The sequence below is a fragment of the Paraburkholderia sp. SARCC-3016 genome (genome assembly GCF_031119615.1).
Classification (GTDB): domain Bacteria; phylum Pseudomonadota; class Gammaproteobacteria; order Burkholderiales; family Burkholderiaceae; genus Paraburkholderia.
The window spans coordinates 1-113,168 of sequence record NZ_JAVHZD010000010.1; the positions used below are offsets into that span (position 1 = coordinate 1).

Genomic DNA, 113,168 nt, shown 5'->3' on the forward strand with positions numbered 1-113,168 from the left:
GCGGCCGAAGAGACGCTCGACGCGGTGATCAACTGGGGACGTTATGGCGAGATCTTTTCGTATAACGACCAGTCGGAAGTTTTCAGCCTCGACGACGTGGAATCGTGATCGGGCAGGCGCCGCGACGAGCCGTCGCGGCGCGGCTCGCGTTTGCCGCGCAATGGCGGCGCCTCGTGCCGGTACGTGAAAGCGGCCGATCGCGGCAGCGTCGAAATGATGCGATCGCAGCAAGTGGCGGCCTGCCTGTGGCACCATCGCATCATCGCACCTTTGCTTCCTGATCGATCACCTGCCAGCCGATACTACGAGCGGGAATAACGCGCCGCCGCGGCCTCAATCGAGTATGTCCAGCCCACACGCATCGTCACGTCTGTCAGGTTTTCTTTTGCTTCTCACCACTGCCGTCGGCTGGGCTATCAACTGGCCCGCGATGAAAGTGCTGCTGCGCGAATGGCCACCCCTGTTCTCGCGCGGCGTTGCCGGGTGTGCGGCGGCGCTGTTGCTATTCCTGCTCGCGACGCTGCGCGGCGAATCTATCCGCATTCCCTCCAAATGGTTGCCGCGACTGCTGCTGGCCGCCTGCACCAATGTGCTCGCATGGATGGGCCTGTCGACGATGTCGATGGTCTGGCTGCCGGTCAACGAGGCGGCGTTGCTCGTCTACACGATGCCGTTGTGGTCGATGCTGTTCGCGTGGCCGATGTTGTCGCGCCGTCCGTCCGTGGGTGGATTCTGCGCGCTCGCGCTCGGCCTTGCGGGCGTCGTCGTGCTGCTTGGCGGCCATGGCATTTCGGTCGACGCGGACCGGCTCGTGGGCATTGTCTGCGCGTTGCTGGCCGCCTTGCTGTTTGCGTTCGGCACGGTCGCGAATCGCGAGTCGATTCCGATGGGGCCGCTCGCGCTCGTCGCGTGGCAAGTCGTGATCGGCTGCGTGCCGATGGTGCTGTACGGGCTCGCGGTCGAACATCCGCGTTTCGCGGCATTGCATGCGGACGGCTGGGCGGTAATGGTTTATATGGCGCTCGTGCCGATGTGCGTCTGCTATATCGCGTGGTTCGAAACGCTGCGCCGGTTGCCCGCGGAGATCGCGTCGATCGGCATGCTGCTCGTGCCGGTGCTCGGCATCGTCGCCGCGGCGCTGTCGATCGGCGAACCGCTTGGTTTGCGCACGGCGCTCGCGATGGTGCTGACGCTAAGCGGCGTTGCGCTCGCGCTGCGTCAGAAGCGTTGACGGGTGGCGTTGCATGAACGCGGCGCGTCGAGCGGCGGCCCGGTTATTGCCCGAGCGGGCGCGAGCTGCCGGCCGTCGTGAGCAGGGATACGGCCGCCGGGTCCGGCATGCCGTTCGCGTCGATCGCGCCGGCCGTGGCCAGTGCATCGAGATCGCTATCGACACCGGGCTGCCCGACCACGAACGGCGTTGTCAGAAACGCCGGCGCCGCGAGCGTGACGGCGTAACGCTGCTGCAGATTCGTCACGACGGCCGTTTGCGCGGCGAGCACATTGTTCTGATTCGCAAGCGCCTGCTGGAATGTGCCGTTGGTCTGAAACCCCGCGATCAGGCCGTTTTCGTTCGTGCCGAGCTGTGCCGCGAGATAAACGAGCATCAGGTCGGTTTCGGGCGTCGTATTGAACGTGCCGTTCGAATAAGCGACCGAATGCAGTGTCGTGCTGCCCGACGTGACGGTGATGATGCACGGCAGTGCCGCATTGAGGTCGAGGCGGTAGTTGCCGCCGCCATCCGACAGCGCGCTGCCCGAACCCTGTGCGCAACTGGCGACGACGTTCGCGCTCGCCAGTGCGCGGCCGGTTGCCGCCGTGCCGGAAACGGATACGCCCGGCAGCGTATTCGAGCCCGTACAGCCGTTGACGCCGACGCAGAAGCTGCCGCCGCATGACGCAAGCGTCACGGCCGCGGCCGCCGCGAGGCACGACGCGGTCCGCTTCGCGTGAGGAAAACGCAGGCTCGACGTATTCATGCCGGCCGGTTTCCGTGAGCGCGCCGCCGCTGCTGCCGGCGTTTCTCGCGCTCGCGCAGCAATCGCGGCATCATTTCTTCGATGTACTGCCTCGCTTCGCCGCGCGTGACGATCTTCGCGAAGCGCTCCCGTGCTTTGACCTCCCCCTCCATCGCGCGATGCGCTTTCCTCAGAACATGCAGGAAAATCATGAGCCGCGAGCCGTCGCGCATGGGTTCGGCGTCGCGCGGGTCCGCCGTCGTGTTCGTGGTGCTGGTCATGATCCGATCCGTCCCGGGCAGTCGGTGCGGCAGGTGGTGGTGACGAGCGGCAACAGGTCGTGCGCGTCGCCGTCGCGCGCGGTCAGCGGCGCAATGCCGAACAGGCGTTCGATCGTCGCGAGTATCGAACTGTGATCGTACACCGTGTGGTCCACGTGGCCTTTCGCCACCCACGGCGAGACGACGATCGCCGGCACGCGCACGCCGTACACGTCGAATGCGAAACCCGATGCGTTCAGTTTCGCCGACGCGCCGGCGCCATCGTTCGGCGGCGGCGCGCTGCCCGGTTTGACGGAGTCGTATAAACCGCCGTGTTCGTCGTACACGATCACGAACAGGCTCTTGTCCCACAGCGGCGACTGGCGGATCGCGTTGTAGACGCGCGCGACGAGCTGGTCGCCGGCCTCGATGCTGTCCATCGGATGCTGCGACGTGCCGTTCTCGTAGGTCTCCCGGATGACGTCGCCGTAGCTCGGCTCGATCAGCGTGTAGCGGGCCGTATAGCCTTGCGCGAGATCGGATTCGAAGTGCGCGAGGTCGTCGACGTCGAAAAAGTCGATACCCTTTAGCGACGACACTTGCGGCACGCGGCCCGACAGCGCGCCGGTCTGATCCTGATAGAGCTGCCAGTTGTCCTTGCCGAGCGCGTCAAAGATCGAATGGTTCGGGTACATGAAGCCGTCGAAGGTTTCCCATTCGAGCAATTCGCGATTGGTCGGCGAGTGATCGAGGCCCGCGGACGACGCGCCATGCAGGAAAAACCGGTTCGGCCACGTCGGCCCCGGCATCGACGCGTGCCAGCCGTCGCAGAGCACGAACCCGGTCGCAAGCGTATAAAGTGCCGGCGCCTGCACGCGCGTGTCGACGGCGCGCATCACGTCGCCGATATCGGCTTGCGGCGGGATGGGCCCTTCGGTTTGCGAAGTCGCGTAGTTCGCGGCGAAGCCCGAGTTGTCGATGGGCGGATACGGTTTCCCTTTTTCGAACTGCACGCCCGCTCCGCAAAGCTGTTCGACGACATCGGCGAATTCGTGCCCGGGGTCGCTCGGCAGCTGCTCCGGCGCGCCGCCTTCGAACGGGTAGGTCACGCCTTCGTAGGTGTTGGCATTCGCGGAAGTGGCCGCAACGATGCCGGGAATACCCGATAGCGCGAACAGATGGTCGAAAGAGCGGTTCTCGAGCATCAGCACAAAGATATGCTGGATAGGCGAGGGGGCTGGGGCGGATGCACGCGTTGCGTCGGCACTCATGGGCGTTCCCGGTTGTTCGAGCGCGTGTCAGTGTACTGTCCGGTCAACCGTCGAGTAAAGCTGCCCGCTGCGCGTCGCGAATCGGGTTGGCCCAAGGTGTACCCTTTCGATATCGTTCGATATTGGCGTTGAGCCCCGGCGGAAAAATCCTCAGAACATCATGAAAAGACTATTGATCATCGGCATTGGCGCCGGCAACCCCGAGTATGTGACCATGCAGGCGGTCAACGCGCTCAACGAAGTCGACGTTTTCTTTGTGATGGACAAGGGCGTGGCAAAGGAAAAGCTCATTGCGCTGCGTAAGGAAATCATCGAGCGCTATGTGAAGGATCGCAGCTATCGAATCGTCGAGGCGACGAACCCTGAGCGTCGTATCGGCGCAGGCGACTATGTGCGAACCGTCGAGGATCTGAACCGCGACAAGCAGCAGGTGTTCGAGCGCCTGATCGGCGAGGAACTCAAAGAAGGAGAATGCGGTGCGTTTCTCGTTTGGGGCGATCCGTCGCTGTACGACAGCACGATGCGCATTGTCGCCGCGATTTCGCAAAGCGGCCGGCATGCGTTCGAATACGACGTGATTCCGGGCATCAGCAGCGTTCAGGCGCTCGCGGCGAAGCACCGCGTCGCGCTCAATGCGATCGGCCGGCCGCTGCAGATCACAAACGGACGCACGCTCGCGCAAGGTTTTCCGGACGATGTCGATAGCGTCGTCGTGATGCTCGATGCGCAGAACGCATACAGGCAGGTCGCCGATGAAGATCTCGACATGTACTGGGGCGCCTATGTCGGCACCCCCGACGAGATCCTGATCGCGGGAAAACTGCGCGACGTGATGGACGAAATCGAGCGCACGCGTGCCGACGCGCGGCAGCGGCATGGGTGGATCATGGATACGTATATGTTGAAGCGGCGTGGCGGGAGCGCCGGCGAAGATAGCTGACGCACGCCGTCCGGTTCTGGTTAAAACCGCACCGGATGCGGCGGCAGTTCGCCGCATTCGTAGCGTTCGTGCAGGTCGGGCGTGACGTTCTCCCACACGAGCAGCATCGAGCGCTTCGGCGAATATCCCTTGTGGCGAATATCGGCCGGCATGGCGGCAATGTCGCCCGGGTTCATCGTGATGCGGGCGCGCGGCTCACCGGTATTCTTGTCGGCGATGTCCCAGACAATCTGATCCGATAGCTGCAGGAACCATTCGACGCGGTCGTTCCCGTGGAAGACCGGCAGCGTGAATTCCTCGGTGGTCGGGCAAAAGAGGCTATGCCCGCACACGGATGTCACCGACGGATTCCATGTGACATCGGAACGCGAAAGATACTTGAACAGATTGAAGGCATGCAGTTCTGCTTCGAAGCCGGGCTGCGCGTGAATTTCCGGTTCGTCCTGCGCAATGTCGGCGAACTGGCGATTGATCGGCAAGGTGTCGCGCAGCGGCGAATCGCCCGGCATGCCTGGCATGCGCGTCGTGCCGATCCGCCGGCGCTCGATTGCCGCGAGGTTGTCGCCGTGCTTCGTGCCGAACGCGGAGCCTGTTTCCTCTGGCGCGGCAAATGGGTCGAAGCCTTCGTTGACCCAATCTCGCAGGATGGCCTTGAAGGTGGCGAGGATCCGCGGCGTGCCGAAGCGCTGCGTGTGGTCGATGCGCGCGGTTCGATAGCTCGCGTTGTACGCGCCCGCAAACAGGTCGACGCTGCCGTAATGGTTGCGCGTGCCGATCACGTCGTCGAAATTGACCCAGCCGTAGAAAAAGTCCCATGCGACGTCGCGCATCATCGCGCGCAAAAAGTCGTCGACGCGCATCTGATGGGTACGGCGTGCACCGTTCGCGTGCCACCCGATCGTGGCGAAGTACGCGTCGCGGCTGAACTCGAAATCGCCGAGCGTGAATGTGCGATAGCCGGTGGACGGGTCGGGCTCGCTCGAAACGACATCGACATCGACATTGGGCAAAGCGGGGTTGCTGCTCATCGTGAGCTCCGGAAAAGGTACTGAATTGCGCGGGTGAGCGCTATATCGGGCGTTGCAAGCGCTGTTTGAGCGGGCCGCTGCGCTCGTCTGCCGCGGTGATCTGCCGCGTTGATCTGCCGCGTTGATCTGTCGCAGTACGCTCGCGCGGTTATCGGATGCAGATCTCGGCCCACTTCTGCACCGAGTGCTGTCCGAGCATCGTCTGCAGTAGCAGCACGCCGTCGTTCACGGCGACAAAGCGATAGGCCGCGCCGGCTGGCAGCAACGCCTGATGTCCGCGCCGCAGGCGCATGTAGCCCATCGATTGCCCTTGCGGTTCGTCGTCGAAACGCACGCTGCCCTGCGTGGACGGTTCGACGAGCGGCGCTTTGGCCGCTTTGACGAACTGTACGTCGACCGTGCCGTCGAGCACGATCGCGAACTCGTCATGTGCTGCGGCGAACCATGCGGATGTGCGATGCGCTCTGAGCACCTCGATCACGTAGTCGAGGTTGCGGCCGACGACGACCTTTTCGTACGGAAGCGCGCCGCTCGCGACTTCGAAGACATTGGACATCGCAAAATGCGCTGCGCTGCCGTTGACGGTTTCGATCGTCCCTTTTTTAAAATTGTCGAGACTGGCTAACCACGTCCGTTGTTGCATCGATTCGCTCTCCAGGAAATTCGGGTGATGAGCGCATTTGAGCAAACGTTTTTTGCGGACGGCATACGTGTCGGAACAGGCGGCACTGGAAACGAAGCCGGTGCCAGTCGAATGAATGGCGCAAAATAGGCGAAAAAAGGACAATCCGCCATTTAATGAATTGCCCTTAAAGGAGGTTTGTCGATCGCTTATTTATCTGTTGCAGGATATTGAATTTGTTTGGTATTCCTTTGCATCGGAATAATCTGTTTTCCTATATTTACCGGCATTCGTTTCCGGCGTGCCAATAACAGAGTCAAGCCGTCATGCGTCTCCTCGCGGGTGTTCAAAGCTCCCCGCTTTGCTTATCTGGCGCGTTCAGGAAATCATGTAATTCATCTCGCACCGCGTCGAAAATGTGTAGAATTCCCACTTGTTTTTAATCGAAGCCCGGTTAATCGCGCCGCGATTTCGCATTGCACGAAAATGCCAATATGTGAATTGAAGGTTACAAATAACTTGTAATCCATATGGTTAAAGGAGCTGACCACTCTCAAGGTCGCATTACGCGATGGCATTGGACTCGAAATGATCCATAAGCCTTCGCGTTCAGGAGACAACTATGAAAAAGAACGCGGTATCCGGCGTTCTCGCTTTGCTTCTCGCATCGGCTGCTCACGCGCAGTCTTCCGTCACGTTGTATGGCCGGATCGACTCCGGCATCGAGTACATGAACGGCGTGCCGGCCGGCTCAGGTCCGAACGGTGCCGCCAACCGCGAGTCGTCGCGGTTTCGTGCCGAGAGCGGCGACTGGGGTACGAGCCTGTGGGGCTTGAAGGGCTCCGAAGACCTCGGCAATGGTTATGCCGCGGTGTTTCACCTCGAAGGCGCGTTCAGCACGACGACCGGCGCGGGCAGCACCGACGGGCTCTTCGATCGCTACGCAACGGTCGGTATTGCAAGCGAGCGCTTCGGTACGCTGCTGCTCGGCCGCGAGCTGTTTATCTCGAACGGGGTATGGGACTTCGATCCGTTCGGCCAGTCGAACTGGTCTTCGGCGTCGCTCGTGCGTGGCCGCAACTGGCTGCATTCGAGCAACACGATATCGTTCCAGACGCCGAAGTTCTCGGGCTTCGACGCATTCGGACAGTACGCGCTCTCGAACGCGACGAACTTCAACGGCAACGGTACGACGCCGCAAGGCCGCTGGGCGGGGCTGCAGCTCACGTATACGACGGCTCATGTGCAGGTGCGCGGCATCTACGACGAGATTCGCGATGCGCAAAACGGTCTGCTCGACGATCCGTTCACTGCGTCGCGCGAGTACACGGCGGCGGTCAACCTGTTCTTTGGCCCGTTCAAGATTCAAGGCGCGTATCAGGCAATCCGTACCTCCGGTGCGCCGGCCACCACGGGCGTATCGCCGACCACGCTCGACCACGAATGGGGCGGCGTAACGTGGCAGATCTCGCCCGCGGCCGCGCTGATCGCAGCGGTGTATCACGTGAACGCGAACAAGGGCGCAGGCAATGCGACGCTTTATTCGGTCGGGGGCAGCTACAACCTTTCGAAGCGTACCCTGCTCGACTTCCAGGTCGCGACGGTGCAGAACAGCAGCACGGCGAACTTCGGCCTGAACGCGAACAATGCGGGCAATACGGTCGCAACGGATAACCCGCTCGTCGGACATAGCCAGTCGGGCGTGTACGCCGGCATCCAGCATTCGTTCTGAGTGCGGTTTGCGGCGTCGTGGCCAATCGCAAGCGAGGCCGTGGATATCTCGCGGCCTTGCTTACGATCGAACGACGACAGTCGAACGGCTAAGCGGCTGATTCGAAGTATCCCGCCGCATCGATATCGTCCAGCAGACCCGGCTGCGTGGGCTGCCAGCCGAGTACCTCACGTGTGCGCTGGCTCGACGCGGCCGCGTCGATCATGGCGAAGCGCGCGAACCAGCCGAAATGCGCAGCGGCTGCTTCAGGCGCCAGTGCGACGACCGGCACATCGAGGCCGCGTCCGATCGCTTGCGCGATCTCCCTGAACGCAATGCCCGGTTCGTCGATCGCGTGATATTTCGCGCCGGCTGCGCGCCGCTCGAGCGCGAGCCGGAACGCGCGCGCCGCATCGCGCCGATGCACGGCGGGCCAGCGATTGAGTCCATCGCCGATATAAGCGGACACGCCTTTCTCGCGTGCCACACGGATCAGATGCGGAACGAAGCCATGATCGCCACGGCCGTGAACCGAAGGCGCGAGCCGCACCACCGACGCAAGCACGCCGCGCGCGGCAAGCGCCGTCGCCGTTACCTCGGACGAGCGCGGATACGAGTCGGACACCGGCACCGGGCCGTCATCCTCGGTTGCGACCCGTCCTTGTGCGAGCAGCGCAACGCCGGACGTGACGAGTAAGGGCCGTTGCGAGCCTTCGAGCACGCTGCCGATCGCTTCGATCGCCTGTCGATCGATCTCGCAGTTCTGCGCGAACTTCGAGAAGTCGTGAATAAACGCTGTATGGATGACGCCGTCCGCTGCTTCGGCGCCGCGGCGCAGGCTATCGGAATCTTCGAGCGAGCCGCGGTGCACAGCGGCACCGGTCGCGGCGAGCGACTCGGCCGCTGCAGCGGAGCGCGCGAGTCCCAACACCTCGTATCCCGCGTCGAGCAGTTCCTGGACAACGGCAGAGCCGACGAATCCGGTCGCACCGGTAACGAATACACGCATTGCTTTCCTCGAGTCGAATGTGGACAGCGGCCACTCTCGGCTCATAAGCTATGCGGGTAAAGTAGTGACGTTATACAGGTATATCGACCAACAGGATCAAGCCATGCCGTCGACGAGCGCTTCTCAACCGACCTATTCGGCCAGTTCGGCCCATACGCTTGGCGCCTACCTGAAGGATCGCCGCACGAAACTCGATCCGGCGGCGCTTGGTTTGCCGGCAGGGCGCCGGCGCACACCGGGACTGCGGCGTGAAGAAGTCGCACAGCGCGCAAACGTCAGCGCGACGTGGTACACGTGGCTCGAACAGGGGCGTGGCGGCGCGCCGTCCGCCGAGGTGCTCGACCGTATCGCGCAGGCGCTGATGCTGACCGACGTGGAGCGCGAGCATCTGTATCTGCTTGGGCTTGGGCATCCGCCCGAAGTCCGTTACGACGGCGCGCAGGCCGCCGCGCGCGTATCGCCGCGACTGCAGCGCGTTCTCGATTCGCTCGAACTGAGCCCGGCGCTCGTGAAGACGGCGACATGGGACATCGTTGCGTGGAATCGCGCGGCGGCCGCCGTGTTCGAATACGGTGCGGCCGCGCCCGTCGAGCGCAATATCCTGCGCCGGCTGTTTTGCAATCCTGATGCGCGCGCGTGGCAACGCGATTGGGAAAGCGTCGCGCGCTTCGTCGTCGCGGCATTTCGTGCCGATGTGCTGCGGGCCGGCGCGAGCGCTGAAGTCGAAGCGCTTGTCGATGATTTGAACCGGCGCAGCCCCGAGTTCGAAACGATGTGGCGCGATCATGACGTGCGTACGCATGGCGAAGGCAGCAAGCATCTGCTGCATCCGGTCGCGGGGCCGATCGAACTCGAATTCTCGAGCTTCGCCGTCGATGGCCGGCCTGAGTTGGGGATGGTCATCTATACGCCCGTTACGCCTGCCGATGCGCACCGGATCAGCGCGCTGATCGACGCTGTACCGCAGACGCTGGTGCATACGTCGTAGACCATACATTCTCGTTTCAGGCACTCACTGAGGTTACGCCCGGTTCGACGCGATACTTGTCATGCGCGTCAAAAATTCGCATCGCGACGCGAGGCTGTGTCAGGGATTACCCGGTTGACCGCGTTGCAGCGGTCGTTTAATTTCGTTTGGCGCTGGACAAGGTCGAACACGATACGCCCCGAGCACCCACAGTTGAGGCACGATGCATGCGGCCCGCATGTCCCGTGACCGATCGGCCCCGCATACACGGCCACCAGACGGCCGGGTTCAGGAGGAGACGACGCGATGAAGGAGAAGGCCCGCTGGCTGGTGATTTTCTTCTGCTTTCTGGCAATCGCAGTCAACTATATCGATCGCGCCAATCTCGCGGTCGCTGCGCCTCACATCATGAAGGAACTCGGCATCGGGCCGGCCGGCATGGGGCTGCTGCTAAGCGGTTTTTTCTGGACCTATGCGGTCATGCAGTTGCCGTTCGGCTGGTTCATCGACCGTATCGGCGCGCGCATCGCGCTGCCGCTCGCGGTCGGATGGTGGTCGGTGTTTACGGCGGCGACGGCAGTGGCAAGCGGCTTTGCCGCGATGTTCGGCTGCCGCCTGATGCTCGGCGCCGGCGAGGCGGGCGCTTACCCGTCATGTGCGAAACTCGTGAGCCAATGGTTTGCGCGCGACGAGCGGGCACTTGCAACGAGCATTTACGACAGCGGCTCGCGTACTGGCTCCGCACTATCTCTGCCGATCGTCGCGGCAATCATCGCCGCCTGGGGATGGAAGGCATCGTTCGTGATAACCGGTGCGCTCGGCGCCGTGTGGATTCTCGGCTGGGTTGCGTTATATCGCGAGCCCGCTGTCAATGCCGTTTTCGAGCGACGCAAACCGGCTGCCGGAACCCGCGCCGCGCAAGCCGGCGCATCGCCTGCCGCGCCTGCGATCCGCTGGAGCACGCTGTTTCGCTACCGCACCGTGTGGGGCATGATGTTCGGCTTCTTCTGCCTGAACTTCGTCATCTATTTCTTTATCACGTGGTTCCCGAGCTATCTCGTCGAGGTGCGCGGCTTTTCGCTGAAGTCGCTCGGTACGCTCGGCACCTTGCCTGCAATCGCGTCGATTCCGGGCGGCTGGTTCGGCGGCTGGCTTTCCGATGCACTCGTGAAGCGCGGCTGGAGTGCTACCGCCGCGCGCAAGACCTGCATCGTGGGCGGCATGCTGCTCTCTTCGGTGATCACGCTGACGGCCGTCGTGCCAGGCATCTACGAGATGCTCGCGCTTTTTGCCGTCGCCTACGGCAGCCTCGCGGCCGCGGCGGCAAGCATCTGGTCGCTGCCCGCGGACGTTGCACCGACACCGCAACACGTCGCGTCGCTCGCGGGCATCCAGAACTTTGCATCGAATCTCGCCGGCATTGCGCTGACGACTTTCACGGGAATCATGCTGCAACTGACCAAAGGCTCGTTCACGATTCCGCTCGTGGTGGCCGGCGTATTCTGCGTGCTCGGCGCGGTGAACTACCTGTTTATCGTTGGCCGTGTGGAACCACTGGATACGAAGCGGGCCGATGCGATCGAGCAGGAAGCGTACGCGCGCCATTCGTAAGGCAGCGGCGCAATAGCGCAGTAGCGCAGCAATACGCATTCACGCCACGTCATGTCATCGCGCAGGCTTTGCGCGTCACCCGTTCACCTCTGCGTTGATGCCCATGTCAAAACATAAACCCGCGTCGTATTCCGAAGTGATCGTCGGCGTGGACGCGTTGCATGCGTTCGTCGTGTCGATCTGGCAGGCGGCCGGCAGCACGTCGCGCGAGGCCGCGCTCGTGGCCGATCATCTCGTCGAAGCGAGTCGTTGCGGCCACGACTCGCATGGCGTCGGCATGATTCCGCGCTATATCCGTGCATGCCGCGAAGGCGAGTTGAAGCTCAACGCGCACGCGCAGCTCGTGCGCGACGCGGGCGCCGTGCTGACGATGGAAGGCGCCCGGGGCTTTGGACAAGTCATTGCATTCGAAGCGATGGAACGCGGCATCGAGCGGGCGAAGCAGATCGGCATCTGCGCGGTCGGTCTGCGCAATGCGCATCATATCGGGCGCATTGGGCATTGGGCCGAGCAATGCGCACGCGCGGGGCTCGTGTCGTTTCACTTCGTCAATGTCGCGGGCGATCCGCTCGTTGCGCCATTCGGCGGCATCGACCGCCGCTTCGGCACGAATCCATTCTGCGCGGCGTTTCCGCGCGCAGGGCGCGCGCCGCTCGTGCTCGACTTCGCGACGAGTGCGGTCGCGGCGGGCAAGGTACGCGTTGCGTTCAACAAGGGCATCGAAACGCCCGCGGGCGCCTTGATCGATGTCGACGGCCGGCCGACGCGTGACCCGGGCGCGTTGTTCAGCGAAGGCCAGCATGGCGCGCTGCTCGCATTCGGCGGCGCGGTGGCGGGACACAAAGGCTCGGGTCTCGCTGCGATGTGCGAAATTTTCGCGGGCGCGCTCAGCGGCGGCTTTACTTCGCGAACGGAAACGATCGTGACGACCCATGCAATCGTCAACTGCATGTTGTCGGTGATCATCGACCCGGCTGCATTCGACGCACCGAACAGGGACACCGAGGCGGATGCGTTTGTCGACTGGCTCAAAGCGACGCGGCGCGTCGAAGGTGTCGACGAAGTGCTGCTGCCCGGCGAACGCGAAGATGCGGTACGCCGCGAGCGCACCGCGCAGGGCATTCCGGTCGATCTGACGAGCTGGACGCAGATTATCGACGCGGCGCGCGCGGCGGGGATGACGGACGCCGCGATTGCGCAGTACGAGGCGCGTTGACCGTTTTGCCCGGTGTAGCGCGCGCAAGCTCGGCGCGCGCGAATTCGACGAAACGCCTGACCACCGCATTGTCGCGATCGCTTTGCCACGCAAGGCCGATTTGCCAGCGCGCGGAGGCGTCGCGCAACGGAATGATCCGCGCATCGCGCAACAGATATTGCGTGCGCGACGGCAGAAACGCCGCGCCGACACCGGCCGCCACCGCGGCGAGAATGGACTGGATGTCGTCCGCCTGCTGAACGATGTTCGGCACGAAATGATGCTCGCTGCACCACTGATCGATTTGCGCGGCGAGCCCCGGACCCTGGCGCCGCGATAGCGCAATCAAACCGAGTTCGTTCAGCGTTTGCAGATTCGCCGGCAGGCGCTTCCAGCGCACATGCTCGGGCACGGCAAGCGCGAGCGTTTCATCGATCACGCGAATCACGGATAAGCCGTGATCGGCGGGCAAGCGCACAAAGCCGATTTCGAGTTGACGGGCGAGCAACCGTCGCGTCTGCTCCGCCGACGACAGATCGTGCAAGGTCACGCTGATATCCGGATGCTGCTGCCGGAACTCGGCAATCAGCCGCGGTGCGATGGTCAGCGTCGACAAACCCAGTCCGACGCGCAGAAACCCGCGCTTGCCGCCGCTCGCTTCGCGTGCCCGCGCGAGCACGTCGTCGGCATTGCGAACCAGCGTTTCCGCGTCGGCAAGGAAGGTTTCACCGAATACGGTCAGTTCGGCGCCATGCCTGCCGCGCTCGAACAATTTCGCACCGACGCTTACTTCGAGCGCAGCGATCTGCTTGCTCAGCGCGGGCTGGCTCAGCGCAAGCGAATCGGCCGCGCGGCCGAAGTGCTTCATGCGAGCGACGGTGAGAAACGCGCGGAGCAGGCGAAGTTCCATTCCAAAAGGCGATCAGATACGTAAAAACATTCATTTTACTTATTGATAGCGTGGGAGTTCAATGGGTGCATTCCCAGTTGGAGTGCATCATGACGTCGCCTTCCAGTTCGACGCTGCGGATCGCCGCTATTTCGCTTGTTTCGCGTCGCGGCGAAGCGCGCGATAACGTGTCGCGGATCGTTGCCTTGCTCGAAGAGGCCGCGCGCGCGGGCATCGCGCTCGCGGTGTTTCCGGAGGCGTGTATTAGCGGTGTGAGAGCGGGTCGTGTGTCGGACGCTGCAGCCGATGTCGCGACGTCGAGGCTTGAAGAACTGCGCGCCGTCGCCGAACCGCTCGATGGTCCATCGATCAGCGTGGTCGCACAGGCAGTCGAGCGAACCGGCGTCGCGGCCGGCGTCGGATGGATCGAGCGCGGCGACGGGCGGCGCCTGTTCAATAGCTACGTCGTTTGCATGCCGGACGGCACGCGTCATTGTCATCGTAAGCTGCACGTGCACGGCGGCCGGCTTGGCAGCGGAAACCGCTTTACGGTGTTCGATACGCAATGGGGCGTGCGCGTCGGCATTCTGATCGGCGCCGATAACGAACTCGTTGAAAACGCGCGCGTGACTGCGTTGATGGGCGCGACGTTATTGCTCGCGCCATATCGGTGCGAGTGCACAGGCCCCCGCGGCACAGTCGAAGCGCTTCGCCGCGCGCTGCCCGGGCGTGCACTCGATAACGGCACATTTATCGCAATGGCCGCTGGCCGCGACGACGCGTCCGGCGATGAAGCTGACGATGAAGCCCGCGGCCATTGCGCGGCGATGATCGTCGACCCGCACGGCGACGTGCTGGCCGATTCGATCGATTGCCACGGCATTGCTTCGGCCAACCTGGACCTTGCACTTGCGAATGCGCGCGTCGTGCAGCTTTGGCGCGCGGCGCGGCGTCCCTCCTTGTACCGTCCGCTGACGGCAACCGGCTCGCACAACGACGATTTCGAGCCGTTGCCGGAGACCGGGCAGGCGACGGCGCGTGGCGCGGTCCCGATCAGCTTTGCCGTTGTACGCAGAGGCACGAAGCCGTCATCGTCGGGCGGTGCGCGCTGAATGCGTTCCGCGTTCCGGTGAATCGCACACGACGAGCAGCGTTGGAAAATCGCGTGGGCTTGGCAGACGATCGTTGTGTACGCATCGAAGCGAGTGTGCGGTCAACAGAAATAAAAGAGGAGCTCGCTGCGCGGCACAGACCGTGCGCCGGCAAGCAGCAACGGACCGGCGCGATCATGGGTTCAAGCTTGGCCGTCAATGCGGCCTGAGCGTGACGACGTCGGCGAATGCGGTGCCGGCCGCGCCGATTTGAACTAATTGGGTGAGTTGGGTAATATTGCAAACGTCCGATTGGTCGATCTGAGGCAAAACAGCATGGACGGCAGTGAACAGTTGGCGGCGAATGCCGTCGGCACCGGGTCCGAAAGCGACGCGTGGCTCGCCACGCGCGAGTCGCGCGCCGTGCTGCAACCGCGGCGCAAGCCGTATTGGCACGCGGTCGATACGGGCCGTCATCTGGGCTACTACAAGGGCGCGCGTTCGGCCACGTGGCATGCTCGCGTTTTTGTCGGATCAGGCAAGTATGAGGAAATCCTGCTTGGCAAGGCCGACGATAGCACCGGTGCCGATGGGCTCACGGTGCTCGACTACCGGCAGGCGCTCGAACGTTCGCGCGAGTGGTGGTCGGGCAAGGGCTACGGCGGGGCGCCCAACGATCTGAAGCAGCGCATCAGACGAAGCCGCCCGAAGAAACGCGTGCAGACCGACAAACTCGACGAAGTCGCGCTTGCATGGGCGCGCGAACGTCCGGACCTCGATCTGAGCCTGATGGGGCTGTTCATGCGCATCAAGCAGGCGCAATACATGCACGAGCGGCGCCTCACGGTGATCTCCCGGTCGGTTGGCGTCGATGTCGGCGAACTGCATGTACTGCTTGCGTTGCGCCGCGTCGGCGCACCGTACGCGATGCGGCCGACCGATCTGTTCCGGGCGCTGCTCGTCACGTCCGGCACCATGACCAAGCGCATCGATCGGCTCGAGCGGGCGAAGCTCGTCGCGCGCGTCGCCGACGCTGAAGACCTGCGTGCGTCGAACATCGTGCTCACCGCGGCGGGCGTCAAGGCGGCCGATGCGGGAATGGAGCGGATCGCGGAGGGTCTCGGCGCATTGCGCGAGGCGATCGGCATGAGCGACGAAGAGTTCGGCGAGGCGGACGCTTACCTCAGGCGCATTCTGTCGGCGGCGTTCTGATGGTCCGTGGCGGTTGACGGCGCAATGGCGCCGCCCGCGGTGTCCCGTTCGCAGAACACTGTACGTCTTTGGTGAAGTATCTTCTCAGGAAGATACTTCCATCAGAGACCTCGCTAACGTTTGGGAAATCTTAATTCATCAGGTTCGAGGAAGCTGCGAACCGATGCGGATTTGCAGGCGCCGCGCACTTCAGTCGTCTTTTCAGGCAGCGGTACGGCGTGGCGCCGCGCGAATAATGCAGGCGTCTATGCGTGCAGCTCGGCAAACGCCGGAGCCGAGACGTGCAGCACCTCGTAACTGCGTGCGCGGTGCGAATGCATGGGCAATTGTTGTTGCGAAAGCGCCCAGAAGTCGAATCGAACGAGCCTCCAGTTGGTCGGGTCGAGCCCGACAGCGCGCGCCAGCAGACCGGGGGTGCGCTCGACGGCATCGAGCGCGGCATCGGTTTCGAGCCTCGAGCGTTCGATCAGATCGGCATCGCCATGAAGCACTTCGTCTTCGCGCGTGAGCGCGACGATGGCGCGCGGATCCGTCAATCGCACCGAGCGCGCATACGCGAGGGCCGGCCATGTTTCGACGGGCGGCGTGCCGAACGATTGCTTGATGCCGGCAAATCCCGGGCCGGCCAGGAAGCCCCACATCGCGTCGATACGCGGCCATAGATATACGGGTGCGTACTGGCTGCTTTGCGCGTCGAACCGGCCACGCTCGCGAATCAGAAAGCATTTGAGGCCAAGCCCGTCTAACGTATCGAACGAGGAACCTTTGCTCGCGACGCGCTCGCGGATCGCCCGCATGTCGTAATCGGCGGGCAGCGTAATCGAGTATTGCATGATGAACATAGCGTCTCCTTTGGGCCCTGCCGTGATTTACTCGTCCTTCACATATGACGCAAGGCCGTTGCCAAAGGACCAGTCGTCCCTGTCGTTCGGCGACAGTACCACCTGCACATCTTCAGGCCGCATGCCGGCGTTCGCCGAAAGCCGCGCGGCGAGCGCGCGATAGAGCGCCCGTTTGGTTGCGGTATCGCGCCATCGGCCCGCCACGATGTGGATGAACACGAGGTCGTCGCTGCGCTCGACGCCCAGATAGTGCGCGTCGTAGACCATTTCCGCGGGCTCGCGCTGCTCGATGATCTGGAAGCGGTCGTCTGGAGGCACGTTGTACGTATCGACAAGAGCCTGATGGACGGTGTCGGCGATCGCGCGCAACTGCGCCGGCGATCGGCCTTTCAGCAACGAAATACGGACGAGTGGCATGCCGGTCTCCGTTCGCGAACAGCAATAGGACTGCGCACGCATACGCCGAATGGATCGATTGCTGCGCATACAATGAAAGCGATGCTCGACGGTGGTCACGCACTGCCGGCAAGCGCAAGCGAGGTTGTCGCGACTGCTTGCGGTGGCGGCGCGAGCCTCGCCTTGCATCGAGAATACGGAACAACGCCGTTCACGAAAATCGCAAACTTTCAAACTGACCTATCGGAAATATCGAACTATGGCGGTCCGTACCAACCTCGATATGGATGTGCTGCGCACCTTCGTGCTCGGCTTCGAACTCGGCAGCTTCGCGCGGGCAGCGGACCGGCTGGGACGTTCGCAATCGGCCGTCAGCGCGCAATTGCACAAGCTCGAAGAGCAGATCGGCACGCCCCTCGTGCAGAAGTCGGGTCGCAGCCTTGCGCTGACGACGGCGGGGGAATCGCTGCTCAGCTATGCGAAGCGATTGCTCGAACTCAACGACGAAGCAGTGGAGACGATCCGCGGTGCGGATCTCGAAGGATGGGTGCGTCTTGGCTTGCCGCAGGATTTTGCCGATACGTTTCTGCCGTCGGTGCTCGGACGCTTTGCAAGGGCGCATCCGAAAGTACGTGTCGAGGTGCAGGTGGACGCGAGTGCGCGGCTGATCGAAAAGACGCTCAGAGGCGATCTCGACGTGGCGCTCGCATGGGGCAACAGCAGCGGCACGCCGTACGCCGAGCGGGTCGCGAACCTGGCGATCGCATGGGTCGGGCTGCCCGACTCGGGCAATATCCGCGATTGCGGCGGCAGCACCGGCGCCGATCCGCTGCCGCTCGTCGCCTTCGAACCGCCGTGCTCGTTTCGCTCGGCCGGTATTGCCGCGCTCGACGAGGCGGGCATTGCGTGGCGGCTCGTTTTTACGAGCCCGAGCCTGTCGGGACTTTGGGCCGCTGCCGAAGCGGGGCTCGGCATCACCGTGCGCACGACGATCGCGATGCCGCGCTCGCTCGCCGTGCTCGATCCGCTAGCAACGGGTTTGCCCGTGCTGCCGCCGATTCCGCTGTCGCTGCACCGGAAGGATCAGGAAGCGAACGCGGTGGTGCGCCGCCTGACCGAGATCGTGCTGGACACGGTGCTCGAAGAGATCAACGCGGCCTGATCGCCGGCTTATTCAACCTGTTCCGCGATGTGTTCCGCGACCTGTTTGGCGACGCCATCGCCGGCGGTCCGATCCGCTGCAATCGGCTCTTCCAGATGTGCGGCAAAACCGGTTTTCCCCGGCGCGATATCGGCCTTTAATGTCAGCGCCGGAATGTCGTACGCGCCGCGGTTTTGCGGACGATACGGAATCGGCTCGCGCGTGAAGAGCGTGTCGAGCCGCTCGCCGAGCGCGTCACGCACGATCGCATACCGCGCGTCGTCGATCCGGCTCATGCGATAGGCGACGAACGGCGGCAGTACCGCGAAGCCCGGGTAATAGAGCATTCCGTGCTGGATCGGAAAGAGGATATCGTCGATCGGGCCGTTGATGCCGCGCGGCGCGTAGTGCGATTCCCATCCGCCGGTCGTGACGATCAGCATGGCCCGCTTCCCCGCGAACGTGCCTTCGCCATAGCGGTCGCCCCAGTGCTGATCCGAATGCTCGCCTACGCCATAAGCAAAACCATACGCATAGACGCGTTCGAACCATCCTTTCATGATCGCCGGCATCGAAAACCACCACAGCGGAAACTGCAGCAGCACCGCGTCGGCCCAGCGCAGCTTGTCCTGCTCGCGCGCAACGTCTTCGCGTTGCAGACCGTTGGCGAATGCGTGGCCGGATTCGGTTGCCGCATTGAAGCGCGCATTCGCGTCGCGCGACGGAAAGTCGTGCACGTCGAGCGTGGTCTTCCAGTTCATCGCGTACAGGTCCGACACCTGTACCGTGTGCCCGGCCTGTTCGAGACGCTGTACCGCGAAGTCGCGCAGCGACCCGTTCAACGAGCGCGGTTCGGGATGAGCATAGACGATCAGAACGTTCATGACGGAAACCTCGGTAGGTGAATGATCAATGCACGCAGCGTAGGCTTTCGTCAGGTATATTTGAAATGAATTGTACAAATTCCTGGTATCAGGAAAGGCAATACATGGAAAATACTTTGCGACGTCTCGACCTCAATCTGCTCGTCACGCTCGATGTGCTGCTTGCGGAGCACAACGTCACGCGCGCGGCGCAGCGTCTGAACTTTTCGCAGCCGTCGGTCAGCATTCATCTGGCGAAACTGCGGGAGATGTTCGGCGACCCGCTGCTATTGCCGGGCCCGCGCGGCATGCGGCCGACCGCGCGTGCCTTGTCGTTGCGCGAGCCGTTGCGGCAGGCGCTCGAAGCGCTCGAGCGCGCGATCGCGCCCGAGCATCCGTTCGATCCGGCCGAAGCCGACCGGACCTGGCGGGTCGGTGCGGCCGACTATGGGGAAATGACGATCGTGCTGCCCGCGCTCAATGCGTTGCGCACTGCGGCGCCGCACACGCGGCTCGCGGTCATGCCGCTGATTCCGGGTCGCACGGCGAAGCAGGCGGAACAGGGCGACCTCGACCTTGCATTTCACACGACCGACGACGCGCCCTCCGAATTGCGCGCCCGGCCGCTATTCAAGGAGCAATACGTGCTGGTCGGCCGCGCAGGCCATCCGAAGCTCAAACGGCGGCCCACGCTCGCACAGTTCTGCAAGCTCGAGCATGTGATCGTTTCGCCTGGCGGCGGCGCCTTTCGCGGCGTGACCGACGATGCGCTCGCCGCGGTCGGGCTCGAGCGTCGCGTCGTGTTATCGGTGCCGCATTTTCTGGTGGTGGAGTCGGTGCTGGCCGATAGCGATCTGGTCGCGATGCTGCCGTCGCGGCTCGTGCGCAACGCCGATCGGCTGCGCGCTTTCGCGCCGCCGATCGACGTGCCCGGCTACGAAATGACGATGCTCTGGCACGAGCGCTCGCATCGCGACCCGGCGCATCAATGGCTGCGCGAGCAGATCGCGGCGTCGGTATGAATCACGTCAGCAGCTGTCCGCCGTCGACCACCAGCGATTGGCCCGTGATCCAGCCCGCGTAGGGGCTGGCGAGAAACAGCACTGCGTTGGCGATATCGTCGGGTGTGCCGAGGCGCCCGAATGGAATGTGGCGCAATGTGCCCTCGTAAAGCTTTGGATCGGTAGTCTTGCGTTGCTCCCATGAGCCGCCCGGAAATTCGACCGAACCCGGCGCGACTGCATTCACGCGAATGCGGTCGGGGGCGAGCGCCAAAGCGTGAGAAGCGGTGTAGTGCGCAACGGCCGCCTTGATCGCCGCATACGACGTGGTCCGCGTGCCCGGACGAAGCGCGGCAATCGAGGTCACGTTGACGATCGCGCCGCCCGGCGATTGACGCAGGAACGGCAGCGCGGCGTGTCCGGCCCGCACCGTGGCCATGAGGTCGACGTTGAAGCCTGCCTCCCAGCCGGCCTCGCTGTCGCCGCCGCCGAAACCCGACGCATTGTTGATGAGGATGTCGATGCCGCCGAGCGTGGCGCCTGCGGCGGCGATGTATCGGCTGATCTGTTCGGCGACCGCGAGATCGCACGTCGCGGTATGAACGGGATGGCCGTGCGCGCGCAATTCGGCATCGACGGCTTTCAGACTGTCGGGTTTGCGCGCGCAAACGGATACGGCGGCGCCCGATTGCGCGAAGGCAAGCGCAATACCGCGGCCGATGCCGCGCGAGCCGCCTGCAACGATCACGCGCTTACCGTTGAAATCGAATCCCATGAAGGTGCCCCCGTGATGGTGTTTGACGAATGCGTGAGTATCGCCGCAATCGCCGAACCATGTCGGGCACTGCTTGATGCATCGCCTCATGCATCGCCTGGTGCGCAGCTTCGCGCACCTTGGGCGGCATCAAGCGGGCGCGTACGCCTCGTGGCCCATCAACGCAAGCACATGCGCGCGCGTGCCGTTCGCGAGCCCTTCCATGCTGTAGCCGCCCTCGAGGATCGACACGACGCGGCCTTCGCAGGTCGCGTCGGCAATTTTCACGAGTTCGCGCGTGACCCAATGGAAATCGTCGTCTTCGAGGCCGAGGCCGGCGAGCGGATCGAGCCGGTGCGCGTCGAAGCCCGCGGAAACGATGATGAGCTCGGGGTCGAAATCGCGCACTGCCGGCAGCATCGCGGCGGCGATACGCGCCCGAAAATTCGCGGAATCGCAGCCCGGCGGCAACGGCACGTTGACGATGTTATGCGCGACGCCGGTCTCCGAGGCCGCGCCCGTGCCCGGATACAGCGGCGACTGGTGGCTCGATGCATAGAACAGCTCGGGGCGGTCGAAGAACGCGGCCTGCGTGCCGTTGCCGTGATGAACGTCGAAGTCGACGACGGCGACGCGCTCGAGCTTGTGCACTTCATACGCATACGCCGCTGCGATGGCCGCCTGATTGAAGATGCAAAAGCCCATCGCGCGCGACGGTTCCGCGTGGTGGCCGCACGGGCGCGTCGCACAGAACACATTGCGCGCGTCGCCGTTGAGCACGGCGTCGACGCCCGCACAGGCGGCGCCGACGCAGCGCATCACCGCATCCCACGAACCGGGCGACATCACCGTGTCGCCGGCGTCGAGCGGCACGTAGCCCTGTTTCGGCGCGATCTCGGCCACTTCATCGACAAAGTCGCGGCTGTGCACGAGTTCGACCTGCTCGATCGTGCCGAGCGGCGCTTCGCGCCACTCGAGCGCTTCGAACTCGGGTGTACGCAGCGTGCGCAGCACGGTTTTCAGGCGCTCCGGCGATTCAGGATGACCAGGGCCCGGTTGATGGTCCAGACAGGCGTCGTGCGTGTAGATGAGGGTCGGGAACATGGGGGCTGATGTCCGGGCTTGCCGGCATCATCTCCTTTGCGTGGAACAAGTTGCGCTGGGCTGCAGCGAAGGCGGGCGGCGCTTTGTGGCGAACAGGGTGCCGCGTGACGCGCCGCCGGACGTGAATCCCTTGAGTGTAGGGCGGCGCGCCAGTACAAGAATAATTAAACAAAGTTTGGCACGCTATAGAGATTTGCTTATGGTGCGTGTACTGCCTGCTCAGGTTCCGCCCGTCGCTCCTCGTATGCGCGGCGTGCCGCCGGCGTCGTTGCTTGCGCCATCGAGCGCCTGGAACAGCGTCGCTGTTTGCAAGAGTTCGGGAAGCAGGTGCCCTTGAGGCTGTCGCGGCCCATAGACGACATCGAGCGGAATGCCGAAACGGCCGAAGCTTTGCACATAGCCCGCGATCTGCGGGTTATAGCGGCTCCAGTCCGCGCGCATGCGCACGACGTTGTTGCTCCCGAGACGGTTGCGCACGGGCGCCGTGTCGAGCACGGCGAGCTCATTGACCTTGCACGTCAGGCACCAGCTCGCGGTCACGTCCACCAATACAGTCTTGCCGCTGGCAACGAGCGGGGCGATCGCATTCGGATCGAATGCCTGCCATTCGCCCGGCTTGTCGATGCGCGCCGGCGCGATCGATACCGGCACACTCGCAAGCGCGATCGTGCCGACGGCCAGCACGGCAGTCGCGAAGCCCGACCAGCGGTTTGCGCGTGCGCCATGAAAAGCCGATATGAACGCGCGCAGGCCGAGCAGCCCCGTCAGCATGACCGCCACAATGGCGGCGATCGTTGCGCCTGCAACCTTCAGCAACGAGGCAAGCAGCCAGATCGAGGTGCCGAGCAGCAGCAAGCCCATGACCTGGCGCAGGCGCACCATCCACGGGCCGGGCCGCGGCAGCCATCTGGCGAGCGCGGGCACGACTGCGAGGACGATAAACGGCAGCGCCATGCCAATGCCGAGCGTGGTCAGCACGGCGACGATGTCAATCGGATTGCGCGCGAGCGCAAAGCCGACGACGGTGCCGACGAACGGTGCGGAGCAGGGCGTGGCGAGCAGCGTGGCCAGCATGCCGGAAACGAACGCTTCGACAAGCGGCGCGCGTTGCGCGTTGCCCGCGCCGAATCGCGCGAATACCTGCGGCAAACCGATCGGCAGCCAGTCGAAGAAGCTTGCCGCGAAAAGCGTCGTCATGACCGCCATGCCGGCGAGAAACCACGGCTGCTGGAACTGGATGCCCCAGCCGAGCGTCGCGCCCGCAAGCTTCAATGCCGAGAGCGCGGCGGCGAGCAGCAGGAACGAGACGACGATGCCCGATGCCGTGGCGAGCGCGACGCGCCGTGCGGCTGCGCGTTCGGCGCCGGCCGATTTCACGAGCGAAAACACCTTGATCGACAGCACGGGCAGCACGCAAGGCATGAAGTTCAGCACGAGGCCGCCAAGCAGCGCAAGCGCGAGGATCAGGGCGATGTTTTGCGTTCCGCCCGGCGGTGTCGAAGCGGACGGCCCCGCGAACGTCGCGGCACGCGCGCCGTCGACGACCGTCAACTGCAGCGGCGCGTGAACGGTTGCCTGCGGGTCCGGGCGCGGCAGATCGACGTCGAGCTGCGCGCGATGTCCTTGATCGGACAGCTGCACGCGCGGTGCGGCGGGCAGACCTGCGCCCGCGCCTTCGACAAACAGATCGGGCGACTGGAACGCGGCGCCGGCGCTGCGCAGTTCGACCCTGAGGTGTTCACCGGTCTTCGTCGGTTCGAGGTGGTTGCGCACGACGCTGATGCCCGCTTGCGCCGCCGTTGCGGGCACGCTGCGCGCCGCGGCCGCGATGGCCGCTGCTTCGGCGGATGCGGCGCCCGTGCCGGCCGGCAACGTCATGCTGAGTTCCGCATGCTCGGGAACGCAGACGTTCGAGCAGGTCGCGTAATCGAGCGTCAGTGCGAGATGTGTCGGTTGATCCGGATGGGCCAGCCGGATTTTTACCGGCAGGATGAAGTCGCCGGTGTAGACGCTGTTTTGCAGGCCCGCGATCACGAGCCGCGACGGCGCGGGCCAGGAGACCGTTGTGCCCGCAACGTTCTGCGAAGCGGACCAGTTGAAGATGGGCGCAATGCCGGCATCGCCGGGCGTGCGCCAGTAGCCGTGCCATCCGGCCGGATAGCGGAATTCGACGCCCGCATCGAGCGTATCGCCGTGCACGCTGTCGGTCGCGGTGACGATGCGCACCGCGGCGCGCTGATCGCCGGTCCAGTCGGTAGCTGCGGCGCGGGCGGCAAGCGGTGCCGCGGCGGCGAGCGCGGCGAGCACGAATGCTGCGCCGATACGGGCGAATCGAAGCATTGCTCTCTCCTTCGTCGATGGCTTTCAGGGGCGTGCATTACGGCTCGTTCGACACGCGTGCGGCGCCGACGATACGTCCGTCGGGCGCTTCGAGCAGCACCGCTGTTTTTTCCCCGGTGGGTGCGGCAGGCGTGAAAGTGGCGGCCTTGCCCGACCATTGCCCGATCGGCTCGAAGGAGCGGACGATATTCGATTCCGTCAGCGTGCGGCCGCTGTTTTCACCACGCCCGACCGGCGTCACATGCTGCGGGTCGTAGCCGACGAGCACGACGCGTGCGTTGCCGACACCGCTGCCGACGCTGACGGTGATCGCGTTACCTTTACGAACACCGGTTACCGTCGCGGCGGTCGATCCGGCGTCCTTGGCTTCGCGAAAGGCCATTTCCGCCGCCGAGCGGTCGGAGCCGACGAGCCCGACCTTGCCGTCGACGACCATCTCGGGCGTATACGAGCCGTCACCGAAGCGGTGGGCGTAGGCCGCTTGCCGTTCGGTCGCGATGTCGAGCGAATACGGATCTTTCCAGCCGAGGTTGTTCCAGTAAGTCACATGAAATGCGAGCGGCAGCAGATCTTCGCGTTTCTGGCTCAGATCGGACAGGAATGCGTCGGCGGGCGGGCACGACGAACAGCCTTCGGATGTGAAAAGTTCGACGACGACGGGGCGCGGCGCGGGGGCCGAAGTCGCGGCGGCGGCCGGCAAGGCGGCAAGCAGGGCAAGGGATGCAAGCAGACGACGGTACATGATCGGACTCCAGGAAAAGGTTGCGTCATGTGTTGGTCGTGGTGCGGGCGTGGGAATGACAGGGTGGGGCGAAAAAGTTTGGGCCCCGCGCCTTATGACATTGACGTATAAACGTATCCCTTTTGCTTCGTTGACGCACAGCAACATGCCGCCGTAGATTCACGGTTTTCCTTCGACGGAACTTTTTCGTGTCCACTCCCGCTTTTGCCGCGGAGTCTGCGAATCCATCCGCCCGGCTTCAGCAGCACTTCCACATCGTTGCGTTCGACGCGCCGCTCGGCGCCGAAGTGATCGGCCTCGATCTTTCGCAACCGCTCTCCGGCGACGACTTCGCCCGCATTCACCGTGCGCATCTCGACTATCACGTGCTCGTGTTCCGCGACCAGCGCATCACGCCCGACGAACACGTTGCGTTCAGCCGCCGCTTCGGCCCGCTGCAAAACCACGTGCTGCGTCAGTTCGCGTTGCCCGGTCATCCTGAAGTGCTGATCGTGTCGAACATCGTCGAGAACGGCAAACCGATCGGGCTCGGCGATGCGGGCCACTTCTGGCATTCGGACCTGTCGTACAAGGAAAAGCCGAGCATGGGCTCGCTGCTGCATGCGCAGGAACTGCCGGCGGAAGGCGGCGATACGCTGTTCGCGAACATGCATGCGGCCTATGACACGCTGCCCGCGCATCTGCGCAAAGCGGTGGAAGGCTTGCGCGCCGAGCACACGTATCTCGCGCGCTATGCGGAACTGCAGGCGCGCAGCCCGTGGCGCCCGAACCTGACGCCGGAACAGATCGCCGAAGTGAAGCCGGTCGTGCATCCGGTGGTGCGCACGCACCCGGAGACGGGCCGCAAGGCGATTTTCGTCAGCGAGCACTTCACGACGCGCATCGTCGGCATGCCCGAAGACGAGAGCCGCGCGCTGCTCGACGAACTCTTTGCGCACAGCGTGCGAGCCGAGCATTTATATCGCCATGAATGGCGTGCGCACGATATCGTGTTCTGGGACAACCGCTCGCTGATGCATCTCGCGGCGGGCACGCCCGATCACCTGCGTCGCAAGATGTACCGAACGACGATCGAAGGCGACGTGCCGTTCTGATCGGCCCGGTGCGCTGAACGGCGGGCGGCGCTTACTTGCCGGGTTTGCGCACCGCCCGCACCTTGCCGCTCGCACCGCCTCCACAGTAAAACAGATCGGCGCCGTTCGATTCGAGGCCCGACACACCGATTCCCTGCGGCATCTCGAGTTTTTCGCGCACCTCGCCCGTTTGCGCATCGATGTGCCGCAATTCGCTTTCGTCGCCTTCCCAGGTGCCGTGCCATAGCTCGTCGCCGACCCATGTGACGCCTGTCACGAAACGGTTCGATTCGATCGTGCGCAGAATCGCGCCCGTTTGCGGGTCGATCTGATGGATCTTGCGTTCGCGATACACGCCGACCCACAGCGTGCCTTCGGCCCACGTGAGCCCCGAATCGCCGCCGTTGCCCGGCGCCGGTATCGTCGCGAGCACGCGGCCCGTTTCCGGGTCGATCTTCTGGATGCGGCTGTCCGCGATCTGGAACAGGTGACGGCCGTCGAATGCGGTGCCCGCATCGGCGGCGACGTCGATCGAACGCAGCGTATTGCCGCTCGCCGGATCGAATGCCTTGAGCGTTTCGCCTGCGGCGATCCAGACGCGTTTGCCGTCGTAGCTGACGCCGTGCACCTTGTCGACCCCTGGGAAGGGACCGTATTCGTGAACCACCTCGGCGGGCGATCGTTTCATGGTGAGCTCCTCCTGTGTCGTGTGACCGGCGCGGAACGTCGATGCATGCATCGTAGCCGCCCGGCGGCACAGCAGGGGAGTAACAAGACCGTCGTGAATCGCGATTCGGCGCGCGGCCTTAAGCGATTCGTGGCCGCACGGTTTGCGGGCGGCGCCTCGAGCGCGGCGCCTCAAACGTCCTGCTTATGTACCCAGTAATTGAGTGCCGCGCACAGCACGAGCAGTGTGCCGGTGACGAAGAACACCTGATGCAGGCCCACATGCGCGCCGATTTGCCCGCCGACGAGCGGACCAATCACTTGCCCGGAGAATTGCGCCGATTGCAGATAGCCGAGCGTCTTGCCCGAATGGCTTTCGTCGACGAGGTGCCGCACCATCTTCGCGATCGACGGCAACAGGCCCGCGATCGTCATGCCCATCAGGCCGCGCAGCAGCGCGAGTTGCCACCATTGCGCGACGAATGCCTGCGGCAGCATGACGAGGCCGGTTACGGCGAGGCAGCCGATGATCACGTTCGAGCTGCCGATGCGGTCGGCGAGGGCGCCCAGACGCGGCGCGGTCAGCATGCTGCCGAACGCGGATGCCGCCATGATGATGCCGGCCATGCGCGCAAGATGTTCGTGCGGCACGCCGAGCTGGCCGACGTACACGGTGATGATCGGCTCGATCGACATATTCGCGAACAGTACCATCATCGCGGTGACGAGCAGCACGCCGATCATCGTGCGATGCGCGGCGGGGCGGTGCGCGTCGGCGCCGCTCGCGCGCGGCTTCGTATCGGCGTGGCGATCGAAGTCTTCGCGGACGAGGAAAATCGTCGCGGCGGCGGCGACCGCGATCATTGCGCCGCCGACGAAAAACGTGCCGCGAATGCCGACGAGGTCGGGTAGAAAGCCGCCGACGAGCGGCCCGATCAGATTGCCGGACAGGGCACCCGTCGATAGCACGCCGAGCGCCCAGCCGGCGCGTTCGCGCGGCGCCTGCGTGCCGATCATCACGATCGATGCGGACGCGTAGCCGCCGACGAGCCCGGCGACGAGGCGCAGCGCGACGAGTTCGGCCACGCTGTGCGCGATGCCGATCAACGACATCACGACGGCCATGCCGATCGCGGCGCGCACGAGCATCGGTTTGCGTCCGAAGCGGTCCGCGAGACGCCCCCAGACCGGCGCGGTGATCGCGGTGCCGAAAAAGGTCGCGCCGAACGCGACGCCCGACCACTGGACGACCTCGGCCGGCGACTTCGCGCCGAGCTGCGCGACGTAGAGCGGCAGAAACGGCAACAGCATGGAGAGGCTCACCAGTGTGGTAAACGAGCCGAAGACGCAGACGGCGAGATTGCGCTTCCAGTACGACTGGTTGCGTACGACATAACTGGCGGGTTCGGGCTGCGCAACGGTTGTCTGTTTGATGGTGTTCACGGAAAGAGCCATTGGACCCTCATGTTGGTGTGCGACTTCCGACGGTTTTCGCAACGTGCGACGACATCCGCCGTTTAATCACATCAATGAATGCTTGTCACGCGCTTGCCTCGTGTTCGGCGCAAGGACGACCAAGGTAGGATAGGTGTAAACGCGTATCTTAAAAAATGAATTGATGCGATTTGGCATATCTCGATTCGAGATGACAACGGGTGCCGTCATGTCGGGCTGCGCGCTTTCCTCTGCGGGCTGAAGCGGAGTGTGGAACGGCGACTTCACGTGACATGCCCCAAGGTCGCAAGCATCGCCAATCAGCCAAGGCGACAACGACCTGTCCGCTGCCGGCGGCACTAACCCTCCGCCAACACCGGCAACAACAACATCGCCGAAAAACCCGTCCCACCCGGCGTCATCCAGCGCCGCGCGCGTCCCTGCCCGAACGACTGCACCTTACCTGCCTGCGCAAGCTGCTCGAGCGCGCGCTGCACGGTCCGTTGGCTCGTGCCAGACGCGAGCGCCAGCGCCGAACTCGACCACGATTCGCCGTCGGACAGAAACGCGAGCATCGCCGCGTGCTCGCCTTCGACAGGCTGCGCAAGCACTATTACGTCGCGCGACCCGCGCGGCGCTAGCACGAAGCCACGCTGCGTCGCCTGAATCCCGGCGAGCGCGCGTAGCATCGAGCGCAATCGGCCAAGTTCGACGCGCAGCCGTGCGCGATGCGTTTCGTCCGCGTGCCTTGTGCGAAAGGCGTGCGCAATGAGCACATCGCGTGGCACGTCGGCGGGCCATGCTTCTGCAAGCGTGCGTGCAAGCGTGAACAGCACCGGCCGCCGCGCAAGGCGCACCACCGTATGCGGATCGCGCACCACGTAACGGCAGGCATCGACGACAAGCGCTGTCGAGTTCAGCACCGCTTCGACTTCATCGAGTATCAGCAGCTTTTCTGCGCCGCGCGCGATCTGCCGCGCCGCGGGTGCCTCGAGCTGGCGCGTCGCGCTTTCGACTTCAGCGCTCAGCGCGGGAATGCCTGCTTCGCGCGCGGCGTGCCAGGCACGCGCAAGCGCCGCGCGCGCCGGCTCGCTTTGCAGCCGCCGCATCGCAATGCCCGCGGCCACCAGGTCGTGCGCCGCACGGAGCGCCGGCGGCAACGCAGCCGGATCGAGCGCGCAAAGCGCTCGCTCCGCATCGTGGAGGCGCCCGATCAGCAGCAGCCGCCGCACCGCCAGATGTCGCCCATGCGCGGCATTCACGCGATCGCCGTGCGTATCGAGCGCCGCGCATGCCGCGTCGAGCGCTTTCGTCGGCCAGTGCAGATCGCGCGACGCGAGCGCGATCTCCGCCTCGGCCACCACGCAGCGCGCCCGCGCGACGGCTTCCCTCGCGCCGAATGCGCGTGCTGCGCTGCGCACAAGCACTCTCGCGCGCGCGAACTCGCCGAGCTGCGCCATCGCGATGCCGCGCAGCGCCAGCGCCGGCGCGTCGTCGCGCAACGCAACACGGTTGAGCGCGCCGAGCGGGTCGCCCGCGGACAGCGCGCGCGCCGCCGACGTGATCAGCGAATCCATCTGTGCGAATCCCGACACACTTGTCACTCCCTCCATCGCGGCTGTGCGCATTAGTCTGGCATCACGACATCGGCACCGTACCGGTTCCGCTGTTTCGTTAGCCGAACATCTGTCGAAGGATACCTAAAGGAGGAACGCAAAATGACGACGCATGCAACCGGAACGCGCGATCAATGGCTCGCGGCCCGGCTCGAACTGCTCGAAGCGGAAAAGGAATACACGCGGCGCGGCGACGAACTCGCGCAGCGCCGCCAGGCGCTGCCGTGGGTGCGCATCGACAAGACCTACCGCTTCGACACCGACGAAGGAACCGTCACGCTGCCCGAACTCTTCAAAGGGCGCTCGCAATTGATCGTGTATCACTTCATGTTCGGCCCCGACTACAAGGCGGGCTGTCCGTCCTGCTCGGCCGTCGCCGATGGCTTCGACGGCATCGCGGTCCATCTCGCGCATCACGACGTGATGCTGACCGCCGTGTCGCGTGCGCCGCTCGAGAAATTGCACGCCTACCGGCAGCGCATGGGCTGGTCGTTCCCATGGGCCTCGTCGCTCGATAGCGACTTCAACTTCGACTTCAACGTGTCGTTCACCGCGCAGCAGCAGCGCTCGGGAACGGTCGAGTACAACTACGAACGCGGCGGCCATGCGATGGACGTCACGCCGCCGCCCGCACCCGTCGCCGAATTCGCCGCGCGCTGCGGCACCGATGCGGCGACTTACTCGCTCGACCGGCCCGGCGTCAGCACTTTCGTGCTCGAGGATGGCGTGGTCTATCACGCGTACTCGACCTATGCGCGCGGCGTCGACGGCGTGTGGAGCATGTACCAGTGGCTCGACCGTGCGCCGAAAGGCCGCAACGAGACGGGCGTCTGGTGGCGCCGGCATGACGAATACGGCAAGCACGACACGCGCGATAAACATGGAGATCAGGGCAGGGCAGAGCGGCGCGGTGAATCGTGAACGTTGTCCGCACAACCGATGTGGCTCCGCGTGAACGGCATGCCGCCGCTTCGGTTTCCACCACTGCTTCGCGGCGCGTGTTCTTCGGCGTGTCTGCGTTGCTGTTTATCGCGAGCGCGACGCTGACGGCGACCCTATGCGTCTCGATGTCCGCGATCGGCGATATGCCGATGCCTGGCGGCTGGTCGATGTCGATGACATGGTCGCGGATGTGCGGGCAGACATGGCCGCGTGCAGCCGCATCGTTTATCGGCATGTGGATCGTGATGATGGTCGCGATGATGCTGCCGTCGCTTGCGCCGACGTTGTGGCGCTATCACGAGTCGGCCCGCCGTCCTGGACAGCTACGCGCGGGGCATTTGACCGCTTGCGCCGGCGCGGGCTACTTCGTTGTCTGGCTTGCGCTCGGGGCAGCCGTGTTTCCTCCCGGTGCCGCTCTTGCCGCGCTCGCCATGCAGTGGTCCGCGTTTGCGCGCAGCGTTCCAGTGATGACCGGCGCGCTTGTGCTGCTCGCCGGCATGCTGCAGTTCACTTCGTGGAAGGCGCGTCATCTCGCGTGCGGTCGCGATTGGTTCGATTGCGTCGCGGAGCCGGGGCGTGCGTTAGCTGCCGCCGATGTCGCCCATGCGTGGCGCGATGGATTGCGCCACGGTGTTCACTGCGCCTGCTGTTGCGCGGGCTTGACAGCGGCTCTTCTCGCCGTCGGCATGATGGACCTGCGCGCGATGGAGGCGGTCACGGCAGCGATTACCGCGGAACGGTTAGTACCGAACGGCGAGCGCGTTGCACGCGCGATCGGCGCGATGGTCGTGATGATCGGGCTATCGATGCTTGCGCGTGCGTTGGGAGTGACTGCGGTCACGGCCTGGCCGCAGTAACCCCTTCACATTTTTACGCCTGCGCCGCGGCGGTACCCGGGCACCGCAACCGATGCAAGTCGCATCACACGCGCGTCGCGCATCGCATCAATACCGCCACCATCCCGGTCCCCATGGGCCCCAATCCCACGCGGCCTGCTCGTTCATCTGCGCGGTCATCTGCTGCTCGCGCGCGAGGTTGGCCTCGAACTGCTGTTTGCGATACGTATTCCATGCGGTCTGGTCGCCGATATAAAGGCATCCGCACGCATACGGGTCCGCATAAAGGAACACGACCTTATCGCCCTGGATTTTCTGTACGACCTTATTGGGCGGCAAGGACTGCAATTCCTGCCGGCGTTCAGGCGTGTTGGCCGGAAGTATCGTGAAGCCCGCCGCCGCGAGCATGTCGTCCTTTGCGCTCGCGCGTTCCTGCGGCGACGCACACGCGGCGAGCAGCACGCCGCAACCTAGCACTGCAATGGTCGTTCTGATCGAATCCAGCCGCATGGTGCTCTCCTTGCCGACGTGTTGAAACCTCGTTATTGGATGCATGAAGCGCAACGACACGCGCTCGTCCCGATTGCCGGACGCATTGACATCGACGACCTGATGCTTCTCCTGGGCCTCACAACGCTCGTAGACGTTATACCTTCCCGCGGGCAGTTTCACCAGCCTGTACAGCCCGCGCATATCGCCGAGGAGTGACCCGTTTCATATGCGCGCCAATGCCCGTCGGGCGTTCGCCGGTATAGAGGCGGCGATCTTGCCGCTGACATAGAATCAAACATCGCGAGATTACCTCTTCAACCTGCTGGTACCGTTTTCCGGAGCGTACGGCGCACAAATGAGCCATGAATCAGGGAGTCTGACGATGAACACCGCTGCTGAGCACGAACAGGAGTCGCGCGGTCGCCGCGAAATCTGGCTGATCCGTCACGGCGAAACGGAGTGGAGCCGCAACGGCAATCACACCGGGCGCACCGATATGCCGCTGACCGAACACGGGCGCGACCAGGCGCGCGCACTCGCTGCGCTGCTTCGCGACGTGCATTTCGATGCGGTGTGGTCGAGCCCGCGCTCGCGCGCGCTCGACACCTGTCATCTCGCGGGGCTCGGGGAGCGCGTCCAGGTGGAACCGGACCTGCGCGAGTGGGACTACGGTATCTACGAAGGACGCACAACCAAAGAGATTCGCGAAAGCGTGCCCGACTGGACCGTCTGGCATTCGCCGATTCCGCAAGGCGAGAGCGCGGAACAGGTGCAGGCGCGCGCAAACGCGCTGATCGAACGCCTGTTGACGATGCCGGGACGCACCGCGCTTTTTTCGCATTCGCATTTTCTGCGCTCGCTCGCTGGGTGCTGGGTGGCGAATTCAATCCGGTTCGGCGCGCATCTGTATCTGGACACGGCGTCCGTTAGCATTCTTGGTTTCGAGCGCGATATTCGTGCAATACGGCAGTGGAATCGGCTGCCGTCGTCGGTCGGCTGACACGGGCCGACGCTTTTCGCTTTTCCTCCGCCTTTTCAACCGCTTCGCGCACTTCCGGTATTTCCCGCGCCTCGACGCGATTGCCGAGCCCATACCGTTGCCGCGGTCGCGTGGATCGCGACGACGGCGCCGGCGGTCGCCGCTTGCCGGAAAACTTATGTCGCCGTATGTCGTCGCGGTGACGCCATCTCTGCGAAAACGCCGCCGCGCTTAAGCGGCAGATGCATGACACACCTCGACATAGTTTGTCGATGGTTTTTAACCGCCTCGCTTTCTAAAGTGCCTGCGTGGGACGCGACGGTGCGCACGCAACGATTCAGCCAGCCGACGCGATTTTCCCGGCCCTGAAACTGTTCGCTCTCTCTACGATCATGGCACCTACCCTCAAGCTCACCTATATCGTCCCGATGATCTTCGTCGGCATTTCGCTTGCCGAAGCGTTCGTGCTGAAATGGCGACACCGGCACCGCGGCGGCGAGCGGTTCGACTGGAACGAAATGCGGCTGTCGCTGCTCGATATGATCGGCCGAAAACTGATCGACCTTGCGCCGCTCTCGCTCGCTGCGCCGATGCTCGCGTTCGCATGGCGTCACCGCATCCATACGGTGGCGATGCATTCGGTGCCGACGCTGCTGCTCGTATTTCTCGCGCAGGAATTCTGCTACTACTGGTATCACCGCACGGCGCACCGTGTACGCCTGATGTGGGCGACGCACGCGGTCCATCATTCGCCTAACCAGCTGACGCTTGCCACCGCCTATCGGCTTGGCTGGACGACGAATTTCTCCGGCATGGGCCTTTTCTTCATGCCGCTCGTCTGGCTCGGCGTGCAGCCGCATATCGCGATGCTCGTGCTGTCGATCAATCTCTGGTACCAGTTCTGGATTCACAATACGTGGACGCCGAAGCTCGGCTTGCTCGAATACGTATTCAACACGCCGTCCGCGCACCGCGTGCATCATGCGTCGAACCTCGAGTATCTCGATGCGAACTACGGCGGTGTATTGATCATTTTCGACCGGCTGTTCGGCACGTACGTGGCCGAGCGAAAAGACCTGCCGTGCCGCTACGGGCTCGTCACGCCGACCCGCACGAGCAACCCGCTCGTCGTCGAATTCGAACACTGGGCGACGCTCGCGCGCGACGTCGTATCGGCGAGGAATCCCGGCATTGCGCTGAACCATATGTTCCGGCCGCCGGGCTGGCTGCCCGACGGCAACGGCGAAACCACCGAAGATATGCGCCGCAGGGCAGCGGAGCAGGCGCAGAGCGAGGCACGCGCACGAGCCGTCAAACGCGGTACGGAGATCCTACGAATCGCCGCCGCCGGCCATGCTCTCGAACACGCCGTCGCGGCGAACCCACGCATGCATCAGCGCGGCGGCCATATGCCCCAGTATCAGCAGAAAAAATGCATAGCCAAGCAATCCGTGCGCACGACGCAGCTGACCGTAGACGACGATATCGTGCGACAGGATCGGCGGCAGCTCGAAGCCCTTCCACATGATGACCGGGTAACCGCCCGCGGACTGCATCGCCCAGCCGATCAGCGGCATCGCGATCATCAATGCATAGAGCACGTAGTGTGAGGCCTTGGCCACGACCGCCTGTAGCGCGGGCAAATCGGCGGGCAGCGGCGGCGGGCGGTGCGTGAGCCGCACGCCAAGCCGGATCACCGCGAGAACCAGAACCGCGATGCCGAGCGGCCGGTGCCAGGCGAGCAATTGCGGGTAGCGCTCGCTGACGGTCGACACCATTCCGGCGCCGACATAGAGCATCGCGAGAATCAGGATCGCCATCAGCCAGTGCAGGATGCGCGCGGGCAGCACGAAGCGCTCGCCTTCGAAGCGGCGCACGGGAGCAGGCCTGGAGACAGACGTCGAAGCCTGCTGCGAGACGTTGTTCGGCGAGTTCATTGTGCGGCCCCTCCGTTTTGCTGCAGTTCGAGCGTGATGGCATCGGGACGCGGACCTTCGGCCGCGCGCCGCCTGAACGAGGCCGAGTAGGCGGCCGAGCGCGCGGGCAGCAACGGATCCTCGGAACCGGCGACGCCCTTCGGCAGAATCAGCGGATCGTAGTTGTAGTCGCGGCAATGGCCTTCTTCTTCCGTCGCGATCTGATCGAATACGAGCGTGCCCGCATCGATGCGCTGATGATCGGGACTCCATTCGATCGTTGCGTTGTCGGTCTGGTCGCCGGGATTGGCCGGGATCAGGATCATGTGCCACTTCACCGGACCGTTGTGAACACGCTGCAGCAGATCGTTGAACAGGAAGTTCGGCCCGAGCGCGCCGGCCTTGCTCCTGTCGAGCGCGGTGAACGGCTGCTCGGGTTCGAACTGCCAGCGCACATAACGGATCGTTCCCGTGCCGGTCTTGAAGCGAAACGCATTGATGCTGTGATACGTGCCGTTCGCGAAGCTCGACGGCATCGGCGTCTTGCCCATGTAGTCGAGGAATCGCTGCGTTTCCGGATGCGTCGACAAAAACGCCTTCATCTTCTCCGGGTCGGGCTTGTGCGTTTGCGGATCGGGCTTCGACGCAACCTGCAGTGCAATGAAGTCGGCCGGGTTCGATACGACGAAAATCGGCGTCTGGTCGAGCGCCATGCGCCATTCTTCGCCGTCGGGCAACTGGAAGCGCAAGCCGAGCCCGTGAAAGATCTGGTCGTCGTCGTTGCTGGTCGGCACCGCGCTGCTGGTGTTGAAGCGGCCGATCACGGGCACCGAGCCCTGCGCGAACAGCGCGGCACTCGATAGCACCGTGCCTGCGCCGTTCGAGTCGAAGCGGCCGCTTACGCAAATGCCTTTCGCGTGTGCGCGTCTAAAGCCTGGGTAGATCCTGCCCGTGTTGAATTGAAGGACGTTGGCAAGTGTGGAACCGCTCGTGCGGTTTGGCGTGAGCCACCCGCCCGTCCATGCGAACAGCAGCAGCAGAACGACGACGATCAGCGCAATGGCGGCTAAAGCCGGTAGAGGATGAGGGTTAGGCTTGCGCGACGGACCTGGAGACGACATTGAGCGACCTCCGTGAGAGCGTATTGGGGGGAAGGCAAATCCGCCGGCGCAAGCGTGCACCAAACAGGCACAAGCAGGGCAAGCAGCACCGGACTACTGGCCGTCGGACCTTCGGGCCGCCGGATGGAGCGCCAGTATGCTGCTTTCACATTTCTAGCATGTTCCGATAGCACGGCCAATTTTCTGTTTGTGCGGCAACGTGCAATTCTGGCCTGCCGTGTCTATTCCTTGCTCGGCGGCTTGCCCATTTTTGCGAGCGTCAGCGTTTGGTCGGCGCGGCCCCAGCCGCCGTCGGCGACTTCCTCGACGAGCACCATCGAGTAGGGACGCGCCTGTTCGCCGAAGTATTCGACGAACATCGCGGTCGTGCGATGGATGATTTCTTCCTTGCGGGCGGCATCGACAATGCCTTCCGGGAATTTGAAATTGGCAAACGGCATGATGCTCTCCTTGGGTGGTGGTGCTGATGGAATAAGTACGACGCGTGAATAAGGCAACGGCGTGGCCGTGCTCATGCGTAGCCGCCGTTCACGCGCACGACCTGCGCGTTGACCCAGGCGCCGTCGGGGCCTGCGAGAAACGACACGGCCGATGCGATCTCGTCGGGCTTGCCGATCCGTTCGAGCGGCGCGAGTTTCGCCAGGTGGTCGATCAGTTCCTCGGACTTGCCTTCGAAGAACAGGTCGGTGCCGACGGGGCCGGGTGCGATCGCATTGACGGTGATTGCGCGTCCGCGCAATTCGTTCGCGAGCACCGGCACCAGCGATTCGACGGCGGCCTTGCTCGCGATATATGGCCCGTAGCCCGGAAACGACTTCGCGATCACGCTCGAGGACAGCACGATGATCCGGCCGCCGTCGTCGAGGTGAGCGGCCGCCTGCGCCATTACGTTGAATGCGCCGCGTAGATTCGTTGCGATCGTCTTGTCCAGTATTTCGAGGTTATCGACCTCGATTCTCGCCATCGGCATGATGCCGGCGCTGTTGACCACGACATCGATGCGCCCGAACTCGTGCATCGTCTGCCTGAAAAGGCGCGCGACGTCGTGCGGGTCGCTGACGTCGCCTTGTATGGCGATTGCCGTGCCGCCGACGCTCCGGATCGCGTGCACCGATTCTTCCGCCTTGTCGTGGTTGCCTGCGTAGTGGATCGCGATGACGAAGCCGTCCGCGGCGAGGCGCATTGCGATTGCCCGACCGATGCCACGTGAGCCGCCGGTGACGATCGCTACTTTCCGCTTGCCGTTGTCCATGCGTGTGCTCCTCGAGTGATAGGGATGGTGTGTGGTCGAAGAGTATTGTTGTCGTTTAACTGGCCGGGATAAATGGCCGTGCATTGGTAATTGAATTCAAAAGGACTCAATAATTGGCCGGAGATGCCGGGAAAAAATTCCATGAATGTGATAAATAGGCGTTTATCCAGCGCATTCATTGCATCTTTCTGAATAAACACCGCCCATGGACCGACTCGACGCACTGCAGCTCTTCACCCGGATCGTCGAAGTGCAAAGCTTCAGCCGCGCGGCGGATATGCTCGACATTCCGCGCGCAACCGCCACCTATGCGATCAAGGAACTCGAGTCGCGGCTCGGCACGCGGCTGCTCGAGCGGACCACGCGGCAGGTGCGGCCGACGCTCGACGGTCAGGCGTTCTACGAGCGTTGCGTTCACGTGCTCAGCGAACTCGACGACGCGGAAGCGTCGTTGCGCCATGTCGCATCGAACCCGCGCGGCGTATTGCGTGTCGATATGCATGGCACGCATGCGACGCGCATCGTGCTTGCGCGCATCGATGAATTCCGCAGCCGCTATCCGAATGTCGAACTTGTCGTCAGTAGCGGCGATCGCCTCGTCGATCTCGTGCGCGAGGGCGTCGACTGCGTGATTCGAGCGGGCAATCCGCGCGACTCGAGCCTCGTTGCGAGGCGCCTCGCATCGATGCCGCAGGTCATCTGCGCGAGTCCCGACTATCTGGCCCGGCACGGTACGCCTCAGCATCCCGAAGAGCTTGCCGGGCACCAGTCGGTGCGCTTCTTCGCGAGTGGCGGCGGGTCCGACTATCCGCTCGAACTGACCGTCGACGGCGCGCTTCGCGCGTATGCGATCGGCGGGTGGATGTCCGTCAACGATGCCGAGAACTATGTGGTCTGTGCGTTGCGCGGCTGCGGGCTGATTCAGGTGCCGCGTTTTCATGTCGAAGACGAACTGCGCGATGGACGTCTCGTCGAAGTGCTGGCGCGATGGACGAGCCGCGAAATGGTCGTGTCCGCGATGTATCCGTACCGGCGGCAACTGTCGCCGCGCGTGCGCGTGTTTGTCGACTGGCTTTGCGAACTGTACGCGCAGAAGTTCGGTGCGGTTTGATCGCTTGAGCTCGCTGCGCCGCGTATCGCGTTACTTGTGCAGAAGCTTTATGCTTCGAGTCTGCTCGACAAGACAGCAGCGGACACAACAGACCCGGCGGAAACCGGCAAACAGGCACCTGCAAGCATGAGAAAACCGATAGACGGATTCGCCACAACAGTGATGATCGTGCTGTGCCTCGCGTGGGGCCTGCAACAGGTCGCGATCAAGGCGGTTATTGCGGACGTATCGCCGATGCTGCAGGTTGCGGTGCGTTGCGGCATCGCAGCGCTGCTCGTCTGGTTGTTCAGTCGCCTCGTTGCGCGCGAACGCTGGCTGCCCGGCATTGCGTTGCGCTCGGGCCTCATGGCGGGCATTCTGTTTGCGCTCGAATTCCTGTTTATCGCCGAAGGCCTGCGCCGCACGAATGCATCGCATATGGCGGTGCTGATCTATACCGCGCCGATGTTTGCGGCCGTCGGCCTGCATTTGCGGATTCCCGACGAACGCTTGACGTTGTTGCAATGGATTGGCATCGCGCTCGCATTCGCGGGCCTTGCGGTCGCGTTTCTTGCGCCGGCACTTGTCGCGTCGGTATTCGGCGGCGGCGACGCGAGTCCCGCGTCGCACGACTGGCTGCTCGGCGACTTCATCGGTTTATGCGCGGGTGCATCGTGGGGACTCACGACCGTTGTGATTCGAACCACCCGTTTGAGCGAGGCGCCGGCTGCGCAAACGCTGTTCTGGCAGCTCGCAGTCGCGTTCGTCCTGTTGCTGCCGTTCGCGTTCGCGATAGGCGATACGCATTTCCACAGCACCGCACTCGTATGGGCAAGCCTTGCGTTCCAGTCCGTCGTCATCTCGTTCCTGAGCTACCTTACGTGGTTCTGGCTGTTGCGCAAGTACTTCGCCGCCAAGCTTGGCGTGCTGTCGTTCCTGACGCCGATCTTCGGGGTCGCGCTCGGCATCTTGCTGCTGCATGAGCACGTGTCGATCGCCTTCATGATTGGCTCGGTGTTCGTGCTGCTCGGACTGATCGTGGTCAACGGACAAGCGTGGCTGCGCCAGGTACTGATGCGCGACGCGCGTCGTGTGACTTGACACAGCGCGTGAACGGGTCAACCATCCATTCATAAGAAAGATAAAGGACACACCGCTCATAATCTGGACACCGCTGCGCAACATGCGCAGCGAACGATCAAGGAGACGCGATGCCGGCCCCCGCCAAAGACGCAGCCGCAATGACGCCTTATCAGCTTCCGAATCCGCGCGAAGCGTTACGCGAAATCGTCGTCGATTCCGCCATTCCACAAGATGAGCGTCTGTGGGTGCCGCAGGCCGAAAATGTCTGGTTCCGTCCGCTGTGCCTCAATGTCTCGTCGGGCTACTGGATGAACCTGCTGCGCGTGCGCAAATCCGGCGTGCTGAGCCGCCATCGTCATCCGCAGGCGGTGCACGGTTTCGTGCTCAAAGGCCGCTGGCTTTATCTCGAACACGACTGGGTTGCCAACGAAGGCAGCTACGTTTTCGAGCCGCCCGGCGAAACGCATACGCTTTACGTGCCTGAAGACGTCGAGGAGATGATCACGTATTTTCAGGTGAACGGCGTGATGTATTACTGCGATCCGCACGGCCATTACACGGGCTACGAGGACGTGTTCACGAAGCTCGACATGTGCCGTGCGCATTATCAGAAGGTCGGCCTCGGCGCGGACTATGTCGACCGGTTCATCCGCTGACTGCATGGCCCGCGAGCAAAGCCCGCGAGGTAAGTCCGCGACGTGGGCCCCATTACCCGCACAGACTCGGAAGAGCAATCAGGGGGAGACAAAGCAATGCAAGCAAAGACGCCGCGTCTTAGGCGCATTCAATGGATCGCCATCACGTTTCTGACGCTCGCCGGCATCGTCAACTATCTCGATCGCAGCACGCTGTCGATTGCCAATCATTCGGTCAGCGGCGAACTGGGATTGAGCGCATCGCAAATGGGCCTGCTTTTGTCGGCATTTTCGTTTGCGTATGCGTTTTCGCAGTTACCGGTCGGCGCGCTGCTCGACCGTTTCGGCGCGCGGCTGATGCTCGGCCTCGGCATGTTCGTCTGGTCTTGCGCGCAATTGTGCGGCGGTCTCGTGCATACGCTACCGCAGTTTCTGGCGGCGCGTATCGCACTCGGCATCGGCGAGGCGCCGCAATTTCCGGCCGGTGCGAAAGTCGTCAGCGAATGGTATGCGTTGCGCGAACGGGGCCGGCCAACGGGTATTTTCACGACATCGTCGACCATTGGCCCCGCGCTGGCGCCGCCGATTCTCACGGTGCTGCTGCTCGCGTTCGGCTGGCGCTGGATGTTCGTCGTGATGGGCGTGCTCGGCATCGCCGTCGCGATCGGCTGGTATCTGGTCTATCGGAACCGCGCCGAGGTCACGCTCGACCCGTATGAAGTGCGGCACCTGACAGAAGAGGAGCCGCTTGCACGTGCGGAGCGCAGGATGACCTTCGCCGAATGGCGCGGCCTGTTCGGCAAGGCGACCACGTGGGGCATGATCTTCGGCTTTATGGGCGTGATCTACATGGTCTGGCTGTATCTGACGTGGCTGCCCGCCTATCTCGAGCACGAGCGGCATCTGACGATCGCGAAGACCGGCTGGATCGTGTCGATTCCGTATCTGTTCGGCACGCTCGGCATGCTGTCGAGCGGGTTTATCGCCGATGGTCTGATGGCGCGCGGCATGGCGCCGATGCGCAGCCGCAAGTGGCCGATCTGCACCGGGCTTATCGGCGCGGCTGCGTTTACCGTGCCCGCGGCCTATACGCCGAACCTCGCGCTTGCGCTCGTCTACCTGTCCGCCGCGATGTACTTCGTCAATCTCGCGAGCGGCGCCGCGTGGGCGCTCGTTAGCGTGTCCGCGCCGCGGCATCTCGTTGCGTCGCTCGGCAGTATCCAGAACTTCGGCGGTTATTTCGGCGGGTCGTTTGCGCCATTCGTCACGGGCATCGTGGTCGATCGAACGCATTCGTTCGTCAATGCGTTTCTGATCAGCGCGGCCGTGTCGTTTGCGGCGGCGCTCGTTTATATGTTCGTGGTGCGCGTGCCGATTGCCGATACGGTCGAACATGATCGGGCAGCCGGGACGCGAGTCACTCATTCGTGAAAACAGCATCATGAACGCAGCGTTTGCAACGACGTTTCTACCGGACCTGTTCGCGGGCAAAACGGTCGTCGTCACCGGCGGCACGCAGGGCATCGGGGCCGGAGTCGCGCGGCAGTTCGCGGCGCTCGGCGCGCGCGTAATCGCAGCCGCGCTCGCGCCGACCGATCGGCAGCGCGATGCGCTTGCCGCGGACGGCGTCGAAACCGCCGCACTCGATGTGTCGTCGCGGCAGAACGTCGATGCGCTCTTCAATGCGATGGCGTCGCTCGACGTGCTCGTGAACTGCGCCGGCGTAATCCGGCGCGGCGAAGAACTCGACCCCGACGTGTTCGCGCAGGTGCTCGACGTGAACCTGACCGGCACCATGCGTGCCTGCGCCGCCGCCCGGCCGCTGTTGCGCGCAAGCGCGGGCGCGATCGTCAATACCGCTTCGATGCTGAGCTATTTCGGCGGCGGCCTCGTGCCGGGCTACAGCGCGAGCAAAGGCGGTGTCGCGCAATTGACGCGTTCGCTCGCGATTGCCTATGCGGCAGACAACATTCGCGTCAATGCGGTTGCGCCGGGCTGGATCGCCACGCCGCTCACGCGGACGCTGCAGGACGACGTTGCGCGCTCGCAGGCAATACTCGATCGCACGCCGCTCAAGCGCTGGGGCACGCCTGACGATATCGGTCCGGCCGTCGCCTTTCTATGTTCGCCGGCTGCGTCGTTCATCACGGGAACGGTGTTGCCGGTCGACGGCGGCTATCTTGCCGCCTAGCGTCCGATCCGTTATGAAAAACTCGTTGTGCGTGCATCTAATAACGTGCGTATGACCACACGCTTAAGCTTTCCTTAAGGTTTGGATTGCTAGCCTGCGTGAGTTGACCTGGGCGTGGAGGACACCCGACAACTCGCGGAGCACCGATGAATCCAACGGATCAGATCATTGAAGGGGATATTGCTCATCTCGAGCAAGTGGTGCGGATGTTGTCCGTTGCCTACCGCGTCGACTTCGGCTATTGGGAGCGCCGGGTCGCAGCGTTGAAGGCGCAGGCCACGATGCGAAGCCATCTCGAACGCCTCGATCAGGTCGCTATCCGGATCAGCCGGATTCGCAGCGGCATGCCTCCCGAAACGGACTGATCGAATTTGTTCGCCGATCGCAGTGTCATCCTGAGGTCATCAGGACACGCCATCGCTTCGCCTGAATTCGACATGACGAAGAAGGTCTTCCCTCGACGCATCTTTTACCGGCCCGGTAACAACGACCGAAGCAACGATGGCTGCACGGGCACCCACGGTCTCGCGCCGCGGCTTCTGGCTTGGCGCCCGCGGCCGAGACGAAGCGCATGCGTGAGACCTTCGCCGTTCCGGAATCGTTTGCCGATGAAATTTGTGTTTCCTCGCACTGAGTGCGTGAGGCTTCAGCGCAGCGGCGACCACGCTTCAGGCAAGCAGATCGTCGATGTCGCGTGCTCGATCTGCTCGGGTCCGCCCTTGGGCGGCCAGAGTCCTTCGGCATAGTGGCGCCGTCTTAAGGACATGCGTTCTTCGAGACTCGCGAATCCCCAGATGTGCGCAATGCGAGGCGGTCCATCGAGCGCATACATATTGGCCACGAGGTGGGACGTGTAGGCTTGGGCCGGACCGATGGCACGCTCCCACGCGGCCATGGTCGGTGCGATGCCTCCCGGCTTTAGCCAATAGCGGCGAATTTCGTAGAATTCGCCGAGCGCCGCAGGCTCGATGTCGGGCAGAAAGGGAAACATTGCATAGCTTTCCATGCTTAATTGGACATGGCCGTTTCTGATATCGAACGGCCATGTGCTTTTCAATGCACGATCGCGTTCATGCTGCAATTCATGGGCGGCTTCGAAGCCGCGCAAAACGACAATGCGCGACAGTTCGCCAATCTCCGTACGCCATGCGCCCAGCAGGCGGCCTGTTGCGTCGGCATCCGCTAGCCAGCGATGCGCGCCCGCGGACACGGCATCTTGCTCCAGAAGCGAACACGATAGCGTTGCCAGCTCGTACAACATGTCACATCTCCGTTGGTGCATGGGTTCAATGATAAGTCGTCTTTGACGACTGCAAGCTGGTGAACATAAAACGGGCCCAACCTTGCGAGCCTTGCATCACGACCTGGCCGCGCCTCGCCAGCATACGCGCTTGGGCGTCATGCGTTATCCGAGCGCTGCACATGTGGAGGAACATGAAGCAGGTGGCTGCGAGTGCGGCAAGGAGGGGTCATCTCATGTTTTCTCTGGAGCTGGCGGAGTACATACAAACACTTTTCATAACGCCCGGCGCGACCGGGACGAACCGGTTGCGCCGGACGCATGCATCGCCAGCGGACGATGCATGCGTTAAAAGACCTGCTTAAACGAGGGTCAGCGTCACGTCGATATTGCCGCGCGTCGCGTTCGAATACGGACACACGACGTGCGCCTTGTCGATCAGTTGCTGCGCGGCAGCGCGATCCATGCCCGGCAACGAGATCTTCATCTCGACTTCGATGCCGAAACCATTCGGGATCTGACCGATACCGACGCTGCTATCGATCGATGCGTCGGCCGGCATCGAAATCTTGTCGCGCGCCGCGACGAACTTCATTGCGCCGATAAAGCATGCGCTGTAACCGGCCGCGAACAGCTGCTCCGGGTTTGCGCCGTCGCCGCCTGCGCCGCCCAGTTCGCGCGGTGTGGTCAGCTTGAAATCGAGCGTGCTGTTTTGCACCGTAGCACGGCCGTCGCGGCCGCCAGTAGCGTGGGCGTGAGCGCGGTACAGCACTTTTTCGATCGACATGATGAACTCCTGATGAACATTGAATGAAATGGAGCTGCTTGCGGGTTGGACCGAGGGCTCCTCGATGCGACCCGCGGACTGGACAAAGTCCGTTACAGCTTAATGCTTCGTGTTGCCCGACTCTCAATCTACTAGAAGATAGACAACTGGCGCTGCAAGAACGGCGAACCGCTTGAACTGCGACTGCGTTGACTGCGTGACGCGGATGCTACTTTGACACCTTCCACAAAACTTCGACTTCCTCAAGCCGCGATTTTGTCTGAAACAACCGGCTCGACAGCACGCTGCCCTGATAGGCGGCAAATAACGTGCGCGCCGCGCTTTCGGGCTTGCCGTTGACGGCAAGCGACCGTTCCTTGATTCCTTGCGCGAGCACCTTCGCAAGCCAGCTTTCATTGGCCTTGAAGAACGCTTGCACAGCCGCGCGAATATTGTCCGGCAGCGAACCGATATCCGCGGCGAGCATGCCGCACAGACAGATCTGATCCCCGTCGCCGAGCGTGCGGCCAAACAGCTTCGTGTAACGCGCAAGCTTCGCATCGGCCGGCAAAGACGCATCGACCGAACGCAGCAAGCCGAAAATCTCGTCGCTGTACGCGTTGACTGCTTCGAGCACGAGGTCTTCCTTCGACGGGAAGTAGTAGTGAATGCTCGACGTTTTCACTCCCACCAGCTCGGACAGGTCGCGATAGCTGAACCCGTTGTAGCCATGCAGCATCATCAGCGTGATGGCGTGATCGAGAATCTGCTCGCGAACGGTTGCTGTCGTGTCCATGGCTCGTACTTTATCTACTGCTAGATAGACAGTCAAGCGTTTCTTTTTAGTCGCACCTTAGCGGCCAGCCGACCCGCCTACGCGCGCCGACGACCGGCCGTATGCGAACCGCCCGCCGTTTGACCGACATCAACGTTCGGGAAAATGCGAAGCGCTGTCGATCAGAAGCGATCCTGACAAATGCATTTCCGCGCCGCGTTTTCACGCAGTTGCCTTAAGACATAAAGAGAGAGCGTGCGATCGCTTGATCCCCTGTCGGGGAATAACGCAGTCGCGTCGACCGTTTTAAGGAACGGCTGTTGCGTCGATTCGATCGACAAGGTTCGATTGAAAGCGGCAACGCCTGTATGTAGCAGCGTGTCTCCACTCCCTCTCTTTCCCAAGGCTAACTGATGACTGCCGCCTCCCTTGAACGACGCGAGTTTATTGCAAGAACAACGAAAGGTGCTGCCGGTGCGGTCGTGGCGAGTATTGCTGGCACCGCTGCCGGCATTCTGCCCGTTGATGCACGAGCCGCGAGTTCTGCCGCTGTACCCGCTTACCTCGGCGCTTCGCCGCAGGAGCAGCCGCCGCTGCCGTTTGCGGAGAATGCGCTGGAGCCGGTGATCTCGGCACGCACGATCGGGATTCACTATGGCAAGCACCATCGCGCGTATTTCGAGAACCTCTCGAAGCTTGTTCCCGGCACGCCGTTCGCAGGCCAAACGCTCGAGACGATCATCGTCAAGACATACGGCGACACGCAGTATGAAGACATTTTCAATAATGCAGGGCAGGCCTGGAATCACAACTTCTACTGGAATTCGATGAGCCCGACGCCAACGCAGCCGAGCGCAGCGCTGCAGGCAGCAATCACGCGCGACTTCGGCTCGCTTGACCATCTGCACGAGCAACTGGTCAAGGTGTCCGCGTCGCAGTTCGGCAGCGGCTGGGGCTGGCTCGTCGTCGAAAACGGCAAGCTCTCGGTGGTGAAGACGAGCAACGCCAACGTGCCTTTCACGTCGGGCAAGGCGCCGCTGCTGACCGTCGACGTCTGGGAGCACGCGTATTACCTCGACTATCAGAATCGCCGGCCCGACTATTTGAAAGGGCTGACCGCGAAGCTGATCAACTGGAATTTCGCCTCGGCGAACTACGGGAAGGCGGCATAAGCCGGTGCGATTGCCGCGTGCGAGTACGAGCGGTATCGAACCTCGCGCGCGGGTCGGTGTGTTCGCTGCGGCCGCCTGTCGGCCTCGATCAAGCGCCATTGCGGCAGATAGCCGTGCATCCGGTTCGACCGGCTGGACTAATTGGTTGAAAATGCGCGTGAGAATCCGCGCGTCATCCTCGGCTGATTTTTAGAAAATTGCCCGATATCGCGCGTGGCCGCAGATAAGAACTTGCTGCTTATTCAAGCAGCGCATCTCGATTATCGGATGGCATGTTTTCCGAAGCAGCTTCGGAGCGCGCTGCGTGGGCCAAAGGCATGCGGCGCTCGCGCAACAATCGAATAATGGCAGAAATAAAAAAAGAAAAATTCGACCGAATTGCACATCCTCTTCACCTTTTTCATTCCAACTTTACCGCCTGATATCGACTGCGCATAAACTGTGGGGCGTGTGACCAAATGCGGGCTGTTATGATCGAAAACCCTTATTTTCTTTCAAAATGGCGACTGCAGTATTGATACCGAAAAGGTCTGCTTTTACGACTTCGAATGGAGGCGCGAAAACGGCGCAAACGCAGACTGGCAACCGGTGTGCATGGCGCAACAGCGCTCGAAACGTTTGCTGACAATCGTGCGTCATTGCTGGTACTGTTGCGCGTCGCATCGGCACCCCACCCGGACCGCATGCGCGCCGGGGCGTTCACGCATCCATCACTTTCTACGCAGACGGGATCATGAGTATCGCGACTTCACGCAGCGGCAACGCTTCACTGAGCGGCACGGCGTCGCTGGCCAGGTTTTCGCTAGGCAATCGCATCCTGCTCAGTTTTGGGGCGATTTTCCTGCTGATGCTGATCACCGCGATCATCTCCTATACGCGAGTGCGCGCGATCAATGACGAAGCCGACAAGCTCGAGCGTCAGTCGGTGCTTGGTCTCTTTCTTTCGACGTCGATACGCGCCGCATCGAACGAAAGTGCGACGACATTGCAGCGCGCGCTCTTTGTCGACGGCGATGAAGCCGCGTCGCGAAGCGATCTGGAGAAGGTCGCCGACTCGCTGAAGAAAATCGACAAGCTTGCCGCGCAATATCCGCAAACGGTCGATGGCGCCGACGATATCGCGCGTTTCGATGAATTCCGCACCGCCTATGCGGACGCGCTGCCGAAGTTCAATGAAGTATTGCGTATGGCGCAAGGTTCGCGGCCCGACGCGCAGCGCGCGTTGCTTGCGATGAATCCCGCGTGGGACAAGGTTACGCGTGCAGCCAATGCGATGGTCGAGGAAGACAAGTCGCAGGCCGACGAATGGGCGCGTCTGATCCGCCAGTCCGCGCAGGAAACCGAAATTACGCTCGCGGTCGCGCTCGGCATCGTGCTGCTCGTCGCGCTCGTCACTGGCTTTGCGCTGTATCGCGCCGTCACGGTGCCGATGGCGCGCGTGGTCGACGTACTGGACGTGATGCGCACCGGCAACCTCGCGCAGCGGCTCGCGCTGCGTCGGCACGACGAATTCGGCACGCTCGAAAACGGCTTCAACCGGATGGCCGAGGAGTTGACGAGCCTCGTCGCACAGGCGCAGAAATCGTCGCTGCAGGTCACGACCTCGGTCGCCGAGATCGCGGCGACATCAAAGGAGCAGCAGGCCACCGCGGCGGAAACGGCGGCGACCACCACCGAAATCGGTGCAACGTCGCGCGAAATCGTAACCACCTCGCGCGATCTGCTGCTGACCATGAACGAAGTTTCGCGCGTGGCCGAGCAATCGGCGACGCTCGCGGGCACGAGCCAGAACGGACTGTCGCGCATGGAAGATACGATGCGCAGCGTGATGGAGGCGGCCGGTTCGGTCAATGCGAAGCTCGCCGTGCTCAACGAAAAAGCCGTCAATATCAACCAGGTGGTGGCGACAATCACGAAGGTCGCGGACCAGACGAATCTGCTCTCGCTGAACGCGGCGATCGAAGCGGAGAAGGCCGGCGAATACGGCCGCGGCTTCGGCGTCGTCGCAACCGAAATCCGGCGCCTCGCGGACCAGACGGCGGTAGCGACCTACGATATCGAGCAGACCGTCAAGGAAATCCAGTCGGCCGTATCCGCAGGCGTGATGGGCATGGAAAAGTTCTCCGAGGAAGTGCGCCGCGGCATGCACGATGTGCAGCAGGTCGGCGGACAGTTGTCGCAGATCATTCAGGAGGTGCAGGCGCTTGCCCCGCGCTTCCAGGCGGTCAACGAAGGGATGCATACACAGGCGAACGGAGCGGAGCAGATTACGCAGGCGCTGTCGCAGCTGTCGGAGGCCGCGCAGCAGACAGCCGAATCGCTGCGGCAATCGTCGCAGGCGATCGACGATCTGACGCTCGTCGCGAATCAGCTGCGCACGGGCGTGTCTCGCTTCAAGATCGAAGCGTGATGGGCATCGGCGATGTGCGTCGCGTGTAACCGGCTAGCACCGCTGATAATCGTTTCACCACCGCTTATGGACGTACGCCCAGACGCACGCAACCGGTTCGACGACGATGCTCTTCCTTCTGTTTAACCTCGATGGTGAGCGCTACGCGCTTGATGCCGCGCAGATCGTGGAGGTGCTCGCGCTGCAGCCGACGCGGCCGGTTCCCGGCGCGCCGGCGTGGGTCGCCGGCGTCGCCGAACGGTACGGCGAGCCGTTGCCCGTGATCGACGTGCCGCGCCTCGCGCTCGGGCGCGCTGCGCGGCGTTTGCTATCGACGCGGCTGGTGGTCGTCAAGTATCGCGCGAGCGAGGCATCGTCGGAAACGCCGCATCTTCTGCTTGGATTGATCGTCGAAGGCGCAACGCAGACGCGCCGGCTCGCGCGCGAGCAGTTCGCCGACACCGGTGTCGCGACGCCGCACGCGCGCTGGCTCGGCCCCGTGGCCAACGACGGGCAAGGGTTCGTGCAATGGGTAGAGGTCCGGCACATGCTGACCGACGACGTGAAGGGCTTGCTGTTTCCGCAGGAATTGCCCGTCTCGCATGCGCGCGCACAGGTGTCGACTTCATGAACGCGGAACCACGCATCGATGCGCGCTTCGAAAGCTGGCTCCTGCACGAGACCGGTATCAGCGCGCCCACGCTCGGTGCGCAAGCGTTCGAGCGCGCGGTGTGGGAGCGCGTGCGTGCGACGCAGGCTGCCTCCGCGTCGGGCGATCTCGAAACCTACTGGCAGTTGCTCAATGCATCGCGCGACGAGCGACAGGCGCTCGTCGAACTGATCGTCGTGCCGGAGACATGGTTCTTCCGCGACCGCGAGGCGTTTGTTGCGCTTGCGCGGCTCGCGAACGAGCGGCTCGTGCGTAACCCGTCGCATGTGCTGCGCTTGCTGAGCGTACCCTGTTCGACCGGCGAAGAGCCGTATTCGATTGCGATGGCGCTGTTCGACGCCGGCATCGGGCCCGAGCGTTTTTCGATCGACGCGGTCGATATCAGCGAGCGTGCGCTCGACATCGCGCGCCGCGGTGTCTATGGACGCAATTCGTTTCGCGGGCGGGCGCTCGAGTTTCGCGAGCGGCATTTCGCAATCGCCGGACCGGCAACGGCTTCCGGCGACGTCCGCTATGAATTGAGCGCGCGTGTGCACGATGCGGTCCGTTTTATTCACGCGAATCTGTTCGACGCGCCGTATCCGGCCGATGCTCGCTACGACTTTATTCTGTGCCGCAACGTGCTGATCTACTTCGACCGCGATTCGCAGGATCGCGCGATTCGCTTGCTCGATGCGCGGCTTGCGCAGGACGGCATGCTGCTTGTTGGGCCGGCCGAGACGGGCCTGATGATGCGGCACGCGTTCAATCCGGCGCGAATTCCGCTCGCGTTCGCGTTCACGCGCACGCCGGCCGACGACGCAAGGCCGCCAAGGCAAACGCCGCTCGCGCCGGCGCCGGCGGTAGCGCCTGTCAAGCCGGTCCCGCCGGTCCGGCCGATCCCACCGATCCCACCGATCCGGCCGGTACGCCAACCGTTTGCGCCGCAGGTAGCCGCAGCGCGTGCGTCCCGAGGCACGCATGCCGATACCGCGCGTAACGCTTCCGCGGCGACCGAGGGGCGCGCAAAGCGCGAAGCCTTGCTTGCCGAGGCTTCGCGTCTTGCCGACGAAGGCTTGCTCGATCAGGCCGAGCGCGTTGCTAACCAGTGCGTCAACATCCACGGACCCGATGCTTCGGTCTTCTATCTGCTCGGCCTGATCATGGACGCTCGCGGGCGCAGTGCCGATGCCGGCGACTATTACCGCAAGACGCTCTATCTGGAGCCCGGTCACTACGAGGCGCTCACGCATCTTGCGGCCTTGCTCGAAATGACCGGCGACACGGCCGGCGCCGGACGTCTGACGCGCCGTGCGGAGCGCGCGGCGCAAGCGCGCCGCGAATCGCCGGAACCGCACGCGACATACATGAACCGGACGAGCCGGACGCGAGGCTTCCATGACTGAACGCGTCGACGATCTCCCGGATATTGCATCGAGTGTCGACGACTGCTGGAATCGCATCGGCACGCGCGGCGATCAGTCGTGCCCGGCGCTCGCGGAATGGACACGCTGTCTCAACTGCCCGGTGTTCGAGCGGGCGGCGGCGCGATTGCTCGACCGGCCGGTGTCCGATGCGTTGGGAGGGCTTGCTGCCGACGTGCAACGTGTAGCGCGGCTGGAACAGCCGGCCGGCGTACGGGCCGAGGTGGCGACGGCGAGCGGCTCGGGCGACTCGGCCGCCGGGGCGTCCGCTCAGTCATCCGAAACAGATTCGGTAGTCGTCTTCCGCGTCGCGGACGAATGGCTCGCCCTGCCTACCAAGGCGCTCAAGCAGATCGAAGACCTGCGGCCGGTTCATTCGCTGCCGCATCGGCGCAACCGTGTCGTGCTCGGCCTCGTCAATGTACGCGGTGCATTGACGGTTGTCGTGTCGCTCGGCGAACTGTTGCGTCTTGATCGCACGGTCGGCGCGGCAGCTGCTTCGCACCCGGGCGCCGGTGAAACATCGGCCTTGCGAGCGCCGCGCAGCGGCCGTTACGCACGAATGCTCGTGGTCGCGCACGACTGCGAGCCCGTCGTGTTTCCGGTCGACGAAGTGCACGGCGTCGTGCGTTATGCGGCCGGCGCGCTGAAGCCCGTGCCCGACACGCTGACGCGCTCGAGCGCCGCGCACGCGGCCGGCGTGCTTGCATGGCAAGGCAAGACGGTCGGCGTGCTCGATGCCGCGCGCGTATTCGCTTCACTGACACAGAGCCTCCAATGAGCAGCGACGACGATATGAGCCGCCAGTCGCTGCTTGGGCTCTTCAGCGAAGAAGCGCATCTGCAGACACGCGTGCTGTCCGATGGCCTGCTCACGCTCGAGCGCGCGCCAGCCGACGCAGCGGCGCTCGAAGCGTGCATGCGCGCCGCGCATTCGCTCAAGGGTGCCGCGCGCATCATCGGCTTGCAGGATGGCGTGGACGTCGCGAACGCCATGGAGGAATGCTTCGTCGCCGCGCAGCACGGCGTTCTCGCGCTGACGACCGTGCATATCGATGCGTTGCTGCGTGGCGTCGACCTGTTGCTGCGCGTGGCCGACGACAAGCCGTCGGTGCGCGCGGGCCGTGCGGAGATCGAGGCATGCGTCGCGCATCTATCAGGTTTTGTCGGCGTTTCGACATCGACGGGCGCGCATGATGCACCGGTACGCACGAGCGGCGACGTGCCGCCCGCGGCGCAAGTCGACTCGCCCGACGCGCTGCTGAATGCTGCAATCGCGATGCTGCAGGCGCAAGCGCAAACCGAAGCGCAAGCGCAGGTGGAAGCGGCTCCCGAGCCGCGCACGCCATCTCCCGCGCCTGTACCTTTACCTGTACCGACAACCGTGCCTGCACACGCTGGCACCAATCCACAACGCGATCCCGACCGCATCCTGCGCGTGCGCGCGGACAACCTGGACCGGCTGCTGAGCCTGTCCGGCGAATCGCTCGTCGAATCGCGCTGGCTCAAGCCGTTCGCCGAATCGATGCTGCGCGTGAAGCGCACGCAGCGCGAAGCGGCACGCGCGCTCGATACGGTCTACGAATCGCTTGCGCAGGCGTTCGAGGGCCAACTCGACGCGCGCGCCAGCACCGCGCTCGACAGCGTGCACGACGCATTCGGCGCGATCCAGCAGCAGCTCGCGAGCCAGATCGACGAACTCGACCGTTACGACCGCCGCAGCACGAACCTCGCACAGCAACTGTACGACGAGGCGCTGCAATGCCGGATGCGCGCATTCGGCGACGAGACGCATGTGTATCCGCGCATCGTGCGCGACCTCGCGCGATCGCTCGGCAAGCAGGTGCGATTCACGATTGTCGGCGAAGGCACGCAAGTCGATCGCGACATCCTCGACATGCTCGACGCACCGCTCGGCCATCTGCTACGCAACGCGCTCGATCACGGTATCGAGACGCCGCACGAGCGCGTCGCGCGAGGCAAGCCGGCCGAAGCGAGCCTGACGCTCGAAGCGCGTCACAGCGCCGGCAAGCTGCTGATCAGCGTCAGCGACGACGGGCGCGGCATCGATCTCGCCGACCTGCGCGCCGCGATCGTGCGCCGCCGCCTCGCCGACGAAGCCACCGTTGCGCGTCTGTCCGAGCAGGAATTGCTGGAATTCCTGCTGCTGCCCGGCTTCTCGATGCGTGCGCAGGTGACCGACGTATCGGGGCGCGGCGTTGGCCTCGATGCGGTGCACGATATGGTGAAGACGGTGCGCGGCACCGTGCGTATCGTCAACGAGACGGGCAGCGGCATGCGCTTCGTGCTGCAGTTGCCGCTTACGCTGTCGGTGATTCGCAGCCTGCTCGTCGAAGTGGGCGGCGAGGCGTATGCGTTTCCGCTTGGCTCCGTGCATCGCACGCTTGCGCTCGCACGCAGCGACATCGACATGCTCGAGGGCCAGCAGCATTTCCCGTTCGAAGGCAAGCGCGTGGGGCTTGTATCTGCGCATCAGCTGCTCGGGCTCGAAGCGGGCGAGGCAGCCGCGGAAGTCGCGGTCGTCGTGCTCGGCGACGAGCGCGGCACCTACGGCGTGGCCGTCGATCGCTTCCTCGGCGAACGGATGCTCGTCGTGCAGCCGCTCGATGCGAGGCTCGGCAAGATCAAGGACATCGCGGCCGCCGCGCTGATGGATAACGGCGAAGCGGTGTTGATCGTCGATGTCGAAGATCTGCTGCGCTCGGTCGACAAGCTGGTGCGCGAAGGGCAGCTTGCGCGCGTGCGCGCGGCGTCGGGCACGGTCGCGGTGCAACGCAAGCAGGTGCTGATCGTCGAGGATTCGCTTACTGTGCGCGAGCTCGAACGCAAGCTGCTCGAAAAGCGCGGCTATGCGGTGACCATCGCGGTCGACGGCATGGATGGCTGGAATGCGTTAAGAGCCGCGAGCTTCGATCTGGTCGTGACCGATATCGACATGCCGCGCATGGACGGCATCGAGCTCGTCACGATGATCCGCCGCGATCCGCAGCTGAAGTCCACGCCGGTCATGATCGTGTCATACAAGGATCGCGACGAGGACCGGCGGCGCGGGCTCGACGCGGGCGCGGACTACTATCTCGCGAAAGGCACTTTTCACGACGAGGCGCTGCTTGATGCAGTGCACGATCTGATCGGCGAGGCGAACCAATGAATATTGGCATTGCAAACGATCTTCCGCTTGCTGTCGAATCGTTGCGGCGCGCGCTTGCGAGGCGTGCCGAGCATCGCGTGCTGTGGGTGGCGGAAGACGGCGAGCAAGCGGTCGATTTCTGCCTCGCCCAGCGGCCCGACGTCGTGCTGATGGATCTGATCATGCCGAAGCTCGACGGCGTCGAGGCGACGCGCCGCATCATGGCGCGCGCGCCGTGCGCGATTCTCGTCGTGACGAGCAGCGTCGGCGCCAATGCGTCGCGCGTCTATGAAGCGATGGGCGCGGGCGCGCTCGACGCGGTCGATACGCCGACGCTTGCGAGCGGCAACGATGCAGCCGAAGCGGCACACGCCTTGCTTGAAAAACTCGATCAGATCGGTTACCAGCTTGCGAACCGCTCCATGCCGGCGGCGGCACCCGATGCGCGCGACGTGCGCGACGCGGGCGCGCCGTGGCTTGTGGCAATCGGCGCCTCGGCGGGCGGTCCAACCGCGCTCGCGACCGTGCTTGGCAGCTTGCCGGTCGACTTCGGTGCACCGATCGTGATCGTTCAGCATGTCGACAAGGCATTTGCACAAGGCATGGCCGAGTGGCTCGACGGACAGACACCGTTGCCGGTGCGCGTCGCGCATGACGGCATCCGGCCGCGCGCCGGCGAAGCGTTGCTTGCGGCGACCAACGATCACTTGCGGCTTACGCGCGGCGGTTCGCTGCGCTATACGCGCGAACCGGTCGAGACACCTTATCGACCCTCGGTCGACGTATTTTTTCAGAGCGTCGTCGACCATTGGGACGGCGAAGCGGCCGGCGTGCTGCTGACCGGCATGGGACGCGACGGCGCATTGGGGCTCAAGGCGATGCGCGCGAAAGGCTACGAGACGATCGCGCAGGACGAAGCGACGAGCGCCGTGTACGGCATGCCGAAAGCGGCGGCCGCGCTCGGCGCTGCGCGCCGCATACTCGCGCTCGAACGCATTGCCGGTGAGCTCGCCGCGCTCGTCAAGCGTTAGGGGCTGCGAAGCAACGCCACGGTAACTGCAACTGCACGGAAAATTTCGTTAGACAGGTATAGATATGGGAATGAATCACAACGGCTCGCACGATCCTCGAGCCGTCGCCGACGAAGCCGATGCCGCGCTCGAAGCGGCACGCGCCGCGCTCGACACGCCGCCCGCTGCCGACGTGCCCGCAATGGTGCTGCTCGTCGACGATCAGGCGATTGTCGCGGAAGCGGTGAGGCAGGCGCTGGCGGGCGAAGAGGGCATCGACTTTCACTATTGCGCGAAAGCCGAAGAGGCGATGAAAGCCGTGATCTACACGCGGCCGACCGTGATTCTGCAAGACCTCGTGATGCCGGGCGTCGATGGACTGACGCTCGTGAAGGCGTACCGCAGCACGCCGGCCACGCGCGACGTGCCGATCATCGTGCTTTCCGCGAAAGACGAGCCGGTGATCAAGAGCGCTGCCTTTGCGGCCGGCGCGAACGACTATCTGGTGAAGCTGCCCGATCGCATCGAACTCGTGGCCCGCGTGCGCTATCACTCGCGTTCGTTCGTGAATTTGCTGCAGCGCGATGAGGCCTATCGCGCGCTCAGGCAATCGCAGCAGCAGTTGCTCGAAGCGAATCTCGAACTGCGGCGTCTCACGCATTCGGATGGTTTGACAGGGCTGTCGAACCGTCGTTATCTCGACGAATACCTGAGCGCCGAATGGCGGCGCAGCGCGCGCGAGCACGCGGAAATCGCGATGCTGATGATCGACGTCGACAACTTCAAGCAATACAACGATACCTATGGTCATGTGGCCGGCGACGAAGTGCTGAAGCGCATCGCCACCACGGTAGAAGGCTGCCTCGGGCGAGCAGGCGATATTGCCGCGCGCTACGGCGGCGAGGAGTTTCTCGTGGTATTGCCGAACACCGCGGCGGGCGGCGCAAACCTGCTCGCGGAGAAGATTCGCCTCGAGATCGAGGCGCTCGCGCTGCCGCATCGCAGTTCGTCGGCCGCGCAGCATGTGACGGTCAGCATTGGCGGTGCCGCAGCGGTGCCGACGGCGGGCTCGGCGATGACCTCGCTGATCGAATCGGCCGACCGTGCGTTATACGAAGCAAAACGCAAGGGGCGTAACTGCGTCGTCATGTATGACGGCGCCGAACAGGGCGCACGAATCTAGACGGCGATTCGGAGGAGCCGGTTCCAATCATTCGCCTTTTGGACAGCGTTGTCCTTTTTTTGCGAACGTGTAAGCGCGGCACTAAAACATGGTGCTTAAGGCTCCGAAAAAAAGCCGCCACGGCCCAAGGCCGCGCCGATCTGACATGCCCGCTCGAGCGTCGGCTCGATCATCTCCTTTCCAACGTTCAGCCCATTCCTGCCGCTTCGGTCAAGCTCGATTCGGCGCTGACTCGCGGCGGCTGCATGCTGGCGTCGGACGTGCCGAAATGCAGACGGTATTGCTGCGGCGTGATGCCAAGCCGCCGCTTGAATACGGCGCGCAGGTGGTGCGCATCGCGCAGACCGCAGCGGTAGGCGATCGTCTTCAACGGCAAGCAGCTGTTCTCGAGCATCACGCGCGCCGCATCGATGCGTGCGCTCTCGACAAACTCGGCAGGCGTCGCACGCGCGTCGCGCGCGAATACGCGAGAGAAGTGGCGCATGCTCATCCGCGCGACCGACGCGAGCACCGAAATGCTGAGGTCGTCCGCGAGATGCGCGAGCACGTACTGCTGAACCTGCGCGATTGGCGAAGAATCTTCCGCGTATGGCGTCAGATACGGGCTGAATTGCGACTGCCCGCCGGCACGCTGCAGGAACACGACCATGCGTTTCGCCACGCGCAGCGCGAGCTCGGGGCCGTGGTCCTGCGCCAGCAGATATAGCGAGAGATCGATGCCTGCGGTGACGCCGGCCGACGTATAAAGCTCGCGATCCTGCATAAAAATGCGGTCTGCCTCGACGCGCGCGGTTCGACACAGCGAGGACAGCATCGCCGCGCTGCTCCAGTGCGTCGTCACGTTGCGGCCATCGAGCAGACCCGCGCGCGCAAGCGTCAACGTACCGTTGCAGATCGCACCGAAGCGTCGCGACTGACGGCTCGCTTGCGTGAGCCACGCATGCACATCGTCTTCGAGCGGATCGTGCGCAATCCCGGGGCCGCCTGGAACGAGCAGCAGATCATGGTGCAGATCCGCTTCGCTGAAGTGCTCGTCTCCATGAATGCGCAAGCCGCTCGAACACGGCAGCGCGCCATGTTCGGTGGAGATCAGCTTGAGCCGATAGTGCGCCTCTGGCGGAAGGAAGACGTTCGCTTCTGAAAAGACATCGGTCGGACCGAAGACGTCGAGGGCTTGTACGCCCGGAAAAATAACAAGAGCAATGCTGCGCATCTGTCGAAATAGCGAGTGAGGAACATACGGACATGCGTCAAAGCACGACGTCCAGATCTGATTTTGAAAATCAGTTTGGACTATATGCTAATTTCGAGAAGCATGTGATCGGCCACTGCACTTTGCAACGCTCATGAAGCTGGAATGCTACGTATAGGCGTTAAAGCGTCATTGAAGCAGCGGCACGTATCGTACGAACCGCTGCAAAGCGCCAACAGATAGCGCGGTTATTCGGACATTTTTGGCTTGATTAAGGCCGACATGCCTGTTCGATACGGCATCTCGGCACGCACGCTATCCGATAAGCCAATGAACTTAACCTTAACGCTGTACTCAGTTGGGCCGATATACACATGAACCGGCTGTTAGCCGAATGGCGCATTTACGACGCTCACGATGGCATCGGCCACAAGGCTTGCCGATTTTCAAACAGACAAACCCTTGTCCCGTTTGCGCATATGCAGGTGCACGGCGCCGTTCACGCGCCGTGTGCGAGGCGCATCGACGTCATAAAGGTATCCGTACTGTTCAGGCGTAAGAGGATCAGCCAGATCGATTCGATTTGGATTCCGCAGCTTCACGTCTGGATCGCGCCGCCATTTGCGGCCCGCGTCTACCCGCTGTTCCACCCGCCGGGCGGACCTGCGAGCAACGCGACGGTGTCTGCGACGTCTTCCGGCTTACCCAACCGTTCGCGCGACGTCAGTTTGGTGAGTTCGTCGATAACCGATTGCCGTTGCGGCGCTATAGCGACCGCCCACGGCGATCGCGTGTGTCACGGGCAGTTCAATGCGCACCGATCGCTTCGGTTACCGGGCGTACGCGTTCGAGCGCGCGGCCATCTTCGCGAAACAGATGCACGTGCCGGATGCTGAAGCCCGCGTTGATACGCTGCCCTTCGACCGCGCTCGATTCGCCCGAACCCTTGACCTGAATCACGCGCTCGTCGGCAAGGCGAATATGCAGCAGCGTTTCGCTGCCCAGATGCTCGATGACCATCACTTCGCCGCTTAGCCCGCTATCGATGTCTGCGCCTGCGGCTTCGACGAAATGTTCGGGGCGTATGCCCATCATCAGTTTCCGGCCCGCTTCGATGCCGTCGCCGACGCACGGTACGGTGAGCGGTGTGCCGCCGGGCAGCTCGATCGTGACGCCCGCTGCCTCGACGCGAGCGACGCGCACGTCGAGGAAGTTCATTTTCGGCGATCCGATAAAGCCCGCGACAAACGCGTTGTGAGGATTGCGGTAGAGGTCGAGTGGCGAGCCGATCTGTTCCACCTTGCCGTGATTGAGCACGACGATGCGATCGGCCATTGTCATGGCTTCAGTCTGATCGTGCGTGACGTAGATCATCGTCGCGTTCAGCTGCTTGTGCAGCTTGATCAGTTCGAGCCGCATCTGCACGCGCAAGGCCGCGTCGAGATTGGAGAGCGGTTCGTCGAACAGGAACACCTTCGGCTCGCGCACGATCGAGCGGCCGATCGCGACACGCTGGCGCTGACCGCCCGACAGCGCGCGCGGGCGACGCTCGAGCAACTGGTTGATCTGCAGGATTTCCGCCGCGCGATGCACGCGTTCCCTGATCTCGGCTTCCGGCAGTTTGAGCATGCGCAGCCCGAACGCGATATTTTCGTACACCGACATATGCGGGTACAGCGCGTACGACTGGAACACCATCGCGACGCCGCGTGCCGACGGTTCGAGCTCGGTGACGTCTTCGCCTTCGATCACGACCTGGCCCGAATCGATGCGTTCGAGGCCCGCGATGCTGCGCAGCAGCGTCGACTTTCCGCAGCCTGACGGGCCGACGAAAACGAGGAACTCGTGTTCGTTGACTTCGATGTCGACACCCTTCAACACCTCGGTGCCGGAAAAGGTCTTGCGGATCTGCTGCAGATGAACGGCGCTCATACGTTGTCTCCTACGTACTCGATGCCCGCGACTGATGCATTCGTCGAATGCCTGCTGTTTTGAGCGCTGTCACACCGCGTTGCAACATGCGGTGCCAGCGATTTTCTTCTTGACAACAGGTGCCGGCCAAAATATACATTTGTAAAACGCAAATTACAAGTGATACAAAGCCGAGGGAATCGCACGATTCGACGAAGCAGCACACGTGAAAAACAACATTGGAGACAGACAATGAACAAACGCTTCTTGCAGCCCAACGCCATCGCATTGACGATTGCAACGGCGTCGCTCTTCATGGCCGCCAACGCGCAGGCATGGACCTTGAAAGAGGCCGCGCAGCCGTACTCGGGCACCACGATCAAGGCGATCTTTCTCGACCGTCCCGGCTATAAGGCCGCGGAGAAGCTGATCCCGCAGTTCGAGAAGGAGACGGGCATCAACGTGAAGTGGGAGGTGATTCCGTACGAGAGCACACGCGAGAAGGAGGTGCTCAATTTCGTCGGCGGCGGCGACATGGATGTCGTGCTCGTCGACGTGGTGTGGATCGGCGAATTCGCGAGCAACAAGTGGCTCGTGCCGATCAAGACCTTTACCGATAACCCGAAGCTCGCGGACCCGAAGCTGAACCTGCAGGGCTTTTTCCCGATTTTGCTCGACTCGTTCGGCACGTGGGACAAAGTTACCTACGGCCTGCCGTTCGATAACTACTCGGGCCTCATGTTCTACAACAAGTGCATGCTGAAGGACGCGGGCTTCAGCGAACCACCGAAAACGTGGGACGAACTTCTCAATACGTACGCGCCGAAGCTCACCAATGCGAGCAAAAACCAGTACGCGTTCGCGCTGCAGTCGCGGCGCGGCGAGACGCAGTCGGCGGATAGTTTCATGCGCGTGCTGTGGCCGAACGGCGGCTCGCTGCTCGACGCGAAGTTCAAATCGAACCTGCTGTCGCCGCAATCGCAGGCCGGCCTCGAATACCGGCAGAAGCTCATGAAGTACATGCCGCCCGGCATCGTCGACTTCGATCACGCGGAAGCGGTGAACGCGCTGGCGCAAGGCCAGGTGGCGATGATCACCGAATGGTCGGCGTTCTATCCGACGTTGACGGACCCGAGCAAATCGAAGATCGGCAACTGCCTTGCGATCACGACCGAACCGCGCGGGCCGGCCGGACTGAAGCCCGCGCTCGGCGGCTTCTCGCTCGCGGTCAATGCGAAGTCGAACGCGAAAAAGCAGGCCGCGTCGTGGCTGTTCATCCAGTGGATTACGTCGGAGGAAATGGCGAAGCCTTATCTCGAAGCGGGCGGCGTGCCGGCGCGCACATCGCTCTATCAGGACAAGGCGATACAGGACAAATACCCGTTCGTGAAGCCGATGGTCGAATCGTGGCAGGGCGGCGTGCCTGACTACCGGCCGCGCTTCCCCGAATGGCCGGCCATTTCGGAAGTGATCGGCGAGTGGGGCACGAAGATGATGCTCGGCCAGGTATCGGTGAAGGACGGCGCGCAGACCATCGGTCAGAAGACCGAGGACATTCTCAACAAGGCCGGTTACTACAGCGGCAAGAAACCGCTGCTGAAGTAACGGCTCGGAGACAGCGATGCGAAGCAAGGAGGCCCGATGCTGAACGACGCAGTTCGACGGGAACAGGGTGCGGCGCGCGCGGTGCGGCGCGCCGCACCGCGCGCGCGATTCCGTTTGCCTGGTTCGCCCGCGTTCTGGTTCCTGATTCCGGCGATTTTCACGCTGGCGGCGATCGGCATCTATCCGACACTGCTCGCGCTGTACAACTCGTTTCATCAGTACCAGCTCGCGAATCTCGGCGCCGGCACGCCGTTTATCTGGTTCGACAACTACATCGCCACGCTGACCGATCCGTCGTTCTGGGGCGCGCTTGGGCGCACGGTGCTGTTCCTGTGCGTGACCTTGCCGATCGAAGTCGCGCTGGGCCTTTTTGCCGCGCTGATGCTGCATCGCGTGGAGTTGCCGTGGATGCGCGCGATTGCGCGCGTGAGTCTCGTGATTCCGATGGCGACCACGTATGCGGTGGTCGGTTTGATCGGACGGCTGATTTTCAACCGGCAATTCGGCGTGGCGAATTACTTTGCGAGCTTCTTCGGCATTGCCCCGCTGGACTGGCTTGCCGATCCGACGCTCGCGTTTGTTTCCGTGATGATCATGGACATCTGGCAGTGGACGCCGTTCTGCGCGCTGATCATGCTGGCCGGACTCGCGATGGTGCCGAAAGAGGCGGAGGAGGCCGCGCGACTCGAAACGCCGAAGTGGAGCAAGATCTTGTGGCATCTGCAGCGCCCGTATCTGCTGCCCGGGCTCACTGCCATTCTGATTTTGCGTTCGGCCGACATGCTGAAGATGTTCGACGCTGTCTTTACGATGACGCGCGGCGGCCCTGGCACCGCGACCGAGTTCATCAGCGTTTATATCCAGCGCATCGGGTTCCGGTTGTTCGACCAGGGTATGGCGTCCGCGCAGGCGATTCTGCTGCTGATTCTGACCATCGTGCTGTCGCGCCTGTATATCCGTTTCGTGTATCGGGAGGCTACGTGAACGCTCCATCGACGCAACCGGCAAACGGTGCTGCTTCGCGCGCCGTGGGCCTTACCGCGCGGGCGCGCCGGGCGCGTACTGCGCGCCGCAACGCGACTGTCTGGCATTTTCTCGGCCTCGTCGTCGTATTTTTGTCATCGGTGTTTCCGTTCTACTGGATGGTGAGCACGAGTCTCAAGAGCCAGGCCGAAGCGCTTGCGTACCCGCCGCTATGGTTGTTTCATCCTACGTTCAAGCACTATACGGATGCGCTTTTCGAGCATCAGGTCGGCGCGAGTCTGATCAATTCGCTGATCGTCGCGAGCAGCACCACGGTGGCGTCGATTCTGCTCGGCACGCCCGCCGCCTATGCGCTTGCGCGCTACGAATTTCGCGGCAAGGAAGATCTGTGGTTCTGGTTCATTTCGAACCGCATGGTGAGCCCGGTCGTGCTGGCGGTACCGTTTTTCCTGATCGCGACCAAGCTCGACCTCGTCGATACGCATCTCGTGCTGATCCTGCTGTACATCACGTTTTGCCTGCCGATCGTGATCTGGATCTGCACCGACCAGTTCCGCAATATTCCGGTCGAACTCGACGAAGCGGCGCGCCTCGATGGCGCCTCGCCGTTGCGCATCTTCTGGCGCATCAATCTGCCGCTCGCGATGCCGGGCATCGTGGTGTCGGCGATCTTCGCGTTTATTTTTTCGTGGAACGACCTGCTGTATGCACTCGTGCTGACGCGCACCGACGCGGTGACGTCGCCGGTTGCGGCAACGAGCTATATGAGCGGTTACGAGCTGCCGTGGGGCGAGATCATGGCGACGGGCACGTTGATCGTGCTGCCGATGGTCGTGTTCGCGCTGCTCGTGTCGGGACGGCTCGTGCAAGGCCTTACGATGGGCGCGGTGAAGTGATGCGGCGGCGCGGTCCGGTTCTGGTATAAGGGCCCGTCACATTCATTCGAAGCGAACTCCCACATGAGTAAAACAGCCCCGCCCGTGATGATGCTCGAATCCGATGGCGCGATCGACTCCGAGGAGGAGTTGCAGGCGCGCGTCGCATGGCATTACTACATCGGCAACATGACGCAGCAGGAAATCGCGCAGCGCATCGGCAGCAACCGGGTGCGCGTGAACCGACTGCTGGCGGCGGGCCGCGAATCGGGGCTCGTGCAGATCACGATCAATAGCCGGTTTGCGCCATGTATTGCGCTCGAAGAACAGCTTGTCGAGCGCTTCGAACTCGAAGCCGCCGTGGTCGTGCCGACCGGTGCGAACGCGGACGCGAACATGGCGGGACTCGGCATCGGCGCGGCCGGTTATCTCGCGACGCGCATCGAAGACGGCAGCACGATCGGCATCGGCTGGGGCCGCACGATTCGTGCGGTATTGCGCGCGATGCCGCAGCGCGCGTACGGCGCGCTGAATGCGGTGTCGCTGCAAGGCGGGTTGTCGCATTGCCCGAGCATCAATACCTTCGACATCGTGTCCGATTTCGCGAACCTGTGCCATGCGGACGGTTATCTGTTCGCTGCGCCGATTTATGTGGGCAGCCAGAAGGCGCGCGACATGCTCCTGCAGGAAGAGGCGGTGCGCGGCACGTATGAGCTTGCGCGTCATGCGGATCTTGCGCTTCTCACGTCCGGCGATCTGACGGAGTCGCTGGTCGTCACGTATGGCATCAGCAAGCCCGAAGAATTGCGCATGCTGCGAAAGGCGGGGGCCGTCGGCGATCTGCTTGGGCATTTTATGAATGCGGACGGCGAACCGATCGACCATCCGCTCAATCGGCGCACGGTGGCGATCACGCTCGACGACTTGCGCAATATCGATCATGTCGTGCTCGTATCGGGTGGGGCGAAGAAGTTTCATGTGACGCGTGCGGCGTTGCGCGGGCGGTATGCGTCGGTGCTCGTGACCGACGAAGATACGGCGCGCCGTTTGTGCGACGAGCCTTGAGGTGAACTGGGGCGTTTGGAGCAATTGGAGCGACGATCATGTCCGATATCGATGCAGGCAGCCGCGGCGAACCCGGCCAGGTCGATCGCAGCCGCGAATTCTCCGGCAAAACGGTGCTTGTCACCGGTGCGGGCAAAGGCATTGGTCGCACGACCGCGCAACTGATGGCGCAACGCGGCGCGCGCGTGATCGCTTTGAGCCGCGCTGCCGCCGATCTGAAGACGCTCAAAGACGAGACCGGTTGTGAAACGCTATGCGCGGATCTCGCCGATGCAGCCGCGGCACTCGAAGCGGCGCGTGCTGCGCAACCGGTCGACCTGCTCGTCAATTGCGCGGGCACGGTCGAATTGCAGCCGTTTCTTGACACGACTGTCGAAGCATTCGACCGGACGATCGCCGTCAACCTGCGCGCCGCGATGATTATTTCGCAGCAGTGCGCGCGCAGCATGATCGAGCGCGGCGTGAAAGGCGCGATCGTCAATGTGTCGAGCGTCTCGGCGCAGATCGGCTTTCCGTTGCATGCCGCGTATTGCGCGTCGAAAGCGGGCCTCGACGGATTGACGCGTGCGATGGCGATCGAGCTCGGCGAGCATGGAATACGCGTGAATGCCGTCAATCCGACCGTCACGATGACTCCGATGGGCGAGAAGGCATGGAGCGATCCGGCGAAAGCGGGGCCCGTGCTGGCGCGCATTCCGCTGCATCGTTTTGTACAACCGATCGAGGTGGCGAACACCATTGCTTATCTGCTCTCCGACGAATCGAGCATGGTGAATGGCGTGAGCCTTGTCGTCGAGGGCGGGTTGCTGGCGGCTTGAAGCGGTTTTCTTATTTTGCAAAGGAACGACGATGGAAGCTCTGGTTCTCGAAAGCGCACAGCGCATCAGCTTGCGGCCGTTCAGCTTGCCGCAGGCGGTCGGGCCGCGCGATGTCCGTATCCGCATCAACACGGTCGGGATTTGCGGCAGCGACATTCACTACTACCAGCATGGCCGGATCGGGCCGTTTGTCGTGACGGAGCCGATGGTGCTCGGACATGAGGCGGCCGGCACGGTCGTGCAGGTGGGCGACGAAGTGACGAATCTGAAACCCGGCGATCGCGTGTGTATGGAGCCGGGCGTGCCGGACACGGAGTCGCGTGCGTCTCGCGAGGGCATGTACAACCTCGATCCGAAGGTGCGCTTCTGGGCGACGCCGCCCGTGCACGGATGTCTTGCGCCGTTTGTCGTGCATCCGGCCGCGTTCACGTACAAGCTGCCGGATAACGTGAGCTTTGCCGAGGGCGCGATTGTCGAGCCGTTGTCGATCGGTTTGCAGGCGGCCAAGAAAGCCGCGATCAAGCCAGGTGACGTCGCGGTTGTGCTTGGTGCGGGCACGATCGGCATGATGTGTGCGCTTGCGGCGCTCGCGGGTGGGTGCAGTCGCGCGATTGTTTGCGATCTCGTGCCGGAGAAGCTCGAATTGATCGGGAATACGCCGGGCGTGACGACGGTGGATATTCGTAACACATCTGTCAAGGATGTGGTGAACGAGCTGACCGACGGATGGGGCGCGGACCTCGTGCTCGAGGCGAGCGGCAGCGCGAAGGCGTTTGAGGGGATTGTCGATCTGCTGTGCCCTGGCGGATGTCTGGTGCTGGTCGGCATGCCGCAAAACCCGGTGCCGCTCGATGTTGTCGCATTGCAGATCAAAGAGGCACGGGTCGAATCGGTGTTCCGCTATGCCAATATTTTCCCGCGCGCGATTCAGCTGATCGCGTCGGGACGTATCGATGTGAAGCCGTTTATTTCGCGAACGTTTCCGTTTGCGGAGGGCATCAAGGCATTCGAGGAAGCGGCGAGCGGGAAGCCGACCGATGTGAAGGTGCAGATCGTGATGGAGTGATGGATCGCGTTGCGGGTGTGGTATTCGTCACATCTGCGCAACGCGATAGAAGTGGTCGAAGGTGTCGAGCGACGCTTCGACCGACAGCGGCTGCAACGGAAAGCATCGTTCGATGTGGACGATGCTTTGTTGCGTCTTAAGCCGCTTCTCGAAAGCATCCACCGCGAATTGCTTGATACCGCCGCGGTGATCGATAAATTGCCCCCATAACGGCATGTTGCGAAATCTGTTGACTGCGAATGCTGCGGTCGCCAGATAAGCGGGCGGAAAGAGTCTGCGATACGCCTCAGGTTATATAGCCAGGATACGCCCGCTATCGCGCGAGCCCGGTCATTTCAATGAGCGTTGTGACTCCTGTACGCAACGGGACACCGATACGAGGCTGGTGGAAACAATGGCCGAGTGCTTTGAGTTTCTCGATGGAGAGAATTGGGACATGTCGGGATCGAAGCAGAGAGTGAGGTATTGCGGCGAATACGGTGTCACGATCTCACATCGATACCTCTTTTTCGCGATTCTCATGCAACGGGGAATGACGTTTATGGAAACCCGGGTTCTTCATGTCTAGCTCAAGGAGGCGTACGTATCGGAGCCATGCATAGATCCCCGACGAGCCTGTCGCCCGTCATATTCTCGTTGTTTCCGGGAGATTAAATGAGACGCGTCATGTGGTCGGCAGCGTCTTAGCTGCAGGCTTGTTTGCGTCAAGGCAGTCTGCGTTGCTGGGTGCCTGGATTGCCGGCGTGCTGGCTTGGCCTGTCATTCATCCACGGGGTTGCTGGGATATCGAGCATTGTCGTGTGACGCTTTGGGGTTACGCGCTGATTTTATTGAGCCTGTTTGGTCCGGCTCTCCTATGGGCCTATGTCGGTTTTCAGCAGGGCGGACAGCGGAGCGGGCGAAAGTTCGTCTTGACACTCGTCACGTTGTGGATAACGACTGTGATGTTCTATCTCTTTCTTTACGCTCTCGTTTGAGCAGCGCAAATCCACCCCGACACTCACAGCCCCAACCGCTTGCGTTGCAAAAACCGCCGCACCGCCGGATCGCTCGCGAGGCCGATCGCGAGATCGTATGCGGCAAATGCCTCGGCCTTCGCGCCGGCACGCGCGAGCAGATCGGCGCGCGCGGCCCAGTAAGGCTGATAGTCAACGAGGCGCGGATCGTCCGCGTACGGCGCCAGCGCGTCGAGCGCCGCCTGCGCGCTGTCGCGTTCAGCGATCGCGAGTGCGCGGTTCACCGCGACGACCGGCGAGGCGGTCATCGCGAGCAACGCGTCGTAGAGCTGAACGATCTCATTCCAGTTCGCGCAATGCGTCCGGCAGCGGTGTATATGCGCCGACTGCAGCGCCGCCTCGAGCTGAAAGCGTCCGATGGTGTGGAAGGTGCTCGCGCGCAATAGCAGCGCGTCGGCCGCGTCGATCATCGCAGCGTTCCATCTCGCCGGATCCTGGGAGGACAGCGGCACATAGTCGCCGGCCGCGTTGCGGCGCGCATCACGCCGTGCCTGCGCATACAGCATCAGCGCGAAAAGGCCCAGCGTCTCGGGCTCTCCGGGCAGCAACTCCGCGAGCATGTCCGCCAGAAACAACGCCTCGCCGGCAAGATCGCGCCGCTCGGTGTCGCTGCCGACCGGGTCGGTCCAACCTTCGGCGTACGCCGCGTAGACAGCTTCGAGCACGGCCGCGAGCCGGCCGGGCAACTCCTCGCGTTCGGGCACGCTGAACGGGATGCCCGCTTCGCGAATCTTGTTTTTTGCGCGCACGAGGCGCTTGCTCATCGCGGCAGGCGAGGTCAGGAACGCGGAGGCGATCGTCTTCGCGTCGAGGCCCAGCACGACCTGCAGCATCAGCGGCGTGCGAATCGCGGCCTCGAGCGCCGGATGCGTGCATGCGAACAGCAGGGCAAGCCGGCGGTCGGGCAAGGCGCCTGCTTCGTGCTCGTCGATCTCGTCGGCGAGAACCGCGAGCTGGTTCGCCACGCCGTCGCCGACGCGGCGATGCCGTGCGCCGTCGATCGCGCGGCGGCGCGCCACCGTCATCAGCCACGCTTCGGGATTCGCGGGGCAGCCGCGCTCGGGCCAGTCGGCGAGCGCGGCGGCAAAGGCATCGGCGAGCGCATCTTCGGCTGCGGCCACGTCGCGCGTGCGAATCGCCAGCAGCGCGACGAGCTTGCCGTAACTGCGGCGCGCGACGGCTTCGGCAATCGCATGCGCGGCGCCGTCGGCATCGCGGCCGCGGCCGGCCGGACTCATGCGGAGCGTGCATCCTTCGGCGCATTCCACACCGGGCGCACTTCCATCGTGCCGTGCGCCGCGCCGGGACAGCGCGATGCCCACGCGATCGCCGCGTCCAGGTTGGGCACGTCGATCAGGTAGTAGCCGGCGAGCTGCTCCTTCGTGTCGGAGAACGGTCCGTCCAGCACCTGCGGTTTGGCGTCGACGAGCCGCACCGTGGTGGCCGAGTTCGTATGCTGCAGGCGGTTGGCGCCGACCAGCGCCTGCGCTTTCTGCAACGCTTCGGTGTACGCCTGATACGCGGCCACGCCTTGCTGCCGCTCACTGTCGGTCATCTGGTTCCAGCGGTTTTCTTCCGAATAGATCAGCAACAGATATTGCATATGAGCCTCCGTTTTGGGGTTGAGGCGGTGTTTGCAGCGCGCCGCCATTGCAATGACGCGCGAACCGCATGCGGATGGACAGGCAGCCTTAAAAAACTCGCGTGTTGCGCGACGGCGCACGGGGACATGCCTCTAATAGAAACGGGCGTTTGTGCACTATATGCAATCGGGCCGACTATCGCTAACGCAAGATAGGGATCGGCAACGCATGTCGCGTGCGGCCAACCGGCTACGCCACCATCGTGTCGTGCAAATGCGTCGCAAGATGATCGATCAGCGCGCGCACCTTCGACGGAAGAAAGCGGTTCGGCGGATACAGCAGCCACACCGGCCCCATGTACGGGCGCAGCTCGAATTCCCAGCCGGCGAGCACCTGAACGAGCTCGCCTTGCTGGAGCGCCTGCGCGGCCGCGAAGTCGGGCAAGCTCGCAATGCCCCAATCCTGCAGCGCCGCATCGAGACGCGCGTCTGCATCGTTCGCGATATAGCGGCCGCGCACGTCGAGCGTCTGGGTCTGCGCGCCCCGCCGGAAATGCCATCGATTGTCGTCGACCGTTTCGCCGAGATACAGGCATTCGTGATGCGCGAGATCGTGCGGTTCGTTCGGCGTGCCGTGCGCGTCGAGATAAGCGGGCGACGCACAGAGCAGCCATTTCACCGAGCCTAGTTGCCGGGCGGCGAGGCCCTGCGGAGGCGAGCGGGTCAGCCGGATCACGATATCGACGTCTTCGCGTAACGGATCGATCTCGCGATCCTCGAACACCAGCTGGACATCGACATCGGGCCAGCGGCGCAGAAATTCCGGAATCAGCGGATGGATCACGTTGCGGGCAAAGGCAATCGGCGCGCTGACGCTGACCTTGCCTCGCGGCTCGCCGACCGTTTGTCCGGCGATATCGACCGCAGCCCACGCCGCGCCGACCATGTCGCGGCAATAGCGGTAGATCTGCGCGCCCGAATCCGTGACGCGCACGCTGCGCGTCGAGCGCTCCAGCAAGCGCGTGCCGAGCGCCTCTTCGAGCCGTTTGATCTGCCGGCTAACCGTCGAAGGCGTGGTGCCGAGCTGGCGCGCGGCCACCGAAAAGTTGCCGGCGTCGACGACGCGGGCAAACGTCGCCATGTCCGGCAGCAATCCAAAAAGCTCGGTGGGATTCATGGTCGTCGTACCCATTCGCCGCAGTATTTATGCGCAGCCAACATAAAAGATGTTCCGCAAGCCGTGATTATAGTTTCGGACGCAATAGTAGACAATTCGAGCGATTCGAATAGCACAGGGAAGATTCGTCATGTCGAGCCAAAAACGCCTGCTGTGGATATCCGACCTCATGTTGCTGGCGGTCGCAATGGTGTGGGGCACCAGTTACGGAGTCGCGAAAGTCGCGCTCGCGTTCTATCCGGTGTTAGGGCTGCTGGCGCTGCGCTTTGGTCTGACGTTTGTCGTGCTGTTGCCGGCGCTGCGTTCGCTGCGGCATGTCAAGCCGTCCACACTCGCCGGCGCGGTCGGCACGGGCGGGTTGCTGCTAAGCGTCTTGCTGGCCGAGACGTTTGGCATATCGCTGACACGCGCGTCAAACGCGGCATTCCTGATCAGTCTGTGCGTGGTGCTGACGCCGCTGGTCGAATGGGCGCTGCTGCGAAGAAAGCCGACCGGTGTCGAGTGGCTCGCCGTCCTGTTGTCGCTCGCCGGCGCGGTCATGGTGAGCGGCGGCGTGTTCATCCCGACCGCGGGCGACGCGCTGATTCTGCTCGCGGCGCTGCTGCGCGCGCTGATGGTGTGCGTGACGAGACGTGTGATGCACGAATCGACGCTTGCGCCGTTGTCGGTGACGGCGGTTCAGGCAGGCACCGTCGCGCTTGGCAGTTTCGGCGCCGCGATTATTTCGGAGTTCGTATTTGCATCGGCGCAATGGCACGCGCTGCCGGCGCTAGCCGGGCATGGCACGTTCTGGACCAGCGTCGTGTACCTCGTGCTCGCCTGCACGCTGTTCGCATTCTTCGCGCAAAACTTCGCTGTCAAACGCAGCAGCCCAACGCGCGTGGCGCTACTGATGGGCAGCGAACCGGCGTTCGGCGCGCTATTCGCGTACGCATGGCTTGGCGAGCAACTGTCGGTGTGGGGCTGGCTCGGAGGCGGGTTGATGGTGCTGGGATCCTTGCTCGCGGCTGTGCCCTGGCAAAGGAACGCCGGCACTTCGGTCGTATTGCGTAGCGCGGTCTCGAGCGACGCGTGAGCCGCGCCCGTTGTCGGAATGCCCGGCAATCGAAGCGGGCGCGCGTTGCCGGGCGATCGATTGCGCAATGACGAAGTCAGTGCGCCGAAACGCGTGCTCACCCCTTCCAGCGCCAGTCCCGAATCTCCTCGCGATCGATGCCCTCGGTGTGCGCGTAATTGAGGTGCTCGATCTTCTGGTCGCGCAGCCGTTCCTTCGCGTGATCGCCGATTCCGCGCAGGCGCGGCACACGGTCGATCGCATCGATCGCGAGGGTGAAGCGGTCGATGCCGTTGATCATCGCGAGCTCGAGCGGCGTATTGATGTTGCCTTTCTCGGCATAGCCGTGCACGTGAATATTTTCGTGATTCGTGCGCTTGTAGGTGAGCTTGTGCACGAGCGATGCATACGAATGGAAGTTGAAGATCACGGGCTTGTCCGTCGTGAACAGCGAATCGAAATCGCGTGACGACAGGCCATGCGGATGGTCGGTATCGGGCATCAACCGGAACAGGTCGACCACGTTCACGAAGCGGATCTTCAGGTCCGCAAACCAGCCTTTCAGGATCTCGACGGCCGCGAGCGCTTCCATAGTCGCGATGTCGCCTGCGCACGCGATCACGACGTCCGGCTCGCAGCCCTGATCGGTCGATGCCCACGGCCAGATGCCGATGCCCTTCGTGCAGTGTGCGATCGCCGTGTTCATATCGAGGTACTGCAAATGCGGCTGCTTGTCCGCGACGATCACATTCACGTAATCGCGCGAACGCAGGCAGTGATCGGCTACGCTAAGCAGGCAGTTCGCATCGGGCGGCAAATAAATGCGCACGACATCGGGGCTCTTGTTCGTCACGACATCGAGAAAGCCCGGGTCCTGGTGCGTAAAGCCGTTATGGTCCTGGCGCCAGACGAGCGACGTGATCAGCAGGTTCAGCGCCGGCACCGGTTGCCGCCAGCGCAACTCGCGCTTGGCTTTTTCGAGCCACTTCGCGTGCTGGTTGAACATCGAGTCGATCACATGCACGAATGCTTCGTAGGTCGCGAAGAGCCCATGTCGGCCTGTCAGCGTGTAGCCTTCGAGCCAGCCCTCGAGCGTGTGTTCGCTGAGCATTTCCATCACGCGGCCATCGACGGCGAGGTCGCCGCCGTCCGCATCGCTGTCCTTGAGTTCGGCCAACCAGGTCTTCTTCGATACTTCGTAAATCGCGGTGAGCTTGTTGCTCGCGGTTTCGTCGGGGCCGAACACGCGGAAGTTCGTCATGTTCCGGCGCATCACGTCGCGCAGGAATTTACCGAGCACGTCGGTGGTCGGCACATAGTCGCTGGCGGGCTTTTTCACCGGTACCGCGTATTCCTGAAACGGCGGCAGATCGAGTGCCTTGCATAGCGCGCCGCCGTTTGCGTGCGGGTTCGCGCTGATGCGGCGTTCCCCGGCCGGCGCGAGCGCGCGCAAGTCTTCGACGAGGCGTCCCGCTTCGTCGAAGAGGGTTTCGGGCTCATAGCTCCTTAGCCACGCTTCGACCGCGCGCAGGCTTTCGCGATTGGTTGCCGGGTCGGCGATCGGCACCTGGTGCGCGCGCCACGATCCTTCCACCTCGTGGCCGCCGAGTTCGCGCGGGCCGGTCCAGCCCTTCGGCGTGCGCAGGACGATCATCGGCCAGCGCGGCCGGTTGCGGATGCCTTGCGTGCGTGCGGTGTGTTGAATCGTGTGGATTTCGTCGAGGCAGCGGTCGAGCGTTGCGGCCATCTTCTGATGCATTGCCGTCGGATCGTCGCCTTCGACGAAATAGGGCTTGTAACCGTAGCCCGTCATCAGCGCTTCGAGTTCTTCGTGCGGAATGCGCGCGAGGATCGTCGGGTTGGCGATCTTGTAGCCGTTCAGATGCAGCACAGGCAGCACTGCGCCGTCTCGCACCGGATTCAGAAACTTGTTCGAATGCCACGATGTGGCGAGCGGCCCGGTTTCCGCTTCGCCGTCGCCGACCGCGACGGTCACGATAAGGTCCGGGTTATCGAACGCTGCGCCGTACGCATGCGAAATGCTGTAGCCGAGTTCGCCGCCTTCGTGAATCGAGCCCGGCGTTTCGGGCGTGCAATGCGATCCGATGCCGCCCGGAAACGAAAACAGCCGGAAGAACTGCTCCATGCCTTCCTCGGTTTCGCTGCGGTCCGGATAGATTTCCGAATAGCGGCCTTCGAGGTAACTATTCGCGAGCGTCGCCGGTGCGCCATGCCCAGGGCCCGAAATGTAGATCATGTTCAGGTCGCGTTGCCTGATCACACGATTCAGATGCACGAGCAGAAAGCTTTGCCCCGGATCGGACCCCCAGTGGCCGAGCAGGCGCCGCTTGATATGAGCGGCTTCGAGCGGCTTGCGCAACAGCGGATTTGCGCGCAGGTAAATCATGCCGGCGGACAGATAATTGCAGGCCCGCCAGTAGCGGTCCATGTTGCGTAATTCTTCGGACTGCAGCGGGGAGGGGGCGAGAGGTGCGTCGTCGGCCATGGCGTATGCCTCCGTGTGCGGTGCATCGCAACGCGGACACGCGCGGCAATGCGTCGCGGATGACGTCAGGCAGCGCCGCCGCAAGACGTGCGACGCTGGGCGAGTTACTAATCATAGGCTGCGCTTTGCGAATTTTCGACCGCATTGCGCGGCCGTTTCATGATCTGAAGCAGACTGCCGCACATGCACGGCGGTCTGCTTCAGCGCGAAGCAAACGCGGTGAAGCGCGATATGAACGTCGCACGTTATGCGTTCAGATAGATCGTCTTCGTGCGCACATACGCTTCGAGACCGTACTTGCCGTCTTCACCGCCAAGGCCGCTATCGCCATAGCCGTGATGGAAGCCTTGCGGCGCTTCGCCGTTCGTGCGGTTCACATAGATTTCGCCGAAATTCAGTTCGGCCGACGTGCGCATCAGCACGCCGATGTCTTTCGTAAACAGATACGCCGAGAGGCCAAAGTTCGAATCGTTCGCGAATTCGAGCGCTTCGTCGAAGTTCTTTATTTTGAGCACGGAAACGACGGGACCGAACACTTCGGAACGCACGATATCCATCTGATGCGTGACGCCCGTCAGCAGCGTCGGCTCATAGAAGTAGCCATGGTCGTACAGGCCGCCCGTGAGCCGTGCGCCGCCGATATGGACTTTCGCGCCTTGTTGCACGGCTTTCGCGACCATTGCATCGACCTTTTCGACTTCGACCTTGCTGACCTTCGGGCCCATGTCGGTCGTTTCGTCGTCGGGGTCGCCGACTTTCATCGCCTTGATCTTTTTCGTGACGAGTTCGAGGAAGCGGTCGTAGACGGCTTCGTGCACGTAGGTGCGTTCGTTCGCGGTGCACACCTGGCCTGCGTTCAGGAAGCGCGCCTCGACGGCGGCCGTGGCCGCGAGTTCGAGGTCCGCATCGGCGAGCACGATGAACGGCGCCTTGCCGCCCAGTTCCAGCCGGACTTCTTTCAGCGTAGGCGCGGCGGCGGCCATGATCTGCTTGCCGGCGCGCGTGCTGCCCGTCATCGTGATCAGCTTGATGGCCGGGTGCGTGACGAGCCGTTCGCCGGTGCGGATGCCGCCGCTCACGATATTCACGACGCCCGGCGGAATGCCCGCTTCGGCAATCAGCTTGCCGATTTCAAGCGACGTCACGGGCGTCAATTCGTGCGGCTTCAGCACGATCGTATTGCCGGCTGCAATAGCGGGCGCGACCTTGCGCGCGAGCAGGGCGGCCGGGAAATTCCATGCGGTAATGCCGCCGATCACGCCGTGCGGCAGCTTTTCGATCAGAATTTTTTCGCCGGGACGGCTGCCGGGTACGATATCGCCTTCGATGCGGCGCGCGTTTTCCGCGGCGAAACGGTTCAACTGAATGGCAAAATCGATTTCACCGCGCGCTTCGCGGATCGGTTTGCCGACTTCTTTCGTGAGCAGACGCGCGAGTCGCTCGCGATCGCGCTGCATCAGTTCGTTGAGGCGCAGCAGGCAATCGGCGCGCTCGAGCGCCGTGCGGCGGCTCCATGCGGGAAACGCGGCCTGTGCGGCCTCGACTGCGCGATCGACGTCGGCATCGGTTGCATCGATGACGGTGGCGATCGTCTCGCCGGTAGCGGGACTGCGAATCGTCAGGCGCTCGGCGTCCTTCGATTGCATCCAGTCGCCGTTGATGAAAAGCGAATACTGTTGGGTCGTACTCATGCGTGGTCACCTATGGCTGAGGGGTTGCCGCTCTGATCGCGAAGCGGGCTGCGTCGCGCGCGGCGTCGATCCGATGCGTGCGCATCGAATGCTCACGATAGACAGGCACAGGTTGCATTCGTTGCCTTAAATTCACGCAACCATCGCATGAATCGCAACGAGCGGCGTTATCCGGTGCAGGCCGCACGCTGTCGCGCGGCTTTCGATCGCGTGCCCGATACACAGAACGCATTTCAAAGTGGTACTCTCGGCCCCGAACCCGCGTTCCGGGCAACACTTCGGATGCCGGGGGCGGCTGCGATTGATCGGGAACAGCCGTTGCCTGTGGTAAATAGTGCAAATCTATAATCGAAAGGAAAATCGAATGTTGAGCAAGCCCACGCTTTCCATCGCCGAAACGACGCGCATTCTGGACGCAGCCCGGGCCGAGGCAGAGAAGAACAAATGGGCCGTCACGATTGCGGTTGCCGACGACGGAGGCCATCTCCTCGGGCTCCTGCGCCTCGACGGCTGCGCGCCGATCGGTGCCTATATCGCGACTGAAAAGGCCCGCACCGCGGCACTCGGGCGCCGCGAATCGAAACAGTACGAGGACATGATCAACGGCGGCCGCACCGCGTTTCTTTCCGCGCCGCTGGCCGGCGCGCTCGAAGGCGGCGTGCCGATCGTGGTCGACGGCCAGGTGGTCGGCGCCGTCGGCGTGTCCGGCGTGAAGGCACCCGAAGACGCGCAGGTCGCCCGCGCCGGCGCACAAAGCGTGGCCGGCTGACGGATCACGCGCCCAGCCCGCGCGCCCGTCGGCCAGCAGTAGCCAGCGGTACCAGGCGGTACCAGGCTGAAGTAAGCGGTATCAAGCGGTATCCCACTCGCCCCAACGAAACAGCAGACAGGAAGTAGCGATAATGACTCAGCCAAAGATGATTCAGCGCGGCGGCCTGCAAGTGGCCGCCAATCTCGACCAGTTCATCGAAAAGGAAGCGCTGCCGGGCACCGGCGTCGAAAGCGCCGCGTTCTGGTCCGGCTTCGACAAGCTCGTGCACGACCTCGCGCCGAAGAACCGCGCGCTGCTCGCCGAGCGCGAGCGCCTGCAGCGCGAGCTCGACACGTGGCATCGCGCGCATCCGGGACCGGTGCGCGACGCGAAGGCGTACCGCGCGTTCCTCGAAGACATCGGTTACATCGTGCCGTCGCCCGCGCGCGTGCGGGCCACGACCGACCATGTCGACACCGAAATCGCCGAACAGGCAGGCCCGCAGCTCGTCGTGCCGCTGTCCAATGCGCGCTATGCGCTGAACGCCGCGAATGCGCGCTGGGGCAGCCTCTATGACGCGCTCTACGGCACCGATGCGATTCCCGATAGCGACGGCGCCGAGCGCAAGGCCGGTTTCAATCCGGTGCGCGGTGCGCGCGTGATCGCCTATGCGCGCGCGTTCCTCGATCAGGCGGCGCCGCTTGCAAACGGTTCGCACGCCGACGCAACGCGTTACGCGGTCGAAGGCGGCAAGCTCGTCGTGACGTTGAAGAGCGGCAGCAGCGCGCTGCGCGATCCGGCGCAGTTCGCGGGCTTCCAGGGCGATGCGGCGGCGCCGTCCGCCGTGCTGCTCAAGCACCATGGCCTGCACTTCGAGATTCAGATCGATGCGGCCGATTCGATCGGCAAGACCGATGCCGCGCATGTCAAGGATGTGCTGGTCGAAGCGGCGGTGACGACCATCATCGATTGCGAAGACTCGGTGGCGGCCGTCGATGCCGACGACAAGGTCGAGCTCTATCGCAACTGGCTCGGCCTCATGAACGGCACGCTGACCGAAGAGGTGACGAAGGGCGGCAAGACGTTCACGCGGCGCCTGAACGCCGACCGCGAATATCAGCGCGCCGACGGCTCGAAGCTCACGCTGCATGGCCGTTCGCTGCTGTTCATCCGCAACGTCGGCCACCTGATGACGAACCCGTCCGTGCTCGATCGCGACGGCAACGAGATTCCGGAAGGCATTCTCGACGGCATGATCACCACGTTGTGCGCGCTGCACGATCGCAAGCACAAGCTCAATTCGCGCACGGGTTCGATCTATATCGTGAAGCCGAAGATGCACGGCCCCGCTGAAGTCGCGTTCGCGAACGAGCTGTTCGGCCGCGTCGAAGACGTGCTCGGCCTTGCGCGCAACACGATGAAGATGGGCATCATGGACGAGGAGCGCCGCACGAGCGTGAACCTGCTGGCGTGTATCGCGGAGGCGTCGGCGCGTGTTGCGTTCATCAACACGGGCTTCCTCGACCGCACCGGCGACGAGATGCATACGTCGATGGAAGCGGGCCCGATGCTGCGCAAGGGCGATATGAAGTCGACGGCGTGGATTGCCGCGTACGAGCGCAGCAACGTGCTCGTCGGTCTCGCGGCGGGCCTGCGCGGGCGCGCGCAGATCGGCAAGGGCATGTGGGCGATGCCGGACCTGATGGCCGCGATGCTCGAACAGAAGGTCGTGCATCCGAAGGCCGGCGCGAATACGGCCTGGGTGCCGTCGCCGACCGCGGCGACGCTGCACGCGCTGCATTATCACCAGGTCGACGTGCAGGCGGTTCAGCAGCAGCTCGAACGCACCGACTATGCGAGCGTGCGCGACGAACTGCTCGGCGGGCTGCTGACCGTGCCCGTGGTCGAAAAGGCGCAGTGGAGCGCCGACGAGATCCGTCAGGAGATCGAAAACAACGCGCAGGGCATTCTCGGCTATGTGGTGCGCTGGATCGACCAGGGTGTCGGCTGCTCGAAGGTGCCCGACATCCACAACGTGGGCCTGATGGAAGACCGCGCAACGCTGCGTATCTCGAGTCAGCATATCGCGAACTGGCTGCATCACGGCGTTGTCACGCGCGAGCAGGTCGAAGACACGTTCCGCCGTATGGCGAAGATGGTCGACCAGCAGAACGCCGGCGATTCGCACTATCAGCCGATGGCGCCGAACTACGATGCGTCGCTCGCGTTCAAGGCCGCGTGCGCGCTCGTGTTCGAGGGGCGCGAGCAGCCGAGCGGTTACACGGAACCGCTGCTGCACAAGTTCCGTCTCGAGCTGAAGGCGAAGGGCTGATCCGCCGGGATCCGCTCACCGGCGCGGCCTCGCGCCGGTGAGCGGCGTCAGCGTTCCTGATACCCATACGTTCAGGCTGACACGATTTCGACGTCGTATCGCTCGAGCCAATCGGCAAGCGCAAGCGTGTGATCGACGTCCACTCTCTCCCAGTTGATGCTGGATTCCCCGACCGGTTTATCGATCAGACTGCGCATTGCGTCGCGGTCGAATAGCTGTTGCACGCGCAGCGACGGATTGGCGAGCAGGGCGGCCATTCGTTGTTGCAGCATCCGTTCGTAGGCGGGATCCTGCGTCGCCGGATACGCGCTTTTTTTGCGGTTCAGAATCGCGTCGGGCAGCACGTCCTTGCTCGCGGCGCGCAACAGGCTCTTTTCTCGGCCGTCGAAGCTCTTCATTTCCCAGGGCACGTTGAACATGTACTGCACGAGTTCGTGATCGCAGTACGGCACGCGCACTTCGAGGCCGACCGCCATGCTGAGACGATCCTTGCGGTCGAGCAGGTTCGGCAGCCAGCAGGTCAGCCCGAGAAACGCAAGTTCGCGCCTGCGTCTCGCGAGCGCGCCTTCGCCGGGCAGCGCCGGCGTCGCGCGGCAAACCTGATCATGCGTATCGGCCCAGTATTCGGGTACGTGCAACGCGTCGCGAAGCTCGCGCGTCAGCACGCGCGCCGGGTCCGCGAGGCCGGACTTCCACGGCAGCGTCGTTGGATCGAGAAATTGCGGCAGGTGATGCCAGCGATAGCCGCCGAACACTTCGTCGGCCGCTTCGCCCGATAGCGCGACCGTCGAATCGCGGCGCACCGCGCTGAACAGCAGATACAGCGACGGACACATATCGCTGCCGATTTTCCAGTTCGCATCGTATGCATCGACGACCGCGCGTCTCACTTCCGGGCGGGCGATCTGCGCGGTGCCGAGCTCGATCTCCGTATGTTGCGTGCGCAACTGTTCGACGAACGCGCGCACGAACGGCGCATCGCGCGAATCGCGCGAGTGGTCCGCGCCGAAAGGCACGCCGCGATCGGCGAAGTCGACCGAGTACGTGCGCACCGCGTGCCCGTCGCGCTGCCGCACGAGCCGGTCCGCGAGCGCCGTGACGGCCGATGAATCGAGACCACCCGACAGCAGGCTGCACAACGGCACATCGGAGACGGTTTGCTGTTCGACGATGCGCTCGAGATGCGCACGCACGGTTTCGATCGTGCGCTCGAGCGAATCGGTGTGCTCGCGCGCTTCGAGTTTCCAGTAGCAGTGCTCGGTCAATTCGTCGCGCGACACGCGCACGATGTGGCCGGGTTTCACTTCATGCATGCCGTCGTAGATCGCGTCGCCGGGCAGGCGGGTAACGCTGAGCGCGCGACGCAAACCGTCGAGCCCGACGCGCGGGCGCATCTGCGGATGCGCAAGAATCGCTTTCGGCTCGGAGCCGAACAGCACGCCGCGGCCAAACGGCCGGTAAAACAGCGGCTTCACGCCGAGCCGGTCGCGCACGAGCAGCAGCCGCGCTTCGCGCACGTCCCAGATCGCAAATGCGAACATGCCGACGAAGCGCTCGGCACACGCTTCGCCCCATTCGAGATACGCGCGCAACACGACCTCGGTGTCGCTTTTCGTTCGAAACGTGTGTCCGCGTTTTTGCAGCATCTCGCGCAATGCGACGAAGTTGTAGACCTCGCCGCTATACGTGAGGCAGGCGATGGTTTTGCCGTCTTCGATCGCGCACATCGGTTGCGCGCCGCCTTCGAGATCGATAACCGACAGCCTGCGATGACCGAGCGCCGCATGCGTGCCGATCCAGATGCCTTGCGCGTCGGGGCCGCGTAAGGCCAGCGTGTCCGTCATCGTTTGAATGACGCGGCGCTCGCCATTCAGGTCGCGGTCGTAATCGACCCATCCCGCGATACCGCACATATGTTCTCCTCGCTGTCACATGCACGGATAACAGTTCGGCAGTATGCGAATTCCCCGACAGCAATGCGACGAAACACACGACACCGCGAATGCGTCGCGCCCATTGGTTAACAGAACCTTAAGCAAAAAATGCTGTTGCGCAAATGCTTCGATATTCGAAGACATCGGCGCAATTCAGCGAGATGAAAGCGATTAATCACAGAACCGACTTGCTCGCGCTTCAAATTCGCCATCGATTACCAAGTGTTACTTCACCACCTTAAAGGACGAAAATATGAAGACGGTCAGGAAATCGATGCGCGTGCGGTACATGGTTGGCGCCATCGCGGTCTCGCTTGCAGCGATGCATGCGGCCGGCGCGGCGGCCGGTGCTGCGTCGATGGGCAATAACCAGGATCACGATGGACACAACGAAGGCAACGGCCATCATGGCGCGGTCAAGCATGTGCTGCTGATCAGCTTCGACGGCCTGCACGAACAGGACGTCGCGCGCTGTGTCGCGGCGAATGCCTGCCCGAACCTCGCGCTGCTGGCGAAGGCCGGCACCACGTACACGAATGCGCACACGCCTGGCCTGTCGGATTCGTTCCCGGGCCTCGCCGCGCTCGTGACCGGCGGGTCGCCGAAAACGGCTGGGCTTTTCTATGACGTGTCGTATGACCGCACCCTGTATGCGCCGTCGGATACGCAGTGCACGGGCAAGCAGGGCTGGAACGTGGTGTTCGACGAGACCACGGGCATCGACGCCGAAAACGGCGGCGCGCTGATTCACCTCGACGGCGGCGGCGCATTCAACCCGCAGGCTATTCCGCATGCGCGAATCAACGGCGCCTGCGTGCCCGTGTTTCCGCACAACTACGTGAAGACGAATACGCTTTTCGAAGTGGTCAAACAGAACCTGCGCGGCGCGCGCACCGCATGGTCAGACAAGCATGCGTTCGGTTACGACTGGCTCAACGGCCCGTCGGGCACCGGTGTCGACGATCTGGCGCGCACCGAGATCAACTCGATCGATCCGGCCACGAAGACCGACTATACGGACGTCTTCACGCACACCGAGACGTTCGACAATTTCCACGTGCAGGAGATGGTCAACGAGATCGACGGCAAAGACTCGACCGGCGAGACCAATGCCGCCGTGCCGACCGTGTTCGGCGCCGACTTTCAGACGTTGAGCGTCGCGCAGAAGGCGCCGGTCGCGGCGGGCGGCGGTTATCTCGATGCCGATTTCACGCCGGGTCCGCAAGTGAGCGCGGCGATCACCTACATCGACGATTCGCTGGGCCGCCTCGTGACCGAACTCAAGCAGCGCAACCTGTATTCGTCGACGGCGATCATCGTGGCGTCGAAGCACGGCCAGTCGCCGACCGATCACACGAAGCTCGTGAAAAACGGCGATACGCTGACGAAGCTGCTCGAAGCGAATAACTTCCTCGACCCGAACGGCAACTTCGGCCAGGCCGCGACCCAAAGCGGCAACCTCAACGACGGCACGGGTCTCGTCGATACCGGCTTCGTGCAGACCGACGACGTCGGCCTGATCTGGCTGCGCGATCAGAGCCAGCGCACCGCGGTCGTGAAGACGCTCAAGGACAATCTGAGCTGCAACGCGCCCGGCATCTGCGCGGACGGCCCGCAAGCTTATATCCTGTCGGGCCCGCAACTGGCCGAGCGGTTCGGCGACCCGGCGCTTGGCCGCACGCCGGACATCATCGTGCAGCCGAACCCCGGCGTGATTTACACGTCGAGCACGTCGAAGGACGAAGAGCATGGCGGCAATGCACCGGACGACAGCCACCTCGGTCTCGTCGTCTATGTGCCCGGTGCGAACGATGCGCATGGCGCGCGCAATGCAGGCCGTACGATCGACGAGCCGGTACTGACCACCGAAGTGGCGCCGTCGATTCTGCGCATGCTTGGCCTCGAGCCCGGGCTGCTGCATTCGGTCGCGCTCGAGGGCACGCCAGTGCTGCCCCAGTTCGAACAAGGCCGCTTCTAGGCTGACCTGAGGGACAGGCGCCGACGCGAGCACTTCGCGTTGGCGGTACATTGCTTCGCATGACGGAATTTGCTGTCGCGTCACCGATTGCGCGTCTATGTCATGATGGGTTGAAGCGTGAACCAGGCGTGATTCAGGCCTGCTTCACGCTTCAGGCATTTCTCATACAGGGTGGCCATCATGCGCAACGTCGACGAGAACACGATCACCGAAGCCGTACTCGCACGGCACGAACTCGCGGGCAATGCGAGGCTCAAGGAAATTGCGGGCAGCCTTGTTCGACACCTGCATGCGTTCGCACGCGAAGTGAACCTCACGGAAAGCGAATGGGAGGCGGGGATTCGCTTTCTCACGGAAGTCGGTCATATGACCGATGAAAAGCGCCAGGAATTCATCCTGCTCTCCGATACGCTCGGATTATCGATGCTCGTGGTCGCGATGGCGAACCGCAAACCTGCGGGCTGCACGGAGGCAACCGTGTTTGGCCCGTTCTTCGTCGAAGGCGCGCCCGAGTATGAGAACGGCGCGGACGTCGCGAACGGCGCAACCGGGGTGCCGTGTTTCGTGTCGGGCAAAATCGTCGGCCTCGATGGCGAGCCGGTCGCGCATGCGCGCATCGAAGTCTGGCAGGCCGATGCCGATGGGCACTACGACGTCCAGTATCCGAACGACGGCGAGCACCGCGGTCGCGGAACGCTGCATAGCCGCGCGGACGGCAGCTTCGACTTCCGCTCGATTGTCGGCGAGCCGTATCCGATTCCGCACGATGGGCCGGTCGGCCGCATGCTCGACGCGCTGGGCCGTCACCCGTGGCGGCCTGCGCATCTGCATTTCATGATCGCGGCGCCCGGTTATGAGCGGCTCGTCACTCACGTGTTTCGCGAGGGCGACCCGTATCTCGACTCGGACGCGGTGTTCGGCGTGCGCTCGTCGCTGATCGCGCCGTGGGTGCGGCACGACGCGGGGCTGGCGCCGGACGGCACGCACATGACGGCGCCGTTTTACACGCTCGAATTCAACTTCGTGCTGAACCGCGCAACGCCTTAGCGAGGCGCAACGTCGGCGCGCACGAGCCCGGCGCTTTCCATCGCATCCATATGGCGCGCAATGGCGCCGGGCGTGGTGATCCAGACGTCGCCTTGCGCACAGGCCTCGGCAATATGCTTCAGCGCGCGCCGCAGGTGCCGCAGACGATACGGCTGTCCGACCAGGTACGGATGCAGCGCGATGCCCATCACCAGCGCTTGCGGACTCCGGCCCGAGTGCACCTGCTCGCGCATTTCGTCGAACTGATCGATGATCATGTCGGCGAACGCGCAACCGTCCAGATGGCGGCCGATCATCATCGGCAGATCGTTGAGTTCCTGCGGATACGGAATCGACCAGAGCGGGCCGCCGCGCGTGGCCATGCGCACCGGGCGATCGTCGTGACACCAGTTCAGCGTATAGCGATAGCCGGTTTCGGCAAGCAGGTCCGGCGTGGCGAGCGACTCCGAAATCCACGGCGATAGCCAGCCGGCCGGCGGCGTGCCCGCATGCGCGGCGATCCGGTCGCGGCAGTGCGCGAGCAGCGCGCGTTCGTCGGCCTCGGACAGCGCGCCCTGCCGTTGCGAGTTCGTGTGGCCGTGTCCAATCAGTTCGTCGCCGCGCGCGACGCACGCATCGATCACTTCCGGGCAATGCTCGTAAAGCGAGGTATTGATCAGCACGCCGGCCGGCATGTCGAGCTGGTCGAACAGCTCGAGGCACCGCCACACGCCGACGCGATTGCCGTATTCGCGCCAGCTGTAGTTGAGCACGTCGGGTTCCGGCGATATCGGCCCGAGCGCGGCGCCCAGACCGCTACCGAATGCGAAGTGCTCGATATTGAAGCCGAGATAGACGGCGAGCCGCTTGTCGCCGGGCCAGCTGTAGGCGTCCGCGTCGGTGATCGCGCGATACGGAAAGCGGCCATGTGTTGCAAGCGGACCGATCGCCGCCGCACCCGCGGCGCGGCCCTCGAAGATTTCTTTCATGTTTTTGACGATGTTGACAAAGACCGTGCGGCGCGTGGAATCGCCCGCGCGATGACCGGTTGTCTTGAGCCTGTGCCCAAAAAAACGTTGTCGACAATACGTCGATTTGTCGTATCCAGCAAGCCGCCAAAACTGTGTACCAAAACAGGGTGAGAATTCGCCGATCTGGCGCATGGGCGCGCCAACAACGGGCGCGCCCATGCACTGCGATGCGGCCGAGGCACTGGAGCTGCCGTGGCGATATGCACTGCGCAACGATGCTGGGTACGCAGTGCCGGCCATCTTGCATACCAGACGCTGCAATCTGGCATACATGTTGCGATCCATTGCGTCCATTTTCCGGCGCACATCGTCGATATGCAGCCGGTTCCGCTTCTCTTACCGTTCTCTTTCATGACATCAGTCAGCCGTGCGGACGTCGCTTATCTGTCGATGCGGCAAGCCATCGTCGAGCAGGCGCTCGTGCCGGGCACGAAGCTGCCGGAGGATGCGCTTGCCGCGCATTTCGGCGTGAGCCGCACGCTGATTCGCGCGGCGCTCGCGCGGCTCGCGAACGAAGGCCTGATCGACACCGGCAACAAGCGCAGCGCGACCGTGGCGCGGCCGAGCCGGGAAGAAGCGAAGGCGGTGTTCGAAGTGCGCCGCTGCCTCGAGGTCGAGGTCGTGCGTCTGGTGGTGCAGAACTGGCAGCCCGCGTTCGTCGCATTGCTCGACGAACATGTGCGCCGCGAAGAGGCGGCGCGCGGCGCCGGCGCGAAGCTCGAATTGCGCGTGGCGAGCGAGTTTCACATGCTGCTCGCGCAACTGAGCGGCAATCCGCTGATCGAGCGCTATGTGTCGGAGGTCGTGTCGCGTTGCTCGCTGATTCTCGCGGTGCACGGTCATGAGCCGTCGCAGGAGTGCGGCATGCGCGAGCACCGCACGCTGATCGCCGCGCTGCGCAATCGCGACGCGGCGCTCGCGCAGCAATTGATGAGCGACCACCTGCAGGCGCTCGAAGCGCGTTCGCTCGTCGATCGCGCAGAGACGGCTCGGCCCGACATCGTCGACATACTCGGGCGCTATTCGGCCGCCTTCGCGCCTGCGGACCAGCCGGCGGGTGCAAAACGCGCTGCCCGCAAACCGCGCGAACCACGCGAACCACGTGAGCGGCCCGCAAAACAGACGCGCGGCGCGTGAGATCACCGCCGGCCGCGTCGAAGCAGTCTTCCCCTCACGTCTGATCAGACCAATCGAATCAACCGAACCTACGCCTGGAGCGAATGCAGATGAAGCAGCGAATCAATCGACGACAATTTCTCGCACTATCGGGCGCGGGGGCGGTGGGCCTTGCCGCCGGCATGGTGCCGCGCCTCGCGGCCGCCAAGGGCAAGCTGACGATCGGCATCGTCTATGTCGGACCGCGCGACGATTTCGGCTGGAACCAGTCGCACGCGGTCGCCGCGCAGGCGTTGCGTGCGCTGCCAAACGTCAACGTGGTCGAGGAAGAGAACGTGCCCGAGACGATCGCGGTGCGTAAATCGATGGAATCGATGATCGAGCTCGACGGCGCGTCGCTGATTCTCGGCACGTCGTTCGGCTACTTCGATCCCTATATGGTCGATCTCGCGCGCGCGTATCCAAACGTGCAGTTCCGCCACGCGAGCCGGCTGTGGGATCCGGCGAAGCACCCGAACAATCTCGGCGGCTATTTCGCGTATCGCGACCAGGGCCATTATGTGAACGGCGTGGCGGCCGGCCTGTCGACGAAAACGAATCAGATCGGCTATGTCGCCGCAAAGCCGATCGGCATCGTGCTGCGTACGATCAACTCGTTCATGCTCGGCGTGCGCAAGGTGAATCCGCACGCGTCGGTCAAGCTGATCTTCACCGGCGACTGGACGTTGCCCGTGCGCGAAGCCGAGGCGACCAATGCGCTGATCGCGGGCGGCTGCGATGTGATCGCGTGTCACGTCGACAGCCCGAAGGTCGTCGTCGAAACGGCCGAGCATCACGGCGTGAAGAGCTGCGGTCACAACACGTCGCAGGCCGCGCTTGCGCCGAAGGGGTTCATCACCGGTGCCGAGGCGAAGTGGGAAACCGCGTACAAGGGCTACGCGGCCGATATCGCCGCGGGCCGCAAACTGCCGAACGTGATGTACGGCGGTTACGACAAGGATCTGGTCGCGAGCACGCCGTTCGGCGCGGGGGCGACACCGCAGGCGCGCACGGCGGCGCTCGCGGCGATCGCCGATCTCAAAGCGGGCAAGCCGATCTACGTCGGCCCGATCCGCAGCAACACCGGCAAGATCGTCATCGACAAAACCTACGGCAATTACGATCCATTCCTCGATCAGACCGACTACCTCGTCGAGGGCGTGATCGGTTCGATCGCCTGAGCCTCGAGCTTCACTGTTGATTCCACTGTGCAATAGGATATGGCGAGCGATTCGACGCAATCCATCACACCGCCGGCAAGCGCGGCCGACGTGCGCGAGCGCCGCGAGCGTTTCCTGCCGCTGCGGCAGAGCGCCGAAATGCTGACGATTTCGGCGCTCGCCGTGGGTGGCGCCGCGGCGCTGTTTTCGGTGCTGCTGCTCACGCTCGGCGTCGCGCCGGGCGAGTTCTTCGAACTGGTGTGGCGCGGCGGGTTCGGCACCTGGTTTTCGCTGCAGAACACGCTCGTGCGCGCGGCGCCGCTCGTGTTCACTGCGCTGACCGTCGCGATTCCGGCGCAGCTCGGTCTCGTCGTGATCGGCGGCGAAGGCGCGCTCGTGCTCGGCGGCTTCGCGGCCGCCTGCGCGGCACTGCCGTTCGGCGGCGGCGGGGCGCCCGTGCTCGTCATGACCGCGATGGTCGCGGCCGCGCTCGCGAGCGGCGCTGCGTGGATCGGCCTCGTCGGCGCGCTGCGGCATCTGCGCGGCGCGAATGAAACGATCTCGAGCCTGCTGATGTCGTACCTCGCGATCGCGATCCTGAACTTCTTCGTCGAAGGACCGTTGCGCGATCCGGCGAGTCCGATCAAATCGTCGACGCGACCGATCGGCGACGCGAACATGGTCGGCAATATTCCGGGCACGAGCGTGCATTGGGGCCTCGCGGTCAGCATCGCACTCGCGTTCGCCGTGTGGGTGCTGATGCGCCGCACGACGTTCGGCTTCGCGGCGCGGCTCACGGGCGGCAATCTGCGCGCTGCGCGTGCGCAGGGTCTGCCGGTCGGGCGGCTGATCGTCGCGGCTTGCGCGCTCGCGGGGGCGTGCGCGGGGTTGGCCGGCTATTTCGAGGTGGCCGCCGTGCAGGGCCGCGCGAATGCGTCGCTGGCGGCGGGCTACGGCTTCTCTGGCATTCTCGTGTCGTTTCTCGCGCGTCACCATGCGCTGGCGATCGTGCCGGTCGCGATTCTCGTCGGCGGCATTTCGGCGTCGGGCGGCCTGATCCAGCGGCGGCTCGATCTGCCCGACGCAACCGTGCTGCTGCTCGAGGGCACGCTGTTCGTCGTGCTGCTCGTGAGCGAGACGCTGTACGGGCGCTTCGCGATCTTCCGGGCGGCACGCGGCACGCCCGGCCTCGACGGACAATCATGATGGCCACGACCGATATCGGTATCTGGGCGGTCCCGCTCGCGATGCTCGCCGGCGCGATTCGCGTGTCGACGCCTTTCCTAGGCGGAGGCCAAGCGGTCTTAGGAAGACAAAACATTCTACCAACTCCTTGGCTCACAGAACGACATGGCTACGATCCGACTTGATGTCCGCGTATGCCGTGAGCTTCCATACGCAGTCGCCGTGGTTCGGCACGCTGTGCGCGGGCTTTGCGGGCGCCGCGTTCGGCGCGCTGCACGGCGCGATATGCCGGCTGCCGCGCGTGAGCGATATTGCGATCGGCATCGCGATGATGCTGTTCGGCACCGGGCTCGCTTTCTTTTTCGGCAAGCCGTATATCCAGCCCGATGCGCCGCATCTGCCGGCGCTTCCGCTCGGTGCGTGGTCCGCGCTGCCGCAGGTGCAGGCGGCCCTGCAGATCAACCCGCTGTTCCTGATCGGCATCGTGCTGGCCGTCGTGCTCGCCTGGGCGCTGCGGCGCACGCGTTGGGGCCTTGTCGTGCGCATGTGCGGCGATTCGGCGAGCGCGGCGCGCGCCGCCGGTTATCGCGTCGACGCGGTACGGCTCGTGGCGACCGCGCTGGGCGGTTTTATGGCCGGCATCGGCGGCGCATTCCTGTCGCTGTCGTATCCGGGTAGCTGGAGCGAGGGGCTGTCTTCGGGGCAGGGGATGATGGCGGTCGCGCTCGTTATTTTCGCGCGCTGGCATCCGCTCGGCTGCGTCGGCGCCGCCTTGCTGTTCGGCGCGGCGGGCGCGATTGGCCCCGCTCTGCAGAGCATCGGCGTGACGTCCGGCTATTACTTCTTCAACGCGGCGCCGTATCTGTTGACGCTCGTCGTGCTCGTTGCGTCGTCGTCGCCGCGTCGCAATCTGAAGGGCGCGCCGGCCGAGCTGTCGATTACGCGCCGATGAAGCGGACCGGCGCAGGCCGCGCTGCATGCATTCCACGCGCGGCGCGCGCCATGCCGGCGATTTCTTTCAGGTGACGACCATGTCGCATTTCTCTGCGGTACCCGCCGCGCCGCGTGCCGGCGATTCGTCCGGCCGTGCCGGCCTTGCGCTCGAAACGGTCGGGATCACGAAGCATTTTGGCGCACACGTCGCGCTCGACGACGTATCGATCAAGGTGCGTGCGGGCACGATCCACGCATTGCTCGGCGAGAACGGCGCGGGCAAGTCGACGCTCGTCAAGTGCGTGATGGGCGAGTACAAGGCGACGCGCGGACAGGTGCTGCTCGACAACCGCGAGGCCGCGATCGACGGGATCCGCGATGCGCACCGGCGCGGCATGGGCATGGTCTATCAGCACTTCACGCTCGTGCCGTCGCTGAGCGCCGCCGAGAACCTCGTGATGGCGCGCGCCGACGTGCCGGCGCTGATCGACTGGCGCGCGGAGAAGCAGAAGCTGCGCGCGTTTCTCGAGCGTATGCCGTTGCGCGTGCCGCTCGAGCGCCCGGTCGCGAGTCTTGCAGCCGGCGAGCGGCAGAAGCTCGAAATCCTGAAGCAGCTCTATCTCGCGCGGCGCCTTCTCATTCTCGACGAACCGACGTCGGCGCTCACGCCCGGCGAGGCCGACGAAGTGCTGTCGCTGCTGCGCACGCTCACGCGCAGCGAAGGGCTCACCGTCATCATGATCAGCCACAAGTTTCGCGAGGTGATGCAATACGCGGACGAGGTCAGCGTGCTGCGGCGCGGCCGGCTGGCCGGCGCGGGGACGGTCGGCGCGCTGTCGGTCGATGCGATGAGCCGCATGATGGTCGGCGACGCGGTGCTGCGCGAAGCCGCGCCGCGTCGCGCATGGCATGGCGCGCCGCAGCCGGTCGCGCTCGAAGTCGAGCGCATCGGCGCGGACGACGACGACGGCCTGCCGGCCGTTCGCGAGGTCAGTCTTGCGGTGCGCGCGGGCGAAGTGGTCGGCATTGCCGGTGTGTCGGGCAACGGTCAGGCGCAACTGGTCGAAGTGCTGTCGGGCCAGCGCGAGGCCAGCGGCGGGCACATGCGCGTGGGCGGCCGCGCCTATCGGCCGCGACGCGCGCAGATGCGCGCCGGCAAGGTGTTCTGCCTGCCCGAGGAGCCGCTGCGCAATGCGGCGGTCGCGCATATGACGGTGGCCGAAAACATCGCGTTCCGCGTGTTCGACGCGCCGGGGCTGCGCGGCCTGGGCGGCTGGTTGTCGCCTGCGCGGATCCGCCGTCATGCGCTCGGGTTGATTGCCGCGTATCGCGTGAAGACGGCGTCGCCGGACGAACCGATCGGTAACCTGTCGGGCGGCAACGTGCAGCGTGCGATCCTCTCGCGCGAACTGTCGGGCGAGGTCGACGTGCTGATCGTCGCGAATCCGTGTTTCGGCCTCGACTTCGCGTCGGCGGCCGAGATTCGCGCGCGCATCGTCGACCAGCGCAATCGCGGCGCGGCCGTGCTGCTGATCTCGGAAGACCTCGACGAGATACTCGAACTCGCGGACCGCATCGCCGTCATGAGCGAGGGGCGCATCGTGTACGACGCGCCCGCGTCCGAAACCGATCAGCCGGCCATCGCGCGCGCCATGGCCGGCGAGGCGACGATGGCCAGAGCAGATCGCTGATACGCGGTGCGCGATTCCACGCGCGAGGCGCAAGGTGTGCCGCGCGGTGCCGTGCCTGCCGACGTCGCGTCACGTCACGCCATGCGGTGCTGTGACGTTACGCGATCGCGCGGCTCGCAGCGAGGGGTGCACAACAGCGCGCCGGTCAGCAGCAGCCGAACCAGGCGCTCTTTCGGTAGAACGGGCCGAGATCGTCGGACAACGCGTCGAGCGTTGCGCGCCATGCATGCACCGATGGCTGCGCGCCGATGCGCGCGCGCAACTGGCCGAGCAGTTCGGCGCGCAACGCCGTTTCGTCGACGCCTTGCACGCGGCCGCCGGCCACCACGGTCCGGCCGCCGATCACGACTTCCTCGATATGCGCGCCGCTGCCGCGCGCGAGCATCAGCTCGAATGGATCGACCGGGAACAGCGCATCGTCGTCGAGCGCATCCCAGTCGAGGAACATGAAATCGGCGGTCGCGCCCACTTCGAGCCGTCCGCCGGGCAATGCGCCCGCTCGTGCGCCGAGCACGCTGCGCCGGCCGCTTTGCGCGGCGAACGCCCAGAGCTGGGCGCGCGTCATGGTGACGTCGAAGCCCCAGCCGCGGTGCAGCTGATAAGCGAGGCGCAGTTCGCGCAGCGCATCGTTGTCCTCGTCGATACCCGTGCAATCGAGGCCGAGCGCGATCCTGCAGCCGTGCCGCAACATCTCGGGCACGGGTGCAATGCCGGACTTCAGATACAGATTCGAACTCGTGTTGACGGCAATCGTCACGCCACGCTCGGCGAGCCGCGCGAGTTCGTCGGGACGCGCGTAGACGCAGTGCGCGAGCGTGAGCCGCGGACTGAGCAGGCCGAGGTCGTCGAGATAGCGGACGATGCCTTGCGGATGCGTGCGATCGGCCCATTCGCGCTGATACGGCGTTTCCAGCAGATGCAGATGGACCGGGCGGTCATGGTCGGCCGAGGCCTGCGCGATCGCCGCGAGCAGCGGCGTCGAGCACCACTGGACGCCGGTCGGTCCATATTGCACGGTCACGTGCTCGCCGTAGCCTTCGCCGTCGATCATGCGGGCGACGTCGTCGACGAGCGCGAGCTGCTGGTGCGCGGACACCGGCTTGATGGCGAGCTGTGCGGCCACCGCGTCGCGGATGGCGGGACGCAGCGCGGCGAGCGCGGTCGCGTCGTCGCAATACGCGATGCCCTGGCGGTCGCGCATTGCAATCGCGAAGCCGATGCGGTTGCCGACGTCACGCGCCGCGCGCGCGACCGCGCGTGCTTCGTCGACGTATGGCATGCCGCCTTGCACGCGCGTGTAGTGCACCATCAGATTCGCGACGCCGTGACGCACCGAGCGCGCGAAAGCGGCAGCGGCGCTCAGATACGGATCGGCGCCGGGCGCGAGACCCATAAACGGCAGCCAGCCTTCAAGCGGCTTGTCGAACGCGCCGACGCTCGCACTGCGCAGATAGCGGCCGTGATCGTGCGCATTGCTGAGCGCGGGCAGCGCGACGCGCCGTGGCTTCGCGTTCGACGCCGGTGGTTCAGGTGCCGGTGTGATCGCAACGATGCGCCCGTCTTCGACGCTCATGCTCATATCGGGTTGCGAGGGCGTCGTTCCGGGGTCGGTCAACAACCAGGTGCAGGGCCAGGTGCGGTGGTTCGAGTCGTTCATGAGCGGAGCTTGCGTCGCGTTCGTGCCGCACGGCGCGCTTCATCGGCGCACGAGCCGTGCGGGCAGGTTCGGAGGTACCCGATTCTAACCAGCCAGAAAAAGCGGCGACGGCGCGGCCCGCTCCGTCACGCGCGCACAAGCCCTTCGATGGGCCGCTGCGCGACTGTTTGCCCGAATAATGCCGACGCCGTGCGTTGCGGATCGAGCCGCAGACTTTCCGCGGCGGCGCCCGCGATCAGCGCATCGAGCGCGGCAGTCGGCTTCAGATCGCGGCCTTCGTACAGGTCCGGCTCGCGCAAACCGGGCCAGTCCGCGATCACACGGCCCCCCGCCACCGCGCCGCCGACCAGCATCGCCGCCGACGCGGTGCCGTGATCGGTGCCGCCCGTGCCGTTTTCGGCCGCGGTGCGTCCGAACTCGGTTGCGACGAGCACCGTCGTGTGCGCCCATTGCGCGCCGAGTCCATCGCGCAATGCGGCGAGCAGCGCGTCGAGGCCTTTGAGCGTTGTCGCGAGCCGTTGCGTTTGCGCGCTATGCGTATCCCAGCCGGCGGTTTCGATCATCGCGATGCGCGGGCCGTCGTCGCGTGCGAGCAGCGTTGCGGCGAACTTGCCGAGCGCGCCCGCGTCCTGGCGTGCGCGCGTGCCCGAATCGCCGACCATCGCACGCGTCGCCGTCGCCGCTTCCCAGAGCGGCTTCAACTGCGCGTCGTGCTCGTAGAGCTGCGTGACGCGCATCATCAGGTCGTCCTGCGCGGGCGGCAGGGCGGATGGCGCGTATGACGTAACCGCGGTTCTGCCGCGCAGCGCCAACGGCACCGACGGCGCGAAGGCGATTGCATCGGGCCCACGCGGCAGCAACCCGGCGAGCCGGTTGAGCCAGCCGTCCTTCACCTGATACGGCGCGGTGCCGCCGGTCTCGAGTACGTTTTGCCCGTCGAAATGCGAGCGATCGCGATACGGCGAGGCGACCGCATGCACGAATAGCGCTTCGCGCGCCGCATATAGCCTCGCGGTTTCGGCGAGCGACGGATGCAGCGCGAACATGCCGTCGAGCTTCGTCGTGTTCGCCTGATCCATCGCGAGCGAGCCGCGCAGCGATGCATAGGCGGGGTCGCCGTACGGCATCACGATGTTGAGTCCATCGGCCGCGCCGCGCTGGATCACGAACACGAAGCGGCGTTCGGTATCGGCACGCGCGAAGGCGATGCCGGGGATCGAAAACGGCGAGACGAGCAACGCGCCCGCACCCGTGGCCGTGGCGCGGATAAAACGACGACGGGAAATCACGATGCTTACCTCCGCTGGAAATCGGGTGAGACGAAGAGCAGCGCGAGCGCCGTCGATGCGCTTTCGGCGCGCGACACCGCGCTTGCCGTCGGCGTGCTCAGCGAGCCCGCGAACAGGCGGTTGCCGAGCGTGCGCGCGTCGAGCCGGTCGCCGACGCGCGACGCGAGCCGCTGCGCGAGCTCGACGCGTCGCAGCAGCGCATCGGGCGAGGCCCAGCTTGCCGCGACGTCGTCGTAGCCGGCGGGCGAGCCGGGCCGCCAGACCGGCTGGCCGAGCTGCGTGAAAAGCGGGGCGGCCTGCAGATTGCCGAGGTCTTGCCAGCCGAGCCCGCGCATCGCCGAGAGGGCCCACTCCCACGGCGATTTGAATTTCGCGGAAGCCGGCGACCATGCCTGAGGCGAGTCGATCAGCGCACGATAGACGGTCGGCAGATCGCCGCCGCTTCGCGTGAACGCATTCGCGACGCGTGAGACGACGTCGGGCGGCGGCGTGTCCGCAATGAAGTGGCGCGCGAGTTTGTCCGCGATATGACGCGCCGTGGCAGGCGACGATGCGAAGTCGTGCAGAACGGCGAGCGGCTGCGCTGCGCCGGTCTGGTCGTACTCGCGTCCGGTTACGGTGCGCGAGCCGGGTTCATGCTGGGCCGCGCGGAAGACGAAATGGCCGGGCTCGGCGGCCCGGTTAGCGGCGCCTGCGCCGAGACCGCCGGCGCGGGCAGGCGGCAATGCGATGCTCCAGCCCGTCAGCGCTCGCGCGAATTCGGTGACGTCCTGCTGCGTGTAGCCGCTGCGCGCGCCGAGCGTATGCAGCTCCATGATTTCGCGTGCGAGGTTCTCGTTGAGCCCGCGCGGGTGCGGCCGCGGGGGCGCCGGCGAGGCGGCCCCCGGGTTTGTGGCCGGGTTTGTGTCATCACGCGCCGCGGCGCGCATGGCCGCGACGCTGTCGGGGCCGATCGAGTTTGTCTGGTCGAGATAAAACTGCATCGCCGGATGCTGTTCGACGGCGACGAGCATGTCCTCGAAACGGCCAAGCACGTGCGGGCGGATTGCCTCGGCTTCGAACGCGCCGGCCAGCACGGCGACCTGCGGTTTTTCGGTCGAGATCGCGAAGTGGTTTGCCCAGAAGTGCACGAGGCGTTCGACGAACGGCGTTTGCGTGTTCAGCGCGCTTAACACGCGGGCGTTGACGGCGTCGCGGTACGTCGTGACGATGTCGCTGCGCAGCGCTTTGCGCGCCTGCTGGGCGGCGGAAGCCGGTGTCGTGGCAGTAGATGAGGCGGTCGATGGCGGCTGAGTCGGTGGCGTGCCGCCTTCCATATTGTTCGCCATACTGATTGCACCCGATGCCGCCGCGTCCTTGCCGTTCTTGCGCATTTCGCGCACCTCGCGGCGGCGCTGCACGAAGTCGACGACAAGCGTTGCCGAACCGGGCTCGCGCGACCATGCGGGCGGGCGTGGATCGTACTCGTCGAATTGCGCGAGCAGCCATGCTTTCGGATCGGCCGGCACGGGCTCGTTTGCGCTCGCGCCGAGGCCGAAGCGGTTCAGCGCGATGGCGGCGGCGCGTGCGGCCGGATGGGCGTCATTCGAATCGTTCATCGGCATTCCTTTGCGTCGACTATGTCCGTTAAACGGACGCCGCCTGCCGATCCGTCGCCGCGCGCAAGAATTTATTGGCTGGCCGGTTTTGCGGACGGCTGTTTCGCCGCGGGCTGCCGCCATTGACCGTATTCGCGCAGGCTGTCCGCGAACTGCGCGCGTTCCTGCGGCGATAGCGATGCGGCGAAATCGGCCACCGCTTGCTCGATGCGCGCACGCAATGCTTCATCGGCATTGCGGGTGCGGGCCAAGGCGGCGTCGAGCGCCGGGCGGTTCAGTTCCGGCTCGCCAAGCAGACTCAGCACATCGCGCCGCCCTTCGCGGCCGGAACGCACGTAGCTGCGGCCGTCGCGGCGCGCCTGCTGCAAGTCCTGCGCGAATTGCTGGCGGCGTTCGTCGGAGAGCTGATCGGCGGCGAAGCGCAAGGCATGCTGCTGCGTTTGCGCCTGTGCCCGTACGGCGCTTGCGGTTTCGCGAGGGCGGCTCGCGAACCATTGATAGGTGCCGCCTGCTATCGCGCCGAGCAGAAAGATGTTGAGCACGAGCGATGCGATGAGCGCCCATTTCAGCGAGTGTCCGTTCATTCACCGCTCCAGTCGGAGGTTGTGCCGTCGAAGCTCGTGGCGAGCGAGGGTGCATCGAGTGTCGCGCCGGACGTCGTGCGCAGCGGCGCGCTCCCCGCGAGCAGCACGAACGAGACGACGAACGCGCCGGCCAGCGCGCCCGCGAGGCCCGCGCCGATAAATGCGGCACCGGACCACCAGACGCGTGCGCGTGGCGGGCGCGTGCGCGGCGGCACCGGCGCCGATGCGATGATGCGGCGCGTCAGCGCGGCGTCCGGGTGTGGCGGCGCGTCGGTCGCGAGCCATGCGTCGAGTTGCGCCGATGCCAGCAGCAGCGCATGCGCTTCGTCGCGATGCGCTTCGGCCCACGCGAGCGCCGCGGCGCGCTCGCCGGCCGGCCAGTGGCGCGCGTCGGCGCCGTATGCGTCGACGATCGTACGGAAGCGGTCAGGTGTCATCGGAAGTCCTTCGGCGTGGGTGCGGTGAATCGGGCGTCGCCGCTCGCGCGGGCGCTGCCGGCTGCGACGGCGCGGAGGCGGGCGGCGGCTCCGATGTGCCTCGCGACGCGGATGAAGACGCGAGCCGCGGCGCAGGGTTTGCGTGCGGCGCCGCCGCGAGATAGGCGCGCAAATTGCGCCGCGCCCGCGCGAGCAGGCTCTCGAGCGCGTCGACCGTGATCCCCATCGCGGCGGCCGCGTCGGTATTCGACAGTTCCTGGTAGTACTGCAGCACGATCGCCTCGCGTTGCCGGATGGGCAGGGCCGCGAGCGCGGCGCGCACATGCGCGTCGCGTGCGTGCGCTTCGAGGCGGGCGTCGGGCGGCGGGCCCGGGTCGACGCTGTCGGGCAACGCGTCGACCGGTTCGGCGCGGTTCGCGCGCAAGCGGTCGTAGCAGAGATTCAGCGCGACGCGGTGCAGCCACGTGTCGAAACGCGCCTCGCCTTCGCGCCAGCGCGGCGCGTGTTTCCAGATCCGCACGAACGCTTCCTGCGCGACGTCTTCGGCTTCCATACGGTCTCCGAGCATCCGCGTCGCAAGCGCGAGCAGGCGCGGCAGCTTGCGCTCGACGAGCGCGCGCACGGCAGCCGGATCGGCGCGGGCGACTCGCGCGAGCAATGCCGCATCAGGGTCGGCGTCTGCGGCCGCGTCTGGAGACCCGTGCGGGTCGCGTTCGGTGTCGCTCAATGCGCGGCGTCCTGCTGGACGTGCTGCTTGACGTCCCGCAGGACGTGTTGCGTCAGGCGGTGCGTTAGGTGCTGCGCGATCGTGTGCTGCGCGAGGCTCATTCTGTCTGCTCCCTGTTTGCTTCGAGCGAGGTCCGGACGCGAGTTGGAATGGCGCGGAATCGGACCGATCCGGCGCTTTCCTCGTATGGGCGGCGATCGCTCGCTTACCGTTTAACGTGCAGACGGGTCGAAATCCGTCGCTCGGGCTCGTTATCGGCAAATTGTCGCGCGCAATGTCGATTTCGGCCACGGCGGTTCGTCGCCTGAATGAAGCCGCCGTGCGGGCGCCGGATCGGGTGCCCGCACGGCGGTCTCCCAAAACCCGTCAAGGAGAATGAAGATGCGCGTCATGGTCATCGTCAAGGCGTCGCCCGAGTCGGAAGCCGGCCAGTTGCCGGATACGGAGATGTTCGCGGCCATGGGCCGCTTCAACGAGGAACTCGCCAAAGCCGGCGTGTTGCTCGCCGCCGACGGCTTGCAGCCGAGTTCGCGCGGCAAGCGCGTGCGCTTCGCCGGCAGTTCGCGCACGGTCAGCGACGGGCCGTTTGCGCAGGTCGGCGAGCTCGTCGCGGGGTTCTGGCTCTGGCAGGTCGCATCGATGGACGAAGCCGTCGAATGGGTCAAGCGCTGCCCGAACCCGATGAACAGCGACTCCGATATCGAAATTCGCCCGCTGTACGAAATGGCCGATTTCGGCGACGCGTTCACGTCCGAATTGCGCGACCGGGAAGCGCGCCTGCGCGACGAGATCGAGCGCAATGCGAGCGGCGAGCGCGGTCAGTGATCAGGCGGGCGGGCGCCTCGCGCGCGCCGTTGATCGGCAACGGCGGCGTATCGTGCGGGGCGCGGCAGGCGGCACACAGCGCGTCGCCTTGAAGCCTCAACGCGACTCCAATTCCGCCTTCATCGCCTGAACCGCCTGCGCCCAATCGCCAGGCTCCGGTTGCCGGAACGCGCGCATCGTGTCCGCATACCACGGCGATGCAGGCCCGCTGCGCGCATGGGTCCAGCGCCATTCGTTGTCGGTTGCGGGCAGCATGACCCAGCACGGCTTGCCGAGTGCGCCGGCCAGGTGCGCAGTCGCCGTGTCGACGCTGATCACGAGATCGAGTTGCGCGACGACGGCCGCCGCATCGGCGAAATCCGCAAGCTCCGGGCCGAGCGGCAGTATCGGCCGCTGCGCCGGCGCGCAGCCCGCTTCGTCTTCGCCGGCGCCTTTTTGCAGGCTCACGAAGCTCGTATTCGCCACGTCCCACAACGGCGCCAGCGTATCGAGCGACGGCAGCGAGCGCTTGTGGTCGTTCACATGCTTCGGATTGCCTTTCCAGACCAGACCGATTCTGCGGCCCGCGAGGCCTGCGAGCCGGCCACGCCATGCGTCGACGAGCGCCGCGTCCGGTGTGATGAAGTGCGCCGGCGGCAGCGTCTTGTCGTCGAGCAGGCCCGGCACGCTGAGCAGAAAGGTCCAGTAGTCGTACTGGCCTTCCGAAACGGCCGCGAGCGTGTCGAGCACCTCATCGACGCCTTCGACGCTCCTGAATAGCCGGCTCAGAGCCGGCGGGCACGCGAACGTCAGACGCGCGACGCCCTGCGCCTTCAGTCGCGCGATATAGCGGCCGAACTGCAGCGCGTCGCCGAAACCCTGCTCGCGCCAGATCAGCAGCGACTTGCCGGCGAGCGGTTCGCCGTGCCAGCGCGGGCAGCTCACGTCGGGCGCCTGCGCGCGCTTCTGGCTGTCGCCGCGTTCGTGGCGCGCTTCGTAGAGCGGCCAGCCTTCCTCATAACGTTGCGCCTGCAACAACAGCGCGGCGAGGCCGAATTTCGCCGACGCGAGGTCCGGATGGATCGCGAGCGCGCGGCGATAGGCGGCTTCGGCTTCGTCGGTGCGGCCCTGCCGGTATAACGCGATGCCGAGCGTATGCAACGCGTTCGCGCTGTCTTCCTGAAACGCAAGCGCTGTGCGGCATGCCGCTTCGGCGTCGACATAGCGATCGGTTTCGATCAGCGTGCTGCCGAGGCTCGTATGAATGTCGGGCAGATGCGGCGCCAGCGTCAGCGCGTGGCGCAGCGACGTTTCGGCTTCATCGAAGCGCTTGAGCAGATTCAGCAGCGCGCCGAGATGATGATGCGCCTGCACGAGATTCGGCTCGGCGACCAGCGCGGCGCGGTACATGACTTCTGCCTCGCGCAGCCTGTCGCCGTCGACCTGCAGTTTGCCGAGATTGAAATACGCTTCGCCGTACTCAGCGTTGCAAGCCAGTGCTTGCACATACGCGGCCTGCGCTTCGTCGAGCCGCTTTTCGTCGTGCAGCAGCACGCCAAGATTGTTGTGCGCGACCGCGAGATTCGGGCGCAGCCCGATTGCCTTGCGATACGCCGCCTCCGCTTCGTCCGCACGCCCGGCGCGATGCAGCAGCAAGCCGAGGTTGTAATGCGCTTCCACATAGTCCGCCCGGCACGCAATCGCCGCGCGAAAGCTCGCTTCGGCTTCCGGCAGCCGTTCGAGGCGCTTGTAAAGGCTGCCGAGATTGCAATGCGATTCCGCGTAGTCGGGTTCATCCGCGAGTGCGTGCTGCCAGAGCTGTTCGGCATCGGCGAGCTGCTCGAGATTCTGCGCGCAGACGCCCGCAAGATTGAACGCCGCTGCGCGCGTCGCGCTCGCGGTGCGCTGCTGCATGATCGGTTGCAGGGCTGTCAACGCATCGGCAAAGCGCTTGTTCGTGTAGAGCAGGACGGCGGCCTGCAGCAGTTGCGCATCGTTGCGCGGCGAATCGGATGACGTCATGGGCGAGCGGAACGGACGCGAGGCAAGGCCCCTGGAACCGGCATAAAGGGGTCGTCAAGGTGATGAACGGACCGATTATCGCCCGTCTGCCTTTCTGATGCCTTCCGCGTGCGGCCCGGCGGTCTTTGGCGATTTCCGGCGGTTACCAGCGCACGTGCAGTGTCTCGACGCCGCGCAGGTTGCTGCGGCCATTCCAGTGCAGATCGTCGAGCCCGTCGACCGTCAGGTTGGGCAGCCGCGTCAGCAGCGCGCCGAGTGCAGTCTCGAGTTCGAGCACCGCGAGGCGATAGCCGAGGCAGTGGTGCACGCCGCCGCCGAATGTGAGTACGCGCGGCACCTCGCGGTCGATATCGAGCTGGTCGGGACGTTCGAACTTCGCCGGATCGCGGTTTGCCGCGCCAAGCGACAGATAGACGATCGAATCGCGCGGCACCGGAATGCCCGAGATTTCCATGTCTTCGCTCGCGGTGCGGCCCGATAGCTGAGCGGACCCTTCGTAACGCAGGCATTCGATGATCGCGTTCGGCAGCTTCGTCATATCGCGCCGCAGCGCGTCGAATTGCTGCGGATGGCGCTGCAGGGCGATCAGCGCGTTGCCGATCATGTGCGACGTGGTCTCGTGACCGGCGAGGTAGAGCAGGATCACATTCGCGACGATCTCTTCGTGCGTGAGCGTTTCGCCGTGATCTTCTGCCTTGAGCAGCATCGAGACCAGATCGGTGCCCGGCTGCTTGCGGCGCGCTTCGATGACTTCCGAGAAATAGGTGTCGAGCGTCCGGTATGCATCGTTCGACATCGCCAGCTGCGCTTCGCCGGCCGGCGCGACGTCGAGCATTTTCGCCACGTGCTGGATCGCATCGCCGAGCTCTTTTGCATGTTCGACAGGCACGTCCAGCATGCGGCAAATCATCTCGATTGGAAACGGCATTGCGTACGCGGCCATGATATCGACGCTGCCGTCGTTCTCGAAGCGGTCGATGAGGCGCTGGGCGCTCGTGCGCGCGATGTCGCGCATCGATTCGATCTGCCGCGCGTTGAAGGCCTGCATCATCAGGCCGCGCAGCCGCGTGTGCACGGGCGGGTTCATCAGCAGGAACATGCGGCCGTAGCCGAGCAATACCGGTTGCTGCGCGCCTGCTTCGCCGTAGCGTTTGCGCACCGATGATTCGAAGTTATGAACCATGCGGCGATCGTGCAGCAGTTTGTCGACCACGTCGTAGCGGCCCGAGAAGAACTGGTTCGGCCCGACCGGCACGAGCGGACCCGCTTCGCGCAGGGCGTCATAGACCGGGTACGGATTGGCGAGAAACGAAGGCGTGGCGAAGTCGGCGAGGTTCATGGCGATGCTCGTGATGGGGAACGCCGGGCGGCGATCCGTCGGCGGTAGGTGGTCCGCCGATAATCACGAGAACGTTCGACCGCGCGGTGTATTCCCTCCGTTCGGTCGAGTCAGGCTACCTGGAACGCTTTGTCCCCATCGGCTTTGCCCGATGGTTCCTATTCGCCGACCGCGCTCGCGTCGGACCGGGCAGCGCCTTTGCCGGTTACCAGAAAGCCGAGCGCGGCGATCACGACGACGATCGTCACCGCGGCGAACAGCAGCGTCGCGTGACGGATGTCGGTCCGTTGCGTCGCGATGCCGAGTCCGATGACGGGCAGCGAAATCGCGACATAGAGCACGACGAAATAGGCCGACGTCACGGCGGCGCGCGCATCGGCGGGGCTGCGCGCGGTCAGTTCGCCGAGTCCGGCGCGAAAGCTCGCGCCCTGGCCAAGGCCGGCGAGCACGGTGCCGGCGAGCAGCGCGCTCCTCGCGTCGCAGACGCTGCTGAGCGCGACGAGCGCGAGGCCCGCGATCAGGCCGACGCAACCGGCCGGTTGCCTCCAGCGCGGTGCGAACCGGCTTTGCAGGGCCTGTCCGCACGCGGACGATGCGAACAGCAGAAACACGACGAGTCCGATCGCGACGTCGCTGTGAAAGCCGAGCACGCTACGCATCAATTGCGGCGCGACGGCCGCGAAAAATCCGACCACGACGAAACCGGCGAAACCCGATAGCGCGGCGGGCACGAATGCGCCGCGCACGGGCCGCGGCAAGGCGATCCGTTGCATGCGCAACTTTGCGTGCGCGGCGACGCGCGCTGTCTCGGGCACGCTGCGCACCGCAAGCAGCGCGACGACGACAAGCGCGAGATGAACCGCATAGGGCGAGCGCATCGGCGCCGGCATATATTCGACGATCAGACCGCCGAGCACGGGTCCGCAGCCGAGGCCGAGCATGTTCGATGCGGTGGCGGCGAGCGTCGCGGCATTGCGCCACTTCGCGGGCGCGGCTTCGATCACCGCGACGGTCGCAGTGCCCGTGAAAATGCCGGCGGACACGCCCGAGATCAGCCGCGCCCCCATCAGCCCGGCGAGGCTCGTGCTTGCGAGAAACACCACGCCCGACGCCGCCGAGGCGACGAGCCCGTACGTCAGCATCCGCTTGCGGCCCAGCTGATCGGACCAGTTGCCGACCATCAGCAGCGCGGCCAGCACGCCGAAGGCATAGCACGCGTAGATCACGGTGATCGTGGCCGGCGTGAAGCCGTACGCAATGCGGTAATAGCGGTAGACGGCGGTGGGAAGCGTCGTGCCCATCATATTGATGACGAACGCGAGCGCGAGCAGCAAAAACGCGCCGGACGTGCGCGGCGTGCCGGAGGCTGGTTGCATCGGGTACCGGTCTCGAGGAAAGATTGCGGGAAAGACGGGGCACCCGATTATCGTCAATGCGCGGATTCTCTGCTGACAGCCGTTCTGCAACCTTGCAGGACTGAAGGAAACCGCGCGCAAAAAAGCGACCGGGAGAAACTGCTCCACGGTCGCCAATCATTACCTCTACGCATTCTCAATAACACTTCGTTGCACGGTACGACAAGATTGCCTACCGGAACGTGCGGTGACTGTTCTTCGCGTGGCGCTCGAAGTGAGCGCGCCGCACGTCGACGATTCTCGCTTCGGCCAGCCGCGGCGCGAACGGCGCACCGTGCTGGACATGACTGACAAGCTTCTCGATCGTGCCGCGCGCAATCGCGGTGCGGGCCGAGCGCGCGATCTGCGCGAACCGTGCGCCGCCGTCGGGCGAGCGTGCCGCACGCAACGCGGCGAACCAGCCGATCACGGTCCAGCCCAGAAACACGTTGATCATCGTGATCGCGAACGCGTGACGATGTTCGCGTGCATCCGCTTCGAGCGACGGCACGAGGTACACCACGAGTGCACCGATCAGTCCGATAGCTTCGACATATTTGGCCATTGCATCACCTCTTCTTCCTGTTGATCTACACGAGCCTTGTTGCGCCTGACTGCAAGCGCAGCATCGTTGGATCCAATGTAGGCCAGTTCGGGGTGGTGACGAAACGGGATGGTTCGCAAATCACAATAGCTGATTCCTGAACAATCGTGCGAGGACCGTCAGTCCGGTATGTTGGCGTGCGAGGTGTGGGCGGCAATCTGCACGATCCGGTGGCGCACCACGGCGATGGCCTGTTTCAATGCGTAAACATCCTGAAAGTATCGCTGCGGCATGCGGATTTGCCCCGCGTACGCATCGATCTCCTCGATTTCGTCGCGCCACTGCTCGACCTGCTCCGATGTCGGCTGCGCGGTTTGCCAGATTTCGTCCTCGAGCGACTTCAGCTCGCGATACCAGACCACGAGCCGTCTTTTGATGCGCGCCTCGAGCATGCGCGGCAAGGCCTGCAGCAGACCGACGAGCACCGCGAGAAACGGCACGAGAATCAGCAGCCGCCGTTCGATAAAGCTCGCGAGCCAGAAAGGCAGATAGCGCTGCAGAAACGGCGGGCCGGACTTGAAGTAGCGCGTGCTTTCGTCGGAAACCGGAAACTCGGCGGTATCGAGGTTAGGGAATGCGCCGACCGGCGTGAAGTAGTCTTCGCCGCCATGCACGGTCTTCGCGACTTCGAGCAGCACGAAGGTGAGCGCCGGATGCAGCGAATCTTTCGCGACCAGTTGCGCAGTCGCGGCAAGCAGCGTGACGTCTTCGCGCGGAAGATCCCTGGCAATGCTCGTCGCGCCACGCGGATAAGTGATTTTGGCGAGCGCGGGGAATTTCTGCACGTACGCGTCGGCCAGTGCGAAGCTCATGAGCTTCAGGTCGCTGTTGAGCAGGGTTTGCTGCATCGGGGCGTCGGGGCGGCCGATAAAGAACGCCGCGTCGAGCGTGCCGTTTTCGAGGCCCTGGTACGCATCGGCCGCGTCGAGTTCGAGCAGCGTCGAATTTTCGCGCGTCACATCGGCGAGGCCCAGCAGCGTTTCCGATACGTTCAGCAAACCGCTGCCCGGCACGCCGATCGAGATGCGCTTGCCGCGCAGTTCCATGAGCTGGTTGACCTTCTCGGGACCGCGGTAGAACACCCAGATCGGTTCGTACGAAACCGCGGCGATCGTCTGCAGATTGTCGGTGTCTTTGGGGCGGACCGTGCCGGACTGGATAAAGCCGACCTCGTATTCGCTGTTGGGATCGGCAAGGCGCTCGTAGTTCTCGACGGACCCCGACGACGGACGGATATCGAGCGTGATGCCCTTGCGTTTGAGCAGCGGCGCGTAGCGGTCGGCAAAGCTGCGATAGATGCCGCCGTCCGCGCCGGTCGTTATCACGATGCGGTTGCGCACCGCGGGCTCGGCGAGCGACCATACCGCCCAGACGAGCGCCGCGAGCACGATCAGCACGACGGCGAACAGCGTCCACCGGCGTGCGGGCGTGATTTTTCCTGTGGACTGAATGCGGTGCAACGCCGGGTTGCGTTTTGGCATTCTTATTCCCCGTTATCGGCTTATGCGCTGAGGTGTGCCGCGTTTCATGCCTGCGGCGACGATCATAGCGCATCCCGATAGCGCCGGTATCGAGGCTGGACCTCCGGAAACCGCACACCGCGGCGCACCAAAAGCGATCCGTATTTGCGGGTAAACTTGTCCCCATGAACAAGTGCCCTTACTGCGAAAAAATTCGTGACGAATGGGACTGCCACGGCTCGGAGTGCCGCGCGGCAATCGCGAAGGCACTGCGCAGGCAACGTCAGGGCCTGCCGATGGTCCCGAAAGTCATTCGCAATGAGATCCCCGCGGGCGCGAGCACCGGCGAAGTCATCGCACGGTTGTCGCGGCAGCGCTTGCGCGCGCGTCGCGGCAATGAGGAACGCCGCGAGCGCAAGGAAATAGACAGGGCCGACGTCGACGTCGATTGACCGGCGCGGCGGGTCATCGTATTGCGGCTGCCCGTCATCTATCGAATCGGCGCCTTTGTCGCCGCGCGCGGCGGAACCGACACTTTTTTCAACGCCTCGATCTCCGTGCTGCGTCCACTGGCGATTTGCTCCGCGATGTGCGTCAGGTGCACATCGTGCTGCTGCGTCGACGGGTTCTTTGCCTCGAAATGCGCAAGCCAGCGCATGACGAATCCGGCGTCGGTATTGCCGGCGTACGCCGCGACGCCGGCCGCATTCGCCGCGGAGCACGTCAATGCCACGGTCAATGCGCAGATGCTGAATCGACGGATAGGGCCAGATTTCATCGCAATACCGGTAAGTAGGATTGCGGGACACGCATGAGCCGCGTGCACCCTCGGCGCTAAGTGTCACTCCTTCCCATGACGGAAGGTCAAGTGCCGGCATCAAAAAGCACGAGAAGCGCAAGCCACGTGTAGTCGCAGTTGTAGTGGCGCATGGAAGCCAGGCCTGCATGACCGGTCGCGCAATACTCGTCCCTGTAATACCTCACGACGGAGTTTCGTATGCAGATCGCCGGCGCGGCGGGGCACGCACTGTGGATGGCATTCACGATGTTCTGGCAGATCTTCTGGGGCTTGAGCCTTGGGTTCCTGTTCTCGGCGATCGTCGAAGTGCTCGTTTCGAAGTCGGAAATGTCGCGGCTGCTGCCCGACGAATCACCGCGGTCCCTGCTTCGCGCGAGCCTGCTCGGCGCCGTGTCGTCATCGTGCTCGTATGCCGCCGTCGCGATGGCGCGTTCGATCGTGCGCAAGGGCGGCAACTTCACCGCCGCGATGGCGTTCCAGATGGCGGCCACCAATCTCGTCCTCGAGATCGGCGTGCTCATGTGGGTGTTGCTTGCGTGGCAGTTCGCGGCGGCCGAATTTATCGGCGGCCCGATCATGATCGCCGCGCTCGCGGTGCTATTCCGGCTGTTCGTGCCCGATACGCTCAAGCAGTCGGCGCGCGAGCAGGCCGACAAGGGCATCGCGGGCAGCATGGAAGGTCATGCATCGATGGCGATGGCCGCGCAGCAGGGCACGTGGAAGCAGCGGCTGCTGTCGAAGGACGGCTGGATCGCGATCAGCCACGGCTATGTGATGAACTGGGCCATGCTCTGGAAGGACATCGGCGCGGGGCTGCTGATTGCCGGTGCGCTTGCCGCGTGGGTGCCGCACAGCTTCTGGCAGCGGTTCTTTTTGGCCGACGATCCGCATGTCGCCATGATCTGGGGCGCGTTTATCGGGCCGTTGATCGCGGTGGCGTCTTTTACGTGCTCGGTCGGCAATGTACCGCTCGCCGCGGTGCTGTGGAAAGGCGGCTTGAGCTTTGGCGGGGTTGCGTCGTTTATCTTCGGCGACCTGATCATCATCCCGATTCTGAATATTTACCGGAAGTACTACGGCGGCCGCATGACTGTGTTGATCGCCGCCACCTTCTATGTGGCGATGGTCGCTGCTGCGCTGCTTGTCGAGGCGCTGTTCCAGCTTGCGGGCTGGGTGCCGCAGCAGCGCCACGCGGCGGCGGCGGTCGGCGGCTCGATTACGCTCAACTACACGACGGTGCTCGATATTGCGTTCGGTGCCGTGTTCGTCGTGCTGACGCTCGTGTTCTTCCGCACGGGCGGTCCCGAGATGATGCGGATGATGGCGCACGCGGAGCACGGACAGCACGGGGAGCACGCGGAGCACGAGCGCGGCGGCCATGCGCATGGCGCAGCGGCGGCCGAAGTGGGCCATGCGGGCCATGCGGGCCATTCGCAACATTCGCACGATCGACGCTGAACACAGACCTGATCGTCGAATCACCGCGAAACACGGTGCGTCACCTGCCGCCCGCGCCGCTCCACACGACGTCGCCGTCCACCGCGTAGAGACGGCAATTCGCATGTCCGCTGGCGCACTTCACGAGTGCGCCGCCGATCGGATCGACGCCCGACGACGCGCCCCATGCGCCGTCGGGCGCGATGGCGAACGCGCGCGGCCGCGGCATCGTCAGGAATTTCGAGTAGGCGAGACGGCCCTGCGCGCTCAGATAGGGCACGGCCGCCGCGTTCGCGAGCGGCGCGAATGCCGTGGCCGGCGGCGCATTGGCAAGCCGCGGCCAGACCACCGTGTTATCGACCGCATACAGCTGGCAATACTGCGCCGTTTGCCAGCACCGATCGAGCGCTGCGCTGGACGGATCGAAGCCGCCGGACGCCCACGATCCATTCGACATGCCGATCGCGATGGCGCGCGGCAGCGGCGCGGCGAGAAAGCCTCGATACAGTTTTTCCTTCTGATCGTCGCTCAGATACGGAATTGCGCTGAGGTCGCTCAGTGCCGCAAACGTCGTCGACTTCGGCGCATGGCCGGGCAGATACTCGGGGTAGGTTTCGGTGCCGGGCATGCCGATGCTGCGCAGGAACGCATCGGCTTTCGGCACCCACAGCGGCAAGCCTGCGCCCGATGCCGTCATCGCATGCGCGTCCTTCTGGAACGCGCCGTAATCGACGAGCTCCGCGCGGCCGCCCGCCGCGGTGTAGTGCGCGTACATCTGACGCCACGTCGCGGTCGGGAAAATCTGGTCGTTGTCGCCGTAGAACCAGATCGAGCGCAAGCGCGTGCGCGCGCCCAATTGCCCGGCCGCGCCGACGAGGCTGGCGTCGGGCGACTGGCAGTCGCCTTCCTTGACGCCGCCCGCGAAGTTCAGCAGTCCCTTTACATCGCCGACGCCGGCGGCGGGGTTCGTCGCACCGATCGAACCGAATGCGAGCGTGTTCCAGCCGCCCATGCTTTTGCCCGCCACGACGATACGCGATGCGTCGATGCCCGGCTGCTGCTTGACGACGTCGAGCACCTTGCGGATGTCGCGCGCGGCGTCGAGCCCGATGGCCGTCACGTCGCAGCCATGCGGCCGCAGATGGCCGTCTGAGCCGGCATAGCCGCGCATCATCGGCATCGCGACCGCATAGCCGCGCGAGAGGAAATAGTAAGGGATGAACTCGTCGGCGACGCGCGGCGCATTCACCGGATCGTGCGACGCGCCGTGATTGACGAGCGCGAGCGGGAACGGCCCGCCGCGCGACGGCATATAGAGCGTGACCTGCAGGCGCACCGGCGGCGCCGTCTCGACGGCCACGGTCAGGACCGTTTCGTTTAGCGGTGCCGGCGGAAGGTCATGCGCGTCGCTGGCCGATGCGGCGGGCGCGCAAAGCGTCATGAGAAGCGCGATGAAGAACGCTATGCACGCAGGCAGTACGATCAGCGGCGCTCGCGTGATCGGGCGACGCATCGCGGCGTTCAAAGGAGTCGGGCGCGGGTTCAAGTGCCGGGGGTCGCACGCGGGTTACGTTGCCGCTTCGATGCGCGGGCTGCAACGGTCGTCCTGAAGCCTGCGTGTTCGAATGCGGGTGTGAGGCGGATGCAGGCCGTCGAAGCCGTTCGCGAAAGCAGCACGAAAGTTCGCGACGTTTCAAAGGCCGCAGACCGCGTTAAACACGTATATCGGCACGATGAGGCAAAACTTGAAGACCGGTTACAGCGTTCGCTAGTCGCGGTGGGGCCTGTGCAGCACCGGCGCGAGATGCATCGCAACACTGACAAGAATGGCAAGCGAGCCGATTGTATCGAGCAGGACGGACATCATGATCTGCTTATCCTCACGTCGGGAAGGCTGGCCAGCCCGTGATCAGGTAATGCATGGACGCATGCTAACGGCGACCTAACGCACGCACAATCTGGCATTTCCAATGCTAGACTTCGGCAAAACCGAAGCCGGCGGCGCAATGCCGCCCGGCCGCAAAGCGACGGGGCGAAGAGCGGCCCGGACGCAGGCAGGCAGCATGTCCGCGCCCGCCACTACAGGAGAGCCAACGCATGCGTTTTGACCTGACCGATATGCGGCTTTTCCTGACGGTTGTCGAACGCGGCAGTCTCACGCAAGGCGCGCAGGCAATGCATCTTGCGCTCGCATCGGTCAGCGAGCGCATCGCGGGCATGGAGGCCGCGCTCGGCGCGCCGCTGCTCGAACGCAATCGCCGCGGCGTGCAGGCCACGCCGGCCGGCGTCGTATTGATGCGGCATGCGCGGGCGATTCTCGAGCAGGTCGAACAGATGCGCGGCGAAATGCGCCCGTATGCGACCGGCCTCAAAGGGCGCATCCGTCTGCTCTCGAATACCGCGGCGCTCGCGGCGTTTTTGCCGCCGCATCTGTGCCGCTTTCTCGCGCGTTTTCCCGATCTGTCGATCGATGTCGACGAACGGCCGAGCTCGGAGATGGTGCCGGCACTCGCGGACGGGCGCGCCGATCTCGGCATCGTCGCCGATGTTGCCGACCTCGGATCGTTGCAGACGCATCTTCTGATGCAGGATCAACTCGTCGTCGTGGCGAGCCGTTCGCACCGGATCGGCGACGCGAAATCGGTCGCGTTCGCGGAGATTCTCGACGAGCCGTTCGTCGGACTTTCCGATGCGGCGCTCGAAACGCATCTTGCCGAGCGTGCCTCGCGTCTTGGCAAGCAACTGCATTACCGCATCCAGATGCGCAGCCTCGACGATATCGGCATGCTGATCGAAGCAGGCATCGGCATCGCAATCCTGTCGCTCGTGTCGGCCGGCACCTTGCGCCGGCCCGGGCTTTCGATCGTGCCGTTATCGGAGCCGTGGACCACGCGGCGTCTGTATCTTTGCGCACGCGATTTCGCCGCGCTCACGCCGCATGCGCATCTGCTCGCCGAGCAATTGATCGAAAGCGCGACGCGGCGCGAATCGTGAATGTTCCGAAGCCTGTGAATCACTGGATACTGGAGAAGCCAACGAATGGACGTGCGTGCGCTTGACGAAGCGGATCTCGAACTCGTTTGCCGTCACCGCGAGCAGATGTTTCGCGAGGCGGGCCGCGACGAAGCCGTGTTGCAAACGATGACCACGCATTTTCGCGAGTGGCTGCGACCGCGTCTGTCAGACCGCACGTATTTCGGTTATCTGCTTTGCGACGCGGGCGACCCGGTTGCGGGCATCGGCCTGATGCTGATCGACTGGCCGCCGCATCCGTCTCATCCCGTATCGGACCGGCGCGGTTATGTGCTGAACGTGTACGTCGAGCCCGCGTATCGCAGACGAGGGCTCGCGCGTGATCTGATGCAGCTGGGCGAGGCGGAATTCGCGAAACGCGGCGTGCAGTATGCGATTCTTCATGCGACCGAGGCGGGCCGCGATCTTTATGCGGCTCTCGGCTGGAGCGCAACGACGGAGATGGCGAAGCCGGTTGCTTCGCGCTGAGCTGCTTGTAAACCACGCAAGCCGCATCGACCGGTACGCACTGCGAACGCGATTCGACGCGGCGCGCGCGTTCAGTGTCCGGCTTCGCGCATCGTCAGCAGGTTTTGCACCGACGTGACGCCCGCCACTTTGCCCGCGGCTTCACCGGCGGGCTGCACCATGTCGTCGCTGGGAACCGTGCCGTCGAGCGTGACCTTGCCGCTGCGCGCGACGATACGGATATCGGCAGCGGGAATCTTCGCACGCGTGATCGCGACGCGTACATTATGTTCGAGGCGGTGGTTGGCTTTGCGGATGCTCGCGCGGGTCGGCTGCGCATCGGTTTGCGCGCTTTGTGCGAGCGCCGCCGCGCTGATGACGGACGCCGCAATCGCCACGCTGGCGACGAGCGTACGGGACGCGAACAGCTTCTTGACCGGGAATTTCACAATCTGCTCCTCTTGAATGATTGGCGCGGCGGGAAGACCCCGTGCGAGCACACCTGCCGGCGCGATTTTGCTCGCCACGCATTCTGTCCGTCGAAAATAGATGGGACTTTCTTCCGCGCACTGAAGTTCTATAAATGCACGGAATAGGGATCGATGAGAGGTGGAAAAAAGCGGGCGAAAAAAAGGCCGGCATATGCCGGCCAAATAGCTCTAGCCTATCCGAGGGCCTGGCGGCCAGAGCCTGAGGGCCTGTCTCTTGCGTCGACGTCGCTCGGTCGAAGTCGCTCGGTCGAAGTCGATTTGAAAGCTCAGTCGAAGTCGAACATGTCGAATAGGGAGCGTTTCTTCCGGTATCCGCTGTGTCCGTATCGGTTGTCGTGTCGATAATCGTCACGATGCCGGTCGTCGTAGCGGCGCTCGTTGTCGTAGTGCGGGCGCGCGCGGTGGTGGTCCTGGGCGGGGTGCTGCCGATCGTCGGTGCGTACCGGCGTCGCGTCGCCAGGCTGAGCGCCGACTTGCGCAACGAGTTTGTCGAGTTCGCCACGATCGAGCCATACGCCTCGACAGTTCGGGCAGTAGTCGATTTCGATCGACTGGCGTTCGGTCATCAGCAAATCCGGCGTCTTGCAAACTGGGCATTTCATGATGTGCTCCTTTGCGTTTCGTTCGCGCTGCTTTGCGTCTGCTTTGCGTCCGCTTCGTGCAGCGCTGGCGATGGGTTCAATCTACCGCGCTGCACGTCGCGAAAAAATCTGGCTTAACCGAGGTTTGACTTCGTAATTTCCTCACCTTGGCTGGCGGTTTTCTCGGCGCGCGCCGCGCTGCGGGTTTTCGTGCGGCGCGCGAGGATGTTCAGGCCTTCGACGAACGCGGAGAAGGTCATCGCCGCGTAGATGTAGCCCTTCGGCACATGCGTGCCGAAACCTTCGGCGATCAGCGCCATGCCGATGACGAGCAGGAACGCGAGCGCGAGCATGACGACGGTCGGGTTGCGTTCGATAAAGCGCGACAGCGGCCCGGCGGCGAACAGCATGGCGGTGACGGCGGCGATCACCGCGATAAACATGATCGGCACGTGTTCGGTCATGCCGACCGCGGTAATGATGCTGTCGACCGAAAACACGAGATCGAGCACCAGAATCTGGCTGATCGCTGCCCACGCGGTCAGCGTGCCGAGCGCGCTTGAGGTGCCGTCGTTCGCGCCGTCGTGCGCAACGTGCTGGTGCATTTCGCGGGTCGCCTTCCAGACGAGGAACAGGCCGCCGGCGATCAGGATCACGTCGCGCCACGAAAAGCCGTGACCGAACAGTTCGAACGCGGGCTGCGTGAGACGCGCGATCCACGCGACCGTTGCGAGCAAACCGAGCCGCATGACGAGCGCGAGCAGGATGCCGATGCGCCGCGTGCGTTCGCGTTGTGCCGCGGGGAGCTTGTTGCTCAGAATCGAAATGAAGATCAGGTTGTCGATGCCGAGCACGACTTCCATCACGACGAGCGTGACGAGCGCCGCCCATACGGCGGGGTCGGCGGCTAGAACGAGCAGGTAGTCCATGGCGGTCGGTTCGTCTGGTAATCGGAATTGATCGGATAAAAACCGGAAATTGCGTGATGCGCTAACCGGTATTCTGGGCTGCTTTGTGCTTCGGCGAAATCAGACATAATCGCACTTCCACATCGGTTTTTCCGAAGCGAGGCCCGAATGCTTAACTTTCGCCATCTGTATTATTTTTGGGTCGTGGTGAAGGAGGGCGGCTTCGCGCGCGCAGCCGAGCGTCTCGACATGGCCGTGCAGACCATCAGCGCGCAGGTGCGCGAGCTCGAAAAGTCGATGGGCCGCCAGTTGCTGAAGCCGGCCGGGCGCGGCATAACGATGACCGAGGCGGGGCAGGCCGCATTCGGGCGCGCGGAACAGATTTTCCATCTTGGCGCGACGCTCGTCGAAGAAGTGCGCGAGGCGGCCAGCGAGCCTGCCGCGCGGCTTGCGGTCGGTCTGTCGGACGGCATTTCGAAGCTTGCCGCGCATGCGCTGCTTGCGCCGGTGCTCGACACGCCGTCGTTGCGGCTGCTGTGCCACGAGGGCGAGCACGGCCAGCTGCTCACGGAGCTTGCGCAGCACCGGCTCGATCTTGTGCTCGCGTGCCAGCCGGCGCCGCACAACAGCGATCTGCGCGTGTTCAGCGAGCGCGTCGCCGAATCGGCGGTCGACTGGTACGGGCCGGCCGCGCTCGTCAAAAAGGCCGCCAAAGACCACTTTCCCGCTTCGCTCGCGGAACTGCCGGTGCTGCTGCCGACCGGGCACGGGGCCTTGCGCGCGCGGCTCGAGCGCTGGTTCGAGGCCGAGGGCATCCGGCCGAAGATCGTCGGCGAATTCGAGGACAGCGCGCTGATGGCAGTGTTCGCGGCGCGCGGGCTCGGGGTGTTTCCGCTGGCGGAACTTGGTGCGGAGGATCTGTCGATGATGCGGGGGCTGCGGTGGCTGGGCCGCGCGGACGGGGTGGCCGAGGAAATTCACGCGATCCGCTCGCGGCGCGGCCAGCATCATCCGCTTGCGTTGCAGGTGCTGGCCGCGCCGCGGGGATAGGGCGGCGCGGGTCGGACAGGTTGCCCGCGCGCGCTGGCGCCGGCCGTGGGCGCGATGGCCGGGCAGGTGGGCTGGGCGCTGTCGTCCGCGTTAGCCCGGTATTACATTGCGATCGCCGTGCGGTGCGGGCGCCACGCTTCGAGCATCGCGGCGAGCAGCGCGATCTCGCCGTCGGCGAGATAGTCGTCTGCGACCGCGACCGCGAGGCACAGGCGCAGCACCTTGCGGCGCAGCATCGGGTCGTCGATCTCGGCCATCAGCGTGGTTAGCAGATCGGCGTCGAGGTCGTCGGCCGCATCGGCCCACGAGGCGGGCGCGAGCATGCGGTCTTCGCACAGCGCTTGCACGATGCCGGGGAACTGGCCCGGCGCGAGGCCCAGTTCGCGAGATACGTTGAGCCGGTCGAGCGCGCGGTCTTCGGAACTGCAGACGTGTCCGTCGGCGGTCAGCGCCAGCGCGACGATACGGGCAGCGGCTTCGGGGCTGTTACGAGGATAGGTGCGCATGTCTCGACTCCTTTTGCGGATCGAATCCGCGGTGATGGGAGCGCTCAGTTTCGGGGATCCACGCAATCGGATAAACCTGCAAACGCGGAAGACGGGGTTCGGAAAAAGCGAAGTGCCAAGGGGACGACGAAGATTGGGGATGGATGCGCGTTGCTCGCGGTGCGATAGCTGCGTGTCAGCATCTTCGGCTACCCTATAGGAGTCTGCAGGCGCGGTGCCGGATGAGTCCGGCGGCATGCGGACAATCTGAAC

101 protein-coding genes and 3 pseudogenes are annotated in these 113,168 nt (G+C 64.1%); 52 read left to right on the top strand and 52 right to left on the bottom strand.

Going from position 1 to position 113,168, the window contains the following annotated elements; translation table 11 throughout:
* Positions 1-385: 385 nt before the first annotated feature.
* Positions 386-1,231 carry a DMT family transporter gene (locus tag QYH69_RS11780; protein ID WP_308832038.1) on the top strand — a complete coding sequence of 282 codons (846 nt, stop codon included), beginning with the start codon at positions 386-388 and terminating at the stop codon, positions 1,229-1,231.
* 43 nt (positions 1,232-1,274) lie between these two features.
* On the opposite strand, the gene QYH69_RS11785 is transcribed toward QYH69_RS11780, so the two are convergent.
* Genes QYH69_RS11785 through QYH69_RS11795 form a run of 3 tightly spaced genes read right to left on the bottom strand, consistent with a single transcriptional unit; the run spans position 1,275 to position 3,489 of the window.
* Positions 1,275-1,979, bottom strand: coding sequence for a hypothetical protein (locus QYH69_RS11785; RefSeq protein ID WP_308832039.1), 705 nt, complete (start codon positions 1,977-1,979; stop codon positions 1,275-1,277).
* Positions 1,976-2,239, bottom strand: a complete 264-nt coding sequence (locus QYH69_RS11790) for a hypothetical protein (RefSeq protein WP_308832040.1) — start codon at positions 2,237-2,239, stop codon at positions 1,976-1,978. Before QYH69_RS11790 ends, QYH69_RS11785 begins: the two co-directional genes overlap by 4 nt.
* On the bottom strand, positions 2,236-3,489 hold the full coding sequence (locus QYH69_RS11795; RefSeq protein ID WP_308832041.1) for an alkaline phosphatase family protein: 1,254 nt from the start codon (positions 3,487-3,489) through the stop codon (positions 2,236-2,238). Before QYH69_RS11795 ends, QYH69_RS11790 begins: the two co-directional genes overlap by 4 nt.
* A gap of 160 nt (positions 3,490-3,649) precedes the next feature.
* Here QYH69_RS11795 and cobF point away from each other — a divergent pair, with 160 nt between their 5' ends.
* Positions 3,650-4,429, top strand: coding sequence for a precorrin-6A synthase (deacetylating) (gene cobF, locus QYH69_RS11800; RefSeq protein ID WP_308832042.1), 780 nt, complete (start codon positions 3,650-3,652; stop codon positions 4,427-4,429).
* Between the two features lie 20 nt (positions 4,430-4,449).
* On the opposite strand, the gene QYH69_RS11805 is transcribed toward cobF, so the two are convergent.
* Together QYH69_RS11805 and QYH69_RS11810 are read right to left on the bottom strand one after the other, a co-directional pair.
* A complete protein-coding gene (locus tag QYH69_RS11805) occupies positions 4,450-5,457 on the bottom strand; it encodes a hydroxyquinol 1,2-dioxygenase (RefSeq protein WP_308832043.1) in 1,008 nt (335 codons plus the stop codon).
* 148 nt (positions 5,458-5,605) lie between these two features.
* On the bottom strand, positions 5,606-6,100 hold the full coding sequence (locus tag QYH69_RS11810; protein ID WP_308832044.1) for a hydroxyquinol 1,2-dioxygenase: 495 nt from the start codon (positions 6,098-6,100) through the stop codon (positions 5,606-5,608).
* Between the two features lie 601 nt (positions 6,101-6,701).
* Between QYH69_RS11810 and QYH69_RS11815 the strand changes: the two genes are divergently transcribed.
* Positions 6,702-7,811 (top strand): porin, encoded by a 1,110-nt coding sequence (locus tag QYH69_RS11815; RefSeq protein WP_308832045.1) that lies wholly within the window; start codon positions 6,702-6,704, stop codon positions 7,809-7,811.
* Positions 7,812-7,899: 88 nt separating this feature from the next.
* Here the strand turns inward: QYH69_RS11815 and QYH69_RS11820 are convergent, their stop codons facing one another.
* Positions 7,900-8,799, bottom strand: a complete 900-nt coding sequence (locus tag QYH69_RS11820; RefSeq protein WP_308832046.1) for an SDR family oxidoreductase — start codon at positions 8,797-8,799, stop codon at positions 7,900-7,902.
* Between the two features lie 103 nt (positions 8,800-8,902).
* Here QYH69_RS11820 and QYH69_RS11825 point away from each other — a divergent pair, with 103 nt between their 5' ends.
* From QYH69_RS11825 to QYH69_RS11835, 3 genes are all read left to right on the top strand, one after another.
* Positions 8,903-9,787 carry a helix-turn-helix transcriptional regulator gene (locus tag QYH69_RS11825; protein ID WP_308832047.1) on the top strand — a complete coding sequence of 295 codons (885 nt, stop codon included), beginning with the start codon at positions 8,903-8,905 and terminating at the stop codon, positions 9,785-9,787.
* A 285-nt stretch (positions 9,788-10,072) separates the two neighbouring features.
* The gene (locus tag QYH69_RS11830) at positions 10,073-11,377 is read left to right on the top strand and encodes an MFS transporter (protein ID WP_308832048.1); all 1,305 of its coding nucleotides are present in this window, start codon (positions 10,073-10,075) and stop codon (positions 11,375-11,377) included.
* A 103-nt stretch (positions 11,378-11,480) separates the two neighbouring features.
* On the top strand, positions 11,481-12,593 hold the full coding sequence (locus QYH69_RS11835) for a malate/lactate/ureidoglycolate dehydrogenase (protein WP_308832049.1): 1,113 nt from the start codon (positions 11,481-11,483) through the stop codon (positions 12,591-12,593).
* Here the strand turns inward: QYH69_RS11835 and QYH69_RS11840 are convergent.
* Complete coding sequence (locus QYH69_RS11840; protein WP_308832050.1) at positions 12,529-13,482, bottom strand: LysR substrate-binding domain-containing protein; 954 nt, start codon at positions 13,480-13,482, stop codon at positions 12,529-12,531. The two genes, QYH69_RS11835 and QYH69_RS11840, sit on opposite strands and share 65 nt — an antisense overlap.
* 89 nt (positions 13,483-13,571) lie before the next feature.
* Between QYH69_RS11840 and QYH69_RS11845 the strand changes: the two genes are divergently transcribed.
* From QYH69_RS11845 to QYH69_RS36060, 3 genes are all read left to right on the top strand, one after another.
* Positions 13,572-14,573 (top strand): nitrilase-related carbon-nitrogen hydrolase, encoded by a 1,002-nt coding sequence (locus tag QYH69_RS11845; protein WP_308832051.1) that lies wholly within the window; start codon positions 13,572-13,574, stop codon positions 14,571-14,573.
* 315 nt (positions 14,574-14,888) lie between these two features.
* Positions 14,889-15,764, top strand: a complete 876-nt coding sequence (locus tag QYH69_RS11850) for a MarR family transcriptional regulator (RefSeq protein WP_308832052.1) — start codon at positions 14,889-14,891, stop codon at positions 15,762-15,764.
* 137 nt (positions 15,765-15,901) lie between these two features.
* Entirely contained in the window at positions 15,902-16,000 is a 99-nt protein-coding gene (locus QYH69_RS36060; RefSeq protein ID WP_374992399.1) for an AraC family transcriptional regulator, read from the top strand.
* A gap of 9 nt (positions 16,001-16,009) precedes the next feature.
* On the opposite strand, the gene QYH69_RS11855 is transcribed toward QYH69_RS36060, so the two are convergent.
* Positions 16,010-16,606, bottom strand: coding sequence for a DUF4865 family protein (locus tag QYH69_RS11855; RefSeq protein ID WP_308832053.1), 597 nt, complete (start codon positions 16,604-16,606; stop codon positions 16,010-16,012).
* 27 nt (positions 16,607-16,633) lie between these two features.
* Positions 16,634-17,023, bottom strand: coding sequence for a tautomerase family protein (locus tag QYH69_RS11860; RefSeq protein ID WP_308832054.1), 390 nt, complete (start codon positions 17,021-17,023; stop codon positions 16,634-16,636).
* 238 nt (positions 17,024-17,261) lie between these two features.
* On the opposite strand from QYH69_RS11860, the gene QYH69_RS11865 reads away from it, so the two are divergent.
* Entirely contained in the window at positions 17,262-18,164 is a 903-nt protein-coding gene (locus QYH69_RS11865) for a LysR substrate-binding domain-containing protein (protein ID WP_308832055.1), read from the top strand.
* An 8-nt stretch (positions 18,165-18,172) separates the two neighbouring features.
* Here QYH69_RS11865 and QYH69_RS11870 read toward each other — a convergent pair whose 3' ends face one another.
* A complete protein-coding gene (locus QYH69_RS11870) occupies positions 18,173-19,027 on the bottom strand; it encodes an NAD(P)H-dependent oxidoreductase (RefSeq protein ID WP_308832056.1) in 855 nt (284 codons plus the stop codon).
* A 104-nt stretch (positions 19,028-19,131) separates the two neighbouring features.
* Between QYH69_RS11870 and QYH69_RS11875 the strand changes: the two genes are divergently transcribed.
* A complete protein-coding gene (locus QYH69_RS11875) occupies positions 19,132-20,028 on the top strand; it encodes a LysR family transcriptional regulator (protein ID WP_308832057.1) in 897 nt (298 codons plus the stop codon).
* 1 nt (position 20,029) lies between these two features.
* Here the strand turns inward: QYH69_RS11875 and QYH69_RS11880 are convergent, their stop codons facing one another.
* The 4 genes from QYH69_RS11880 to QYH69_RS11895 all read right to left on the bottom strand — a co-directional run bounded on the left by QYH69_RS11880 (position 20,030) and on the right by QYH69_RS11895 (position 24,947).
* A complete protein-coding gene (locus QYH69_RS11880) occupies positions 20,030-20,872 on the bottom strand; it encodes an SDR family oxidoreductase (RefSeq protein WP_308832058.1) in 843 nt (280 codons plus the stop codon).
* 39 nt (positions 20,873-20,911) lie between these two features.
* Entirely contained in the window at positions 20,912-21,865 is a 954-nt protein-coding gene (locus QYH69_RS11885; RefSeq protein ID WP_308832059.1) for a histone deacetylase family protein, read from the bottom strand.
* 219 nt (positions 21,866-22,084) lie between these two features.
* Complete coding sequence (locus QYH69_RS11890; RefSeq protein ID WP_308832060.1) at positions 22,085-24,205, bottom strand: protein-disulfide reductase DsbD domain-containing protein; 2,121 nt, start codon at positions 24,203-24,205, stop codon at positions 22,085-22,087.
* A 37-nt stretch (positions 24,206-24,242) separates the two neighbouring features.
* The gene (locus QYH69_RS11895; RefSeq protein WP_308832061.1) at positions 24,243-24,947 is read right to left on the bottom strand and encodes a DUF1223 domain-containing protein; all 705 of its coding nucleotides are present in this window, start codon (positions 24,945-24,947) and stop codon (positions 24,243-24,245) included.
* A 188-nt stretch (positions 24,948-25,135) separates the two neighbouring features.
* Here QYH69_RS11895 and QYH69_RS11900 point away from each other — a divergent pair, with 188 nt between their 5' ends.
* Complete coding sequence (locus QYH69_RS11900) at positions 25,136-26,041, top strand: TauD/TfdA dioxygenase family protein (RefSeq protein WP_374992393.1); 906 nt, start codon at positions 25,136-25,138, stop codon at positions 26,039-26,041.
* 31 nt (positions 26,042-26,072) lie between these two features.
* Here the strand turns inward: QYH69_RS11900 and QYH69_RS11905 are convergent, their stop codons facing one another.
* The 3 genes from QYH69_RS11905 to QYH69_RS11915 form a co-directional block, all read right to left on the bottom strand.
* Positions 26,073-26,708 carry a glutamine cyclotransferase gene (locus tag QYH69_RS11905; RefSeq protein WP_308832062.1) on the bottom strand — a complete coding sequence of 212 codons (636 nt, stop codon included), beginning with the start codon at positions 26,706-26,708 and terminating at the stop codon, positions 26,073-26,075.
* Between the two features lie 170 nt (positions 26,709-26,878).
* Positions 26,879-28,141: an MFS transporter gene (locus tag QYH69_RS11910; protein ID WP_374992394.1), complete on the bottom strand. Its 1,263-nt coding sequence runs from the start codon at positions 28,139-28,141 to the stop codon at positions 26,879-26,881.
* Between the two features lie 338 nt (positions 28,142-28,479).
* Positions 28,480-29,697, bottom strand: coding sequence for a helix-turn-helix domain-containing protein (locus QYH69_RS11915; protein ID WP_308832064.1), 1,218 nt, complete (start codon positions 29,695-29,697; stop codon positions 28,480-28,482).
* 141 nt (positions 29,698-29,838) lie between these two features.
* Between QYH69_RS11915 and QYH69_RS11920 the strand changes: the two genes are divergently transcribed.
* Both QYH69_RS11920 and QYH69_RS11925 read left to right on the top strand, forming a co-directional pair.
* Entirely contained in the window at positions 29,839-30,657 is an 819-nt protein-coding gene (locus QYH69_RS11920) for a DUF899 domain-containing protein (RefSeq protein WP_308832065.1), read from the top strand.
* A complete protein-coding gene (locus QYH69_RS11925; RefSeq protein ID WP_308832066.1) occupies positions 30,654-31,535 on the top strand; it encodes a DUF2182 domain-containing protein in 882 nt (293 codons plus the stop codon). The genes QYH69_RS11920 and QYH69_RS11925 overlap by 4 nt, the downstream gene beginning before the upstream one ends.
* An 87-nt stretch (positions 31,536-31,622) precedes the next feature.
* On the opposite strand, the gene QYH69_RS11930 is transcribed toward QYH69_RS11925, so the two are convergent.
* Entirely contained in the window at positions 31,623-32,024 is a 402-nt protein-coding gene (locus QYH69_RS11930; RefSeq protein WP_308832067.1) for a hypothetical protein, read from the bottom strand.
* Positions 32,025-32,388: 364 nt separating this feature from the next.
* Between QYH69_RS11930 and QYH69_RS11935 the strand changes: the two genes are divergently transcribed.
* Positions 32,389-33,006, top strand: a complete 618-nt coding sequence (locus QYH69_RS11935; protein WP_308832068.1) for a histidine phosphatase family protein — start codon at positions 32,389-32,391, stop codon at positions 33,004-33,006.
* A gap of 611 nt (positions 33,007-33,617) precedes the next feature.
* Positions 33,618-34,028 (top strand): annotated as a pseudogene (locus QYH69_RS36065) (sterol desaturase family protein); the annotation flags it as partial.
* Between the two features lie 288 nt (positions 34,029-34,316).
* On the opposite strand, the gene QYH69_RS11945 reads toward QYH69_RS36065, so the two are convergent.
* The 4 genes from QYH69_RS11945 to QYH69_RS11960 form a co-directional block, all read right to left on the bottom strand.
* Positions 34,317-34,805: a cytochrome b/b6 domain-containing protein gene (locus QYH69_RS11945; RefSeq protein WP_308832208.1), complete on the bottom strand. Its 489-nt coding sequence runs from the start codon at positions 34,803-34,805 to the stop codon at positions 34,317-34,319.
* Between the two features lie 113 nt (positions 34,806-34,918).
* Positions 34,919-36,022, bottom strand: a complete 1,104-nt coding sequence (locus QYH69_RS11950; RefSeq protein WP_308832069.1) for a catalase family peroxidase — start codon at positions 36,020-36,022, stop codon at positions 34,919-34,921.
* Positions 36,023-36,243: 221 nt separating this feature from the next.
* Positions 36,244-36,537, bottom strand: coding sequence for a tautomerase family protein (locus QYH69_RS11955; protein WP_308832070.1), 294 nt, complete (start codon positions 36,535-36,537; stop codon positions 36,244-36,246).
* Entirely contained in the window at positions 36,534-37,274 is a 741-nt protein-coding gene (locus QYH69_RS11960; protein WP_308832071.1) for an SDR family oxidoreductase, read from the bottom strand. The genes QYH69_RS11955 and QYH69_RS11960 overlap by 4 nt, the downstream gene beginning before the upstream one ends.
* Positions 37,275-37,479: 205 nt before the next feature.
* On the opposite strand from QYH69_RS11960, the gene QYH69_RS11965 reads away from it, so the two are divergent.
* From QYH69_RS11965 to QYH69_RS11990, 6 genes are all read left to right on the top strand, one after another.
* Entirely contained in the window at positions 37,480-38,385 is a 906-nt protein-coding gene (locus QYH69_RS11965; RefSeq protein WP_308832072.1) for a LysR family transcriptional regulator, read from the top strand.
* A 126-nt stretch (positions 38,386-38,511) separates the two neighbouring features.
* Complete coding sequence (locus tag QYH69_RS11970) at positions 38,512-39,465, top strand: DMT family transporter (RefSeq protein ID WP_308832073.1); 954 nt, start codon at positions 38,512-38,514, stop codon at positions 39,463-39,465.
* Positions 39,466-39,575: 110 nt separating this feature from the next.
* Positions 39,576-40,103: a 2,4'-dihydroxyacetophenone dioxygenase family protein gene (locus tag QYH69_RS11975; protein WP_308832074.1), complete on the top strand. Its 528-nt coding sequence runs from the start codon at positions 39,576-39,578 to the stop codon at positions 40,101-40,103.
* A 96-nt stretch (positions 40,104-40,199) separates the two neighbouring features.
* The gene (locus QYH69_RS11980; protein ID WP_308832075.1) at positions 40,200-41,513 is read left to right on the top strand and encodes an MFS transporter; all 1,314 of its coding nucleotides are present in this window, start codon (positions 40,200-40,202) and stop codon (positions 41,511-41,513) included.
* Between the two features lie 10 nt (positions 41,514-41,523).
* Positions 41,524-42,273: an SDR family NAD(P)-dependent oxidoreductase gene (locus QYH69_RS11985; protein ID WP_308832076.1), complete on the top strand. Its 750-nt coding sequence runs from the start codon at positions 41,524-41,526 to the stop codon at positions 42,271-42,273.
* A gap of 146 nt (positions 42,274-42,419) precedes the next feature.
* Entirely contained in the window at positions 42,420-42,638 is a 219-nt protein-coding gene (locus tag QYH69_RS11990; RefSeq protein ID WP_308832077.1) for a hypothetical protein, read from the top strand.
* A gap of 281 nt (positions 42,639-42,919) precedes the next feature.
* On the opposite strand, the gene QYH69_RS11995 is transcribed toward QYH69_RS11990, so the two are convergent.
* From QYH69_RS11995 to QYH69_RS12005, 3 genes are all read right to left on the bottom strand, one after another.
* Positions 42,920-43,534: an NIPSNAP family protein gene (locus tag QYH69_RS11995; RefSeq protein WP_308832078.1), complete on the bottom strand. Its 615-nt coding sequence runs from the start codon at positions 43,532-43,534 to the stop codon at positions 42,920-42,922.
* Positions 43,535-43,874: 340 nt separating this feature from the next.
* Complete coding sequence (locus QYH69_RS12000) at positions 43,875-44,300, bottom strand: organic hydroperoxide resistance protein (protein WP_075156352.1); 426 nt, start codon at positions 44,298-44,300, stop codon at positions 43,875-43,877.
* A gap of 208 nt (positions 44,301-44,508) precedes the next feature.
* Positions 44,509-45,075 (bottom strand): TetR/AcrR family transcriptional regulator, encoded by a 567-nt coding sequence (locus QYH69_RS12005; RefSeq protein ID WP_308832079.1) that lies wholly within the window; start codon positions 45,073-45,075, stop codon positions 44,509-44,511.
* Between the two features lie 572 nt (positions 45,076-45,647).
* On the opposite strand from QYH69_RS12005, the gene QYH69_RS12010 reads away from it, so the two are divergent.
* The 8 genes from QYH69_RS12010 (at position 45,648) to QYH69_RS12045 (ending at position 56,031) form a co-directional block, all read left to right on the top strand.
* Positions 45,648-46,226, top strand: a complete 579-nt coding sequence (locus QYH69_RS12010) for a superoxide dismutase (RefSeq protein WP_308832209.1) — start codon at positions 45,648-45,650, stop codon at positions 46,224-46,226.
* A gap of 733 nt (positions 46,227-46,959) precedes the next feature.
* Complete coding sequence (locus QYH69_RS12015) at positions 46,960-48,636, top strand: methyl-accepting chemotaxis protein (protein WP_308832080.1); 1,677 nt, start codon at positions 46,960-46,962, stop codon at positions 48,634-48,636.
* A 106-nt stretch (positions 48,637-48,742) separates the two neighbouring features.
* Positions 48,743-49,246, top strand: coding sequence for a chemotaxis protein CheW (locus QYH69_RS12020; RefSeq protein WP_308832081.1), 504 nt, complete (start codon positions 48,743-48,745; stop codon positions 49,244-49,246).
* Positions 49,243-50,670: a CheR family methyltransferase gene (locus tag QYH69_RS12025; protein WP_308832082.1), complete on the top strand. Its 1,428-nt coding sequence runs from the start codon at positions 49,243-49,245 to the stop codon at positions 50,668-50,670. Before QYH69_RS12020 ends, QYH69_RS12025 begins: the two co-directional genes overlap by 4 nt.
* A complete protein-coding gene (locus QYH69_RS12030; RefSeq protein WP_308832083.1) occupies positions 50,663-51,469 on the top strand; it encodes a chemotaxis protein CheW in 807 nt (268 codons plus the stop codon). The genes QYH69_RS12025 and QYH69_RS12030 overlap by 8 nt, the downstream gene beginning before the upstream one ends.
* A complete protein-coding gene (locus QYH69_RS12035) occupies positions 51,466-53,859 on the top strand; it encodes a hybrid sensor histidine kinase/response regulator (RefSeq protein WP_308832084.1) in 2,394 nt (797 codons plus the stop codon). The genes QYH69_RS12030 and QYH69_RS12035 overlap by 4 nt, the downstream gene beginning before the upstream one ends.
* Positions 53,856-54,869 carry a chemotaxis response regulator protein-glutamate methylesterase gene (locus QYH69_RS12040; RefSeq protein WP_308832085.1) on the top strand — a complete coding sequence of 338 codons (1,014 nt, stop codon included), beginning with the start codon at positions 53,856-53,858 and terminating at the stop codon, positions 54,867-54,869. Before QYH69_RS12035 ends, QYH69_RS12040 begins: the two co-directional genes overlap by 4 nt.
* 64 nt (positions 54,870-54,933) lie before the next feature.
* On the top strand, positions 54,934-56,031 hold the full coding sequence (locus tag QYH69_RS12045; RefSeq protein WP_308832086.1) for a diguanylate cyclase: 1,098 nt from the start codon (positions 54,934-54,936) through the stop codon (positions 56,029-56,031).
* Positions 56,032-56,218: 187 nt separating this feature from the next.
* Here the strand turns inward: QYH69_RS12045 and QYH69_RS12050 are convergent, their stop codons facing one another.
* Positions 56,219-57,244 carry a DJ-1/PfpI family protein gene (locus tag QYH69_RS12050; RefSeq protein ID WP_308832087.1) on the bottom strand — a complete coding sequence of 342 codons (1,026 nt, stop codon included), beginning with the start codon at positions 57,242-57,244 and terminating at the stop codon, positions 56,219-56,221.
* A 786-nt stretch (positions 57,245-58,030) separates the two neighbouring features.
* Positions 58,031-59,155 (bottom strand): sn-glycerol-3-phosphate ABC transporter ATP-binding protein UgpC, encoded by a 1,125-nt coding sequence (locus QYH69_RS12055; protein WP_308832088.1) that lies wholly within the window; start codon positions 59,153-59,155, stop codon positions 58,031-58,033.
* Positions 59,156-59,386: 231 nt separating this feature from the next.
* On the opposite strand from QYH69_RS12055, the gene QYH69_RS12060 reads away from it, so the two are divergent.
* The 6 genes from QYH69_RS12060 to QYH69_RS12085 all read left to right on the top strand — a co-directional run bounded on the left by QYH69_RS12060 (position 59,387) and on the right by QYH69_RS12085 (position 65,547).
* On the top strand, positions 59,387-60,739 hold the full coding sequence (locus tag QYH69_RS12060) for a sugar ABC transporter substrate-binding protein (protein WP_308832089.1): 1,353 nt from the start codon (positions 59,387-59,389) through the stop codon (positions 60,737-60,739).
* A gap of 36 nt (positions 60,740-60,775) precedes the next feature.
* Complete coding sequence (locus QYH69_RS12065; RefSeq protein ID WP_232243472.1) at positions 60,776-61,723, top strand: carbohydrate ABC transporter permease; 948 nt, start codon at positions 60,776-60,778, stop codon at positions 61,721-61,723.
* Positions 61,720-62,619 carry a carbohydrate ABC transporter permease gene (locus tag QYH69_RS12070; protein ID WP_308832090.1) on the top strand — a complete coding sequence of 300 codons (900 nt, stop codon included), beginning with the start codon at positions 61,720-61,722 and terminating at the stop codon, positions 62,617-62,619. Before QYH69_RS12065 ends, QYH69_RS12070 begins: the two co-directional genes overlap by 4 nt.
* Before the next feature lie 63 nt (positions 62,620-62,682).
* Positions 62,683-63,663 (top strand): sugar-binding transcriptional regulator, encoded by a 981-nt coding sequence (locus tag QYH69_RS12075; RefSeq protein WP_308832091.1) that lies wholly within the window; start codon positions 62,683-62,685, stop codon positions 63,661-63,663.
* Between the two features lie 38 nt (positions 63,664-63,701).
* Positions 63,702-64,481 (top strand): SDR family oxidoreductase, encoded by a 780-nt coding sequence (locus QYH69_RS12080; protein ID WP_308832092.1) that lies wholly within the window; start codon positions 63,702-63,704, stop codon positions 64,479-64,481.
* Positions 64,482-64,512: 31 nt separating this feature from the next.
* On the top strand, positions 64,513-65,547 hold the full coding sequence (locus tag QYH69_RS12085; RefSeq protein WP_308832093.1) for an NAD(P)-dependent alcohol dehydrogenase: 1,035 nt from the start codon (positions 64,513-64,515) through the stop codon (positions 65,545-65,547).
* 27 nt (positions 65,548-65,574) lie between these two features.
* Here the strand turns inward: QYH69_RS12085 and QYH69_RS12090 are convergent, their stop codons facing one another.
* The 4 genes from QYH69_RS12090 to QYH69_RS12105 all read right to left on the bottom strand — a co-directional run bounded on the left by QYH69_RS12090 (position 65,575) and on the right by QYH69_RS12105 (position 69,322).
* Positions 65,575-65,709 carry a hypothetical protein gene (locus QYH69_RS12090; RefSeq protein ID WP_308832094.1) on the bottom strand — a complete coding sequence of 45 codons (135 nt, stop codon included), beginning with the start codon at positions 65,707-65,709 and terminating at the stop codon, positions 65,575-65,577.
* Positions 65,710-66,547: 838 nt separating this feature from the next.
* A complete protein-coding gene (locus QYH69_RS12095; protein ID WP_308832095.1) occupies positions 66,548-67,801 on the bottom strand; it encodes a DUF6596 domain-containing protein in 1,254 nt (417 codons plus the stop codon).
* On the bottom strand, positions 67,798-68,166 hold the full coding sequence (locus QYH69_RS12100) for a YciI family protein (protein WP_308832096.1): 369 nt from the start codon (positions 68,164-68,166) through the stop codon (positions 67,798-67,800). Before QYH69_RS12100 ends, QYH69_RS12095 begins: the two co-directional genes overlap by 4 nt.
* 229 nt (positions 68,167-68,395) lie before the next feature.
* Positions 68,396-69,322 carry a LysR family transcriptional regulator gene (locus QYH69_RS12105; RefSeq protein ID WP_308832097.1) on the bottom strand — a complete coding sequence of 309 codons (927 nt, stop codon included), beginning with the start codon at positions 69,320-69,322 and terminating at the stop codon, positions 68,396-68,398.
* 130 nt (positions 69,323-69,452) lie between these two features.
* Here QYH69_RS12105 and QYH69_RS12110 point away from each other — a divergent pair, with 130 nt between their 5' ends.
* The gene (locus QYH69_RS12110) at positions 69,453-70,397 is read left to right on the top strand and encodes a DMT family transporter (protein WP_308832098.1); all 945 of its coding nucleotides are present in this window, start codon (positions 69,453-69,455) and stop codon (positions 70,395-70,397) included.
* 97 nt (positions 70,398-70,494) lie between these two features.
* Here the strand turns inward: QYH69_RS12110 and QYH69_RS12115 are convergent, their stop codons facing one another.
* A complete protein-coding gene (locus tag QYH69_RS12115) occupies positions 70,495-72,882 on the bottom strand; it encodes a phosphoketolase family protein (RefSeq protein WP_308832099.1) in 2,388 nt (795 codons plus the stop codon).
* Positions 72,883-73,127: 245 nt separating this feature from the next.
* Positions 73,128-74,573, bottom strand: a complete 1,446-nt coding sequence (gene aldA, locus QYH69_RS12120; RefSeq protein WP_308832100.1) for an aldehyde dehydrogenase — start codon at positions 74,571-74,573, stop codon at positions 73,128-73,130.
* Positions 74,574-74,937: 364 nt separating this feature from the next.
* Between aldA and QYH69_RS12125 the strand changes: the two genes are divergently transcribed.
* Together QYH69_RS12125 and QYH69_RS12130 are read left to right on the top strand one after the other, a co-directional pair.
* Positions 74,938-75,342: a heme-binding protein gene (locus tag QYH69_RS12125; protein ID WP_308832101.1), complete on the top strand. Its 405-nt coding sequence runs from the start codon at positions 74,938-74,940 to the stop codon at positions 75,340-75,342.
* 133 nt (positions 75,343-75,475) lie between these two features.
* Complete coding sequence (locus tag QYH69_RS12130; RefSeq protein WP_308832102.1) at positions 75,476-77,656, top strand: malate synthase G; 2,181 nt, start codon at positions 75,476-75,478, stop codon at positions 77,654-77,656.
* Positions 77,657-77,727: 71 nt separating this feature from the next.
* Here QYH69_RS12130 and asnB read toward each other — a convergent pair whose 3' ends face one another.
* Positions 77,728-79,569 carry an asparagine synthase (glutamine-hydrolyzing) gene (gene asnB / locus QYH69_RS12135; protein ID WP_308832103.1) on the bottom strand — a complete coding sequence of 614 codons (1,842 nt, stop codon included), beginning with the start codon at positions 79,567-79,569 and terminating at the stop codon, positions 77,728-77,730.
* A 274-nt stretch (positions 79,570-79,843) separates the two neighbouring features.
* Here asnB and QYH69_RS12140 point away from each other — a divergent pair, with 274 nt between their 5' ends.
* Together QYH69_RS12140 and QYH69_RS12145 are read left to right on the top strand one after the other, a co-directional pair.
* The gene (locus QYH69_RS12140; RefSeq protein ID WP_308832104.1) at positions 79,844-81,568 is read left to right on the top strand and encodes an alkaline phosphatase family protein; all 1,725 of its coding nucleotides are present in this window, start codon (positions 79,844-79,846) and stop codon (positions 81,566-81,568) included.
* A 180-nt stretch (positions 81,569-81,748) separates the two neighbouring features.
* Positions 81,749-82,615: an intradiol ring-cleavage dioxygenase gene (locus tag QYH69_RS12145; RefSeq protein WP_308832105.1), complete on the top strand. Its 867-nt coding sequence runs from the start codon at positions 81,749-81,751 to the stop codon at positions 82,613-82,615.
* Here the strand turns inward: QYH69_RS12145 and QYH69_RS12150 are convergent.
* Positions 82,612-83,583, bottom strand: a complete 972-nt coding sequence (locus QYH69_RS12150; RefSeq protein WP_308832106.1) for a polysaccharide deacetylase family protein — start codon at positions 83,581-83,583, stop codon at positions 82,612-82,614. The genes QYH69_RS12145 and QYH69_RS12150 overlap by 4 nt on opposite strands.
* A gap of 393 nt (positions 83,584-83,976) precedes the next feature.
* Between QYH69_RS12150 and QYH69_RS12155 the strand changes: the two genes are divergently transcribed.
* The 5 genes and pseudogenes from QYH69_RS12155 (at position 83,977) to QYH69_RS12175 (ending at position 89,749) form a co-directional block, all read left to right on the top strand.
* Positions 83,977-84,762, top strand: a complete 786-nt coding sequence (locus QYH69_RS12155) for a GntR family transcriptional regulator (protein ID WP_308832107.1) — start codon at positions 83,977-83,979, stop codon at positions 84,760-84,762.
* Positions 84,763-84,851: 89 nt separating this feature from the next.
* The gene (locus tag QYH69_RS12160) at positions 84,852-85,961 is read left to right on the top strand and encodes a BMP family ABC transporter substrate-binding protein (RefSeq protein ID WP_308832108.1); all 1,110 of its coding nucleotides are present in this window, start codon (positions 84,852-84,854) and stop codon (positions 85,959-85,961) included.
* Positions 85,962-86,000: 39 nt separating this feature from the next.
* Entirely contained in the window at positions 86,001-87,146 is a 1,146-nt protein-coding gene (locus QYH69_RS12165) for an ABC transporter permease (RefSeq protein WP_308832109.1), read from the top strand.
* Positions 87,146-88,077, top strand: a pseudogene (locus QYH69_RS12170) (ABC transporter permease). The gene QYH69_RS12165 and the pseudogene QYH69_RS12170 overlap by 1 nt, the downstream one beginning before the upstream one ends.
* A 79-nt stretch (positions 88,078-88,156) precedes the next feature.
* Positions 88,157-89,749, top strand: coding sequence for an ABC transporter ATP-binding protein (locus QYH69_RS12175; RefSeq protein ID WP_308832111.1), 1,593 nt, complete (start codon positions 88,157-88,159; stop codon positions 89,747-89,749).
* A gap of 145 nt (positions 89,750-89,894) precedes the next feature.
* Here the strand turns inward: QYH69_RS12175 and QYH69_RS12180 are convergent, their stop codons facing one another.
* The 6 genes and pseudogenes from QYH69_RS12180 to QYH69_RS12205 form a co-directional block, all read right to left on the bottom strand.
* The gene (locus QYH69_RS12180) at positions 89,895-91,322 is read right to left on the bottom strand and encodes an amidohydrolase family protein (RefSeq protein ID WP_308832112.1); all 1,428 of its coding nucleotides are present in this window, start codon (positions 91,320-91,322) and stop codon (positions 89,895-89,897) included.
* Between the two features lie 209 nt (positions 91,323-91,531).
* A complete protein-coding gene (locus tag QYH69_RS12185) occupies positions 91,532-92,695 on the bottom strand; it encodes a DUF1501 domain-containing protein (protein WP_308832113.1) in 1,164 nt (387 codons plus the stop codon).
* A 5-nt stretch (positions 92,696-92,700) separates the two neighbouring features.
* A complete protein-coding gene (locus tag QYH69_RS12190) occupies positions 92,701-94,299 on the bottom strand; it encodes a DUF1800 domain-containing protein (RefSeq protein WP_308832114.1) in 1,599 nt (532 codons plus the stop codon).
* A 65-nt stretch (positions 94,300-94,364) separates the two neighbouring features.
* Positions 94,365-94,877: a periplasmic heavy metal sensor gene (locus QYH69_RS12195; RefSeq protein WP_308832115.1), complete on the bottom strand. Its 513-nt coding sequence runs from the start codon at positions 94,875-94,877 to the stop codon at positions 94,365-94,367.
* On the bottom strand, positions 94,874-95,314 hold the full coding sequence (locus QYH69_RS12200) for a hypothetical protein (protein ID WP_308832116.1): 441 nt from the start codon (positions 95,312-95,314) through the stop codon (positions 94,874-94,876). Before QYH69_RS12200 ends, QYH69_RS12195 begins: the two co-directional genes overlap by 4 nt.
* Positions 95,315-95,462: 148 nt before the next feature.
* Positions 95,463-96,041: pseudogene (locus QYH69_RS12205) on the bottom strand (RNA polymerase sigma factor); the annotation flags it as partial.
* Between the two features lie 381 nt (positions 96,042-96,422).
* Between QYH69_RS12205 and QYH69_RS12210 the strand changes: the two are divergent.
* Positions 96,423-96,866, top strand: a complete 444-nt coding sequence (locus tag QYH69_RS12210) for a YciI family protein (protein WP_308832117.1) — start codon at positions 96,423-96,425, stop codon at positions 96,864-96,866.
* Between the two features lie 96 nt (positions 96,867-96,962).
* Here the strand turns inward: QYH69_RS12210 and QYH69_RS12215 are convergent, their stop codons facing one another.
* The 5 genes from QYH69_RS12215 to QYH69_RS12235 all read right to left on the bottom strand — a co-directional run bounded on the left by QYH69_RS12215 (position 96,963) and on the right by QYH69_RS12235 (position 103,685).
* On the bottom strand, positions 96,963-98,867 hold the full coding sequence (locus QYH69_RS12215; protein WP_308832118.1) for a tetratricopeptide repeat protein: 1,905 nt from the start codon (positions 98,865-98,867) through the stop codon (positions 96,963-96,965).
* A gap of 142 nt (positions 98,868-99,009) precedes the next feature.
* Positions 99,010-100,206, bottom strand: a complete 1,197-nt coding sequence (locus QYH69_RS12220) for a cytochrome P450 (protein ID WP_308832119.1) — start codon at positions 100,204-100,206, stop codon at positions 99,010-99,012.
* A 158-nt stretch (positions 100,207-100,364) separates the two neighbouring features.
* Entirely contained in the window at positions 100,365-101,582 is a 1,218-nt protein-coding gene (locus QYH69_RS12225; protein WP_308832120.1) for an MFS transporter, read from the bottom strand.
* Between the two features lie 211 nt (positions 101,583-101,793).
* Entirely contained in the window at positions 101,794-102,165 is a 372-nt protein-coding gene (locus QYH69_RS12230; protein ID WP_308832121.1) for a superinfection immunity protein, read from the bottom strand.
* Positions 102,166-102,323: 158 nt separating this feature from the next.
* Positions 102,324-103,685, bottom strand: coding sequence for a TAXI family TRAP transporter solute-binding subunit (locus tag QYH69_RS12235; RefSeq protein ID WP_308832122.1), 1,362 nt, complete (start codon positions 103,683-103,685; stop codon positions 102,324-102,326).
* A 164-nt stretch (positions 103,686-103,849) separates the two neighbouring features.
* Here QYH69_RS12235 and QYH69_RS12240 point away from each other — a divergent pair, with 164 nt between their 5' ends.
* Positions 103,850-104,116 (top strand): hypothetical protein, encoded by a 267-nt coding sequence (locus tag QYH69_RS12240; RefSeq protein ID WP_308832123.1) that lies wholly within the window; start codon positions 103,850-103,852, stop codon positions 104,114-104,116.
* 38 nt (positions 104,117-104,154) lie between these two features.
* Here QYH69_RS12240 and QYH69_RS12245 read toward each other — a convergent pair whose 3' ends face one another.
* Complete coding sequence (locus tag QYH69_RS12245) at positions 104,155-104,442, bottom strand: hypothetical protein (protein ID WP_308832124.1); 288 nt, start codon at positions 104,440-104,442, stop codon at positions 104,155-104,157.
* Positions 104,443-104,661: 219 nt separating this feature from the next.
* Here QYH69_RS12245 and QYH69_RS12250 point away from each other — a divergent pair, with 219 nt between their 5' ends.
* The gene (locus tag QYH69_RS12250; protein ID WP_308832125.1) at positions 104,662-105,921 is read left to right on the top strand and encodes a permease; all 1,260 of its coding nucleotides are present in this window, start codon (positions 104,662-104,664) and stop codon (positions 105,919-105,921) included.
* A gap of 40 nt (positions 105,922-105,961) precedes the next feature.
* Here QYH69_RS12250 and QYH69_RS12255 read toward each other — a convergent pair whose 3' ends face one another.
* On the bottom strand, positions 105,962-107,413 hold the full coding sequence (locus tag QYH69_RS12255; RefSeq protein WP_308832126.1) for a CocE/NonD family hydrolase: 1,452 nt from the start codon (positions 107,411-107,413) through the stop codon (positions 105,962-105,964).
* Between the two features lie 584 nt (positions 107,414-107,997).
* On the opposite strand from QYH69_RS12255, the gene QYH69_RS12260 reads away from it, so the two are divergent.
* Together QYH69_RS12260 and QYH69_RS12265 are read left to right on the top strand one after the other, a co-directional pair.
* On the top strand, positions 107,998-108,894 hold the full coding sequence (locus tag QYH69_RS12260; protein WP_308832127.1) for a LysR substrate-binding domain-containing protein: 897 nt from the start codon (positions 107,998-108,000) through the stop codon (positions 108,892-108,894).
* A gap of 45 nt (positions 108,895-108,939) precedes the next feature.
* Positions 108,940-109,401, top strand: a complete 462-nt coding sequence (locus tag QYH69_RS12265; protein WP_308832128.1) for a GNAT family N-acetyltransferase — start codon at positions 108,940-108,942, stop codon at positions 109,399-109,401.
* A 71-nt stretch (positions 109,402-109,472) separates the two neighbouring features.
* Here the strand turns inward: QYH69_RS12265 and QYH69_RS12270 are convergent, their stop codons facing one another.
* The 3 genes from QYH69_RS12270 to QYH69_RS12280 form a co-directional block, all read right to left on the bottom strand.
* The gene (locus tag QYH69_RS12270; RefSeq protein ID WP_308832129.1) at positions 109,473-109,829 is read right to left on the bottom strand and encodes a BON domain-containing protein; all 357 of its coding nucleotides are present in this window, start codon (positions 109,827-109,829) and stop codon (positions 109,473-109,475) included.
* A gap of 308 nt (positions 109,830-110,137) precedes the next feature.
* Positions 110,138-110,473 (bottom strand): zf-TFIIB domain-containing protein, encoded by a 336-nt coding sequence (locus QYH69_RS12275; protein WP_308832130.1) that lies wholly within the window; start codon positions 110,471-110,473, stop codon positions 110,138-110,140.
* 113 nt (positions 110,474-110,586) lie between these two features.
* The gene (locus QYH69_RS12280) at positions 110,587-111,381 is read right to left on the bottom strand and encodes a TerC family protein (protein WP_308832131.1); all 795 of its coding nucleotides are present in this window, start codon (positions 111,379-111,381) and stop codon (positions 110,587-110,589) included.
* Positions 111,382-111,528: 147 nt separating this feature from the next.
* Here QYH69_RS12280 and QYH69_RS12285 point away from each other — a divergent pair, with 147 nt between their 5' ends.
* On the top strand, positions 111,529-112,410 hold the full coding sequence (locus QYH69_RS12285; protein WP_308832132.1) for a LysR family transcriptional regulator: 882 nt from the start codon (positions 111,529-111,531) through the stop codon (positions 112,408-112,410).
* Positions 112,411-112,511: 101 nt separating this feature from the next.
* Here QYH69_RS12285 and QYH69_RS12290 read toward each other — a convergent pair whose 3' ends face one another.
* Entirely contained in the window at positions 112,512-112,916 is a 405-nt protein-coding gene (locus QYH69_RS12290) for a hypothetical protein (RefSeq protein WP_075156402.1), read from the bottom strand.
* Positions 112,917-113,168 lie beyond the last annotated feature (252 nt).

What these genes read in the sequence shown, in the direction of transcription:
- QYH69_RS11785 (WP_308832039.1), bottom strand. Translation starts at nt 1,979, where the DNA reads ATGAATACGTCGAGCCTGCGTTTTCCTCACGCGAAGCGGACCGCGTCG.
- QYH69_RS11790 (WP_308832040.1), bottom strand. Translation starts at nt 2,239, where the DNA reads ATGACCAGCACCACGAACACGACGGCGGACCCGCGCGACGCCGAACCC.
- QYH69_RS11795 (WP_308832041.1), bottom strand. Translation starts at nt 3,489, where the DNA reads ATGAGTGCCGACGCAACGCGTGCATCCGCCCCAGCCCCCTCGCCTATC.
- cobF (WP_308832042.1), top strand. Translation starts at nt 3,650, where the DNA reads ATGAAAAGACTATTGATCATCGGCATTGGCGCCGGCAACCCCGAGTAT.
- QYH69_RS11805 (WP_308832043.1), bottom strand. Translation starts at nt 5,457, where the DNA reads ATGAGCAGCAACCCCGCTTTGCCCAATGTCGATGTCGATGTCGTTTCG.
- QYH69_RS11810 (WP_308832044.1), bottom strand. Translation starts at nt 6,100, where the DNA reads ATGCAACAACGGACGTGGTTAGCCAGTCTCGACAATTTTAAAAAAGGG.
- QYH69_RS11815 (WP_308832045.1), top strand. Translation starts at nt 6,702, where the DNA reads ATGAAAAAGAACGCGGTATCCGGCGTTCTCGCTTTGCTTCTCGCATCG.
- QYH69_RS11820 (WP_308832046.1), bottom strand. Translation starts at nt 8,799, where the DNA reads ATGCGTGTATTCGTTACCGGTGCGACCGGATTCGTCGGCTCTGCCGTT.
- QYH69_RS11825 (WP_308832047.1), top strand. Translation starts at nt 8,903, where the DNA reads ATGCCGTCGACGAGCGCTTCTCAACCGACCTATTCGGCCAGTTCGGCC.
- QYH69_RS11830 (WP_308832048.1), top strand. Translation starts at nt 10,073, where the DNA reads ATGAAGGAGAAGGCCCGCTGGCTGGTGATTTTCTTCTGCTTTCTGGCA.
- QYH69_RS11835 (WP_308832049.1), top strand. Translation starts at nt 11,481, where the DNA reads ATGTCAAAACATAAACCCGCGTCGTATTCCGAAGTGATCGTCGGCGTG.
- QYH69_RS11840 (WP_308832050.1), bottom strand. Translation starts at nt 13,482, where the DNA reads ATGGAACTTCGCCTGCTCCGCGCGTTTCTCACCGTCGCTCGCATGAAG.
- QYH69_RS11845 (WP_308832051.1), top strand. Translation starts at nt 13,572, where the DNA reads ATGACGTCGCCTTCCAGTTCGACGCTGCGGATCGCCGCTATTTCGCTT.
- QYH69_RS11850 (WP_308832052.1), top strand. Translation starts at nt 14,889, where the DNA reads ATGGACGGCAGTGAACAGTTGGCGGCGAATGCCGTCGGCACCGGGTCC.
- QYH69_RS11855 (WP_308832053.1), bottom strand. Translation starts at nt 16,606, where the DNA reads ATGTTCATCATGCAATACTCGATTACGCTGCCCGCCGATTACGACATG.
- QYH69_RS11860 (WP_308832054.1), bottom strand. Translation starts at nt 17,023, where the DNA reads ATGCCACTCGTCCGTATTTCGTTGCTGAAAGGCCGATCGCCGGCGCAG.
- QYH69_RS11865 (WP_308832055.1), top strand. Translation starts at nt 17,262, where the DNA reads ATGGCGGTCCGTACCAACCTCGATATGGATGTGCTGCGCACCTTCGTG.
- QYH69_RS11870 (WP_308832056.1), bottom strand. Translation starts at nt 19,027, where the DNA reads ATGAACGTTCTGATCGTCTATGCTCATCCCGAACCGCGCTCGTTGAAC.
- QYH69_RS11875 (WP_308832057.1), top strand. Translation starts at nt 19,132, where the DNA reads ATGGAAAATACTTTGCGACGTCTCGACCTCAATCTGCTCGTCACGCTC.
- QYH69_RS11880 (WP_308832058.1), bottom strand. Translation starts at nt 20,872, where the DNA reads ATGAGGCGATGCATCAAGCAGTGCCCGACATGGTTCGGCGATTGCGGC.
- QYH69_RS11885 (WP_308832059.1), bottom strand. Translation starts at nt 21,865, where the DNA reads ATGTTCCCGACCCTCATCTACACGCACGACGCCTGTCTGGACCATCAA.
- QYH69_RS11890 (WP_308832060.1), bottom strand. Translation starts at nt 24,205, where the DNA reads ATGCTTCGATTCGCCCGTATCGGCGCAGCATTCGTGCTCGCCGCGCTC.
- QYH69_RS11895 (WP_308832061.1), bottom strand. Translation starts at nt 24,947, where the DNA reads ATGTACCGTCGTCTGCTTGCATCCCTTGCCCTGCTTGCCGCCTTGCCG.
- QYH69_RS11905 (WP_308832062.1), bottom strand. Translation starts at nt 26,708, where the DNA reads ATGAAACGATCGCCCGCCGAGGTGGTTCACGAATACGGTCCCTTCCCA.
- QYH69_RS11910 (WP_374992394.1), bottom strand. Translation starts at nt 28,141, where the DNA reads ATGGCTCTTTCCGTGAACACCATCAAACAGACAACCGTTGCGCAGCCC.
- QYH69_RS11915 (WP_308832064.1), bottom strand. Translation starts at nt 29,697, where the DNA reads ATGGATTCGCTGATCACGTCGGCGGCGCGCGCGCTGTCCGCGGGCGAC.
- QYH69_RS11920 (WP_308832065.1), top strand. Translation starts at nt 29,839, where the DNA reads ATGACGACGCATGCAACCGGAACGCGCGATCAATGGCTCGCGGCCCGG.
- QYH69_RS11930 (WP_308832067.1), bottom strand. Translation starts at nt 32,024, where the DNA reads ATGCGGCTGGATTCGATCAGAACGACCATTGCAGTGCTAGGTTGCGGC.
- QYH69_RS11935 (WP_308832068.1), top strand. Translation starts at nt 32,389, where the DNA reads ATGAACACCGCTGCTGAGCACGAACAGGAGTCGCGCGGTCGCCGCGAA.
- QYH69_RS11945 (WP_308832208.1), bottom strand. Translation starts at nt 34,805, where the DNA reads ATGGCGATCCTGATTCTCGCGATGCTCTATGTCGGCGCCGGAATGGTG.
- QYH69_RS11950 (WP_308832069.1), bottom strand. Translation starts at nt 36,022, where the DNA reads ATGTCGTCTCCAGGTCCGTCGCGCAAGCCTAACCCTCATCCTCTACCG.
- QYH69_RS11955 (WP_308832070.1), bottom strand. Translation starts at nt 36,537, where the DNA reads ATGAGCACGGCCACGCCGTTGCCTTATTCACGCGTCGTACTTATTCCA.
- QYH69_RS11960 (WP_308832071.1), bottom strand. Translation starts at nt 37,274, where the DNA reads ATGGACAACGGCAAGCGGAAAGTAGCGATCGTCACCGGCGGCTCACGT.
- QYH69_RS11965 (WP_308832072.1), top strand. Translation starts at nt 37,480, where the DNA reads ATGGACCGACTCGACGCACTGCAGCTCTTCACCCGGATCGTCGAAGTG.
- QYH69_RS11970 (WP_308832073.1), top strand. Translation starts at nt 38,512, where the DNA reads ATGAGAAAACCGATAGACGGATTCGCCACAACAGTGATGATCGTGCTG.
- QYH69_RS11975 (WP_308832074.1), top strand. Translation starts at nt 39,576, where the DNA reads ATGCCGGCCCCCGCCAAAGACGCAGCCGCAATGACGCCTTATCAGCTT.
- QYH69_RS11980 (WP_308832075.1), top strand. Translation starts at nt 40,200, where the DNA reads ATGCAAGCAAAGACGCCGCGTCTTAGGCGCATTCAATGGATCGCCATC.
- QYH69_RS11985 (WP_308832076.1), top strand. Translation starts at nt 41,524, where the DNA reads ATGAACGCAGCGTTTGCAACGACGTTTCTACCGGACCTGTTCGCGGGC.
- QYH69_RS11990 (WP_308832077.1), top strand. Translation starts at nt 42,420, where the DNA reads ATGAATCCAACGGATCAGATCATTGAAGGGGATATTGCTCATCTCGAG.
- QYH69_RS11995 (WP_308832078.1), bottom strand. Translation starts at nt 43,534, where the DNA reads ATGTTGTACGAGCTGGCAACGCTATCGTGTTCGCTTCTGGAGCAAGAT.
- QYH69_RS12000 (WP_075156352.1), bottom strand. Translation starts at nt 44,300, where the DNA reads ATGTCGATCGAAAAAGTGCTGTACCGCGCTCACGCCCACGCTACTGGC.
- QYH69_RS12005 (WP_308832079.1), bottom strand. Translation starts at nt 45,075, where the DNA reads ATGGACACGACAGCAACCGTTCGCGAGCAGATTCTCGATCACGCCATC.
- QYH69_RS12015 (WP_308832080.1), top strand. Translation starts at nt 46,960, where the DNA reads ATGAGTATCGCGACTTCACGCAGCGGCAACGCTTCACTGAGCGGCACG.
- QYH69_RS12020 (WP_308832081.1), top strand. Translation starts at nt 48,743, where the DNA reads ATGCTCTTCCTTCTGTTTAACCTCGATGGTGAGCGCTACGCGCTTGAT.
- QYH69_RS12025 (WP_308832082.1), top strand. Translation starts at nt 49,243, where the DNA reads ATGAACGCGGAACCACGCATCGATGCGCGCTTCGAAAGCTGGCTCCTG.
- QYH69_RS12030 (WP_308832083.1), top strand. Translation starts at nt 50,663, where the DNA reads ATGACTGAACGCGTCGACGATCTCCCGGATATTGCATCGAGTGTCGAC.
- QYH69_RS12035 (WP_308832084.1), top strand. Translation starts at nt 51,466, where the DNA reads ATGAGCAGCGACGACGATATGAGCCGCCAGTCGCTGCTTGGGCTCTTC.
- QYH69_RS12040 (WP_308832085.1), top strand. Translation starts at nt 53,856, where the DNA reads ATGAATATTGGCATTGCAAACGATCTTCCGCTTGCTGTCGAATCGTTG.
- QYH69_RS12045 (WP_308832086.1), top strand. Translation starts at nt 54,934, where the DNA reads ATGGGAATGAATCACAACGGCTCGCACGATCCTCGAGCCGTCGCCGAC.
- QYH69_RS12050 (WP_308832087.1), bottom strand. Translation starts at nt 57,244, where the DNA reads ATGCGCAGCATTGCTCTTGTTATTTTTCCGGGCGTACAAGCCCTCGAC.
- QYH69_RS12055 (WP_308832088.1), bottom strand. Translation starts at nt 59,155, where the DNA reads ATGAGCGCCGTTCATCTGCAGCAGATCCGCAAGACCTTTTCCGGCACC.
- QYH69_RS12060 (WP_308832089.1), top strand. Translation starts at nt 59,387, where the DNA reads ATGAACAAACGCTTCTTGCAGCCCAACGCCATCGCATTGACGATTGCA.
- QYH69_RS12065 (WP_232243472.1), top strand. Translation starts at nt 60,776, where the DNA reads ATGCTGAACGACGCAGTTCGACGGGAACAGGGTGCGGCGCGCGCGGTG.
- QYH69_RS12075 (WP_308832091.1), top strand. Translation starts at nt 62,683, where the DNA reads ATGAGTAAAACAGCCCCGCCCGTGATGATGCTCGAATCCGATGGCGCG.
- QYH69_RS12080 (WP_308832092.1), top strand. Translation starts at nt 63,702, where the DNA reads ATGTCCGATATCGATGCAGGCAGCCGCGGCGAACCCGGCCAGGTCGAT.
- QYH69_RS12085 (WP_308832093.1), top strand. Translation starts at nt 64,513, where the DNA reads ATGGAAGCTCTGGTTCTCGAAAGCGCACAGCGCATCAGCTTGCGGCCG.
- QYH69_RS12095 (WP_308832095.1), bottom strand. Translation starts at nt 67,801, where the DNA reads ATGAGTCCGGCCGGCCGCGGCCGCGATGCCGACGGCGCCGCGCATGCG.
- QYH69_RS12100 (WP_308832096.1), bottom strand. Translation starts at nt 68,166, where the DNA reads ATGCAATATCTGTTGCTGATCTATTCGGAAGAAAACCGCTGGAACCAG.
- QYH69_RS12105 (WP_308832097.1), bottom strand. Translation starts at nt 69,322, where the DNA reads ATGAATCCCACCGAGCTTTTTGGATTGCTGCCGGACATGGCGACGTTT.
- QYH69_RS12110 (WP_308832098.1), top strand. Translation starts at nt 69,453, where the DNA reads ATGTCGAGCCAAAAACGCCTGCTGTGGATATCCGACCTCATGTTGCTG.
- QYH69_RS12115 (WP_308832099.1), bottom strand. Translation starts at nt 72,882, where the DNA reads ATGGCCGACGACGCACCTCTCGCCCCCTCCCCGCTGCAGTCCGAAGAA.
- aldA (WP_308832100.1), bottom strand. Translation starts at nt 74,573, where the DNA reads ATGAGTACGACCCAACAGTATTCGCTTTTCATCAACGGCGACTGGATG.
- QYH69_RS12125 (WP_308832101.1), top strand. Translation starts at nt 74,938, where the DNA reads ATGTTGAGCAAGCCCACGCTTTCCATCGCCGAAACGACGCGCATTCTG.
- QYH69_RS12130 (WP_308832102.1), top strand. Translation starts at nt 75,476, where the DNA reads ATGACTCAGCCAAAGATGATTCAGCGCGGCGGCCTGCAAGTGGCCGCC.
- asnB (WP_308832103.1), bottom strand. Translation starts at nt 79,569, where the DNA reads ATGTGCGGTATCGCGGGATGGGTCGATTACGACCGCGACCTGAATGGC.
- QYH69_RS12140 (WP_308832104.1), top strand. Translation starts at nt 79,844, where the DNA reads ATGAAGACGGTCAGGAAATCGATGCGCGTGCGGTACATGGTTGGCGCC.
- QYH69_RS12145 (WP_308832105.1), top strand. Translation starts at nt 81,749, where the DNA reads ATGCGCAACGTCGACGAGAACACGATCACCGAAGCCGTACTCGCACGG.
- QYH69_RS12150 (WP_308832106.1), bottom strand. Translation starts at nt 83,583, where the DNA reads ATGAAAGAAATCTTCGAGGGCCGCGCCGCGGGTGCGGCGGCGATCGGT.
- QYH69_RS12155 (WP_308832107.1), top strand. Translation starts at nt 83,977, where the DNA reads ATGACATCAGTCAGCCGTGCGGACGTCGCTTATCTGTCGATGCGGCAA.
- QYH69_RS12160 (WP_308832108.1), top strand. Translation starts at nt 84,852, where the DNA reads ATGAAGCAGCGAATCAATCGACGACAATTTCTCGCACTATCGGGCGCG.
- QYH69_RS12165 (WP_308832109.1), top strand. Translation starts at nt 86,001, where the DNA reads ATGGCGAGCGATTCGACGCAATCCATCACACCGCCGGCAAGCGCGGCC.
- QYH69_RS12175 (WP_308832111.1), top strand. Translation starts at nt 88,157, where the DNA reads ATGTCGCATTTCTCTGCGGTACCCGCCGCGCCGCGTGCCGGCGATTCG.
- QYH69_RS12180 (WP_308832112.1), bottom strand. Translation starts at nt 91,322, where the DNA reads ATGAGCGTCGAAGACGGGCGCATCGTTGCGATCACACCGGCACCTGAA.
- QYH69_RS12190 (WP_308832114.1), bottom strand. Translation starts at nt 94,299, where the DNA reads ATGCCGATGAACGATTCGAATGACGCCCATCCGGCCGCACGCGCCGCC.
- QYH69_RS12195 (WP_308832115.1), bottom strand. Translation starts at nt 94,877, where the DNA reads ATGAACGGACACTCGCTGAAATGGGCGCTCATCGCATCGCTCGTGCTC.
- QYH69_RS12200 (WP_308832116.1), bottom strand. Translation starts at nt 95,314, where the DNA reads ATGACACCTGACCGCTTCCGTACGATCGTCGACGCATACGGCGCCGAC.
- QYH69_RS12210 (WP_308832117.1), top strand. Translation starts at nt 96,423, where the DNA reads ATGCGCGTCATGGTCATCGTCAAGGCGTCGCCCGAGTCGGAAGCCGGC.
- QYH69_RS12215 (WP_308832118.1), bottom strand. Translation starts at nt 98,867, where the DNA reads ATGACGTCATCCGATTCGCCGCGCAACGATGCGCAACTGCTGCAGGCC.
- QYH69_RS12220 (WP_308832119.1), bottom strand. Translation starts at nt 100,206, where the DNA reads ATGAACCTCGCCGACTTCGCCACGCCTTCGTTTCTCGCCAATCCGTAC.
- QYH69_RS12225 (WP_308832120.1), bottom strand. Translation starts at nt 101,582, where the DNA reads ATGCAACCAGCCTCCGGCACGCCGCGCACGTCCGGCGCGTTTTTGCTG.
- QYH69_RS12230 (WP_308832121.1), bottom strand. Translation starts at nt 102,165, where the DNA reads ATGGCCAAATATGTCGAAGCTATCGGACTGATCGGTGCACTCGTGGTG.
- QYH69_RS12235 (WP_308832122.1), bottom strand. Translation starts at nt 103,685, where the DNA reads ATGCCAAAACGCAACCCGGCGTTGCACCGCATTCAGTCCACAGGAAAA.
- QYH69_RS12240 (WP_308832123.1), top strand. Translation starts at nt 103,850, where the DNA reads ATGAACAAGTGCCCTTACTGCGAAAAAATTCGTGACGAATGGGACTGC.
- QYH69_RS12245 (WP_308832124.1), bottom strand. Translation starts at nt 104,442, where the DNA reads ATGAAATCTGGCCCTATCCGTCGATTCAGCATCTGCGCATTGACCGTG.
- QYH69_RS12250 (WP_308832125.1), top strand. Translation starts at nt 104,662, where the DNA reads ATGCAGATCGCCGGCGCGGCGGGGCACGCACTGTGGATGGCATTCACG.
- QYH69_RS12255 (WP_308832126.1), bottom strand. Translation starts at nt 107,413, where the DNA reads ATGCGTCGCCCGATCACGCGAGCGCCGCTGATCGTACTGCCTGCGTGC.
- QYH69_RS12260 (WP_308832127.1), top strand. Translation starts at nt 107,998, where the DNA reads ATGCGTTTTGACCTGACCGATATGCGGCTTTTCCTGACGGTTGTCGAA.
- QYH69_RS12265 (WP_308832128.1), top strand. Translation starts at nt 108,940, where the DNA reads ATGGACGTGCGTGCGCTTGACGAAGCGGATCTCGAACTCGTTTGCCGT.
- QYH69_RS12275 (WP_308832130.1), bottom strand. Translation starts at nt 110,473, where the DNA reads ATGAAATGCCCAGTTTGCAAGACGCCGGATTTGCTGATGACCGAACGC.
- QYH69_RS12280 (WP_308832131.1), bottom strand. Translation starts at nt 111,381, where the DNA reads ATGGACTACCTGCTCGTTCTAGCCGCCGACCCCGCCGTATGGGCGGCG.
- QYH69_RS12285 (WP_308832132.1), top strand. Translation starts at nt 111,529, where the DNA reads ATGCTTAACTTTCGCCATCTGTATTATTTTTGGGTCGTGGTGAAGGAG.
- QYH69_RS12290 (WP_075156402.1), bottom strand. Translation starts at nt 112,916, where the DNA reads ATGCGCACCTATCCTCGTAACAGCCCCGAAGCCGCTGCCCGTATCGTC.